Origin of the sequence: Flavobacterium sp. (assembly GCF_013823965.1) — a bacterium.
Classification (GTDB): domain Bacteria; phylum Bacteroidota; class Bacteroidia; order Flavobacteriales; family Flavobacteriaceae; genus Flavobacterium.
Window position 1 is genome coordinate 1 of sequence record NZ_PNNA01000028.1, and the last position, 81,989, is coordinate 81,989.

At 37.3% G+C, this 81,989-nt stretch carries 70 protein-coding genes and 1 other RNA gene; 40 read left to right on the forward strand and 31 right to left on the reverse strand.

What is annotated here, in order from left to right; all coding sequences use genetic code 11:
• The 11 genes from C0430_RS02740 to C0430_RS02790 form a co-directional block, all read left to right on the forward strand.
• Nucleotides 1–1,271, forward strand: a 1,271-nt coding sequence (locus C0430_RS02740; RefSeq protein ID WP_366559287.1) for a glycoside hydrolase family 27 protein, incomplete at its 5' end; no start/stop codon positions are given.
• An 8-nt stretch (nucleotides 1,272–1,279) separates the two neighbouring features.
• Nucleotides 1,280–3,727 (forward strand): glycoside hydrolase family 95 protein, encoded by a 2,448-nt coding sequence (locus C0430_RS02745; RefSeq protein WP_290865232.1) that lies wholly within the window; start codon nucleotides 1,280–1,282, stop codon nucleotides 3,725–3,727.
• Nucleotides 3,728–3,786: 59 nt separating this feature from the next.
• Nucleotides 3,787–5,841, forward strand: coding sequence for a glycoside hydrolase family 2 TIM barrel-domain containing protein (locus C0430_RS02750; protein WP_290865235.1), 2,055 nt, complete (start codon nucleotides 3,787–3,789; stop codon nucleotides 5,839–5,841).
• A 12-nt stretch (nucleotides 5,842–5,853) separates the two neighbouring features.
• Nucleotides 5,854–7,569, forward strand: coding sequence for a PNGase F N-terminal domain-containing protein (locus C0430_RS02755; protein WP_290865237.1), 1,716 nt, complete (start codon nucleotides 5,854–5,856; stop codon nucleotides 7,567–7,569).
• Nucleotides 7,570–7,597: 28 nt separating this feature from the next.
• Complete coding sequence (locus tag C0430_RS02760; RefSeq protein WP_290865239.1) at nucleotides 7,598–9,130, forward strand: alpha-L-fucosidase; 1,533 nt, start codon at nucleotides 7,598–7,600, stop codon at nucleotides 9,128–9,130.
• A 279-nt stretch (nucleotides 9,131–9,409) separates the two neighbouring features.
• A complete protein-coding gene (locus tag C0430_RS02765; protein ID WP_290865241.1) occupies nucleotides 9,410–9,844 on the forward strand; it encodes an Rrf2 family transcriptional regulator in 435 nt (144 codons plus the stop codon).
• 67 nt (nucleotides 9,845–9,911) lie between these two features.
• Entirely contained in the window at nucleotides 9,912–10,634 is a 723-nt protein-coding gene (gene ric / locus C0430_RS02770; RefSeq protein ID WP_290865243.1) for an iron-sulfur cluster repair di-iron protein, read from the forward strand.
• A 50-nt stretch (nucleotides 10,635–10,684) separates the two neighbouring features.
• Nucleotides 10,685–11,167 carry a hemerythrin domain-containing protein gene (locus tag C0430_RS02775; protein ID WP_290865245.1) on the forward strand — a complete coding sequence of 161 codons (483 nt, stop codon included), beginning with the start codon at nucleotides 10,685–10,687 and terminating at the stop codon, nucleotides 11,165–11,167.
• A 310-nt stretch (nucleotides 11,168–11,477) separates the two neighbouring features.
• Nucleotides 11,478–12,059 (forward strand): DUF4202 domain-containing protein, encoded by a 582-nt coding sequence (locus C0430_RS02780; RefSeq protein ID WP_290865246.1) that lies wholly within the window; start codon nucleotides 11,478–11,480, stop codon nucleotides 12,057–12,059.
• 188 nt (nucleotides 12,060–12,247) lie between these two features.
• Nucleotides 12,248–12,982, forward strand: coding sequence for a LuxR C-terminal-related transcriptional regulator (locus tag C0430_RS02785; protein ID WP_290865249.1), 735 nt, complete (start codon nucleotides 12,248–12,250; stop codon nucleotides 12,980–12,982).
• Nucleotides 12,983–13,103: 121 nt separating this feature from the next.
• Nucleotides 13,104–13,631 carry a hypothetical protein gene (locus tag C0430_RS02790; protein WP_290865251.1) on the forward strand — a complete coding sequence of 176 codons (528 nt, stop codon included), beginning with the start codon at nucleotides 13,104–13,106 and terminating at the stop codon, nucleotides 13,629–13,631.
• 84 nt (nucleotides 13,632–13,715) lie between these two features.
• On the opposite strand, the gene ilvD is transcribed toward C0430_RS02790, so the two are convergent.
• The 3 genes from ilvD to C0430_RS02805 all read right to left on the reverse strand — a co-directional run bounded on the left by ilvD (nucleotide 13,716) and on the right by C0430_RS02805 (nucleotide 17,053).
• Nucleotides 13,716–15,407: a dihydroxy-acid dehydratase gene (gene ilvD / locus C0430_RS02795; RefSeq protein ID WP_290865253.1), complete on the reverse strand. Its 1,692-nt coding sequence runs from the start codon at nucleotides 15,405–15,407 to the stop codon at nucleotides 13,716–13,718.
• Between the two features lie 268 nt (nucleotides 15,408–15,675).
• The gene (locus C0430_RS02800; protein ID WP_290865255.1) at nucleotides 15,676–16,605 is read right to left on the reverse strand and encodes a ClpXP adapter SpxH family protein; all 930 of its coding nucleotides are present in this window, start codon (nucleotides 16,603–16,605) and stop codon (nucleotides 15,676–15,678) included.
• Nucleotides 16,606–16,672: 67 nt separating this feature from the next.
• Nucleotides 16,673–17,053 carry a DoxX family protein gene (locus C0430_RS02805; protein ID WP_290865257.1) on the reverse strand — a complete coding sequence of 127 codons (381 nt, stop codon included), beginning with the start codon at nucleotides 17,051–17,053 and terminating at the stop codon, nucleotides 16,673–16,675.
• A 154-nt stretch (nucleotides 17,054–17,207) separates the two neighbouring features.
• On the opposite strand from C0430_RS02805, the gene C0430_RS02810 reads away from it, so the two are divergent.
• From C0430_RS02810 to C0430_RS02830, 5 genes are all read left to right on the forward strand, one after another.
• Complete coding sequence (locus C0430_RS02810; RefSeq protein ID WP_290865259.1) at nucleotides 17,208–17,573, forward strand: helix-turn-helix domain-containing protein; 366 nt, start codon at nucleotides 17,208–17,210, stop codon at nucleotides 17,571–17,573.
• A 521-nt stretch (nucleotides 17,574–18,094) separates the two neighbouring features.
• On the forward strand, nucleotides 18,095–18,325 hold the full coding sequence (locus tag C0430_RS02815; RefSeq protein WP_290865261.1) for a 4Fe-4S dicluster domain-containing protein: 231 nt from the start codon (nucleotides 18,095–18,097) through the stop codon (nucleotides 18,323–18,325).
• Between the two features lie 19 nt (nucleotides 18,326–18,344).
• Complete coding sequence (locus C0430_RS02820; RefSeq protein ID WP_290865263.1) at nucleotides 18,345–19,469, forward strand: 3-methyl-2-oxobutanoate dehydrogenase subunit VorB; 1,125 nt, start codon at nucleotides 18,345–18,347, stop codon at nucleotides 19,467–19,469.
• Nucleotides 19,423–20,199 (forward strand): thiamine pyrophosphate-dependent enzyme, encoded by a 777-nt coding sequence (locus C0430_RS02825; RefSeq protein WP_290865265.1) that lies wholly within the window; start codon nucleotides 19,423–19,425, stop codon nucleotides 20,197–20,199. The genes C0430_RS02820 and C0430_RS02825 overlap by 47 nt, the downstream gene beginning before the upstream one ends.
• A 4-nt stretch (nucleotides 20,200–20,203) precedes the next feature.
• Nucleotides 20,204–20,776, forward strand: a complete 573-nt coding sequence (locus C0430_RS02830) for a 2-oxoacid:acceptor oxidoreductase family protein (RefSeq protein ID WP_290865267.1) — start codon at nucleotides 20,204–20,206, stop codon at nucleotides 20,774–20,776.
• On the opposite strand, the gene C0430_RS02835 is transcribed toward C0430_RS02830, so the two are convergent.
• Nucleotides 20,773–22,842, reverse strand: coding sequence for an acetate--CoA ligase family protein (locus tag C0430_RS02835; RefSeq protein ID WP_290865269.1), 2,070 nt, complete (start codon nucleotides 22,840–22,842; stop codon nucleotides 20,773–20,775). The genes C0430_RS02830 and C0430_RS02835 overlap by 4 nt on opposite strands.
• 377 nt (nucleotides 22,843–23,219) lie before the next feature.
• Here C0430_RS02835 and C0430_RS02840 point away from each other — a divergent pair, with 377 nt between their 5' ends.
• Nucleotides 23,220–25,538 (forward strand): T9SS type A sorting domain-containing protein, encoded by a 2,319-nt coding sequence (locus tag C0430_RS02840; protein WP_290865271.1) that lies wholly within the window; start codon nucleotides 23,220–23,222, stop codon nucleotides 25,536–25,538.
• Between the two features lie 100 nt (nucleotides 25,539–25,638).
• Nucleotides 25,639–26,298 carry a M15 family metallopeptidase gene (locus C0430_RS02845; RefSeq protein ID WP_290865273.1) on the forward strand — a complete coding sequence of 220 codons (660 nt, stop codon included), beginning with the start codon at nucleotides 25,639–25,641 and terminating at the stop codon, nucleotides 26,296–26,298.
• Here the strand turns inward: C0430_RS02845 and C0430_RS02850 are convergent, their stop codons facing one another.
• From C0430_RS02850 to tsaD, 7 genes are all read right to left on the reverse strand, one after another.
• Nucleotides 26,299–26,865: a hypothetical protein gene (locus tag C0430_RS02850; RefSeq protein ID WP_290865275.1), complete on the reverse strand. Its 567-nt coding sequence runs from the start codon at nucleotides 26,863–26,865 to the stop codon at nucleotides 26,299–26,301.
• Between the two features lie 2 nt (nucleotides 26,866–26,867).
• Nucleotides 26,868–28,049 carry a class I SAM-dependent methyltransferase gene (locus C0430_RS02855; RefSeq protein ID WP_290865277.1) on the reverse strand — a complete coding sequence of 394 codons (1,182 nt, stop codon included), beginning with the start codon at nucleotides 28,047–28,049 and terminating at the stop codon, nucleotides 26,868–26,870.
• A 2-nt stretch (nucleotides 28,050–28,051) separates the two neighbouring features.
• Nucleotides 28,052–29,143, reverse strand: coding sequence for an AI-2E family transporter (locus tag C0430_RS02860; protein ID WP_290865279.1), 1,092 nt, complete (start codon nucleotides 29,141–29,143; stop codon nucleotides 28,052–28,054).
• Between the two features lie 76 nt (nucleotides 29,144–29,219).
• Nucleotides 29,220–30,179: a zinc metalloprotease gene (locus tag C0430_RS02865; protein ID WP_290865281.1), complete on the reverse strand. Its 960-nt coding sequence runs from the start codon at nucleotides 30,177–30,179 to the stop codon at nucleotides 29,220–29,222.
• Nucleotides 30,180–30,404: 225 nt separating this feature from the next.
• A complete protein-coding gene (locus C0430_RS02870; protein WP_290865283.1) occupies nucleotides 30,405–31,043 on the reverse strand; it encodes a DUF4159 domain-containing protein in 639 nt (212 codons plus the stop codon).
• A 69-nt stretch (nucleotides 31,044–31,112) separates the two neighbouring features.
• Nucleotides 31,113–31,820 carry a 16S rRNA (uracil(1498)-N(3))-methyltransferase gene (locus C0430_RS02875; protein WP_290865285.1) on the reverse strand — a complete coding sequence of 236 codons (708 nt, stop codon included), beginning with the start codon at nucleotides 31,818–31,820 and terminating at the stop codon, nucleotides 31,113–31,115.
• Between the two features lie 2 nt (nucleotides 31,821–31,822).
• A complete protein-coding gene (gene tsaD / locus C0430_RS02880; RefSeq protein WP_290865287.1) occupies nucleotides 31,823–32,845 on the reverse strand; it encodes a tRNA (adenosine(37)-N6)-threonylcarbamoyltransferase complex transferase subunit TsaD in 1,023 nt (340 codons plus the stop codon).
• Nucleotides 32,846–32,954: 109 nt separating this feature from the next.
• Here tsaD and C0430_RS02885 point away from each other — a divergent pair, with 109 nt between their 5' ends.
• From C0430_RS02885 to C0430_RS02905, 5 genes are all read left to right on the forward strand, one after another.
• On the forward strand, nucleotides 32,955–37,388 hold the full coding sequence (locus C0430_RS02885) for a translocation/assembly module TamB domain-containing protein (RefSeq protein ID WP_290865289.1): 4,434 nt from the start codon (nucleotides 32,955–32,957) through the stop codon (nucleotides 37,386–37,388).
• Nucleotides 37,389–37,583: 195 nt separating this feature from the next.
• Nucleotides 37,584–38,570: a 6-phosphofructokinase gene (gene pfkA / locus C0430_RS02890; protein ID WP_290865291.1), complete on the forward strand. Its 987-nt coding sequence runs from the start codon at nucleotides 37,584–37,586 to the stop codon at nucleotides 38,568–38,570.
• A gap of 75 nt (nucleotides 38,571–38,645) precedes the next feature.
• Nucleotides 38,646–39,650 (forward strand): type I glyceraldehyde-3-phosphate dehydrogenase, encoded by a 1,005-nt coding sequence (gene gap, locus C0430_RS02895; RefSeq protein ID WP_290865293.1) that lies wholly within the window; start codon nucleotides 38,646–38,648, stop codon nucleotides 39,648–39,650.
• Nucleotides 39,651–39,902: 252 nt separating this feature from the next.
• Entirely contained in the window at nucleotides 39,903–40,754 is an 852-nt protein-coding gene (locus C0430_RS02900; RefSeq protein WP_290865295.1) for an N-acetylglucosamine kinase, read from the forward strand.
• A gap of 59 nt (nucleotides 40,755–40,813) precedes the next feature.
• Nucleotides 40,814–41,188, forward strand: a complete 375-nt coding sequence (locus C0430_RS02905; protein WP_290865298.1) for a methylglyoxal synthase — start codon at nucleotides 40,814–40,816, stop codon at nucleotides 41,186–41,188.
• Here C0430_RS02905 and C0430_RS02910 read toward each other — a convergent pair.
• Together C0430_RS02910 and C0430_RS02915 are read right to left on the reverse strand one after the other, a co-directional pair.
• Nucleotides 41,169–41,549: a RidA family protein gene (locus C0430_RS02910; RefSeq protein WP_290865300.1), complete on the reverse strand. Its 381-nt coding sequence runs from the start codon at nucleotides 41,547–41,549 to the stop codon at nucleotides 41,169–41,171. The genes C0430_RS02905 and C0430_RS02910 overlap by 20 nt on opposite strands.
• A gap of 43 nt (nucleotides 41,550–41,592) precedes the next feature.
• Nucleotides 41,593–44,334, reverse strand: coding sequence for a putative LPS assembly protein LptD (locus C0430_RS02915; RefSeq protein ID WP_290865302.1), 2,742 nt, complete (start codon nucleotides 44,332–44,334; stop codon nucleotides 41,593–41,595).
• An 83-nt stretch (nucleotides 44,335–44,417) separates the two neighbouring features.
• Here C0430_RS02915 and C0430_RS02920 point away from each other — a divergent pair, with 83 nt between their 5' ends.
• From C0430_RS02920 to C0430_RS02950, 7 genes are all read left to right on the forward strand, one after another.
• Nucleotides 44,418–45,590 carry an N-acetylmuramoyl-L-alanine amidase gene (locus C0430_RS02920; RefSeq protein WP_290865304.1) on the forward strand — a complete coding sequence of 391 codons (1,173 nt, stop codon included), beginning with the start codon at nucleotides 44,418–44,420 and terminating at the stop codon, nucleotides 45,588–45,590.
• Nucleotides 45,591–45,640: 50 nt separating this feature from the next.
• Entirely contained in the window at nucleotides 45,641–46,606 is a 966-nt protein-coding gene (locus C0430_RS02925; RefSeq protein ID WP_290865306.1) for an MlaD family protein, read from the forward strand.
• Between the two features lie 5 nt (nucleotides 46,607–46,611).
• Nucleotides 46,612–47,946: a (Fe-S)-binding protein gene (locus tag C0430_RS02930; protein WP_290865308.1), complete on the forward strand. Its 1,335-nt coding sequence runs from the start codon at nucleotides 46,612–46,614 to the stop codon at nucleotides 47,944–47,946.
• Nucleotides 47,947–47,993: 47 nt separating this feature from the next.
• A complete protein-coding gene (locus C0430_RS02935) occupies nucleotides 47,994–48,785 on the forward strand; it encodes a (Fe-S)-binding protein (RefSeq protein ID WP_290865310.1) in 792 nt (263 codons plus the stop codon).
• Between the two features lie 140 nt (nucleotides 48,786–48,925).
• Entirely contained in the window at nucleotides 48,926–49,408 is a 483-nt protein-coding gene (locus C0430_RS02940; RefSeq protein ID WP_290865311.1) for an ABC transporter ATPase, read from the forward strand.
• Between the two features lie 99 nt (nucleotides 49,409–49,507).
• Nucleotides 49,508–50,641, forward strand: coding sequence for an N-acetyl-alpha-D-glucosaminyl L-malate synthase BshA (gene bshA / locus C0430_RS02945; RefSeq protein WP_290865313.1), 1,134 nt, complete (start codon nucleotides 49,508–49,510; stop codon nucleotides 50,639–50,641).
• Nucleotides 50,638–51,063, forward strand: coding sequence for a protease complex subunit PrcB family protein (locus C0430_RS02950; RefSeq protein WP_290865315.1), 426 nt, complete (start codon nucleotides 50,638–50,640; stop codon nucleotides 51,061–51,063). The genes bshA and C0430_RS02950 overlap by 4 nt, the downstream gene beginning before the upstream one ends.
• Nucleotides 51,064–51,117: 54 nt before the next feature.
• On the opposite strand, the gene C0430_RS02955 is transcribed toward C0430_RS02950, so the two are convergent.
• A complete protein-coding gene (locus C0430_RS02955) occupies nucleotides 51,118–51,597 on the reverse strand; it encodes a hypothetical protein (RefSeq protein WP_290865317.1) in 480 nt (159 codons plus the stop codon).
• 340 nt (nucleotides 51,598–51,937) lie between these two features.
• Between C0430_RS02955 and aroC the strand changes: the two genes are divergently transcribed.
• The 3 genes from aroC to C0430_RS02970 all read left to right on the forward strand — a co-directional run bounded on the left by aroC (nucleotide 51,938) and on the right by C0430_RS02970 (nucleotide 56,706).
• Complete coding sequence (gene aroC / locus C0430_RS02960; RefSeq protein ID WP_290865319.1) at nucleotides 51,938–52,996, forward strand: chorismate synthase; 1,059 nt, start codon at nucleotides 51,938–51,940, stop codon at nucleotides 52,994–52,996.
• A gap of 78 nt (nucleotides 52,997–53,074) precedes the next feature.
• Nucleotides 53,075–54,337 (forward strand): cation:dicarboxylase symporter family transporter, encoded by a 1,263-nt coding sequence (locus C0430_RS02965; protein WP_290865321.1) that lies wholly within the window; start codon nucleotides 53,075–53,077, stop codon nucleotides 54,335–54,337.
• Between the two features lie 152 nt (nucleotides 54,338–54,489).
• On the forward strand, nucleotides 54,490–56,706 hold the full coding sequence (locus C0430_RS02970) for a response regulator (RefSeq protein ID WP_290865323.1): 2,217 nt from the start codon (nucleotides 54,490–54,492) through the stop codon (nucleotides 56,704–56,706).
• Nucleotides 56,707–56,790: 84 nt separating this feature from the next.
• Here the strand turns inward: C0430_RS02970 and C0430_RS02975 are convergent, their stop codons facing one another.
• The 3 genes from C0430_RS02975 to C0430_RS02985 all read right to left on the reverse strand — a co-directional run bounded on the left by C0430_RS02975 (nucleotide 56,791) and on the right by C0430_RS02985 (nucleotide 59,864).
• Nucleotides 56,791–57,258: an Hsp20/alpha crystallin family protein gene (locus C0430_RS02975; RefSeq protein WP_290865325.1), complete on the reverse strand. Its 468-nt coding sequence runs from the start codon at nucleotides 57,256–57,258 to the stop codon at nucleotides 56,791–56,793.
• A gap of 191 nt (nucleotides 57,259–57,449) precedes the next feature.
• Nucleotides 57,450–58,703: a DEAD/DEAH box helicase gene (locus C0430_RS02980; protein WP_290865327.1), complete on the reverse strand. Its 1,254-nt coding sequence runs from the start codon at nucleotides 58,701–58,703 to the stop codon at nucleotides 57,450–57,452.
• Nucleotides 58,704–58,820: 117 nt separating this feature from the next.
• The gene (locus C0430_RS02985) at nucleotides 58,821–59,864 is read right to left on the reverse strand and encodes a formimidoylglutamase (RefSeq protein WP_290865329.1); all 1,044 of its coding nucleotides are present in this window, start codon (nucleotides 59,862–59,864) and stop codon (nucleotides 58,821–58,823) included.
• A gap of 93 nt (nucleotides 59,865–59,957) precedes the next feature.
• Between C0430_RS02985 and C0430_RS02990 the strand changes: the two genes are divergently transcribed.
• Entirely contained in the window at nucleotides 59,958–60,839 is an 882-nt protein-coding gene (locus tag C0430_RS02990; RefSeq protein ID WP_290865331.1) for a hypothetical protein, read from the forward strand.
• A gap of 49 nt (nucleotides 60,840–60,888) precedes the next feature.
• On the opposite strand, the gene hutI is transcribed toward C0430_RS02990, so the two are convergent.
• Complete coding sequence (gene hutI / locus C0430_RS02995) at nucleotides 60,889–62,130, reverse strand: imidazolonepropionase (RefSeq protein ID WP_290865333.1); 1,242 nt, start codon at nucleotides 62,128–62,130, stop codon at nucleotides 60,889–60,891.
• A 10-nt stretch (nucleotides 62,131–62,140) separates the two neighbouring features.
• Nucleotides 62,141–63,190, reverse strand: a complete 1,050-nt coding sequence (locus tag C0430_RS03000; protein ID WP_290865335.1) for a glutaminyl-peptide cyclotransferase — start codon at nucleotides 63,188–63,190, stop codon at nucleotides 62,141–62,143.
• Between the two features lie 88 nt (nucleotides 63,191–63,278).
• Between C0430_RS03000 and ffs the strand changes: the two genes are divergently transcribed.
• The 3 genes from ffs to fsa all read left to right on the forward strand — a co-directional run bounded on the left by ffs (nucleotide 63,279) and on the right by fsa (nucleotide 65,068).
• Nucleotides 63,279–63,376, forward strand: an RNA gene (gene ffs, locus C0430_RS03005) — signal recognition particle sRNA small type.
• Between the two features lie 95 nt (nucleotides 63,377–63,471).
• Nucleotides 63,472–64,275 carry an SDR family oxidoreductase gene (locus C0430_RS03010; RefSeq protein ID WP_290865338.1) on the forward strand — a complete coding sequence of 268 codons (804 nt, stop codon included), beginning with the start codon at nucleotides 63,472–63,474 and terminating at the stop codon, nucleotides 64,273–64,275.
• Nucleotides 64,276–64,411: 136 nt separating this feature from the next.
• Nucleotides 64,412–65,068: a fructose-6-phosphate aldolase gene (fsa, locus tag C0430_RS03015; RefSeq protein ID WP_290865340.1), complete on the forward strand. Its 657-nt coding sequence runs from the start codon at nucleotides 64,412–64,414 to the stop codon at nucleotides 65,066–65,068.
• A 192-nt stretch (nucleotides 65,069–65,260) separates the two neighbouring features.
• Here fsa and C0430_RS03020 read toward each other — a convergent pair whose 3' ends face one another.
• Both C0430_RS03020 and C0430_RS03025 read right to left on the reverse strand, forming a co-directional pair.
• Nucleotides 65,261–66,301: a GMP reductase gene (locus C0430_RS03020; RefSeq protein WP_290865342.1), complete on the reverse strand. Its 1,041-nt coding sequence runs from the start codon at nucleotides 66,299–66,301 to the stop codon at nucleotides 65,261–65,263.
• A gap of 179 nt (nucleotides 66,302–66,480) precedes the next feature.
• Complete coding sequence (locus tag C0430_RS03025) at nucleotides 66,481–66,861, reverse strand: PH domain-containing protein (RefSeq protein WP_290865344.1); 381 nt, start codon at nucleotides 66,859–66,861, stop codon at nucleotides 66,481–66,483.
• A 164-nt stretch (nucleotides 66,862–67,025) separates the two neighbouring features.
• Between C0430_RS03025 and C0430_RS03030 the strand changes: the two genes are divergently transcribed.
• Nucleotides 67,026–68,048, forward strand: a complete 1,023-nt coding sequence (locus C0430_RS03030; protein ID WP_290865346.1) for an LLM class flavin-dependent oxidoreductase — start codon at nucleotides 67,026–67,028, stop codon at nucleotides 68,046–68,048.
• Between the two features lie 31 nt (nucleotides 68,049–68,079).
• Here the strand turns inward: C0430_RS03030 and C0430_RS03035 are convergent, their stop codons facing one another.
• Nucleotides 68,080–68,700, reverse strand: a complete 621-nt coding sequence (locus C0430_RS03035) for a peptidylprolyl isomerase (RefSeq protein ID WP_290865348.1) — start codon at nucleotides 68,698–68,700, stop codon at nucleotides 68,080–68,082.
• A 221-nt stretch (nucleotides 68,701–68,921) separates the two neighbouring features.
• Between C0430_RS03035 and C0430_RS03040 the strand changes: the two genes are divergently transcribed.
• A complete protein-coding gene (locus tag C0430_RS03040; RefSeq protein WP_290865350.1) occupies nucleotides 68,922–69,488 on the forward strand; it encodes a TlpA disulfide reductase family protein in 567 nt (188 codons plus the stop codon).
• Between the two features lie 45 nt (nucleotides 69,489–69,533).
• On the opposite strand, the gene C0430_RS03045 is transcribed toward C0430_RS03040, so the two are convergent.
• The 5 genes from C0430_RS03045 to C0430_RS03065 all read right to left on the reverse strand — a co-directional run bounded on the left by C0430_RS03045 (nucleotide 69,534) and on the right by C0430_RS03065 (nucleotide 72,729).
• On the reverse strand, nucleotides 69,534–69,926 hold the full coding sequence (locus C0430_RS03045) for a lipocalin family protein (RefSeq protein ID WP_290865352.1): 393 nt from the start codon (nucleotides 69,924–69,926) through the stop codon (nucleotides 69,534–69,536).
• 159 nt (nucleotides 69,927–70,085) lie between these two features.
• Complete coding sequence (locus tag C0430_RS03050) at nucleotides 70,086–70,796, reverse strand: endonuclease/exonuclease/phosphatase family protein (protein ID WP_290865355.1); 711 nt, start codon at nucleotides 70,794–70,796, stop codon at nucleotides 70,086–70,088.
• A gap of 191 nt (nucleotides 70,797–70,987) precedes the next feature.
• Nucleotides 70,988–71,548 (reverse strand): DUF6642 family protein, encoded by a 561-nt coding sequence (locus tag C0430_RS03055; RefSeq protein ID WP_290865357.1) that lies wholly within the window; start codon nucleotides 71,546–71,548, stop codon nucleotides 70,988–70,990.
• Nucleotides 71,549–71,571: 23 nt separating this feature from the next.
• Nucleotides 71,572–72,201 (reverse strand): hypothetical protein, encoded by a 630-nt coding sequence (locus C0430_RS03060; protein WP_290865359.1) that lies wholly within the window; start codon nucleotides 72,199–72,201, stop codon nucleotides 71,572–71,574.
• Nucleotides 72,202–72,246: 45 nt separating this feature from the next.
• A complete protein-coding gene (locus C0430_RS03065; RefSeq protein ID WP_290865361.1) occupies nucleotides 72,247–72,729 on the reverse strand; it encodes a DNA-deoxyinosine glycosylase in 483 nt (160 codons plus the stop codon).
• A gap of 111 nt (nucleotides 72,730–72,840) precedes the next feature.
• On the opposite strand from C0430_RS03065, the gene C0430_RS03070 reads away from it, so the two are divergent.
• Nucleotides 72,841–73,605 carry a 5'-methylthioadenosine/adenosylhomocysteine nucleosidase gene (locus tag C0430_RS03070; RefSeq protein WP_290865363.1) on the forward strand — a complete coding sequence of 255 codons (765 nt, stop codon included), beginning with the start codon at nucleotides 72,841–72,843 and terminating at the stop codon, nucleotides 73,603–73,605.
• A 129-nt stretch (nucleotides 73,606–73,734) separates the two neighbouring features.
• On the opposite strand, the gene C0430_RS03075 is transcribed toward C0430_RS03070, so the two are convergent.
• The 4 genes from C0430_RS03075 to C0430_RS03090 form a co-directional block, all read right to left on the reverse strand.
• On the reverse strand, nucleotides 73,735–74,793 hold the full coding sequence (locus C0430_RS03075; protein WP_290865365.1) for an NAD(P)-dependent alcohol dehydrogenase: 1,059 nt from the start codon (nucleotides 74,791–74,793) through the stop codon (nucleotides 73,735–73,737).
• A 138-nt stretch (nucleotides 74,794–74,931) separates the two neighbouring features.
• On the reverse strand, nucleotides 74,932–77,370 hold the full coding sequence (locus tag C0430_RS03080; protein WP_290865367.1) for a DUF4982 domain-containing protein: 2,439 nt from the start codon (nucleotides 77,368–77,370) through the stop codon (nucleotides 74,932–74,934).
• 517 nt (nucleotides 77,371–77,887) lie between these two features.
• Nucleotides 77,888–78,958: a PorP/SprF family type IX secretion system membrane protein gene (locus C0430_RS03085; protein ID WP_290865369.1), complete on the reverse strand. Its 1,071-nt coding sequence runs from the start codon at nucleotides 78,956–78,958 to the stop codon at nucleotides 77,888–77,890.
• Between the two features lie 11 nt (nucleotides 78,959–78,969).
• On the reverse strand, nucleotides 78,970–81,989 hold a 3,020-nt coding region (locus C0430_RS03090; protein WP_290865371.1), incomplete at its 5' end, for a PKD-like domain-containing protein.

Sequence of the window (81,989 nt, forward strand, 5' to 3'; positions counted from 1 at the left end):
CAAAACTAATTATACATACAATGAATAAAAAGATTCTTGGTTTTATTTTAATTGGGCTTTACTTGAGTAGTGAAATTACGATTGCTCAAACCAAATCAATACAAGTTTCATTATTGGCCCCTACGCCTCCAATGGGTTGGATGACTTGGAATTTTTATGCGGATAACATCAATGAAAAAGACATTCGTGAAATGGCAGATGCCATGGTGAGCAGCGGCATGTTGAAGGCAGGATACAATCACGTATTTATTGATGATGGCTGGCAAGGAGGAAGAGATAATAGAAACAATATTATTCCTGATCCAAAGAAATTTCCGTCTGGAATAAAAGCACTCGCCGATTATGTACACAGTAAGGGATTAAAACTAGGGATTTATTCAGATGCAGCTTCACTGACTTGTGCGGGTTATACTGCGAGTTTAAATTTTGAAGACCAAGACGCCAAAACTTTTGCCAGTTGGGATGTTGATTATTTGAAATACGATTATTGTGGAGCTCCCGATGATATGGAAATTGCCCAAAACCGTTACAAAAAAATGGCAGATGCCTTGCGCAAAAGCGGACGTGATATTGGTTTGGGTATTTGCGAATGGGGAGACCGAAAACCTTGGCTTTGGGGTCAGGAAGTAGGAGGACAATTATGGCGTACCACAGCAGATGTTAGGGACAAATGGAAAAGCCTCAAATTGGTTAAGACTGCCAAAGAATTACATTCGGTTGGAGCAGGAATATTGGATATTGTTGATTATTCTCAAGATTATGCGTCTTATGCCGGACCGGGACACTGGAATGATTTAGACATGCTTGTGGTTGGGCTTTACGGAAAAAAAGGACCTTCGGGTGATCTAGGCGGAGTTGGCTGTACCGATGAGGAATACCAAAGCCAGATGAGTCTTTGGTCTATCATGAATTCACCATTGGCAGCTACTAATGATGTGCGAAATATGAATGCCGAAACCAAACGTATTTTATTGAATGACGAGGTCATTGCCATCAATCAGGATGCATTAGGAAAGCAAGCAGTTTGTAAAATCAAGAATGAGTTATGGAGCGTTTTTGTAAAACCATTGGCCAACGGTGATTTTGCCATAGCTATTCTGAATCGTTCTGAAACCGTACAAAATTTTAAAATTGGCTTTGCCGAATTGGGATTGAATGATACTTATGAAATAAAAGATTTATGGAAACATAAAGTGATAGGTAAAGACAAAAAATGGAACGGTAAAGTACAGTCCCACGAGACAAAATTGTTTCGATTGAAAAAAATATAAGGACTGTTATGAAAAATGCAATTCATTTAGTACTGTCTTTTTTTGTGCCTTTTTTAAGCATGCTGGCACAAACTGATCAGGAAATAAAGTTTGACAGGCCGGCAACACATTTTACCCAATCGATTCCGTTAGGGAATGGACGCTTGGGCGCTATGGTTTACGGAAATCCTGTCAATGAACGAATTGTAGTAAACGAAAACTCGATGTGGTCTGGCGGTGTCGAAAATCCGAATAGGGAAGATGCCTCACAACATTTGCCTAAAATTCAGCGATTGTTAAAAGAGGGTAAAAATAAAGAAGCTCAAGAATTGCTGCAAAAATACTTTGTCAGTGCCGGTCAGGGTTCTGCTTATGGAAATGGTGCAAATGCAAAATTTGGTTGTTATCAAATTTTTGGAGACCTGTTGATTAACTGGAAAAACAAGCAGGAAATTGTTTCAGATTACAAAAGAACGTTGTATCTCGATAAAGCATTGGCTGTGACCGAGTGGAAAATAGACGGGGTTGCCTATAAAGAGGAAGTGTTGACTAGTGCTCCTCAAAACGCTATCATAATTCGTCTGAGTTCAAACAAAGCAAAATCGTTGCATTTTAGGATAGCATTGGAAAGAAAAGAAAATGCAAAATTTGTGTCCAATGGCAACACGATTACAATGACTGGACAATTACCGGGCGGTAATGGCGATTTGGGAATCTGTTTTGCTGGATATGCGCAAGCCAATACTGCTGAAGGGAAAGTAATTTCCGAAAACAATGGTTTGACCATTTCTGGAGCTACCGAATGTGTTATTGTGTTCAGTGCCGCTACAGATTTGAACTGGCCAATGGTTGAAAAACGAGGAGAAAACCCTTTGCCTGTGGTTCAAAAAGCAGTGAAATCAGCCAGTAAAATTTCTTGGAACGTTATAAAAAACAAACACATAACAGATTATCAATCATATTATAACCGATCTAAAATACAGTTGACGGCTAAGCAAAATGAAGCCATTTCGAACCTGTCTACAACGCAACGTTTAGTGCGTTTTGCGAAAGGTGAAAGCGATGTGACTTTGCCTTCATTGTATTTCAATTTCGGAAGATATTTATTGATTTCGTCTTCTCGTCCGGGAGGATTACCGACGAATTTGCAAGGACTTTGGGCGGAGGAATATCAAACACCATGGAATGGAGATTATCATTTAAATATTAATTTGCAAATGAATTATTGGCCTGCAGAAGTTACCAATTTAGCCGATTGTCACAAACCATTAATCGATTTCACGAAACAATTGGTAAAGCCGGGAGGAAAAACCGCCAAGGCATATTATAATTCTGATGGTTGGGTTGCGCACGTAATTGCCAATCCTTGGAAGTTTACCGCACCGGGTGAAGGGGCAAGTTGGGGCTCGACCTTATCCGGTGGAGCTTGGTTGTGCGAACATTTATGGCAACATTATTTGTATAATCCCGACAAGAAGTTACTAAAAGAAATTTATCCAGTTTTGAAAGGGGCTTCTGTTTTTTATAAAAATATTTTAATAGAAGATCCTAAAACCAAGTGGTTGGTTACGGCTCCTTCGAATTCTCCCGAGAACTCCTATAAAACTGAAGACGGTTTTGTGGGACAAACAACCATGGGGCCAACGATGGACATGCAAATAGGAAGGGAATTATTTGCCAATACCATTGCGGCGGCTAAATTACTTGTTGTAGATCAAGCTTTTGCGGATACTTTAGAACAATTGAAAGGACTTTTGGCTCCAAACCAAATTAGTAAAAAAACAGATGGAGTCCAAGAATGGATTAGAGATTATGATGAAACGGAACCGACTCATCGACATATTTCACAGCTTTATGGCCTTTATCCTTTTGATGAAATTAATGCGATCGAAACACCTTTGTTGATTGATGCAGCTCGTAAAACATTGTTGAGAAGAGGTGATGAAGGTACAGGTTGGTCAAGAGCATGGAAGATTAATTTTTGGGCAAGGTTAGAAGATGGCGATCATGCGTTGAAAGTTTTAAAAGGATTGCTGGCGCCTGTCTTTATAGAAAACGGGACTTCATATATTCAAAAAGGAGCTGGCTCTTATGCTAATCTTTTTTGTGCACATCCGCCGTTTCAAATTGATGGGAATTTTGGAGGAACTGCCGCCATTGCCGAAATGATTTTGCAAAGTAACGGGAAGAATTCCGTAATTCGTTTATTGCCCGCTTTGCCTACCAGCACTGATTGGAACGAAGGGAATGTAAAAGGCCTTCGCGCCAGAAACGGTTTTGAAGTGAATTTCAATTGGGCTGATGGCAAGCTTAAAAAAGCAGAAATCATTTCTATATCAGGAAATAATTGCTTTGTAAAAATTCCTTTTGGGATGGCAGTTTACGATTCAAATGGTAAAAAAGTAAAGGTGAAATCGGAAGGAATAGATGTGGTCACTTTTCCTACCCAAAAGAGAATAAGTTACTATATAAAATAAAAATAAAGACTAAAACCTGTTTCTGGGTTTCAAATTAATATAAATAAATTGGATAGATTATGAAAACAAAATGCTACTACCTCATTGTTTTGACTCTCTTTTTTGGCTTGCCCATATTTGCGCAAAGAGATACTATTTCGTTAAACAAAAATTGGCAGTTTAAGATTGATAAGTTGGCCGAAGGTAAGGAGAAACAATGGTATTCCCAAAACTGGATTGATGCTCGTATTGTCAATGTTCCACATACTTGGAACATCGAAAAGGAAAACGAAATGCACTATGGCTGGGGCTGGTATCAAAAAAAAATATTTGTACCCACAAATTGGAAAAGCAAACAGTTGATTTTGCAATTTGGTGCCATAAACCATACGTCAGCAATTTATATTAACGGTAAAAAAGTAAAGGAAAATATTGGGGATGGTTTCAATAAATTCTATATCAACTTAGATGGAATGCTGAAATTTAATGCCGAAAATACAATTACTGTTGCCTGTAACAATGATTTTGGAAAGCTGAAAGTTCCTTATACCAATTCATTCGATTGGCCTAATGACGGCGGACTTATTAGAGAGGTAGCTTTGTTGTTGAGTGACCGACCAGCAATGGCTTTTGCACATATTACACCAAAATTAGATGTGGCAACCAATCAAGGCGACGTGAAAATCAGAATAGGTTTGCAGGAAACCAATGCCAATAAGAACTTGAAATTTAAAATCCAAATAAAGGAAGATAATCAGGTCACACACAATGTTGTTTTGCAAACTATACTAAAACCAGTTTGGGAAAATGGAGAGGCAGTGCTAACGTTCCGATTGCCAAAAGTAAATCCTTGGCACTTTGATTTTCCAAATTTGTATCGTGCCGATATCAGCTTGCTGAGTGGAAACAAGGCGACCGATAAAATAAGCAGTACATTTGGTTTCAGGGAAATCAAGTTTGTTGGTACGAAATTGTATTTGAACAACGAGCCTATTAAAGTGATGGGCGTGGAATGGACTGCCGGTTCGAATCCTAAATTTGGTTTTGCCGAGACCAAAGAAGAAATCATCCGCCACGGGAAATTAATGAAGGACGTGAATTGTATTTTCAGCAGGGTTCATTTTCAACAGGATGATGTGTTTTATGATTTCTGCGATCGCAACGGAATTATTATTCAGGAAGAAGTTCCTTTGTGGGGACCTGAAACTCCGTCTGATGTTTCTACAGAAAAAATTGCACATAGCCAGTTGGAAACCATGATTTCAAACCATTACAACCATCCTTCCATTTTTGCTTGGGGAGCAGGCAATGAATTGCGTGGACGTGATGCCAACATGAAAAAAATGATTGAAGGATTGATTGCCAAAACTCGTAAGTTAGATCCATCTCGTGCCGTTTGTTATGTAAGCAATACTTTGAATGATCAATATTATAACAATCCAAAATTCACACCTGATGCAGGAAGTTTGGGCGATTATATTATGATGAACGAATATGGTGGCAGTTGGTGGGATGTTCCAGTCGGGAAAATTGGTCAATATATGGACAGTATACATATGAGCTATCCTGATAAGCCTTTTTTTATATCGGAATTTGGTTTATGTGAGCCTAATTTTAAAGGGGGAGACCAGCGCAGACTGGAAGACCTTATTTATCACATGGCACTCTATGAAAGTAAGCCTTATGTTGAAGGAGGTATTTATTTTGACCTGACAGATTATCGCACGCATTACGGTGGTGGTGCGGGTAAATTAAAACAGCGCGTACACGGTATTTATGATATGTATGGAATTCCAAAACCATCAATGAAAGTATTGCGAGAGCAGTCTTCTCCTGTTGAAGTCCATTCGTTAAACAATTTGAAAAAAGGAAAATTGACCTTGTCCATTTTTGGCAGTGTAGGTTTGCCGCAACACATAGTAAAAGGATATAAGGTTTATTTGTCGGACAGAGCCGATAATTACACCTCGACCAAAGCCTATGAATTGCCGACAATAAAGCCGGGGGAAAAAATTAACTTTGAGGTGGATGATCTGTATAATGGGAAAGGAATTATCACCATAGTCAGGCCAACAGGTTATATAGCATCCCAGAAATCGTTTAATCCTAATGAAGTTTTTGAGACATTTAAATAAGTTTAGATAAAAATGAGTATATCAGTAATTGCCAAAATAATTTTTTCATCACTTTTAATAGTGAATTTTAGTAATGCCCAGATTTTAAAAAAAACAAATCAGTACGGGTATAAAATTACGTACACGAAATATTCGAATGGTAAAAAAGTAGAAAATCAAGATCCCATAATGGTCTTTACCAATGAGAAGGAAACCTTGTTATCTTCGGAAGCTATTCAATACAAAAAAAATAATTATCCTTTTGAAGAAACCAGAATAGATAGAACTGATAATTCGTTTACACAATTAGCTTATTTAAAAGCAGGCAAAAGTATCGCCATGGTGGATACTAATTCGATTTTGAAACAAAATTTAGAATTGGTCAACGAAACAAAAATAATTCTTGGTTACGTTTGCAAGAAAGCAAAAACCGTTGTCAACTCTAATAATATTGAACTTTGGTACACAGATCAATTAGGCGTTAAAGGTGCACCCACAATTTTGGGTCAAAATTTAGGACTGGTGTTGGAAACAGTTAGAAATGGAAATTCCGTTGTAACGGCATCAAAAATTGAGAAATTAAAAAAAGAACAATCTCTTTTTATTTCGAATGATTTTTTTGCTGCCCCTAAAACGGATGCCTTGAGTTACCGTGATTTTCTTTGGAAAAGTAGATTTAAAACAATTAAAGTTTTTGAAGAAGAATTGGTGAGATTCTCGGATGAAGCAAAATCCAACGATAGTATTTTAAGGTTTGCCAATGGCCTTATTTTGGTTCGAAAAATAAAGTTTCCCGAAATAAGGAAAAGACAAAAAGTCTTTATTGATATTCAACAAAATTCTAACGGAGATGCATATGACAGAACCGGTACAGCATTTATTATTCCCACGGATAAACCGATTTCATTTTTAGATGGATTGCAAAAAGGGCCCAAAGAATTACCTGTCTATACCAATGGAAACCATTCAGAATACCAAGGAGTTGTTGCCACGGACAATTATTCGCCGCTATTGGAATTGATGCGTTTTTTTACTCCTTTTGGCATAAAGCAATACAATTATCTGGAGTTAAAAGACAAGAAATGGCACGAACTCACGCCTTACAGACAAGAAATCACAGATATGGCAGATTATTTGAGTAATAAAGAACTTTGGATTGGAGTGACGATTGGAAATTATGATAAAGGAGGTCATAAAGTTTCCATGAATGTAACCATTCATCCGGGAGAAAATGAATCAGAAAAAAATCCGATTATGCAAGATAATAATGTTTTGCCGCTATTCAATACCGTCAACATTCTAGAAATGGCTGGCCAAAATTATGGTTCAATGTTTAATACTGAAAAGGGACTTGAAACCACATTTACATTAGATAAAGATGTTAAAAATGTCCAGCTAAAATACATTACCACCGGTCACGGAGGTTGGGAAAATGGAGATGAATTTGTGCCCAAAAAGAATACTGTTTCCTTGGACCAAAAACCGATTTTTTCATTTATTCCATGGAGACAGGATTGTGGATCATATCGCTTGTTTAATCCTTGTTCCGGGAATTTTGCAGACGGTTTGTCTTCTTCGGATTTAAGTAGATCCAATTGGTGCCCGGGTACCGTTACAACCCCAATATATATTGATTTAGGAGATTTAAAAGCAGGTAAACATACCATTCAAGTTCAAATTCCAATGGGCAAACCCGAAGGAGGAAGTTTTAGCTCTTGGAATGTTTCTGGCTGTTTAATTTGGGAATAAAAGAGATATCAAAAGAATCAAACATAAGATGGAATTCAACGGAAACATTGAAAACAGAACCTATAAATGGTTCAATCAATTACTATTGGGGCTGGTATTTACTTCAATTACCTTAATGGGTTATGCACAGCATAAGAACTTTGTAATGATTGACAAATCAATGTCGGAAAAAGAATTGGTAAAAATAGCCGCAAATATAGTTCCTTCACCCCAGCAATTGCGCTGGCAACGTCTGGAGTTAACAGGCTTTATTCATTTTGGCATCAACACGTTTACCGGCAATGAATGGGGGGACGGGAAAGAAGATCCCAAATTATTTAATCCTACTGAATTAGATGCAAGACAATGGGTGAAATCATGTAAAGAAGCCGGAATCAAACAAGTTATTCTTACGGCAAAGCATCACGATGGTTTTTGTTTGTGGCCGACTAAGTTTACTGAGCATTCTGTCAAAAACAGTTCGTGGAAAGAGGGAAAAGGAGATGTTGTCAAAGAGGTGGCAGATGCCTGCAAGGAAATGGAGGTAGGTTTCGGAGTTTACCTGTCTCCTTGGGATATGAATAACGTTTCCTATGGAACAGACGCTTACAATGATTTTTTTATCAACCAGTTAACGGAATTACTTACACAATATGGACAAATTGATGAAGTATGGTTTGATGGAGCCAATGGAGAAGGCCCTAATGGGAAAAAGCAAGTATATGATTTTGAAAGATGGTTTGCCCATATTCGAAAATTACAACCACAGGCAGTAATTGCGGTTTCAGGTCCTGATGTGCGTTGGGTTGGAACCGAGACAGGACATGGCCGTGAGGAAGAATGGAGTGTGGTGCCAATGGGCAAAAATAATATAACAACGGAAGGTTCCCAAACTAAAGTGGATCAAGCACCTGCAGGAGATATGAGAGGCCAGGTTTTGGGTAGCCGCGCTCAACTCAAAGAAGGAGATGCATTAAAATGGTATCCGGCAGAGACTGATGTTTCCATTCGTCCAGGGTGGTTTTACCATGAATCAGAAGATAAAAAAGTAAAAACTCCCGAATACCTGAAAGAAATTTATTTTAATTCTGTAGGAAGAAATGGGGTTTTGTTGCTGAATATCCCACCAGATAAAAGAGGGTTAATTACTGATTATGATACTACTTCATTAAAAGTTTGGAGGGAAAAGCTAAATCATATTTTTGCCGAGAATCTTCTGAAAGAGGCAAAAGCGGTAGGAGCAGTAAAAAAAAATAAAAATTTACTAGACGGTAACGATTCAACTTATTATTTTTTGCCAATTAAAAAGAACAAGAATATTGTTGAAATAGATTTGAAAGAGGAAAAAACATTTAACGTTTTATTGCTTCAGGAAAATATCACTGTTGGTCAAAGAGTGGAAAAGTTTGTTTTCGAATATTGGAAAAATGGAGAATGGAAAAAAGCTACTGAAGGCACCACGATAGGTTTCAAACGCTTGTTGGAATTTCCATCCGTAAGTGCATCTAAGGTAAGATTACGTATTCTATCCTCGCGATTAAAACCTGCATTGTCTGAAATAGGACTGTATTTTGACAAATAAAGCAGAAAACACAATTAGATGTGGCCATATTCAGCAAGACAGAATTTAACGACATTTTTTCGCCTAAATTTTTAATAAATTCCATTATTTTGTTTGAAAATTTACAAGGTTAACGGATAAACCTCTGATTTCAGAGAATTTATAGTTTTTATTTTATAGTTTTTTTGGTGTAATAAAATAATAATGTTCAAAAGAAAAATATCCTTTTTTAAATATTAGTGGATATATTTGTCCGCTATTAAAATAAATTACGTATCTTTGTAACCAAATAAGAGAAAAATGTTTTCAAAAGCTTGCGAATACGGTATAAGGGCATCAATATTTATTGCTGAGCAATCACTGTTGGATAAAAAAGTGAGTTTAAAAGACATCGCCAAAGCCATTGATTCTCCCGAAGCGTACACTTCAAAAATATTGCAGCAACTTTCCCGAAACTTTATCATCAATTCTGATAAAGGCCCAACGGGTGGTTTTTCGATGAGCCGACAGGAACTTGAGAACGTAAAATTGAGCACGGTCGTGACTGCAATAGATGGCGATGCCATTTACAACGGTTGCGGATTGGGATTGAAAAATTGCAGCGAAGAAAAACCTTGTCCGGCACACAGCCAATTCAAAACGATACGAGACCAACTCAAAATAATGTTGGAAACGACTTTAATAAAAAATTTGACAATGGATTTTAAAGACGGTTTGACGTTTTTAAAAAGGTAAAAAAATTTAAAATAATAGTGGACATTTTTGTCCAATAATAAAATAAACAACTTAAAACAATAAAAAAATGAACATTCAAGAAAATCAAATTATCGGCGAATTGGTGGCAAAAGACTATCGTACCGCTTCAGTATTCAAAAAATATGGAATAGACTTCTGTTGTCAAGGAAACAGGACCATAAGCGAAGCTTGTGAAAAGAAAAATATCGATTCGGAATCGGTGGTTATTGATTTGGATGCCTTGATCCAGGCGCGTGGAGAAAATGCCGTTGATTATAAATCTTGGCCTTTGGATTTATTGGCAGATTACATCGAGAAAAAACACCATCGTTATGTACAGGAAAAAACGGCGGAAATAATCCCGTATTTGGACAAAATTTGCAGGGTTCACGGAGCGCATCATCCAGAATTGTTCGAAATCAACGAACATTTTAATGCCACCGCGGGCGAATTGGCGAAACACATGAAAAAAGAAGAATTGATTTTGTTTCCAATTGTCAGAAAATTGGCCAAAGCAAAACAGGAAGGTTCCAAAATGGTCGCTCCACCTTTTGGCAGCATACAAAATCCAATCAACGCCATGATGGACGAACACTCCACCGAAGGTGATCGATTCAGAAAAATTGAAGAATTGAGCAACAATTATACACCGCCACAAGATGCTTGCAATACTTATGGAGTGACTCTTGGTTTGTTGAAAGAATTCGAACAAGATTTGCACCTGCACATTCATTTGGAAAACAACATCCTGTTCCCGAAAGCCATAGAATTAGAAAAAGAATTATCTTAAAAGTAAATAAACCAAGCCCTGATTTTGATGGCAATTGCATTGAAATAATTATGGATTTAAATAACAATCACGAAACCGACAAGCCGCTTAAACGCAGTGAATCCCTAAAACCGTTAAGCAGGGAGCACCATCACGGCTTGTTGTTTTGCTGGAAAGCAAAGACCGGAATCAAAAAAAATGTCGATGTGTCACGCATAAAAAAGTATGCGGACTGGTTTTTCCAAAATTATTTGGTTCCTCATTTTGAAGTGGAAGAAAAATATGTTTTTCCTATTCTGGGAAACGAAAACGAATGGGTTAAAAGAGCCGTTTCGGAACACGAAAACATGAAACAACTGTTTGAATCCAATACGGAAATTCTAAAAAATATTGGCTTGATAATAGCGGAATTGGAGCGTCATATTCGTTTTGAAGAGCGTGTTTTGTTTGGCGAGATTCAAAAAGTTGCCACTGCAGAACAATTGCAGGCCATAGAATTCAACCATTCCGACGAAGAATTCGTGGATAACTTGTCGGATCTATTTTGGGAATAAATAATGGAATATATACAAATTGCTGTTCAAAAAAATTGTCGTGAGATTTTATGAACTTGAATAACAGTTCTTTTTTGCCTACGTATCAAATCAAAAACCTCTAAAGAAAAGTAGAGGTTTTTTTGTCGTGATACTTAACTGTGGATAATGAAGGGATTTCGTGTACAGAACCATCGAGGATTTAGATGTTATTTTGGCTTTTGCCAAAAAAATAAAACAAAAAATAGTAACTGAAGCTGCCGTGTTGGGCGAAGCATTCGTTAGCTTTTGGAATAATTGTGTATCTTTGATTGAAACAATTTAATTTAAAATGACGCTATTTCAGAACGCCAGCGAATGGATTGATGCCGCAAATGCACAAGATCCAAACCAAGAAATATACCAATCACAAACCTATCCAAAGGAACTTTTGTATTCGAATCGAATGTATGAAAGGTTGATGAATTTTCATCCCAATGCTTCCGAAGAAGTTCAGATAGCTACCAAGGCGCAACACATTTGCCGTTGGAAAATGCCGAGAGAATTGTATCCGATGGATCGTGTGGGTTATTTAAAATGGCGTGAAGATTTGAAGAAATTTCACGCCAAAACTACCGGCGAAATCTTGGCCAAAGCCGGATATTCACAAGAATTTATCGACAGGGTTTCTTTCCTTATCGAAAAAAAATCACTCAAAAAAGACGAGGAAACCCAATTGCTGGAAGACGTGATTTGCCTCGTGTTCCTCGAATTTTACCTCGATCCATTCGTGCAAAAACACGACACGGAAAAACTCAAAAACATCATCCTGAAAACTTGGAACAAAATGTCCGATGCCGGACATCAAGAAGCCTTGAAAATAAACTATACCGCCGCAAATCTTCAGTTGATAAAGGATTCACTTGGGTTGTAACACGGTTTCGTCATGCAAAACAACAGCACAGCATCTGCCGATATTTCGTTCAAGAATTTAAGGCGATGTACATTTTCGGCCTCTTGACCATTGCGATTAAGGTACTTTTGAGCCAGTTGTTGATCCAACACAATCTCCACAGCCAGTTGAGCGATTCGCGAATCATCAATATTTCGGGAAAGTAAAGAATGCTCAGCCAGAAGTTGACCAAGGAAATCTTGATTTTGAATTTCATTGCCGATTCCACCAACAACGAAAAAGAGATTGACCAAGCAAACGAAATCATCAAACTTTGTACATTTAACCACAATGCTTTAGAAAAAGGAAATGACAGTCTTGGTTTTCCAAAAGAAAAAAGCAAGGAGCTTTCCGAACTGTTTGTAGCCATTAAACCTAATTTTGAACAGATTCTCAAAGCTGCGACAAGGTTTTTGGATAATAAAAAATTGAGGAGCCAACAGAATTTCGTAAAAATAGTGATGCTTTCCATGTACGAATCAGAAGAGTATGTCTTGAAATCCATCAGGGCGGGAGCCGACGGTTATTTGCTAAAAGATTCCAGCAAAGAGGAATTCTTGAAAGGGGTTTATGCCGTTTCCAAAGGAAGGAAATACTTTAGTGGCGATATTTCGTCGATATTAATTAGACAAATCAGTAATCCTGTTGCAGCATTGGAATCCAAACAATCTTTGGAGCAGAATCCGATGATTACCAAAAGAGAAAAAGAAATCCTGAAATTGTTGCTTTCCGGAAAAGGAAACAAAGAAATTGCCGCATCCTTGGCTATCAGCAAAAGAACGGCAGGAGTCCATCGTTTTAATTTGATGAAAAAAATGAAAGTCAAAAATATAATGGAACTTTCCAATAAAGCGAATGAATTTTATTATTCTAATCTGTTTATTAAAAGTTCTTTAGCTGTCTGAAACTACGTAGCAGAATAATGTTTTAAGTATAAATACTTGATTGTTTTTGTAAAAAAATACAAGTATTATGTTTGGGTGGGAGTAAATTTAATCTGTCCAATCTGTATTTTCAAGGCTATTTATGCGTAAATTAGCATTGGCTATTGCCGTAATTATTAACCAATTGTTTACTATTATGAAAAATTTAGGCCTGTATTGTTTGTTGTTGGCTTGCATTGCGTTCCAAAGCTGCAATAAAAACCCAAAAGACGTCGATGTTAAAGCCGTGGCTGAAAAACCGACAAGCGTGCAATGTTACAAAGCGTTGTATGAAAAAGACACTCTCGAACTAAAAGTAAACACTTTGAAAAGCGGAAAAGTAACCGGGGACATGGTCATGAAAGTTTTCAACAAGGCACAGAAAGTTGGAAAAATAGCCGGAAAATTCCGTGGCGACACCTTGTTTGTCGATTATTCTTTTACCTTGGCGATGAATGACAAAGTACAATACAAAAACCCGATGGCTTTGCTAAAAAGAGGCAACGAACTTGTTTTGGGCAACGGAAAAATTGAAAGCTATTTGGGCGTTTCATATTTTGCCAAAGGCCAACCCATAGATTTTGACAAGGTGAAATATAAATTCACTGCCGTGGATTGCGTCGATAAATAGAGACCGACATCAATTTTTTAAACCAGAAACCCCGTTTCAATATTTCTGAAACGGGGTTTCTGGTTTTTATATGGTTTCGTGTTTTTAAAACAAATCTGTTTTTAAAACGGCTCCGCTGCTGGCATTGGTCACCAAGCTTCGGTATTGTCCCAACCATCTTGAATTTAGTTCTTTTTTCAACGGCACAAATTCGGCTCTTCTTTTGGCAATTTCTTCGTCGCTCAAATTCACCGACAAGATGTATTGATCCACGTCGATATGAATTTCGTCGCCGTCTTTCAATAATCCAATCATTCCGCCTTCGGCAGCTTCCGGACTTACGTGACCGATACTGGCTCCACGGGTTGCTCCGCTGAAACGACCATCGGTAATGAGTGCCACTTTGGCTCCCAAGCCCATTCCCATAATCAAGGAAGTAGGGGCCAACATTTCCTGCATTCCAGGACCTCCTTTCGGCCCTTCGTATCGAATAACGACTACGTTACCCGCTTTTACTTTGCCACTTGTAATTCCTTCAATGGCTTCCGGTTGACCGTCAAAACACACGGCAGTTCCAGTGAAAACTCGGTCTCCAGTGATTCCGGCAGTCTTGATTACCGCACCTTGTTCGGCCAAATTACCGTATAAAACGGCCAAACCACCCACTTTTGAATACGGATTGTCGATGGTGTGGATAATATTCGTGTCCTTGATGTAGGCATCTTTTATTTTTTCCAAAACGGTTTCGCCGCTTATCGTAAGGTTGTCCAACAAGATGTCGTCACCTCTTTTGGTCATTTCCTTCATTACCGCATTCACGCCACCCGCCGTGTTGATGTCTTCCATGTGCACGGTGGACAAACTTGGCGAAATCTTGGCGATATGGGAAACTTTTTTGGAAATGCTGTTGATGTCTTCCAAATTGAAGTTGACGTCGGCTTCCTTGGCAATGGCCAACATGTGCAACACGGTGTTGGAACTTCCGCCCATAGCCATATCCACGGCAAAAGCATTTTTTACTGCATTTTCATTCAGGATGTTTCTCAGTTTGAATTTTTCGGTTTGTGCCTTGTCTTTGGCAATTTCGCAAATTCTTCGGGCAGCATTTCTGTACAATTGTTCGCGTTCTTTGGTCAAAGCCAAAATGGTTCCGTTTCCGGGAAGCGCGATTCCCATGGCTTCCATAAGGGTGTTCATGGAGTTGGCAGTAAACATTCCCGAACAACTTCCGCCGCTAGGGCAGGCGTTGCACTCGATGTCTTTCAATTCTTCTTCGTTCATTTCTCCGGCTTCAAACTTTCCAACGGCTTCAAAAGCTGTGGCAAGGTCAATGGGAACGCCATCTTTGGTATGTCCTTTTTTCATTGGGCCGCCACTCACGAAAATGGTTGGAACGTCCACTCGCAAAGCACCCATAATCATTCCCGGAACGATTTTGTCGCAGTTGGGAATGGCAATCATGGCATCCAGTTTATGGGCATTCATCACCGTTTCGATGGAGTTGGCGATCAGCTCTCTTGAAGGCAAGGAGAAAAGCATACCGTCGTGTCCCATGGCAATACCGTCATCCACCCCAATGGTGTTGAATTCAAAAGGAACGCAGCCGTTTGCCTTGATTTCTTCCTTGATGATTCTGGCCACCCTGTCCAGGAAAAAGTGTCCCGGAATAATTTCGATGAATGAATTGGCCACACCAATGAATGGTTTGTCAAAATCTTCGTCCACTAATCCTGTTGCCCTGAATAACGATCTATGGGGCGCTCTTTGGTACCCTTTTTTTACTTCATCACTTCTCATGCTAAATTTTTTTATATTTTTTAAAATTGGCTTAATCGTATTTTTTAAAAGACGGTTGTCTTTTATTTGGGTGCAAAAATACATAAAATCCCAGCGGGATAAAATAATAATCGAACCCGGATTGTTAGATTAATAACAAAACGGTGTTTTTTGAAACAGGGAGTTATGAGAAAAGCAAAGGATTTTGATGTTTGCAGAGCCTTTGGGAAGTGAGGCATAAGTTAGCCGTTTTCTGTTCAACAGAGGAAAATTGTTGGTACCAAGTAAATTATCTTAATGTCCAAATAGAACCGTTTTTAGTCGTCAGTTTTTCCAGATATCCTTTGTTTGTTAGGTTATTTAATACGTTTTCGCTTTCTGCTCGTGGTGTTCCCGAAAGCTCGGAAAACTCTTTGGCAGTCAAAGACTGATACTTCGCAAAAAGTGTTTCCCCATTTTTGCGGTATTCGCTTTTCTTTACATTCGGATTGAGCTTTAATATTGCCATTTCATAGAAAGCAAAAGGTTTTGAACCATACACAATTTCTTTGTTGCCAGAATTGTCGAAAAAGAAAATAGTCGGAAATCCTCTTACGCCAAATTCTTTGGCTGCCTTCAAATCTTCTTCAAAAAAGACTCTAGCTTTTCCATCAAAATCAGTTTTTAATTGCACTGGGTTTAATCCAACTTTTTTGGCGGCTGTTTCCAAATGTTCCCATTTGGCAATGTTTTTCTTTTTCAAAAAGACCATTTCTCGTATTTCCCTCAAGAACAAAATGGCTTTTTCTTCATCTTGCATTTGTGCCGCTTTGAAAGCAATGGATGGCGGATACGAAGAATTTAAAGGGTCTTCCAACCAGACATCGCCATCGATGGGCATGTCGTAGTACACGCTTACTTCGTCCCAATGGTGTGCCACATCCAAAGGTTTAGAAATTCCGCCACTATTATAATTCCAATCAGGCAATAAACCGCCCATTCGGTATTCGATTTCAATGCCGTTGCCGTATTCCAGTTTTAGTTTTCTTAATTGTGGTTCGATGCCCCAACAAGAAGAACAAATAGGGTCGGTGAAATAAACCAATTTTACCGATTTTTCTGTTTTTGGGGTAACATTTTTTGTTTTTGTACTGCTGTCTGGTATTCCGCAAATACCCTCAACAGGATCGCATATAAGTTGATTGCTGTTTTCTGTTGTCATATTTTTATTGTTTTCCATTGCTGTTGATTTTGTTTGTCCATTGCAGGCGGTAAAAAATAGCGAACTGCAAATAAATGTGATGGTTTTACGATTGAACATTTTGTTTTAACGATTGTAACTTAATGGAACTAAAATACGATAATGCGATAGTTGCCACCGAAAAAACTAAAAATGCATAAGCGTTGTAATCTTTTGCAATGTGTGCAATGATGGCAGAAACGATGTTTATGGAAAAACCAGCATAAGCAAAATTTTTAATTCCTTTGGGAACAAAAGGAAGGAGCAAAGCCAAAGCTCCTAGAAATTTTGCTACGGCCAATTCTATCCTGAAATAATCTTCGGTGAAACCAAGACTTGCAAATGCTTCTTTCATCTCCGGAGCGGCCAAATAATTATAGGCACTGAAAAGCATGAATGCAGAGAATAATCCTGTACTAATCCAATAAATCAAATTGTATTTTTTCATTGTTTTAAAATTTTATTGTTTGTAATTCTTGTGCAAATTTACTGCTCATCAAATTTCTTTTCACTATTCGTTTCCCTTTGGAAAGTAGTTTCATTTAGGAAACTATACTTGTGTTTTATGTTATCTTTGTAAAACAAAAACAATAGATTCAAAAATGAAAAAGGAAGCGATTTTCAATAATAATCAGCAGTGTAAAACCCGAATAATGGCAATAAAAGATACAATGGAAATTCTTTCGGGTAAATGGAAATTCCATATTTTGGGGACTTTGACCTTGGGCGACAAATTGCGTTTTATGGATTTGATGCGAGAAGTAGATGGCATTGGCTCAAAGATGCTTTCCCAAGAATTGCAGGATTTGGAAATGAATCACCTAATCAGCAGGACCGTACTAAACACCAAACCTGTAACTGTTGAATACCAAATTACGGATTTTGGAAAAACGTTGGTTCCTATCATTGATGAAATTGCAAAATGGGGTATTGAATACAGAAATTTTGTTTATGACAAGAATAAATGACATTGGTTTATATTCTTGTTTGGTTGAAGATTTTCAGGTTAAGTAATAGTTCTACCACTATATATAATGTTCTGATGCTTTAGTTTAAGAGAAAATTAGGGGATTTCAGTTTTTGGAGAGCTTTTGGATTTGTTTTTAAACACATTTCGGAAAGAGGAGCACGAACCTGGGACAACGCACCAGCCGTTGTGGCTCGTCTTATCCTAAAACAAGATTAGATGTTATATTTTCTGTTTTGCTTCGTCGTGTTCTTTGAATGCATTACTTTAAGGTTAAATGATTTTCCAGTAAAGTGTCATTTTACACAAACATTTTCCACTAAAAAGGACGTTGCACCATCGAAACAATGAGGTATTAATTAACCAACGGTAATCAATAACAAATTAATTAAAAACAAGTATATATTGTTGTTAAAATGATAATTGTGAAATATGATATTTATCATTCTTTTTTTAAAATATAACAAATATCTTTGAGAATAATAAAATTATAACAGAGTAATTATCTATAAATTTATTGATATGGCAAAAGTGCAAGGAGCTATAGTCGTGGATACACAAACCTGCAAAGGTTGTGAAGTCTGTATTCCTGTTTGTATGGAAAATGTAATTGGAATGTCGAGCGAGGTGAATCGAAAAGGTTACCATTATGCTTACATGAAAAATCCTGAAGCTTGTACGGGCTGCACGAATTGCGGCAATGTTTGCCCCGATAGGGCAATCTCGGTTTATAGAGTAAAAGTTTCAGCATAATTCTTAAAACAGTAGTGCAATGTCAGAATTAAAATTAATGAAAGGCAACGAAGCATTGGCTGAAGCTGCCATCAGGGCAGGAGTTGATGCTTATTTTGGTTATCCCATCACTCCGCAAACAGAAATCATCGAATATTTAATGACCGAACGTCCTGAAAAAAGGACTGGAATGGTCGTCTTACAAGCCGAAAGCGAAGTAGCGGCCATCAATATGGTTTATGGTGCGGCAAGTACGGGCAAGAAAGCAATGACTTCCTCGTCAAGTCCAGGAATTTCCTTGAAATTGGAGGGGATTTCCTATTTGGCCGGAGCAGAATTGCCAGCGGTAATCGTGAATGTCGTTCGAGCCGGACCAGGTTTGGGAACCATTCAACCCTCTCAATCCGACTATTTTCAATCGGTAAAAGGAGGAGGACACGGCGATTATAAGCTCTATGTTTTGGCACCGGCATCCGTTCAGGAAATGTCAGATTTTGTGGAAGATGCTTTCGATATTGCCTTTAAATATCGCGCTCCCGTTTTGATTCTTTCAGATGGATTGATTGGACAAATGATGGAAAAAGTAATCCTCAAAGAGCCAAAACCAAGATGGACCAACGAAGAATTAATTGAAAAACAAGGCAGTTGGGCAGTTACCGGCAAAAAAGGTAGAGAACGAAACGTGGTTACTTCACTGGATTTGAAATCCGAAAAAATGGAAGCCAGAGTTCATAGATTACTAAAAAAATATGAGCAAATGGAAAAAGAAGACTTACGTTACGAAAAAATATACTGTGACGATGCCGAATACTTGATAGTTGCTTACGGTTCAAGCGCCAGAATTTCACAAAAAGCTGTCGAATTGGCCAGAGCCAAAGGAATAAAAGTAGGATTATTGCGTCCCATAACGTTGTTTCCCTATCCAAAACAAGCATTATTTGAATTGGCCGACCAGATAAAAGGAATTTTAAGTGTAGAATTGAGTGCAGGTCAAATGGTGGATGATGTACGGCTTGCCGTTGAACACAAAGTACCAGTGGAACATTTTGGCAGGACCGGGGGAATTATTCACACACCAGAAGAAATTTTAGAGGTTTTAGAACAAAAAATCATCAATAATGGAAGTAGCAGACATCATAAAACAAGAGAATCAAGTATTTTGTAAAACAAAATTAATGACGGATACATCCTTGTCTTATTGCCCAGGATGCGGACATGGAACGGCTCATAATCTAACCATGGAAGTCATTGATGAAATGGGCATTTCGGAAGATGTTATTGGTGTTGCACCAGTTGGTTGCTCCGTTTTGGCCTACGATTTTATGGATATTGACATGTCACAGGCTGCTCATGGTCGTGCTCCTGCGGTTGCAACAGCCATTTCAAGACTTTGGCCGGAAAAATATGTGTTTACGTATCAAGGTGACGGCGATTTGGCCGCCATAGGAACAGCCGAAACCATTCACGCCTGCAACAGGGGAGAGAATATTGTCATTATTTTTGTCAATAACGGCATCTACGGAATGACCGGCGGACAGATGGCGCCAACAACCTTGGCCGGAATGAAATCGTCCACTTCGCCTTATGGCAGAGAAATTGAAACTATGGGTTCGCCCTTAAAAATAACAGAATTAATTGCCAATCTTCCCGGAGTTTATTACGTAACCAGACACTCCGTTCACACACACAAACACGCTCGAAAAGCTAAAATAGCCATCCGAAAAGCATTTGAAAACACACGGTTAAAAAAAGGACTTTCTTTTATCGAAATCCTGTCCAACTGTAATTCGGGTTGGAAAATGACACCAAACGAGTCCAACATTTGGATGGAAGAAAATATGTTTCCTTATTTTCCTCTTGGTGACATAAAAGTTGAAGGTAAATTAAAACAGTAAAGCGATGACAGAAGAAATTATGATTGCAGGTTTTGGAGGACAAGGAGTGCTTTCAATGGGTAAAATATTGGCTTATTCTGGAATAATGCAAGATCAGGAAGTCAGCTGGATGCCTTCTTATGGTCCTGAAATGCGAGGAGGAACGGCAAATGTCACCGTGATTTTAAGTGACGAAAGAATTAGTTCTCCCTATTTGAAAATTGTGGATACCGCCATTATTTTGAACCAACAATCTATGGATAAATTTGAGGAATCCGTAAAACCAGGAGGTATTTTAATTTATGATCCCAACGGAATCACGCATCATCCATCCAGGACGGATATTAGTATTTTTCAAATTGAAGGCACTAAATTAGCTGCCGAAATGGGGAACAAGAAAATTTTTAACATGGTAATTTTAGGTGGATTTTTAAAAGAAAAACCCGTCGTAAAATTAGAAAACGTGATTGAAGGTTTAAAAAAATCAATCTCTGAACGCTATCATAATTTAATTCCATTGAATGTCGAAGCCATTACAATGGGCATGAACAACATCGTTCCTTATTATGTAGTCAAAGAACCTGTTTTTCAAAATTAATTTTTCATATTTTTTTCGATTCTAATTCTGGCATCGACGGCAAAAATTTCTTTTGAATTACCTAATAGCGGATTCAAATCCAGCTCTGCTATTTCAGGGGCAGCCAATATTAAAGCGGAAATTTTTTCGATAATTTCCGCAAATATTTTTTCATTGACGCCTTCTTGGTTTCTGATGCCTTGAATTATTTTGTAGGATTTTAAATTTTGAATCATTTCAAAAGCTTCAATTTTTGAAACAGGTACCAGCGCGGCATTGATGTCGTTTAAAACTTCAATGTATATTCCCCCTAAACCGCATAAAACCAAATGGCCAAAATTCCCTTCCTTCTTTGCTCCAATGAAAAGTTCCACTCCTTTTTTCATAGGCTGGATTAACACGGCTTTTGCACCTTCAATTTGCATGATTTTGTCATAAGATTCCGTTACTTGTTCCCTGGAATTAATGTTTAAAATAATGCCTCCAACATCAGATTTGTGCGTGGGACCAATCACTTTCATCACCACGGGAAAACCCATTTTTTCGGTTTCGGATAGGCATGATTTTGCACTACGGCATTCGGCTTGTTCCACTATTGGAATCGTTGCCGCAACTAACAAAGTTTTTACTTGTTGCGGTTCTAGATAGCCGTCTGTGGCTCCATCTATTACAGATCTGATGGTTTTTATATCAATATTTTTTTGTGGTATTTTTTCAACGATGGGTAGAGTTGTTCTCAATGTTTTGGCCAAGGCATTTCCTAGCAGCACTTCATCTGGAAAATTGATATTGCCTTTCGAGATGAAATAATCGATTTCCTTTTTAGCATTCACCACAGAGGGCAATATGGGGAAAATTGGTTTCGAACATGTTCTCATTTTTTTATCCAAAACATCGTAAACGTCATAGACTTCAAACAATCCGGGACTTCCAAAAATAACAACCATTGCATCTATATTCGAAAATTTATTTTCACAATAATCAATAATTGTCCCTAAATGTTCTGCGGTTCCAGTGGCTAAAAAATCAATGGGATTTGAAACCGAGGAACCCAAAAACAGTTTTTCGAGCAAGATTTCACTCTCTTTTCCATCAATTTCCGGGATATTTAAACCGTTCTTGGATAAAGTGTCCGTGAGCATTACAGCCGGTCCACCTGCATGGGTGATTATGGCAATATTTTTGCCTTTTAATTCCTTGTGCAAAAAAATTCCGGCCACGGTTATCAGTTCATTTCTGCCGTAGCAACGCACAATTCCTGATTTTTTAAACATGGCATCAACGGCAACGTCAGAATTGGCCAATGCTCCGGTATGTGAACTCGCTGCCCTGCTGCCTGCCGATGAACTTCCTGCTTTGATGGCGGCAATTCTACAGCCTTTTTTGATTAACGAAGTGGCGTGTTTTATGAATTTTTGTGGATTTCCAATACTTTCGATGTAAAGCAATTTTACCCTCGAACTTTTGCCCTTTTCAAAAGTAGCATCTAAATGTTCCAAAACATCTTCGACGCCAATTTGTGCTGAATTTCCCATAGAATAAACACTCGAAAAAGGCAAGCCTGTTGCCATTGCAGCTTCCAGAATGAATACGGCCGTTGCTCCAGATCCTGAAATAAAATCAACACCGTTTGGATTTAATTTGGGAATTGGCGAAGTAAAAACGCCCGCATAATTTGGATTGATTAAGCCTATATTATTTGGCCCGAGCAAGGTGCCTCCCACGGCTTTTATTTCCTGTACAATTTGTTGTTCCAAGATTTTTCCTTCGTCATCTTTCTCTCCGAATCCGGCTGAAAAAATGATAAAACCTTTGGTGTTTTTTTTCTGCGCCAAGATTTTGACAGTTTCCAAAGTGAATTTGGCCGCTATGGCAATAATTGCTAAATCCACGGATGGAATTTTTGAAACATTTTGATGGCATTTCAGGCCTTGCACTTCGGTTTCTTTCGGATTTACGGCAAACAATTCGCCTTTGAAATTATGGGTAATCAGGTTTTTTAAAACACTTCCGCCTGGAGTATGAACATTATTTGAAGCACCAACAACAACTATACTTTTAGGATTTATTAATTCTTTGTTTAGCATAAATTATCATTTAGGAAATGATTTCGAAGTTTTTTTATCCAATAACTCAATATTGTTTTCTAATGGAATCAATTTTATTCCATTTTTGCAATGCCTTAAATTTACAGCTTTCAAAGCAATAAACAATAAAAAACAGTACAAAATATTTTTCTTCTTATAAGATAATTTTTATTTATAATTAGTTAATTATCAGTGATTTATATATGAATTATTTGTAAATTTAATGGTTTTTAATACTGCTAATATACCAAATGAAATTTTGCCTCTAATTTCATCTAGTCTACTTAAAATTTAATATTGAAATAATTACTTAGGGAGGAATCTGAAAATCCTTGAAAAGAGTAGGGAAATTATTTAACTCATTAAAATTTACTAGCATGAAAGCAAAAATCTTTACTTCATTAATTTTGGGATGGCTGTTTTTGTCCGCTTCACTTGGTCAGGCCCAAAATGTTTTATCGGATGGTGAGTTCAACACGACCACAACAATCAATAACTACTTTAGTCAGCCAGAACCGGATAATGTTTGGTATTCTTGGCAGAATTGGCAAATCAACAATAACGTGACCGTTGTTGACGGTGTATGCCATTACGACGTGGTAACCTTGGGAGCGGCAAAAAACACTTGGGACATTCAACTGATTCAAAAAGGGTTTCCCTTGATACAAGGACATACTTACCGACTTTCTTTCGATGTGAAAGCTGATGCTTATCGCAGTTTTGGTCTTTTCTTGGGCGAGAATGGAGGCAATTGGATCAGCTTGATAGGCTATGACAAGTACACTCAATTTGCCACTACGGATTGGAAAACCATAACAATTGATTTTGTAGCCACAGCAGTGTTTTCAAGTCACAAATTAAGTTTTGAATTGGGTGCGGAACAAGTAGTCACACATTTTGACAATATTATGTTGGTCGATATGGGGATAATTGTACCCAGCATTGGTGTTCTGGGTAGTTCTTTAAATGGCTGGGATGTTGATGTGGACATGCAAACAACAGATGGAATAAAATATATGTTGTTAAATTATCCGTTGACTGCCGGCTTTGTCAAATTCAGGCAAGACAATACTTGGGATATAAATTGGGGTGGTAGCAACTTTCCTTCTGGTGTTGCCTATCCAAACGGTCCAGATATTTTTATACCGGTTTTAGGGAATTATGATATTATTTTTAATAGACTGACAGGGGAATATTTATTTGTGTGTGTCAGTAATTGCCCCGCTTCCGTGGGAATTCTGGGGAGTGCCGTTCCGCCAGATTTTAGTTGGAACAGTGATGTAAACATGGGAACCATCGATGGAAAAACGTATACCTTAAAAGGCTACACTTTTGTTGATGGTGAAGCAAAATTCAGGCAAGATGATAGTTGGAACGTGAATTGGGGAAACAGTAGTTTCCCAACAGGTACTGCACTCCTTAATGGTCCAAATATTGCAGTTAAAGCGGGTACTTACAATGTAATGTTTAATAGTGTTACCGGAGATTATAGCTTTGATTATCCGGTGATTGGTATTGTTGGTTCTGCTTTAAATAGTTGGGATATTGATGTTGACATGCAAACGACAGATGGAATTGCTTACACTTTAAAAAACATTTCGTTTAACGATGGAGAAGTTAAATTCAGGCAGGATCACGAGTGGACAACTAATTGGGGAAACAATACATTTCCAACAGGTATTGGCTTTCCCAACGGAGCCAACATTCCAGTTCTTGTTGGAACCTATGATGTAACTTTTAACAGGGTTACGGGAGAATACACTTTTACGGCGACTTCTTGCCCCGTTCCAAGCATTAAATGCCCAGATACTATTTACATGGTCAATTCACCGGGAATGTGTGGCACTTATGTTTATTATTCTCCAGTTGTTGCTGCGCCCAATTGTGGAGGAGAGGGAATTTCGATAACACAAACTGCCGGATTGGCAAGTGGTTCTTTCTTTCCGGTAGGTACTACAACTAATACATTTGTGCTCAAAAATGAAACAAATAATACGGTAACATGTAGTTTTGATGTAATCATTCTAGATTATGAACCACCCGTAATAAAAGGAATTGCGGATGAATTGGAGCCACTTTGGCCACCAAACCACAAGATGATTCCCGTACAACTTGATTACAATGTGACGGATAATTGTGGAGGCCCCATCACTACTGATATTTATGTATATAGCAGTGAACCGGACAATGGATTGGGAGATGGAGACAAGGCTGTAGATTGGGAAATAAAAGATGTGCATACTCTTCTTCTGCGAGCAGAACGTTCCGGTACAGGAACTGGAAGAATATATTACATATACATAGTTAGCCACGATAACTCGTATAATTATAGCTTTAAAATGGTAACTGTTGCCGTTCCCCATGATAAAGGAAAAGCGGCAAGTATAGCAAGCACATCTAAACCAAGTAGCACTAATAACAAATCTTCATTTGGTGATACCGCCATCGAAAATGTTTCATTTGCGACGAATGTATGGCCTAATCCAAGTAGCGGCAATTTTAAACTTGAAGTTCAATCGGCTTCGAATGAAAATGCCGTACTTTTCATTTTTGACAGCAACGGACGTTTAGTTTCGAATGTGAATGCTGGCAGTCAACAAACCATTTCTTTTGGTGAAAATTTGAAGGCTGGAATTTATATGGTTGTTGTAAGACAAGGCAATAATTCCAATACTTTTAAAGTGGTGAAACAATAAACCACAAAAAAAATAAATTTTTTGAGGCTGCCCGTCATAATGGACAGCCTCTTTTTTTTAAATTCCACAAATTTACTTATTTTTATAAAAAATAGTATTTATGACTTTTTATGCCAAACCAGTATTGCTTCTTTGCACTTTTATTTGTGTAATTTCCTGTAAATCCCAAACCGCAGTTTCCAATAATTTTTCCAAAAATTTGCCAGTTGTCGATGACACCACATTCGTGAATATAAAAGACTACAGCAAAGATTTTGTTTATGACATGAAATATGCCACTTCGGATAATTTTTTGAAAGCCAAAGTGTACGATTGCGCAGAATGTTTTTTGCGATTGAAAACCGTTAAAGCGATTGTCCAAGCAAATGAAGCCTTTATGAAAATGGGTTATAAAATCAAGTTTTTTGATTGTTACAGACCTTTGGATATTCAAAAAAAAATGTGGAAAATTGTTTCCAATCCTTCTTATGTTGCCGATCCCAGCAAAGGTTCCATACACAATAGAGGAGGAGCCGTTGACATCACATTAGTCGATTTTAACGGAAAGGAACTCGATATGGGAACTTCTTTCGATTTTTTTGGTGTTGAAGCTGGCCACGATTATTTCAATCTTTCGCCAGAAATCCTCGCCAACAGGGAACTGTTAAAAAAAACAATGAAGGAAAATGGGTTTAACGCGCTAGATTCGGAATGGTGGCATTACAATTTAAAATCAGCGTTGAATGACAAAGTTTCCAATGCTAAATGGAACTGCGATTAGTTATTCTATGCAATGCAAGTAATTGACAAAATAGGTTTCCGGTTGATAGACCTTATTGTCAAGTTCCGATTGAAATTCTTTTTTGATGACATAATCTTCAATGTCTGTCAGGTATTTTATTCGCATCAAATTTACGGGCGCGCTTTTTAGGTCTTCAAAAGAACCTTTCATAAACATAAAAGTTCCGGTTAGAATTCTGTTGTTAAAGCCTTTTTCGTCTCGAATCAATGTGCCACAATTTTCTTGGTCAATATGGAGTAGCGTTATTATTTTGCCATTATTTAACTGTAAAAATAATTTGGAATTTTTGTCAAAACAATTGGCTTTTAAAAATTCTTTGCTTTTTTGGATGAAATTAATGTTCAAGGTTGGCGTGCCGTCCGTCAATGCCAATGAATAAAAGATGTAATTGGTATTTCCTGCAAAATTTTTCTCGTAAATCATGTATTCCTTGGTCGATTTGTAGGTTCCAATAGAATCGGTAACATTTGCACTGTATTCACAAGGTTTCTGGGCGAATAAAGTACTGCTTATCATGCATAAAATTAGTAGGACTGCCTTTTTCATTTTTAGTATATTTTTTTGCAAATTAAAACTATTTTGTTGTCATTTTCATCAGTTGTAAAAAAACAATACCGATTTCCGCCTTCTTTTATTTTCCATTTTTTTCGAATGCTTTCAACCGTGTCGGGAAAATTTCTGGTGGTGATGTTTAGCTGTTGATTTTCAAGATGCACCTTCATTTCATTTTTATGATATGGAAATGTGTTTTCAATGTCAAAAATCCTTCCTGGAAAAGTCACGAGCGTTGAATTCGTGTATAAATGCGAATGTTTGTGCAGTTTATTTAGGTTGTAAAAAGTTCCCACTTCATCAAATCCTCCTGATTTCATTATGGCGCTGTTGGGTTCGTACAAATACTTTTGGGGCAAACCATAGGTTGCCATTTCAGGTTTTTTGTCCAAAATAAATTCGAAAACATCCCTTTTTTCCTTTACAATATTGACCGTTTTTATCTTGATTTCACCGGAATAATCTTTGTGAATTTCCCATAATAATTCCTTTACTTCATTTTCAAGAGCCACGACATGGATGGTCTTTACATTTTTGAGTTCGGATAATCCTGCCGAAATATCGAGCAAAGGAGCTGTTTTTATTAGAATGGAATCTGAATATTGAAACAACAAATCAAGATGTTCGGGAACATTGGGCAAACAATCTTGGAGCATGAAAACTTTGCCTTTGGCATTGTTTCTTCGAGAAGGATCAATATAAATCCAATCCAATTTGGTGTTTAATTGGGTTAAAATTTCTAAACTATCTCCCGAATGGCAAGAGATATTTTTTACCTCCAGTTTTTCGAAATTATGTTTTACAATATCAGAGAGTTCTTGATTTATTTCGCAATGCGCCACAACTTTCATTTTTTTTGCAAAATAAAAATCATCAACTCCAAAACCTCCAGTCAAATCAATTAGGCTTTCGCCGAAAACGATGGTGTTTTTATAGGAAGCCGTCTTTTCGGATGAGGTTTGTTCGACAGAAATTTTGCTTGGATAAATAATGTTTTCTGCTGCAAACCAACTCGGCAATTTGAGTTTTGCTTTTGTTTTGGCTTCAATTTGGCTCAAGATGGAAATCCATTCCACTTCAGGAAACGGATTTTTTTGTAGGGCTAATTTCGAGATGGTTTCATCAATATTGGCATTGATAAATTTTTGAATTTCAGGATTTAGCAGGTTTAAATCCAAAATTATATGTTTTTTGTTAGTAGTTTTATTACTGCATTTTCAGGGAAAAATTCTTTTCCTATTACTTTTAGGATTGTGTACAAGGGAACGGCTATGACCATTCCTAAAATTCCGGACAGAAAACCTGCAATCAAGATAACCAGAAATATCTCCAATGGATGTGAGCTGACACTTTTGGAAAAAATAAGCGGTTGCGAGAGGTTGTTGTCAATGATTTGCACAATCCAAAATCCTATCAAAACGTAGATGGTGGTAGGTAAAATTTCGGTTTGAAAATCACTCCCCAAGTTGCTCAACATCGTTAAAATTGCTGCCAAAACCGAAGCAATCAATGGACCAATGTATGGCACAATATTCAAAACGGCACACAAAAAGGCGATTATGAACATATTTGGAATGCCAAAAATTAACAATACAATCAGGTACAAAAGGAAGACGATAAACAATTGAAGCAGCAACCCAATAAAATAGCGGGAAAGCAGGTGATTTATTTTGTGCACAGAGTTTAAAATTTTGTCTTCTTGACTGTCTGGAATCAATTTTTTGGCTCCTTCGATAAATAGCAAGCTGTCTTTCAGAAAGAAAAAAGTAATAAATAATACCGAAGCAAGGCCAATTCCGAAGCTACTTATGGTGCCCAAGACGATATTTAAAAAATCAGGAATAAAATTGAAATTAATTTTTGAAGTTATATTGGCTTCCTTGATGACTTTCTCAGAATCAATATGATGACTTTCTAAAAAAACGGAAGTTTGGTTTAATAATTCGGTTATGTTTTTTTCAATTTCCGCCGTTTTCAACAGGGATAAATTTTCCCCTTGAGACGATATCAATGGGATAAACATCAAGACAAAACCAGTAATAAACAGTACAAAAATAAAAAGTGTCGCAATTGTCGCCAACGTATGCTTGAATTTAAGCCTTTTTTTAAAGAAATCAAGTATTGGATTTCCTATCAACGTGAGGATTAAGGCTACAATAAGATAGATTACAATGGACTGGATTAAATACAAGAAATACATGCAAACCACCACCAAAACTAGAAGACCTATCGCTCTTAAAATCCCGTTTGCTATTATTTTTGAAGTTATCATTTGTATTTTTTAGTGGATAAAGATAAAAAAACTCGCTAACAAGTAGCGAGTTTTGTATGTTAAAAACAGAAAGAAATTATATTCCGAAAGCTGCTCTTGCTCCACCAGAAACAAATAAGGCAGACATTCTTGATTTTTGGCCTAGAGTAAACATGTACATTCCTCTATCGTCAGTATAATCCATGTAGTTCATTGTCATTTCTACTGGAGTTCCAGGACAAGTGCTGTAATGAGGATAAGTTGGAACACCATAATTTGCAGTATTGTGTGTTGGTGTGTCAGCAACCAAATCACTTCCACAAGTGGCATCACCCCAAATATGACGAAGATTCATCCAGTGACCAATTTCGTGAGAAGCCGTTCTTCCTAAATTGTATGGATAAGCTGAACCTGAATCAGGTGTCACACCAACATATTTAGAATCACAAACAACTCCGTCTGTTGCCAATGAACCTCCAGGAAATTGTGCGTAACCCAAAATTCCACCACCGATTGTACAAACCCAAAGATTAAGATTTGTAGATGGCGAAGTAGGGTCTAATCCTCCTTGTTTAGTTTTTTTCATTGCATCTCTAGTTCCCCAAGATGTTTTAGTAGTTGCTTTTCTGTTGATTTTAACAAGTTCAAAAGTTATGTCAACATTAGCAGCCACTCCAGAAAATAAAGCAGGAATACTTCCAAAATCAGAATTTGTAGCAGTAAAATCTTTATTCAATACATCAATTTGCGATTGTATTTGGGCATCAGAAATGTTTTCTGCAGCAGTTTTGTACAAAACATTTACTACAACCGGAATTACAATTTTACCATTTACTAATCGGCTATTTGATAATTGTGCTTTTTGTGTAAAAGCTTCTATTTGGTTCATGCGTATGGCCAATGATGGATCGGCTGCCAATTGCGCTTCAAGAACTTCTTGTGAGGCACAACCTCTATGAGCAATGGCAGTAGTTGTTGGAGCAGTGGTATCAGTTGCTTCGTTTTGACAAGCAAAAAGCATCAGGATTACAGATGCCGATAAAAGGATTTTTTTCATAATAATAGATGTTAAATAATAATGGTTTAGGTTAATAAGTTGACAATTATATAACAAATTTATTAAAATAGCAATTTTTTTTAAAAAATTAGTTACTGTAACGTTATCGCTTTTTCTAGGCCAAAAAAAGAATAGTGCAATAAAAAATATAGTTTATGAAAGTAATATGTTCGTTGCCAAAACGTAAAAATGATTTTAGAAACGCAAACAGGACGTCAAGTCAAACTAATTATTAAAAATGTAATTCATAATGTTGGCTCCCATTTTTAGGGCTTTTTCACGAACTCCAATCGGGTCGTTGTGCACTTCGGGGTCTTCCCAACCATCACCCAAATCACATTCGAAAGTATAAAGCAGTACCAATCGATTGGCTATAAAAATCCCAAAAGCTTGCGGGCGTTTGCCATCGTGTTCGTGAATTTTTGGTAATCCACTTGAAAAAAGATACGGTTTTTGAAAAATTTGATGATTGGCAGGAATTTCGACCAAATCGTTATTGGGGAATATTTTTTTTATTTCTTTTCTAATATATTGATCCATTCCAAAATTATCGTCAATATGAAGAAAACCTCCCGAAGTCATGTAATTTCTCAAATTGCTGACATCGGCATCACTAAAAACCACGTTTCCGTGTCCAGTTATGTGCACAAAAGGATAGGAAAATAAATCGGGACTGCTTGGTTCTACCGTTGCAGGTTTGGTTTTTATTTTGGTGTTGATGTTTTGATTGCAATATTTAATCAAATTGGGCAAAGAAGTTGGATTTGCATACCAATCGCCACCTCCGCTGTATTTTACCAAAGCAATTTCTTGGGAAAATGACGAAAAAGACAACAAAAGGAACAAGAAATATACTTTTTTCATAAACATCTGAAATGCTGCGCCAGTTCGCTGTCGCTCGGGTCAAAATTCGTTAATCTGAAATCTCCAATCTTAATTTTCATTCACAAAAACCACACTATGGCAAGCCACAACAGCAGCCGTTTCTGTTCTCAATCTGGTGTTTCCCAAAGATACCGGAACATACTTGTTTTCAAGTGCCAATGCAATTTCTTTTTCCGAAAAATCGCCTTCGGGACCAATGAGCAAGGTGACATTTTCGTTTGGTTTCAAAACTGATTTCAATGTTTTTTTGTCCGTTTTCTCGCAATGGGCAATCAATTGCAAACCTTTGTTTTCGTGCTTTATAAATTCTTTGAAAGTTTTGGCTTCATTCAGTTTTGGAAGAAACAACGCGTTGGATTGTTTCACTGCTGTCAATATAATTTTATCAAATCTTTCTTTATTGACCACTTTTCGTTCGGAGCGGTCGCAAATAATGGGCGTGATTTCGTGAATGCCAATTTCGGTGGCCTTTTCCAAAAACCATTCGAAACGATCGTTCATTTTTGTGGGTGCAACCGCCATGTGCAACTTGAATTTTGAAGGTTCAGCCTTTTCGACAGACAAAATTTTTACGGTACATTTATTGTCTGATGCCAGTGTAATTTCGGTTTCGAACAAGAATCCCAAACCATTGGTTACATAAAGAATGTCAGTGTCTTTTTTTCGTAAAACTTTGATGATGTGTTTGCTTTCTTCTTTGTCAAAAGAAAAGCTTTCAGTAGTTTCGTCGATATTTGGATTGTAAAATAATTGCATGGTTAGAATTGAATTCGTGCTTTGGAAACAACTGCAGCAGTTTCGAAATTTTGGGATAAAAACTTTTGATAACCCACAATTCCTATCATGGCGGCATTATCGGTGGTGTATTCAAATTTTGGAATAAAAGTCTTCCAGCCGTATTTTTGTTCAGCTTCTTTTAAAGTATTTCGAATTCCGGAATTGGCCGAAACACCTCCGCCAATGGCGATTTGTTTGATTCCGGTTTCTTTTACCGCCAATTTTAATTTATCCATCAAAATTTCGATAATGGTATGTTGGATGGAAGCACAAACGTCGTTCAGATTTTCCTCAACAAAATTCGAGTTTTCCAGTTTTTTCTTTTGGACAAAATATAAAATCGCCGTTTTCAAACCCGAAAAACTGAAGTCTAATCCGGGAACTTTTGGTTTGGTAAAAGCAAAGGCTTTCGGGTTTCCAAGTTGTGCATATTTATCGACTAATGGGCCGCCAGGATAAGGAAGTCCCAGTATTTTGGCGCTTTTGTCAAAAGCTTCTCCCACGGCATCATCAGTGGTTTCGCCAATGATTTCCATATTGAAAAAGTGGTTTACTTTCACGATTTGGGTATGTCCGCCAGAAATGGTTAATGCCAAAAATGGAAATGTTGGTTTGTCAAATCCTTCCTCATCGATAAAATGGGCTAAAATATGTGCCTGCATGTGGTTTACGGCAATCAGGGGAATTTGCAATGCCAATGCCAAGGATTTGGCAAAGGAGCTTCCCACCAGAAGTGAACCCATCAAACCAGGTCCTTGGGTAAATGCAATTGCAGAAAGTTGTTCTTTTTTTATATTTGCTTTGCGCAAAGCAGCATCAATGACCGGAACAATGTTTTGTTGGTGTGCACGCGAAGCCAGTTCAGGAACCACGCCGCCATATTGGTTGTGAATCAGTTGGTTGGCGACAACATTTGACAAGACTTTGTCGTTATGTAAAACCGCTGCGGCCGTGTCATCGCAGGAACTTTCGATGGCGAGAATAAAAACCTCGGGATTTTGCATAAAAAGGCGTAATTTTTGAATTATATTTGACAAATTTAAAACATTAATAGGTATCAAAAAACTTAAAAAAATAGTATTTCGTTCTATCCTTGGACTTATCCTGCTATTATTGGTACTTGGCATTGCCTTAACATTGCCTTTTGTCCAGACTAAAATAGGTCATTACGTTACCAATTCCCTCAACGAACAATTCAAGATTAATATCAATGTGGAGCAGGTTTCTTTTACTGTTTTCGGAGGTGTCAAGCTTAAAAAAGTATTGATCCTGGACCATCATAAAGACACCCTGATTTATGTTAACAGGATTAAAACTAATATTTTAGACTGGAATAAGTTGTTGAAAGTTGATTTGATTTTTGGTGATGTTGCTTTGGACGGGGTATATTTTAACATGAAAACCTACAAAAAAGAAAAGCTGTCCAATCTTGATAAATTTGTTGCGGCATTCGATACTGGAAAACCACCTTCCAAAGAACATTTTTTGTTGACGGCTACCAAAGTGAAAATTTCCAACGGCCATTATAGTTTGATTGACGAAAACAGGGAAAATCCCAAAGATGTTGACTTCACGAAGATTAATTTAGCCGCAACGGCCTTAAAAATATATGGGCCAGAAGTGACCACGACCATCAACAGTTTGTCTTTTCAGGATCATCGAGGAATATTTGTCGAGGATTTGAGCACAAAATTCAGCTATACCACAAAGCACATCAAACTGGAAAATCTTGATTTGTTGACCAAGGAATCCAAGTTGAAAGGGGAGGTTGTAATGAATTATGAAATTGAAGATTTTGCCCATTTTACGGATAAAGTAGAATTTGACATACAAATGGATAAGGCTTCCTTGGCTTCTAATGACATTCGCTGTTTTTATAATGAATTGGGGAAAAACCAACTTTTTAAAATCAAGGGAAGAATAAAAGGTCCTTTGAACAATTTGGTGTTGACAAACTTAAAATTGGTCGATTCAAAAAAATCCCAAATAATAGGAACAATACACTTCAAAAATCTTTTTCCAAGCAAAGGGAAAACATTTTACATGAACGGAAATTTTGCCAAACTTTCTACCAGTTATGATGATCTTGTTACGGTTTTGCCTAATGTTTTGGGCAAAAGACTGCCCATTATCTTGAAAAAACTGGGTACTGTCAATTTAGTTGGCGATGCACAGGTGACTACCACTTCACTGGATGCCAGTTTTGCCATGGGAACACAGTTGGGGAAAGTAAATTCTGATTTGAGCATTGAAAACATACATTTGTCCGACAAAGCAACTTATGCGGGAAACATTGTTTTGGAAAACTTTGATATAGGGACCTTATTGGACAGAAAAGATGTTGGAAAAGCAAGTTTGAATCTCGACGTAGATGGGATTGGTTTTTCTGAAAAGTATTTGAATACTTCTTTGAAAGGCGATATTAGCCAAATTAATTACAACAATTATACTTACAGCAATGTAGTTCTCAATGGGAATTTTAACAAGGGACTTTATAAAGGCCAAGTTTCGGTAAACGATTCTAATTTGAGCTTGAACTTTGATGGGCTGGTAGATTTAAGTAAAAAAGAAAGTAGATATGATTTTCATGTCAAGGTTGACAATGCCGATTTGTATAAATTAAAATTTATCAAAGACACCATTTCCCGATTTAAAGGAGACATCGTGTTGCAAGTTTCAGGAAATTCCATAGACAATCTCAAAGGGGATGTGTTTATCAACAAAACGGTCTATAAAAATGTAAAAGCAACCTATGTTTTTGACGACTTTTACATTAATTCCACTTTTGACCAAAATCGTGTGAGAACCATTACCGTGAATTCTCCCGACATAGTCCAAGGAGAAATTGTTGGAAAATACGAATTCAACCAGCTTAAAAATTTGGTAAAAAATTCATTGGGAAGTCTTTATACCAATTACAGGCCGGTCAAGGTGAAAAAAGGCCAATTTTTAAAATTTAATTTTTCTATTTACAATAAAATAATCGAAATCTTTTATCCGGAAATTTCTATTGGCACGAACACTGTGGTGAAGGGAAACATCAGCTCGGACAACCAAGAATTCAAACTTAATTTTAACTCTCCAAAAATCACGGCTTCGACCAATACATTTGATAATATTAGAATCAAGATTGACAACAAGAATCCGCTTTATAATGCTTTTATTGAATTGGACAGCATCAAAACCAAGTATTACAAAATACGGGATTTTAGTTTGATAAACGTGACCATGAAAGACACTTTGTTCTTTCGATCCGAGTTTAAAGGAGGTTCAAGAGGTCAGGATTATTTTAATTTGAACTTGTATCACACCATCAATAAAGACAACAACAATGTTGTTGGATTGAATAAATCCGAAATTAAGCTTAAGGATTATTTGTGGTTTTTGAATGAAAACGAAACGCCAAACAATCAAATTGTATTTGACAAATCCTTCGAAAATTTCAATTTCGATAATATAATAATGTCTCATGAAAACCAGGAAATCACCTTTATGGGTGATATTAAAGGCGCTACATACAAGGACTTAAAAGTAAGTTTTAAAGATGTCGACTTGAATCAAATCACGCCAGCCGATCCCAAATTTGTCTTTAACGGGAATGTCAATGCCATCGTGAATTACAAACAAAACAATGCTGTTTATCAAATTCCGGCTTCCATACAAATTGATCATTTGAACATCAACAAAACCGATTTGGGCAATTTGAATTTTGATATTTCCGGAGACGAAAATTTAAAAAAATTCACTTTAGATGCCAATATCGAAAACAAAAACGTGGAATCTTTCAATGCCAATGGAAGTTTTGAAATAGTTGACAAACAAACGATATTGGACTTGAATTTAAAACTGGACAAATTTAATTTGGGAGTTTTGAGTTCGCTGGGAGGCGAAGTGTTGTCCAATATCCGTGGATTTGCATCTGGAAATGCCAGTATAGCAGGAAATTTTAACAAGCCAGAAATCAACGGACGACTTTATGTGGATAATGCCGGTATGACGATTCCGTATCTAAATGTGGATTATTCGTTAAATGAAAGAACTATTGTTGATTTAGCCGATGAGAAGTTTTTGTTTAGAAACAACGTGCTTACCGATACAAAATTTAAGACAAAAGGCACTTTGAATGGAAGTATTGAGCACAAAAACTTTTCAGATTGGAAGTTGGATTTGGCCATAAATTCCAAAAGATTGTTGGTGCTTGACACGAAAGATAGCGAAGATGCGGCTTACTATGGAATTGCTTTCATCAATGGTTTAGCCACCATCAAAGGGCCAACGGATGGATTATTTATAAAGGTTGATGCCAAATCCGAAAATGGTTCATCATTAAAAATACCCATCAATGATGCCGAAAACATAAGCGAAAATGATTTTATCCATTTCTTGACTGCCAAGGAAAAGTTCAATATCAAGCAAGGTATCGTTGATAATTCCAGAAATTACAAAGGACTTGAATTAGAGTTTGATCTCGACATTACCCCAAATGCGGAAGTCGAAGTCATCTTGGATCGAAATTCAGGCCACGGGATGAAAGGCAGGGGCAATGGAACACTTTTGTTTAAAATAAATACATTGGGTAAATTCAATATGTGGGGCGATTTCCAAGCGTATGATGGAACTTATAATTTTAAATACGGCGGTATCATAGACAAGAAATTTATTGTCAAAAAAGGTGGGTACATCTCATGGGAAGGAAATCCAATGAAAGCACGTTTAAATTTGGAAGCCATATATAAAACCTCGGCAAATCCAGCCGTTTTGCTAGAGAATTCCTCCTTTAACAAAAAGGTGGATGTAAATGTGGTCATTGGTTTGCGAGGCGATTTGACAAGTCCTGAACCGGACTTCAATTTTGAATTTCCAACAGTGAGCAACGTATTAAAATCAGAAATAGAATACAAGTTAAATGACAAGGATGTACGACAAACCCAAGCCTTGTATTTATTGTCCACAGGAAGTTTTTTAAGTTCCAATGGGGTAAACCAGTCTGCTTTATCGCAGAATTTATTTGAATCGGCCACCAGTTTATTGACAGGCATGATTCATTCTGATGACGAAAAATTCAATGTGGAGTTAGATATAATTACTGCCGACAAAAGAGTAGGAAGCGAATCTGACGGAAGATTTGTGGCATCAGTCTCGTCCAAAATCAACGAAAGAATTACCATCAACGGAAAAGTTGGGGTCCCTTTTGGAGGCGTTAATCAGTCAGCAGTTGTTGGTGATGTCGAGATTTTGTATCGGGTTAATGAAGATGGAACGGTGAATTTGCGCTTTTTTAACAGAGAAAACGACATCAATTATATAGGAGAAGGAATAGGATATACTCAAGGAATAGGTATTTCTTATGAAGTTGATTTTGATACTTTTAAAGAATTGGCCAATAAATTTTTTAAAAACCATAAAATAGAAACCGCACCAGCTGATAACGTGATCGATGTGGATTCAAATTTGCCTCCAGAGAACAGGGATATTCCTAAGCCCAATAAAACAGATTCAAAAGACCAAAAAGTGAATCAAGAAGGTAGAATTCCCGAAGAATATTAATACCATTACAATTTTCTAAAGAAATTCATTCTGTTCAATAATCTTTATTTATTGGGCAAAATATAAATTTTATTACAATTTTTTATCAACTTATTAACGATAACGTTTGAATTTCGAGCATTTTACCAATTTATTAAAAACACACCTTTAAAAGTGCAGAATGTTTATTAAATTTACGCTTTTAATACTTAAATAATGCCAAAAACAATAAAAAAGGTTGCCGTTTTGACCTCTGGTGGAGATTCACCAGGGATGAATGCAGCCATCAGATCAGTAGTTAGAACATGCGCTTACCACGACGTAAAGTGCATAGGAGTTTATAGAGGTTACCAAGGAATGATAGAAGGTGACTTTCTAGAAATGGGCGCAAGAAGTGTGCACAACATTATCAATAAAGGGGGAACGATACTCAAATCAGCACGCTCTAAAGAATTCATGACTGTCGAAGGCCGAAAAAAAGCGTACGACCAGCTCATGAAAGAAGGAGTGGATGCTTTGGTAGTAATCGGCGGTGACGGAAGTTTTACCGGTGCCGAGGTCTTCAATAAAGAATATGGTTTTCCAGTAATGGGAATTCCTGGTACAATTGATAATGATATTTTCGGAACCAGTCATACTTTGGGTTACGACACGGCCTTGAATACAGTTGTGGATTGCATTGATAAAATTCGAGACACGGCCAGTTCACACAATCGATTATTTTTCGTTGAAGTAATGGGACGCGATGCCGGTCATATTGCTTTAAATGCAGGAATTGGTGGTGGAGCAGAAGAAGTGTTAATCCCAGAAGAAGAATTGGGTCTAGAAAGATTGCTGGATTCCCTCAAGAAAAGCAAAGCATCTGGAAAATCATCCAGTATCGTTGTTATAGCCGAAGGGGACAAAATTGGTAAAAACGTATTCGAATTAAAAGATTATGTTGAAGCTAATTTGCCAGAATACGAAATTCGTGTTTCGGTTTTGGGGCACATGCAACGTGGAGGGGCTCCTTCATGTTACGATAGAGTTCTTGCCAGTAGATTAGGCGTTAAAGCCGTGGAATCCTTATTGGAAGGCAAATCCAACTTTATGGTTGGAATGGTAAATGATAAAGTGTCGCTTACACCATTGGAACAAGCGATAAAAGGACATACTGAAATAGACAGGGAATTACTTCGAGTTTCAGAAATAATGTCAATATAAAAAACGATCAGGTTTCAATTTATTAAACCTTAATCACAACATAGAATAATATATAAACGATTAAATAACAAGAAAATGTCAAAAGTAAAATTAGGAATTAATGGTTTCGGAAGAATTGGAAGAATTGTTTTCAGAGAATCTTTCAATAGAGACAATGTAGAAGTAGTGGCAATCAATGACTTATTAGATGTAGACCACTTGGCTTACTTATTAAAATACGATTCAGTTCACGGTCGTTTTAACGGAACCGTTGAAGTAAAAGAAGGTAAACTTTATGTAAACGGAAGAAACATCCGCATCACTGCCGAAAGAAACCCTGCAGATTTAAAATGGAATGAAGTTGATGTTGATGTAGTAGCGGAGTGTACAGGTATCTTTACAACTGTTGAAACTGCAAATGAGCACATTAAAGGTGGTGCCAAAAAAGTAATTATTTCTGCTCCATCTGCAGATGCTCCAATGTTTGTAATGGGAGTAAACCACGAAACTGCAAAAGCTACAGACACAGTAGTTTCTAACGCTTCTTGTACAACAAACTGTCTAGCTCCATTAGCTAAAGTAATCAATGATAACTTCGGAATCGTGGAAGGTTTAATGACCACTGTTCACGCAACAACTTCAACTCAAATGACTGCTGACGGTCCTTCTAGAAAAGACTGGAGAGGTGGACGTGCAGCTGCAATAAACATCATTCCTTCTTCGACTGGTGCTGCAAAAGCGGTTGGAAAAGTAATTCCTGCTTTGAATGGAAAATTAACTGGAATGTCTTTCCGTGTTCCTACTGCTGACGTTTCTGTAGTAGATTTAACTGTAAAAGTAGCCAAAGAAACTTCTTATGAAGAAATTATGGCTGTTTTGAAGAAAGCTTCTGAAACTACCATGAAAGGTATTTTAGGATATACTGAAGATGCAGTGGTATCTCAAGATTTTATCTCTGATAAAAGAACTTCAATCATTGACGCCAATGCAGGAATTGGATTGAATTCAACTTTCTTCAAATTAGTGTCTTGGTACGATAATGAATATGGATATTCAAGTAAATTAATTGATTTATCCGTGCACATTGCAGGTTTAAAATAATTTATATATTGATGAAAATCCCGTTGAAATTATTCTTGACGGGATTTTTATTTTAAACTATATTTCCCAAACCCGAGATAAAAAGGAACTGGCGCAGAGCAATCCATCTTAAGCGAAGTTCACGAAATCCTGCTCAAAATGAAAGTTTAATGAAGCAATCGGGGCTAAAAAAAAACCAAACCAAATAATAAATTTTGAATTATAATTTCCGGAATTCCCCTAAATCGTAATTCACTAAATCCAAAATTAAAAATGAGATTATTAGTAGATAGTGGTTCCACCAAAGCTGATTGGATTGCCATTGATGAGGAAGGTAAAGTATTGTTTACAACCCAAACACTAGGATTGAATCCTGAAATACTTGAAGGAGAGGAAATTATCGAGCGAATTAACGATCGTTTTGACATTCTTCAAAATAAAGACAAAGCCACACACCTTTTCTTTTACGGAGCCGGTTGCGGAACCGATAGAATGAAGATTGAACTTTCGAGAGTTTTTCAAGAATATTTTTCGAATGCAATTATTTCAGTAAACGAAGATACTTATGCTGCCGTTTATGCTACAACTCCAAAAGGAGAAGAAGCCATTGTAAGCATTCTGGGAACAGGTTCAAATTGTAGCTATTTTGACGGAAAAGTTTTGCAGCAAAAAGTACAATCACTAGGTTATATTATTATGGATGATTGTAGTGGCAACTTTTTTGGAAAAGAATTAATCCGTAAATATTATTTCAATAAAATGCCAAAAGAATTGGCTGTCGAATTCGAAAAAGAGTATGATTTAAGTGCTGATTTTATTAAAAGCAAATTATACAAAGAACCCAATCCAAACGCCTATTTGGCTACTTTTGCAAAATTCCTCATCCAGAACAAAGAACATGATTTTTGTAAAAAAATCATTTTCAAGGGGATGAAATCTTTTGTAAAAAACTACATCAGACAATTTGATAATTGCAAGGAAGTTCCCGTACATTTTGTGGGTTCAATAGCTTTCTATTTGAAAGATGAATTGCAAATAACCTTTGATAAATACGAATTGAAACTAGGAAATGTTTTAAGGAGACCTATTGACGGACTGATTGCTTATCACGTTAAAAACAAATAAAAAAATACAAACCTGGCTTAGAATACCAGGTTTTTTTATAAATAGTAAAACCAAAAAAAATGGAAATAGCAATTATTGCCCATGATGGAAAAAAAGCGGACATGGTCCAGTTTTTAAACAAAAACAAAGCTGTTTTGCAACAAGAAAAAATTAAACTTATTGCAACAGGAACAACGGGTACCAAAGCAGAAAGCGCAGGATTTAAAGTAAAAAAAATGCTTTCCGGACCACAAGGTGGAGATGCCCAAATTGCGGGTCGCGTTGCCGAAGGAAAAACCAAAATGGTCTTGTTTTTTAAAGACCCATTGTCCAGTCATGCACACGAATCCGACGTGAATATGTTAGTCCGTGTTTGTGACGTTCACAACGTGCCATTGGCAACAAACGAAGCATCGGCACAGTTGTTTTTGAATGCTATAGCACAGCAATCATAGAAATTTCGACATTTAGATTTTTTGGCAAACATGCCACTTGAACCGTTTCACGAGCTGGAGCGGTTTTTTCGTTGAAATATGAACCGTAAACAGTGTTTATAGCTGCAAAATCATTCATGTTCATAATAAATATGGTTGTTTTTACCACGTTTTCAAAAGTCATTCCGGCGGCTTCCAGCACGGCTTTCATGTTTTCCATGACTTGTTGGGTTTCGGCCTCAATGGTAGCCGTTACCAATTCTCCAGTTTTTGGATTAATGGCAATTTGCCCAGAAGTGTAAAGAGTGTTTCCTTTAAGAACCGCTTGGTTGTATGGCCCTATTGGTGCTGGAGTATTTTCGGTAAAAATTATTGTTTTCATAAAAACTATGTTTAGGATTTGAATGTATTAAATTACATTGGAACTATCTGTTGGAAGTACTTCGTTTGTCATACTTTATGTCGCTTAGCACGCCAGATTTTATCCCGATGAAGAAACTCCAATTTGCTTGTTGTCCAAAGGGTTGCCAGTTGAAATCCATTCTCCAGCTCAACAAATCTCTTTCAAAACGAAGTTGGGTGTAAGTAACGCCATTTTGTACAAAATCGTATCCTGTGGAGACTCCTGCTTTCCATTTTGGCGTCAAATCGGCATTGGCGGAAATCATTATGGAATTCCCCGTGATTTTGCTCTCGCGGTTGTTGTTTCCGTAGGTTAATGAATAGGCAAATGTCATGTCCCAAGGCAATACTGACCTGAAAAACTCTGTAATTTTATCTTCTCCGTCATCTTCATCTTCATCAAATTGACTTTTTGCTCTTGTATGGTCTATCGTGCTTTTACCAAACAAATCATCATCGCGCCCTCCGTTTCTTTGGCCTTGTTCATTTTTGTTTTTCTTGTCGTCTTTTTTACTTGTAATAGAATAATTTAAGGTCATGTTGGCGCTGGTCATTCTAAATAAACTTCCGCCATTGTTGATGTTGAAAACATTAATTCTTTTGCCGGAATTATCAATGGCATAAGGATCTAATGTTGTCCCGAAGTTGATATTCATTTTGTCATCAAACAGTTGTGTTCCGCCGCTTACTCGCACGGGTTCCCAGGCAAGCGAGGTAACTCCGTCTGCATTGAGGTCATAATTAGTGGACAGATTTAAATTGTTGAGCAGCATAATTTTTTTTGCTTCAACTTTTGTGCTGTCTTTATCGGTTACTTTTGCTTCAAAAGTATTGCTTAAATCAAATCCAATTCGATTGGAATTCGTATTTCCGGGTGCTCCAAAAATACCACCTTCAAATCGGGTGTATTCGTCGGTCATTGTTCCGCTGGCATCGATGGCATAAGTATCGTAATATTTTTCAAAACTTGGAGTATAGCCATAAGAAAGCGATGGACGCATGACGTGTCGAATGGATTTTATTTTTTTGTTTTCGCCAAAATTGAACGTTCCATAAATTGTGGTTCCCAAACTACTCGAAAAATTATAGGTTCTGTAAGCATCAAAACCATTGATGGTTTGGTCTACCACCTTGCTTTGATCTGCATTATAGCCCCTTTGAATGGTTTTTAAATACCAAACTTCTTCATAGTTTGCGGAAGCGGAACCGCTAAAATATTTGAATAGCTTAAAATTAGTGCTTAACGGAATGCTGTGTTGCATCCCTATTTTGGCATCATTAAACATTGCAGGCTTGAAGAATAAGGAATCTGTCGTGACAAAGCTGTTTTTTCCGCTTAAATTATAAAGCAAATTGATGTTCTTGAAAAAGCCTTTTTTGACGCCATCTTTGCCCACAAAAGGATAAATTCTGTCTACACTGTATTGCAAATCAGGCAATGTCATGTTGATTTCTGATGTTTGGGTATTTTGCGAATGCGTCGCCGTCAAGGACAATCGGGAACCTATATTGCCAAGAAAAGTTTTGCTGTAAGAAATAGAGGAACTTAGGGTATTATTCAAATTCGAACCTACATTCGCTTGATTGATGGATTGTTTGTAGTATTTACTGCTACCCATGTTTACCGATGCGGAAAAACTCGAATTCGGACTTCCTTTAGAGTCTTTGGAATGCGACCATTGAATGTTGTAGATGTTTTGCTTGGAATAATCAGGATAACCTCTTTCGCTATTGATTAAATTTTCAAATCGGACATTTATATTCCCGCGATAGCTGTATCTTTTGGCATAAGAGGATTCTCCGCGAAGCGCATAACTTCCATTGGTATAATAATCTCCTAAAAGTGTTAGATCATAATTGTCGCTGAGCGCAAAATAATAGCCTCCATTTTGCAATGAAAATCCCCTGTTGTTCGAATCATTGTAACTCGGCAAAAGAATTCCCGAAACGCTGGTTTCTTTGCTCATTGGAAAAAAAGCAAAAGGCAAAGCAATAGGCGTGGGTACGTTGGCGATGACCATATTGGTTATTCCAGTAACGACTTTCTTGCCGGGAATAAATTTTACTTTATTGGTCTGGAAATAATATTCTGGATTATCGACGTCTTTGGATGTGGTGAAACGTGCGCCTTTCAAGAAATATACTGAATCATTTTCTTTTTTTGTAATGGACGCTTTCACTTTAAATTCGTTTTGGTCTGTTCTCGAATTCCAAATCAAGGCTTTTTTTGTTTTAAAATTAAAACGAATCGAATCGGGTTCTATGACATTTTCTCCTTGTTTAAAATTGGGAAATTGAGTGTAAGCTCCCGTGGAATCCTTTATTCGGCCGGCATAAACCTCATTTTTTTCATAGTTCATGACTATGATTCCTGCTTTTAATTCAATATCTTGATAATAAAGTTCTGCTTTGTCATATAAAGTGATTCGTTTTTTCTTTTGCTCAATTTTGGCATAGTTTTCAGACTTGTATTGTACGGTGCCATCAAGAAATGCTTTGGGTTGAATACTGTCTTTCTTGATGGTATCCGTTTCTGATTTTATGATTGCAATGTTGGGGTTTTGACTGTTTTTTGCGGTCAAACCGGAACTGTCTTTTTGTTTTTTTACGGGTAGTGCTGTCGTTTTCTTAGATATATCTTGTGAATATAATTCACAAGATCCCATTGTTAGGAAAATTGATAATAAAACGATATTAAATAAGTTTGTATTCAAAGGTTTTAATGCTATTTTTGTAAAAATATGGCTTGTTTTTAGGCGTGTCAAACTTACATATAAATTTTTGTCAAAAATAATCAATTAATAAATTTATAACCGCCCTGTTTTAATTAAAATTAACTTTTAGATTTATGTGCATTAAAAATAAATTCAAATTACAGTTCGCTCTTTTACTTACGATAGTTTCATTTGTTTCTTATGGTCAATCCAATCTTTTCAAAGTGACTTTGGATGCAGGCCACGGAGACCACGATTTTGGTGCTGTGTATAGCGGTCGTGTGGAGAAAAACATAAATCTCGCAATCGTGCTTAAAGTGGGAAGATTATTGGAGCAAAATCCAAAAATTGACGTTATTTACACTCGAAAAACAGATGTTTTCATAGATTTGATTGAAAGAGCCAATATTGCCAATCGCGCTGATGCCAACATTTTTGTTTCCGTTCATTGCAACGCCAATAAAAACACCGCTGCAGATGGAACCGAAACCTACGTAATGGGTATGAGTAAAGTGGCTTCGAATCTTGAAGCGGCCAAAAAGGAGAACTCCGTTATTACTTTGGAAAAAGATTACAAACAAAAATACGAAGGTTTTGATCCCAACTCTCCCGAAACCATGATTGGAATGACTTTGATGCAGGAAGAATATTTGGAAAACAGTATTTCATTGGCTAGTAAAATAGAAGATGGATTCGCGGCTTTAGGCAAAAAAATTAGACACGGAGGCGTAAAACAAGCACCATTTATGGTATTGCACAAAGCCTATATGCCAAGAGTATTGATAGAAACGGGTTTTATTTCTAATCCTGACGAAGGGAATGATTTAAATTCTGAAGAAGGGCAGAACGAAATTGCCAGAGCCATTGCCAATGCCATCATTAGTTACAAAAATGAATATTATGGTAATGGAACAATAGACAATGATGTTGAAAGACCTTCTCAAAAAATTATTGAAACTCCCATAAAAGACACTTCTTCTCCAGTAAAACCAAAACCGAATCTAGATGTTTCTGCAACAAAAAAAGCGACAAAAAACATAGAAACATCGGGTGTTGTTTACAAAGTGCAATTATCGGCAAGTACAAAAAAAATAGCCTTGACGCCAAGTAATTTCAAGGGATTGAAAGACATCTCCGTGGTGTCTGAAAATAAATTTTATAAATATATGTACGGCCAAACGCCCAATTACAGTGAAGCCAAAAAGCAATTGGAAGAAGCAAAATCAAAAGGATATGATTCTGCCTATTTGATTGCATTTAAAAACGGAACAAAAATCAGTGTTCAAGAAGCCCTCACCAATAATTAATAACAAGAAGTTTAATTATTTTATATTAAATTTGCGCAAATACTTATATTTTGAAAATAACAAGAGAAATTAAAACCGCCATATTAGTAATTTCATCAATTTTACTATTTATTTGGGGTTACAGTTATTTAAAAGGGAAAGACCTTTTTACCAATTACAAATCAGTGTATGTTGAATTTGACAATGTTGAAGGACTCGTTAAATCAGCAGCCGTTACTCTCAATGGACTAATTGTGGGTAATATCAGCAATATTACCATCAATCAAGAAACAGGAAAATTATTAGTTGAATTACAATTAAAAACAGATTTTCCTATTTCTAAATCCAGCATTGCTGCCATTTATGAACCTGGTTTTATTGCAGGAAAGCAAATTGCCATTTATCCTAATCTTAACGATAAAAATATTATTGCTGACGGCGATAAGCTAAAAGGAGTCATCAAAGCGGGTATTACCGAATCCTTAAAAGAAAAATTAGTTCCCCTTCAAGAAAAATTTGAGAAATTAATCCTTAGTTCCGACAAATTAGTAAATGGATTCAATAATGTCTTGGATGAAAAAGGACAACAAGATTTAAAAATCAGCCTGTCCGAACTCCGACAAACTATCGAGCAGTTTCACAAGTCTTCTTCCTCTTTGAACACGATTTTGGATGACAACAAAGGGCAAATCAAAGGAGCTGTGGCCAACTTTAACAAAGTCACAAGTGATTTTTCCAAGATTTCAGATTCCTTAAACAAAGCCGATTTAGGAAAAACAGTAAAAGAGCTTCAAAAAACATTGGCAAATGTCGATAAAATAATAGCCAATCTTCAAGCTGGAAAAGGTTCTGTGGGTAAATTGTTGACAGACGAAGAACTCTACAAAAATCTTGAGAAAACCTCAAAAGAATTAGAATTATTATTGGAAGACGTTAGACTCAACCCAACAAGATATGTAAATGTTTCTGTTTTTGGAAAGAAAAACAAACCCTATGTTGCGCCTGTAAACGATACAGTCACTAAAGTTAAAAACTAGCAATTATGAGTTATTTGGATTCTATTTTATTTGCAATATTACTGATTACAGGATTTGGTTATTTTTATTCCAATGTAAAAAAAATCATTAGAAACATCAATCTAGGTACGGCCGTAAATCGCAATGACAATCCAAAAGTCCGTTGGAAAAATATGACCATGATTGCCCTTGGACAATCCAAGATGGTAAAAAGACCCGTTGCCGGCATACTTCACATCATTGTTTACGCAGGATTTGTCATCATCAATATCGAATTGTTGGAAATTATCATCGATGGTTTATTTGGCACACACAGAATTTTTGCCTTTTTGGGAACTTTTTACGATGTATTGATTGCTTCCTTTGAAATATTGGCCCTTTTGGTTTTGGTCGCCGTATTCACGTTTTGGACAAGAAGAAACATCATTAAATTAAAACGTTTTGCCAATAAAGATTTAACAGGGTTTCCTATAAGCGATGCCAATTATATCCTGTATTTTGAAGTCGTCCTGATGTCGTTATTTTTGTTGATGAATGCCTCGGATTTGCATTTGCAAAATGTTCCAGGTGGTTTTTCTCATTTCATAAAAGCAGGTTCTTTTCCCATAAGTCAATTTATTGAGCCTTTATTTAATGGCTATTCGAACGAGTTGGTCATGCTTCTTTCAGAAATATTCTGGTGGTTGCATATCGTGGGGATTTTGATTTTCATGAACTATTTGTATTTTTCAAAACACTTACACATATTGTTGGCTTTCCCGAATACCTATTTTGCAAACCTTAATCCACAAGGGCAATTTGACAATTTAGAATCCGTTACCAATGAAGTAAAAATGATGATGGATCCCAACGCCGATCCTTATGCCACGGCACCAGCAACTGAAAATGCCGTTCCGGCCAAGTTTGGAGCCAGTGACATCCAAGACTTAAATTGGGTGCAATTGTTAAACGCTTACACCTGTACCGAATGTGGTCGTTGTACATCATCCTGTCCCGCAAACATCACTGGAAAAAAATTATCGCCTCGTAAAATCATGATGGCTACCAGAGACCGTGTGGAAGAAGTGGGAAAAAATATCGACGCCAACAAAGGCGTTTTTGTGCCAGACAATAAATCTTTGTTGAATGACTACATCACGCCCGAAGAATTATGGGCTTGTACTTCATGTAATGCCTGTGTCGAAGAATGTCCGGTGAGCATCAGTCCGCTTTCGATTATCATGGACATGCGACGATACTTGGTAATGGAACAAAGTGCAGCACCAGCACCAATCAATGCCTTGATGACCAATATCGAAAACAACGGTGCCCCTTGGCAATACAACCAGCAAGACCGATTGAATTGGAAAAATGAAATATAGTTGAAACGGTTAAATGTTTAACCAAATTAACCAATTAAACAAAAATAATGTCAGAAGTAGTAATAGTACCAACAATGGCCGAAATGACGGCGCAAGGCAAACAGCCAGAAGTCTTGTTTTGGGTAGGTTGTGCTGGAAGTTTTGATGATAGATCAAAAAAAATCACAAAAGCATTTGTACGACTCTTGAATCGTGCCAATGTCTCTTTTGCAGTTCTGGGTACAGAAGAAAGTTGTACTGGAGATCCTGCAAAAAGAGCAGGAAACGAATTTTTGTTTCAAATGCAGGCCATGACAAATATTGAAGTCTTGAATGCTTATGAAATACGAAAAATCGTTACCGCATGTCCCCATTGCTTCAATACCTTGAAAAATGAATATCCGGAATTAGGCGGAAAATACGAAGTTTTTCACCATACCGAATTTTTGAAATCCTTGCTCGACGATGGAAGACTAACCATTGAAGGAGGACAATTCAAGGGAAAACGAATCACTTTTCACGATCCATGTTATTTGGGAAGAGCCAACAAAGTGTATGAAGCTCCCCGTGATTTAATTCAAAAATTGGATGCCGAATTGGTCGAAATGAAACGTTCCCGTGCCAACGGTTTATGCTGTGGAGCCGGAGGAGCGCAAATGTTCAAGGATGCCGAGCCAGGAAACAAGGAAATCAACATCGAAAGAACTGAAGATGCACTGGAAACAAAACCAGAAATCATTGCAGCAGGCTGTCCTTTTTGCAACACGATGATGACTGACGGAATCAAAAACAAAGAAAAAGAAGGCGACGTAAAAGTAATGGATATCGCCGAACTGATTGCCAATGCGCAAGATTTATAAATAAATTACAAATTGTAAATTAAAATTAAGTCGGATAGATTTGGCAACTTTTCAAAAGTTGCCAAATCTTGAAATTTAAAATAATCAACCCAAAATTATGGGGTCAATAGATAATCTGCAATCTAAAATCTAAAATTACCATGTATATTCCTTTCGAAAATTTACCAGAAGAATCCAAAATCTGGATTTATCAATCCAACAGAAAATTCTCGGATGTAGAATTTTCTGAAATAGAAAATGAAGTGAAATCTTTTCTCGAAGGTTGGGAAGCACATAGTGTAAGCTTGGAATCCTCTTATCAATTGAAATACAACCGATTCATTATTCTTGCCGTAAACCAGGAAGTGCAAGCTGCAACAGGTTGTTCCATTGATAATTCAGTGCAGTTTATTCAAAAATTGGAACAAAAATACGGTGTCGATTTATTGGACAAAATGAATGTTACTTTCAAAAATGGAGAACACATTGCTCACAAAACCTTGATCGATTTCAAGAAAATGGCCAAAGAAAAAGCCGTTACTGAAAATACCATCGTTTTCAATAATTTGGTCAATACCATTCAAGAGTACAACGAATCATGGGAAGTTCCGGCAATGGACAGTTGGCACAGTCGTTTTTTCTAAAAAGAACCAGCGTTGGTTCAGTAAAATTCGAATGAGTTTAAACTAATTATATTTGGGGCATTCCTGTTTTACCTAATTTCGTTTCATCAAAATACAAATATGAAAATAGCAATTGTTTGTTATCCCACCTTTGGAGGTAGCGGTGTTGTCGCAACGGAACTTGGTCTTGAATTGGCTCGTCGCGGTCACGAAATCCATTTTATTACCTACAGTCAGCCTGTACGATTGGCATTGCTAAACCCTAATGTTTTTTATCACGAAGTTAACGTTCCCGAATATCCTTTGTTCCATTTTCAACCATACGAACTGGCTTTGTCAAGCAAAGTGGTCGATATGGTAAAGTTATATAAAATAGAATTATTGCATGTTCATTATGCCATTCCGCATGCTTATGCTGGTTATATGGCCAAGCAAATGTTGAAGGACGAAGGAATAAATCTTCCAATGATAACAACGCTTCACGGTACGGATATTACTTTGGTGGGCAATCATCCTTTTTATAAAACGGCAGTAACATTCAGCATCAATAAATCTGATTTCGTGACCTCGGTTTCCCAAAGTTTGAAAGAAGACACCATAAAATTGTTCAACATAAAAAATGAAATTCAGGTAATTCCAAATTTTATTGAGTTGGATAAAGAAATTGAGGAACCTGTCACTTCTTGCCGACGTTCTGTTATGGCCAATGAAAACGAACGAATCATTACACACATCAGTAATTTTAGAAAGGTAAAACGAATTCCTGACGTGATTAAAATATTTTATAAAATCCAGCAACACATTTCAGCCAAATTGATGATGGTGGGCGACGGGCCAGAAAAAGAAAAAGCAGAATATTTGTGTCAAGAATTAGGCATTCAAGACAAAGTCATATTTTTTGGAAACAGCAACGAGATAGACAAAATATTAAGTTATACTGATTTATTCCTGTTGCCGTCCGAAACCGAAAGTTTTGGTCTTGCCGCCTTGGAAGCAATGGCTTGGAGCGTTCCCGTGATTTCAAGTAAATCAGGAGGTTTGCCGGAAGTGAATTTCGAGGGAGTTTCAGGTTATTTAAGCGAGGTGGGCAACACTGACGAAATGGCCGAAAATGCCTTGAAAATTTTGAAAGATAATGCCACGTTAAACAAATTTAAAGAGAATGCGTTATCAGTTGCCAAACAATTTGACATCAAAAACATTTTGCCTTTGTATGAAGAGTTGTATCACAAAGCCATAAACAAATTTTCATGAAAAAAGTAGTCCTATTATTGTTGGTCTTGGTCTTGTTTTCCTGTTCTTCCAATGTTAAAAATACAGGAACTAAACCATTGTTTGAAGTTTTGACCCAACAACCGGATGGTGGAGCCAATATCCGCTTTTTTGAAATTTTGTCTGAGTCCAATGAAATTGCCATGTTGCAGAATGATGAAAAACTCAAGAATAAAATTCATCCCAACGATGTTCAAACTTCTAATTTTGTTGTTTTGAACATGGGAGAAAAAACAACTGCGGGTTATAAAATCAACGTTGAAAGTGTTATCGAAACGGATAAAAATATAATTATTACAGTAAAAGAAACAGTTCCAGAACCCAATGCAGTGGTTTCGCAAGTAATAACCTATCCGTATTGCATCGTTAAAATAAATTCTAAAAAAGAAATCATTATCAAATAAAAAAAATCCCGCTCTAATTATTAGGCGGGATTTTTAAATATTTGAGGGCTTTGATTAAAATTTAAATCGGACTCCTAAAGCGATGTCTGAGCTATAATTATTGCCATAATAATTTACGGCTCCAATTTCAGGCCTGAAATCTAATGAAAGTAAAATTGGCACTTCCTCGAAACCATATTCTATTCCAATATCTCCGGCTCCAAAAACAAATGTTCCGTTATTGTCCAAATTATTGTCATTCCAGCTTCCGATACCGCCACCAACACCTGCGTACCAGTTGAATCCTCCGTCAATATTCCATACCCATTGATATACGCCCGCTAACTTGAATGCATCTACACTGTTGTTGTTTCTAAAACCTAAATCTAATTCTAAACGATTGTTTTGTGATAAACCTATTTGATAAGAGATTTCTCCTCCAAAACCATCATTGTCGCCTAAACGTAATCCTAGAGCATTTTTTGCAATATCTTGCGCCTGAGTGGTAAATGTTAATCCCATTAACATGATTACCGATAAAATAATTTTTTTCATAATTGTTTTTTAGTTTCTACAAAGGTCAAACAAATATTAGACCAAAATATTATACAATTGTGAAAAAAAGTTACATAATTACCGTGTTTTTACTTTAAAATATTGATTTTCAAGAATAAATTAATTTAAAATATTGGGCCTTAAAAAAACTATTGTCACTATTTGATTGTTCAAAATAATCTCCATTTCTAAAAAAGTTCTTCCATAGCGTGTATGGCTTTTTTGCTTTTTAACTTTAAATGCAATAAAACGACAAAGCTTTTAAAAGTTTATCCTGAAATCATTGCATAAACTTTTAAACTTTAGTCTAAAATATTATATTTGTTGAAAACTAATTATAATGGCAGGAAATAGCTACGGGACACTATTTAGAATAACAACTTTTGGAGAATCACATGGAGAAGCATTAGGCGGCATAATTGACGGCTGTCCTTCGGGAATAAAATTAGATTTAGATGCCATCCAGTTCGAAATGTCACGAAGAAAACCCGGACAGTCCAAAATTGTGACCCAGCGAAAAGAACCAGATGATGTGCAATTTTTATCCGGAATTTTTGAAGGAAAAACCACTGGAACTCCCATCGGTTTCATAATCCCGAATACCAATCAAAAATCAGATGATTATTCGCATATAAAAGACAATTACAGACCCAGTCATGCCGATTATGTGTATGAAAAAAAATACGGAGTTCGTGATTATCGCGGTGGCGGACGAAGTTCTGCACGAGAAACGGCCAGTAGAGTGGTGGCTGGTGCAATTGCTAAACAAATGTTGCCAGAACTAAAAATCAACGCTTATGTTTCTTCCGTAGGGCCACTTTTTCTGGAAAAACCATATCAAGATTTGGATTTTTCAACCATAGAAAACAATCCAGTTCGATGTCCAGATCAAAAGATGGCTGCCGAAATGGAAGAATACATCAAACAAATTAAAAAAGACGGTGACACCGTTGGAGGAACTGTAACCTGCGTAATCCAAAACGTGCCGATTGGTTTGGGAGAACCGGTTTTTGACAAGCTGCATGCCGAATTGGGAAAAGCAATGCTGTCGATAAATGCCGTAAAAGGATTTGAATTTGGAAGCGGATTTTGTGGCTCACAAATGAAAGGTAGCGAACACAACGACTTATATAATGAAGACGGCACCACCAGAACCAACCTTTCAGGAGGAATTCAAGGAGGAATCAGCAACGGAATGGATATTTATTTCCGTGTTGCTTTCAAACCGGTTGCCACCATCATGCAAAAACAAGAATCATTGGACAATAAAGGAAATATTACTGAAATGACCGGAAAAGGGCGTCACGATCCTTGCGTCGTTCCGCGTGCCGTTCCCATTGTTGAAGCGATGGCAGCCATAGTTCTTGCCGATTTTTATTTGATAAACAAAACATATTAAAAATAGTTTGCAGTATCCGGTGGTCGGTTTTTTTAATAAAAACAGAACGCTGGACACTGAATGCTGAACACTAAAAAAATGATACAACCCGAATCCAAAAAAACATCATTATTAGGGAATCTTACTTTTCAAATTATTATCGCCATGTTGCTTGGGGCAATTTTGGGTATAATTATTCATAATAATTATGATACTTCTATTACCAAAGAATTTAGTGATAAAATAAAAATATTGGCCACTATTTTTATTCGTTTGGTACAAATGATTATTTCTCCATTGGTTTTTACCACTTTAGTGGTGGGAATTGCTAAGCTGGGTGATATCAAAACTGTGGGAAGAGTAGGAGGAAAAGCATTGGGATGGTTTTTTAGCGCTTCTTTTATTTCACTGTTAATTGGAATGTTTTGGGTAAACATTTTAAAACCGGGAGAAGGATTAAATTTATCCAATGTCGATTTGACTTCCGCCGCTGAAGTAACCGAAAAAACACAAAGTTTCTCGGCCTTAAACTTTATTGAACATATTTTTCCCAAAAGTATTTTTGAAGCCATGGCGAATAATGAAATCTTGCAGATTGTCATTTTTTCCATCTTTTTCGGCTTGGCGGCAGCTTCGATAGGAAGTTTTGCCAAACCAGTTATCAATGCATTGGACAAAACATCGCATATCATTTTGAAAATGGTAAATTATGTAATGAAGTTTGCTCCACTTGGAGTTTTCGGTGCCATTGCGGGAGTTTTTGCCATAAAAGACTTGAACGAATTGGTTGTTACTTATATAAAATATTTCAGTTCTTTTTTGGTAGGAATAACTTCATTATGGATCTTTTTATTGATGATAGGTTTTCTTTTTCTTGGAAGAAGGATGAAAACCTTGTTAAAACACATTATGAGTCCTTTGATTATTGCATTCGGGACAACAAGTAGTGAAGCGGTTTTTCCTAAGCTAACCGAAGAGTTGGAACGTTTTGGGGTAAAGGATAAAATTGTTTCTTTCATGTTGCCGTTGGGATATTCGTTCAATTTAGATGGAAGCATGATGTACATGACTTTCGCCAGTTTATTCATCGCGCAAGCTTATGGAATAGAGTTGGATTTAGGGACACAGATGGTAATGCTTTTAGTTTTAATGCTAACCAGTAAAGGAATAGCGGGCGTTCCTAGAGCGAGTTTAGTGGTTGTTGCTGCCACTTGCGGAATGTTTGACATTCCCATAGAAGGAATTGCCTTGATTCTTCCTATCGATCACTTCTGTGACATGTTTAGATCTGCCACCAATGTTTTGGGCAATGCATTGGCCACTTCTGTAGTGGGCAAATGGGAAGGTGGAATCGAAGAGTAAATTGCCGTTATTCAAAAATATTTTTTTCTCCAAATAAAATAAATAGCTAAATATTTAATTTTACGCAGAAATTACTTTTATAAATCCTTTTTATATAGTTTTATACATATAAATAGTATACATTTATACGATATTAATTATAGATGTTTCAAATGCGAATTTTTATTTTGTTGTTGTTTTTGTTGAATTCTTTCAGCAATAATTTATTTGCACAAACAAAAACTCCCACCAAGCCAGAAATCAAAAAATTAGCCAAGGAAGCTGTTGTTTACTTGAATAATGCCAATTTTGAAAAATCAATATCGTTGTCCAGACAGGTGCTGCATTATGCCACCAGCATCAAGGATGATTATCTTATAGCCGTTTCCTACAACACCCTTGCCGCAAATCTCGACGAATTGTCTGAATTTGACAAAGCTATTTTGTATTATAACAAAGGCTTGTTTTATGCCAATAAAACCAATAATGACACCATAAAAAATTGGATAAACAACAATTTGGGCAATGTCTATTGTTTTGAAAAAAAGCAATATGAAAAAGGAATCAGGCATTATAAAAAATCTCTCGAATACAGTCAAAAGGCAGCAGACACCAGCCAGATTGTTTTTACAAAATTAAACATCGCCTGGGTCTATTTTGACATAGGTCATTTTGACGAAGGATTTCCCTATTTAAAGTTTATCAATACCTATCATCCAAAATTTGGCGACAAATCGACAATTGTTGTCTTGAACATGCTCAATGGGATGTATTTTGGTTCTAAAGGTGAAAATCAAAAAGCGGAATCCTATTTTTCAAATGCCATAAAATTAGGAAATTTGGAAGGCACAAAATCAGATTTGTCCTATTCGCATCAAGAGTATTCCAAGTTTTTATTGAAGAACGGCCGGTATAAAGAAGCATATGAAAACTTGGCGCTTTACAATACAATAAAAGAAGAACTTTATAACCAAGAAAAACTGAAAAAGGCCGATATAGCTGGAGTTCATCTGGAATTGGACGAATACAAAAGGGAGGTTGATAAAATTGAAGTCGAGAAAAATTTGCAAGCCCAAAGTTTAAAAAAATCCAAAATCATAGTGATTCTTTTTATTATTGCCTTGTTAGTCGTATTGATGCTGCTTTATTCAGTATACAAAAACTACAGCTTCAAGAAAAAAGCAAATCAAGAACTTACCATTGCCAACGAAGAATTAATTATTGCCAAAGAAAGAGCAGAAGAAGCTTCCTTGTTAAAAACACAATTTGTGTCGACGATGAGTCACGAATTGAGGACGCCATTATATGGTGTCATTGGCATCACGAATATGCTGTTGGACGAACATAAAGAACTGGCCAATAGTCCCCATTTAAGTTCCCTGAAATTTTCAGCCCGGTATTTGTTGTCGTTGGTCAATGATATTCTGCACATCAATAAAATTGAAGAAAACAGGATTGTCCTTGAAAGTGCGGCATTCAATGTTTCTGACGAAATTATCATGATTAAAAATTCGCTCTCGTTCATAGCCCAAAACAATAATGACACCATAATTGTAGCGGTAGATCCTGACATACCTGAATATTTAATTGGAGACAAATTAAGACTTTCCCAAATTTTAATGAATTTAGTGAGCAATGCTTTGAAATTTACAAAAAACGGAGAAATTAAAATTACTGCCAATCTGGTAAAAGTAGAAAATAAATCACATTATATTGAATTTCAAGTCAAGGATAACGGCATAGGAATCGCCGCCGATGATCAAGATAAAATTTTTGAAAAATTTGTCCAAGTTGGAAGAAATGAAAATGACTATCAAGGAACAGGACTTGGATTAGCCATCGTAAAACGATTGGTAACATTGTTCAATAGCAATATTTCACTTGAAAGCGAAGTAGGAGCAGGAACCACATTCAAATTTACGATAGCTTTTGATTACGATCCAGATAAAACAAACGAAATCATTAACAGTATCAAGGTCGATTTGACCTCAAGCCAAATATTTAAAATATTGGTGGTCGAAGACAACAAAATCAACCAAACCGTCACAAGAAGAATCATAGAAAAAAATAATTGTAGTTGCGCCATAGTCAACGATGGATTTCAAGCAATTGAAATATTGGAAAAGGAAACTTTTGATATTGTTTTGATGGATATAAACATGCCCATGATGAATGGTTTTGAAACCACCAGAAAAATTCGTCTTAATGGAATAAAAACGCCAATTATCGCTTTGACGGCATTTGCCAAAGATGAAATAACCGAAGAAGCTATTTCGGCCGGCATGAATGACATAATCATAAAACCTTTTGAACCATTGAAATTATTCAAGGTAATTAACGATCAAATAAATAAAGCAAGAAAGGCAGAAGCAGCATTGCCTATTGCATAAGTGGCATAAAAAACAAAACCATTTGAAACAATTTCTTATTCCAAATGGTTTTTTTAAAGGCAATAGGAACGATAAAAACTATTTTTATTTGATAGGTATATTTTTTAGCGTTCTTTTTTTGGCACTTTCTTTTTTTCCAATGACAACGTGAAGTATGCCGTCTTTATAGTTCGCTTCAATTTTGTCCTCATTGGCAGTTTCAGGTAAAGTAAAAGTTCTACTAAAAGATTGGTAATTGAATTCTTTTCTGATATAGTTGTCTTTTTTCCTTACTTCTTCTTTTTCTTCTTCTTTTTCTGAAGAAATCATGAGCACATCATTGTCGATTTCAACTTTGAAATCTTCTCTTTTCATTCCTGGTGCTGCTAATTCCACTTCAATGTTGGTATCTGTTTCTTTTAAATTTACGGATGGTAGATTGCTGCCTATCGATGCAAAATTTTTATCAGTCCAGTCAAATAAATCTCTTGTAATAAAATCATCAAAAAAGTTGTTAACTGATTTGTTTGCCAATGACGGAAATAATCCGCCTCTTTTAACTAAAGTTTCCATAATTTTGAATATTTAATTGTTATAATTTACTTTCATAAAATTAGTAAAAACTGGTCGAAATTAAAATCAATATAACAAATAATTAACTCGTAAAACACTGATAACAAGAATTTTATTAATAAAAAAAGCGTCTTTTAGCAACAAACTAAAAGACGCTTTTTTTTATTAGGACAATCCTGAAATCTATTCAATTAATACCATCGTTTTTTATTCTGTTTTGAAGCGTTTGATTTTCTTGATTTGTGTGCTCCACCACTTCTGTTTGAATTTTTTGTTGCCGAAGCGGGAGCTGTTTCCGGACTTCCGGAATGCCAAGGATAAGGATGGTCGCTTACGATTTTCACGTCTACTTTAATTAGTTTCTGGATGTCTTTCCAGTATTGGTGTTCATCTTTACCGCAAAAAGAAATGGCAACACCTTCATTTCCGGCGCGACCCGTTCTGCCTATTCGGTGAACATAGGTTTCGGGAATATTGGGCAAATCAAAATTGATTACAAACGGCAATTGGTCAATATCGATGCCACGAGCCGCAATATCGGTTGCCACGAGGACTCCAACTTCTTTGTTCTTGAAAGCATCCAAAACGCGTTGTCTGGCATTTTGTGATTTGTCGCCGTGAATGGCCTCGGCGGCAATGTCTTTTTTGCGCAAAGCTTTCACCACATTGTCTGCGCCGTGCTTGGTTCTCGAAAAAACCAATACATCCGATAAATTTTCGTTTTTGATTAAATGATGCAACAGGTTTCTTTTTTCGCCTTTTTCGACAAAATAAACGCGTTGTTCCACACTTTCGGCGGTTGACGATACTGGCGAAACTTCCACTTTTGCAGGATCTTTCAAGAACATTTCTGCCAATTCTCGAATGGCAATCGGCATTGTTGCAGAGAACAAAAGCGTTTGCCTGTTTTTTGGCGTAAGCTTTACAATTTTTTTGACATCGTTTATGAATCCCATATCCAGCATTTGATCCGCCTCGTCAAGAACCAAGGTGTGTAAATGGTCTAAATCTATGAAACCTTGTTTGTGCAAGTCAAGCAATCTTCCGGGCGTGGCCACAAGAACGTCAACTCCTTTTCGCAAAGCATCGACTTGGGGAACTTGAGAAACTCCACCGAAAATAGTTAGTTGTACCAAGTTGGTATATTTGCCGTAGGTATCAAAACTTTGGCCAATTTGTACTGCCAATTCTCGAGTGGGAGTCACGATTAGCGCACGGATTTCCTTGGCTTTTTTTGATGAACCCACAATTCGGTGCAATTGATGGATAATTGGAATAGCAAATGCTGCTGTTTTTCCTGTGCCTGTCTGGGCACAACCTATCAAATCTCTTCCTGCCAAAACCAGAGGAATAGATTGTTCTTGAATGGGAGTGGGTTGGGTGTAGCCTTCTTCAAATACGGCTTTTTGTATACTTTTTGAGAGTGATAAATCTTCGAATAACATATAATTGGTATTAAATATCCTGTGTAAAGTACACGGATAGTTTTGCAAAGATAGGTTTATTTTTTTTTGATGAATATTAGTTTGGCGTCCTTGGCAATCAAAAACAAGATTAATCCGCTATAATTCGCCAATTTGGTTGTTTGATTTTATGAAATCAGTCACCAAATAACCTATAAGTTTTCCAATTAAATGATTGTTTTTTCCTTCGGCAAGGTCAGGGGCTCCTTCACAAATATGAAGGTAGGCGGCGTTTTTGTTTTTTCCGAAAAAAGTAACAAATTGCCTCAATTCTTCAATAGAAAAACCACTTAACGTCATGGCACTACTGGCAATATTAGGAATCGCGTCAAGATCGATTTCAATTCCAAAACAATCATTTTGGATAAATTCGGATGCCATAACGAGTTCTTGGTTGAATTCTTTTTCTTTTCTTATGTTAATGCTGTCATAGGTGGCATAACGCACGCGGTCATCTGTTTTTTTTATGATGTCCAAAACGCTTTTCGAAGTGTAATTTTCGTGTAAGCCAAAAATAAAATATTTTTTTAAAAAACCTTCTTCAAAAGCATAAGAAAAACCGTTTCCGCTATGTCTTCCTTCGAGAATCCTGAAATCAGAATGCGCATCAAAATTAATGGCATTGATGGCTTTTCCTTTGGCAAGTGCAGTTCCTTTGATGTTTCCATAGGAATTGTTGTGGCCGCCGCCAATGACAATGGGAGTTTTACCAGATTTAATGATGTTAAAAATAATATGTGAAACTTCCTTGTCAATTCTTTCAACCAGTTGGCTCAGTTTTGTACGATCATTGACATCATTAAAATTAAGATGTTTCACCTCTTTCATCTCCTCACATACATTTAAATGCCCCAAAACAAGAATCTGGCTGCCTTTACAAAAACGATTGTGCTGGATGTTGGCAATACTTCCTATGGCACTTTCCCATGCCGATGCGGCTCCAGGTCTACCAAAATTAGCTCGTACGCCTATGTCTTCCGGTATGCCAAACAATACATATTTTGCTTCCGAAGTTTTTAAAAATGTTGCAGGATCTATTCCCTTTGGAATAGTCATCATTTTCTCGCCAAATTTTATTTCGCCACTTCTGTGGTTGGTTACTTTTGCAAGGTCATTTATTGTAAAAGGAATGAGTTTTTCCATAAAATTTTATAATGTTCAAATATAATATATTTGGTTGAAATACGTTATTAGGTCATATTATATTATTAAATTTGTAAAAAAATATTTTAAAAAATGGAAGAGCAACAAAACAATTCAAGTTCAAGTCTAAAGGTAATCATTGCCATTTTAGCAATCCTGTTAGCAGGAAGTTTGGTTTATATTTATAAAATTACAACCGATGCAAAACAAGTGCAAACTGAATTGACTAAAACCGTATCTGAAAAGGATTTGGTAATGAAGGATTTGCAGGATTTAAAGGCCACATATGACGCAGCAATTGCAGAAAACACTTCAATGTCTGAGGAGTTGATCAAGGAAAGAGACAAAGTTGTAAGTTTAATGAACGATATTAGTAAATCAAAAGGAGATGTGTCAAAATACAAATCCCAATATCTTAAATTAGAAAGCAACATGAAGGTCTTGATGGCTGAAAATGAAAGCTTGAAAAAACAAAATACAGTTTTGACCACACAAAGAGACAGTACAATTGTTGTTTTGGGCGAATCAAAAAAATACAATGAAGTATTGATAGGTCAAAACGAAGAATTGTCAAAAACAGTTGAAAAAGGATCGAAATTGACTGTTTTGAACATGAAAACTGCGGCCTACAAAATAAGAAGTTCCGGAAAACAAGTAGAAACAGATAGAGCCGGTAGAGTAGATGTACTTAGAATTAGCTTTACCATTGCTGAAAATCAAATCGCAAAATCGGGAGATAAAGATTATTATGTTCAAGTAATTGACAGTAAAAACAATGTTTTGGGGAACAAACAAACGGTAAGTTTTGGCGAAAAATCATTAACGTATAGTTTTATCACAACCGTTAAATACGAAAATAAAACAGTTCAAGTTTCACAAGATTTGCCAGGGAAAGATTTTGCAAAAGGAACTTATTTTGTAAATGTTTTCGACAAAGACGAGTTGGTTTCTAAAACCAGTTTTACTTTAAGATAAAAGTTTTAAGATTGATAAAAGGAAAGAGGAACAATTTGTTCCTCTTTTTTTATGGGAAAATTTCGCCTTCAATAAAAATGGTGTCTATCAAATTACTGCCAAAAGCATAGGGTAATTGATAATAAGAAGAAACCGGTTTTGAGATGATAAGATTGGCTTTTTTGCCAATGGTGATGCTTCCGTGGCTAGCGGCGATTCCCATGGCAAAAGCTCCATTTATGGTAGCGGCATTGATGGCTTCCTCAGGAGTCATTTTCATTTTGATGCAAGCGGTTGAAACCACAAAGTTCATGTTGCCTGATGGAGTTGTGCCCGGATTAAAATCCGTAGCGAGTGCCAATGGCAAACCGGCAGTCATCATTTTTCTAGCCGGCGTGTAAGGAATTCCCAAAAAATAAGAACACGAAGGCAAGGCAACGGGCATCGTTTCGCTGTTTTTTAAGGCTAGAATGTCTTCCGGATTCATTATTTCCAAATGATCCACAGAAAGCGCTTTGTGTTTTATTCCAGCTTGTATTCCTCCAATGGTGTTGAATTGGTTGACGTGGATTTTTGGCTTTAAGCCAAAACGGATTCCAGCTTCCATAATTTGCTCCGTTTCGGTGACAGTAAAATAACCGGTTTCGCAAAACACGTCTATGAAGTCCGCTAATTTATTTTTGGCAATTTCAGGAAGCATTTTATTGATGATCAAATCAATGTATCCTTGTCGATTGGCTGCATATTCCATCGGAAAGGCATGTGCACCAAGAAAAGTGGCTTTTATGGTTATGGGATATTCTTTTGACAAGCGATTGATTACTCGAAGCATTTTCAATTCGCCGTCAACAGTAAGTCCGTAACCTGATTTTATTTCGACAGCGCCAGTTCCCAAGCGCATTATTTCTTCGAGTCGAACCTTGGATTGGTTGTAAAGTTCTTCTTCGGAAGTTTCGTTTAGTTTTTTGGCTGAATTTAGAATTCCACCACCACGATGGGCTATTTCTTCATAAGAAAGTCCATTGATTCTGTCCACAAATTCCTGTTCGCGATTGCCGGCATAAACAATGTGAGTGTGGGAATCACACCAAGACGGCAGCACTATTTTTTCATCGGCATCAATGCATTTTTCAGGATTTAGATTCTCTGGTAAACTCTCCATTGCACCAAAATCAGTAATCAAATCATTTTCAATTACCAAATAAGCATTTTTGATGGTGGGAAGCACGGCCATTTCAGCACCTGAAACCTTCGAAACCGAAGCGTCTCGAACTTGAAGTAATTCCTTGATGTTGATGATTAGCGTTTTCATTTTATGAAAATTACTCCGAAACCGTTATTTCGAACATTTTGTCCCAGTTTTTTCCGGTCACGAAAATGGTTTTAGTTTTCGGATTGTAGGCAATGCCATTTAATACTTCGGCTTCGGGATTTTTTACCAATTCTCTTAAAGCCGACATATCCAAGATTCCTTCGACGGCTCCTGTTGTAGGATTCACGATGGCTATGGCGTCTTTTTGCCAAACATTGGTGTATATTTTTCCGTTAATCCATTCCAGCTCGTTGATGCTAGGAATTTTGCTGCTTTCGGAATAGACATTTACGTAATCAATCATTTTTTGGGTGTCGGGATTCATTCTCCAAATCTTTTCGGTTTTGTCGGTTTGGTAAATGTATTTCCCGTCATTGGTCATACCCCAACCTTCGATGTCTTTGTCGTAGGCGAATGTTTTTTCGAGTTTCAAAGTATTGGCATTGTAAATAAAACCAGTTTTGTTTTGCCAAGTCAATTGATACACCTTGTTGTTGATGAACGTAATTCCTTCGCCAAAATATTTGGAATCAAGATCCACTTGCTGGAATATTTTTCCTGTTTTGTAATCGTATTTTCTCAAGAAAGATTTACCGTTTAGGCCCGTGCTTTCATATAAAGTGTCTTTGTAAAATTCCAAACCTTCGGTAAACGAGCCAATGTCGTGAGGATAAGTATTGACGATTTTGTATTTGAGTAATTTGGGTTGAATGTTGGAAACCAACTCGATTCTCGTTGAAGCTGGGGCATTTTCTCCATTATAATAGACTACGGCTTTCAAGTTTTGGTAACCCAGTTTTTGGTTTTTTAATTCGAAAGATAATTTTTCAAGTCCTTTTTTTGAGCCAATTTTTGCGTCGTTCACGAAATAAGCTACGCTATCCACTTCTTTTGAATTTGGATTTAAAATACCCAATTCAATATAGTCTTGGGGTAAATAATGTGCCTGAAATTTAGATTCGTCAAAACTAAATAGGGTAGAATCGATTTTTTTTGTGTCGCCACAACTTAGTATTGTAATTCCTAATAAAATGAAAGATAGGAAGTTATAATTTTTCATAAAGTGTAATTTTGATAATGCAATATACGACCTTATTTTATAGTCGCAAAGCTCTTGCAAAAATATAAAATAGGTTGTATATTTGCGCCGGCAAGTCCTACACGACCAGCTCCTGCAGAATCCCCCAGGATGGGAACATAGCAAGGGTAAGCGGTTGAGCGGTGCGATGTAGGTCGCTTGCCATTTTTTTTATCATTGCGAGTTACAAAGCAATCTTTTCAATATTATTTATCTTCCTTAGGGAAGATTTTTCTATTTTTACCCCAATCTAAATTCAAAAAATGAGCAAAGTAGTTTTAATTACGGGAGGTTCTTCAGGAATAGGGAAGTCCATTGGCGAATTTTTGCACCATAAAGGATTTGTTGTTTATGGCACCAGCAGAAATCCCGAACGAATCCCGAACCCGGGTTTTCCTATGGTAGCTCTAGATGTCCGAAATACGGAATCGATTCAAAAGGCCGTTGCCAAAATCATTGCCATTTCAGGTCGATTGGATATTGTCATTAACAATGCCGGTGTTGGAATTACGGGTCCCATTGAAGAAATTCCAACGGAAGAAATCAAGAATAATTTCGAGACTAATTTATTTGGACCAATCGAAGTGATGAAAGCCGTTTTGCCACAAATGCGTTCACAAAAATCAGGTTTGATAATCAATATTACTTCTATTGCAGGTTATATGGGATTGCCGTATCGAGGCATTTATTCGGCTTCAAAAGGCGCACTGGAACTCATTACCGAAGCCTTGCGAATGGAAGTAAAATCTTTCGGAATCCAGATAACAAATGTGGCTCCGGGTGATTTTGCGACCAATATTGCTTCGGGACGTTTTCACGCGCCTTTGATCAAGGATTCCGCTTACGAACTTCCGTATGGAAACACTTTAAAAATGATGGATGAACATGTGGATAGTGGCAGTAATCCCAATGAAATGGCGGAAGCTGTTTATAAAATCATTCAAAATCCAAATCCAGGAATCCATTATAAAGTGGGCGCTTTTATGCAGAAATTTTCGATTGTACTGAAGCGAATATTGCCTGACAAAGTATATGAAAAAATGCTGATGAATCATTATAAGTTGTAATTTTGCACTTAATTCTGCGTGAGGGATTGAAGTGGAAATCCTTTTATTTTTTCTTTAAAAATAAAAGGTTGTAACGGAAAGCCAGACCCTTGGGGCACGCCCAAAATAAATTTAAAACACAATTAAACACAATTATATGAAATTTTTTATTGACACGGCTAATTTGGCCCAGATTAAGGAAGCACAAGCATTAGGCGTTTTGGATGGAGTTACTACAAATCCGTCATTGATGGCGAAAGAAGGAATTACCGGAAAAAACAATATTTTGAAACACTATGTTGACATTTGCAACCTTGTGGATGGCGACGTGAGTGCCGAAGTTAATGCGCTTGATTTTGATGGAATGGTGAAAGAAGGAGAAGAATTAGCGGATTTGCATGAGCAAATTGTGGTAAAATTACCGATGACCAAAGAAGGGGTTATGGCTGCCAAATATTTTTCTGACAAAGGAATTAAAACTAATGTAACGCTTGTATTCTCTGCCGGTCAAGCTTTATTGGCTGCCAAAGCTGGAGCTACTTATGTTTCTCCGTTCATTGGTAGGTTGGACGATGTGTCCACGGATGGTTTGGCTTTGATTGAAGAAATCAGGTTGATTTATGACAATTACGGTTACGAAACGCAAATTCTTGCCGCTTCTGTTCGTCACACGATGCATATTGTAAATTGTGCCAAAATTGGTGCAGATGTAATGACTGGCCCACTTTCGGCTATTTATGGATTGTTGAAACACCCATTGACAGATATTGGTTTGGCACAGTTTGTTGCGGATTTCGAAAAAGGAAATAAATAAAACATTGGACTGTTAAAAAAACAAAAACCCCACAAAATATTGTGGGGTTTTTGTTTTGTCAACCTGCGAGGTTGATTTTGATTGGGAATAAAAAAAAGGGTTATCCTTTTTTATGATGTAATTTTTTTTTACAATAATTTCCAAAGGCAAGTAATGTAGGGAATCAACTTTTTTTTGATATTCAAAAATTAATTACTTGTTGAAAATGACATTCTCTTGTTCCAAAACCCTTATGAATGTGGTTCTTTTTGTCAATTCTTTCAACTTGGAAGCGCCTACATAAGTGCAAGTGCTTCTTATGCCGCCAAGAATGTCTTTTAGCGTTTCGATGACATCGCCTTTGAAAGGAACTTGAACTGTTTTTCCTTCGCTGGCACGGTATTCGGCGACACCACCTACGTGTTTGTTCATGGCCGTTGCTGAACTCATTCCGTAGAATTTCTTGTATTTTTCACCATCAATTTCAATCCATTCGCCACCACTTTCAGTATGTCCGGCAAGCATTCCGCCCAGCATCACAAAATCGGCACCGGCACCAAAAGCTTTTGAAACATCGCCTGGAGTGACGCATCCGCCATCGCTGATAATGTGGCCTCCCAGACCGTGAGCGGCATCGGCACATTCGATAATGGCAGAAAGTTGGGGGTAACCAACACCGGTTTTTACCCTTGTGGTACAAACGGAACCGGGGCCAATTCCCACTTTAACGATATCGGCGCCAGCTAACAATAATTCTTCGACCATTTCTCCGGTAACCACGTTTCCGGCAATGATGACTTTATCGGGATATTGGTTGCGGGCTTGTTTCAGGAAACTCACAAAATGTTCAGAATAGCCATTGGCCACATCAATGCAAATGAATTTTAATTGTGGATTTTGTTCGAATATTTCCCCTATTTTTTTGAAATCATTTTTTCCGGTTCCTGAACTCACGGCAATATAATCGGCAATGTTTTCGGGAGCATTTTTCATGAATTCATTCCATTGTTGCAGCGAATAATGTTTGTGGATGGCCGTGAAAAGTTTTTCTTTTGCCAATGCCAATGCCATTTCAAAAGTGCCCACGGTATCCATGTTAGCTCCCATAATGGGTACTCCAGACCAAGTGACGGAACTGTGCAAAAACTTAAATTCCCGCTCTAACGAAACTTGGGATCTGCTCTTCAGAGTGGATCGTTTGGGTCTAATCATTACATCTTTAAATCCTAATTTAAGTTCATTTTCTATTCTCATAATGGTACAAATATGGTTATACAACAAATGTATCACTTTAATGAAAAAAGCGGATGATAATAACCGTTAAATGTTTAGGAATTGGTCAACAAATCTTGGCATATAAAAACCGTTTTCTGGTGGAAATAAAAAATCCGAAGCCAGAGACTTCGGATCGTTTGTAAGCTGCCCTAATTTTTTTATCCCAAGATGTGCGAGGCCAAAACCATGTGCACGTCATATACATTAACCGATTTGTTGAATTGTTTTCTGATGCTTGGTTGTGTTTCGCTGGAAACCCAAATTTTAAGTTCCGCATCCAAGTCAAAAGTGCCCGCTGTTTCGATACTGAATCTGGAGATGCTTTTATATGTAACGGATTTATATTCGACTTTGCTGGCGGTCAATCCTTGTTTTTCAACCAAAATCAACCGTTTGGTGGTAAAGATGAACACATCGCGAATGAGTTTAAAACCCAATTCTATTTCCTCGCCTTCAATTAATAATTTACCGTAATCCTTCATTAAACTTTCTTGGCTTACTGCTCCGGCGTTGCCTATCAATGCTGAAAAAAATCCCATAATTGTTTTTTTTATTTGTTGTTTTGTGTTTTGAGTTTGTTCTTTTTTGATACTTCAAAAGTAAACTTTTAATGGCAGTTTTGAAACATTATCATTCAATTAACACGGAAGGAAGGTACGGTTTTAATGTAAAAGAGTAATTTTACTGAAATCATGCATTAAATATGACAAATACAATTCCCATTTCTATATTAGAATTGGCATTAATTGCCCAAGACAGCAATGCTGGTGTCACATTGGAAAAAACAAAAGAGGTTGCCCAGTTGGCAGAAAACTTGGGATACAAGCGATTTTGGTTGGCCGAACATCATAATATGGCGCATGTGGCGAGTTCAGCAACGGTGGTTTTGATAGGATATATTGCCAGTCAAACCCAAAATATTCGCGTAGGTTCAGGCGGAATAATGTTGCCAAATCATTCACCGCTTATCGTTGCGGAACAGTTTGGAACATTGGAAACGCTGTATCCAAACAGGATTGATTTGGGCTTGGGAAGAGCTCCTGGAACCGATGCATTGACCGCTCAGGCCATCCGAAAAGATTTCTACGAGCAATCTCAACAGTTTCCACAAAATGTGACGGCCTTGCAAAATTATTTTTCCGTGGAGAATGCCACGGCAAATGTGCGTGCTTTTCCTGCTGAAGGCACGAATGTTCCCATTTGGATTTTGGGTTCGAGTATGGACAGTGCGGCTTTGGCTGCAGCCAAAGGTTTGCCTTATGCGTTTGCTGGACATTTTGCCCCGAGACAAATGCAGCAGGCTTTTGAATTTTATCGCGATAATTTTCAAGCTTCCGAGTTCTTGGCGCAACCTCATACAATGGCTTGCGTCAATGCAATAGCTGCCGACACGGATCAAGAAGCCGAAATCCTTTCGACCAGTTTGTATCAAATGTTCGGGAATTTAGTGCAAAATAATAGAAAACCTTTGCAGCCTCCGGTAGATTCATTGAGTCATCTTATGAATGAAATGAGTGAAGAAGCGCGTTTTCATGTCAACCAAATGACGGCTTGTTCGTTTGTGGGAAGTAAAGGCAGATTAGCTACGGAATTAAAAGAATTTATTCGTTTTTCCCGTGTGGATGAGTTGATGATCAGTAGTCCAATTTACAATCATCAGGATAAATTGAAAAGTTTGCGACTGCTCAAAGAAGTTATCGATGGGATAAATTTGGGCAAGTCGTAAATCAATTCCTGATTCATTGGGTTTTAGTAATCTAGTTGCTTTCAAGGATGTAAACCTTGTTTATCAAGTCCAGTTTGGGGAAAGTTTGCAGTAATTGGGTATAATTTAGCGAATCTACTTTGGCCATGGTTTCATTGCCATATCCTGAATATAAGGATTCCACGACAGACATTCCTTTTATGACCGTGCCAAAAGGAGGATACCCTTTTACCCCGCTGGCCATGACGGTATCAAGCCTTTGATTGTTTTTCAGGTTGATAAATAAATGGTCGTGTCTGGTTTCTTTTCCGGATCTGGCATAACTGATGGCTCCTTTTAAATTGCTTTCGCGAACCGGTTCGTCGGGGATTTTATTTTCTTTCCAAAGAGCCGTTTTTGTGGAATCAATAATTCCAAATTGTGCCACAAAGTTGGGAACAACTCTATAGAAAACGGTCTTGTCAAAAAAATGATGTTGGACTAATTGATAAAATCGGTCCACGGCTTTTGGCGATGCATCCCTGTGTATTTGAACATCAAAATTCCCTTTGGAAGTTTCGAATCGGGTGACGAAATTTTCGGGTGCTGTTTGATGGATCCATTTCGGTTTATAAACAGCTTTGGTGCAACCAATAAGTAATATCGTGATTAAAAGAATGATTGTGTTTTTCATTTTATTTCAAATTAAATACTCTTGCAAACATAGTATTTTTTTTCCTTCATATTGTCCATAAAGACTAATGTAAGTTTCTAATATGTTGATTTTCAAAAAAAGCACTGAAAAATAATGGAATTCCCAATCTATGTAACATTTGTCACAAATAGTACTCGATGGAGGAACTAAATTTGCCCAACAATCAATAACAATCCTTTTTAATAAACAAAACGATAAAAATGAAAATGCCCTCAAAAAAAACTATCCAAAACATTGCTTTTATGGCCTTTTTGGCTTTGCTGTTATTCAGTCCAATAGGGACTTTCGTGAAAGTGCAAATCAATCGTTTGTTGGCATTTTCGCCTAAAACCATAGCAATAACCGATCAAAAAAAACTGTCAACGTATCAATGGCAATTGATGGATAAAAATGGAAAAACGGTTTCTTTGGAAGAATATAAAGGAAAAATAATTTTTGTAAATTTTTGGGCTACTTGGTGTCCTCCTTGTATTGCCGAAATGCCAAGTATGCAAAGACTTTACGACGATTATCAAGACAAAATCGTGTTTTTGTTTGTGACAACCGATTCTTTTAAAAAAGCCAATTCTTTTTTAGTCAAAGAAAATTTAAACCTGCCCATAGTTCAACCGGTTTCCAATCCTCCTTTAGAAATGGAGTCTTCAACGATTCCCGCAACCTATGTCGTGGATCAAGAATCGAATGTGGTTGTGGCAAAAATTGGTGCTGCCGATTGGAACAGTGATTCGTTTCGAGAAAAATTGGACATCTTGCTCAAAAAACAATAAGATGCAATAATTCGTTTTTAAGACCGTTGCAGCCCTAGTGTTGGGTTATTGCACTTTTATATATTTGGCGCGGCAACCTTCGATACACCGATACGATAAAATTAGGGAAGTAGCATTCAATTCGTAATTGATGGTTAAATTCTGACAATTGGATGGATTTATGGTATTATTTGCTTCTGAATAGCTGCCTGTTGTAAAAGTATCCGAATTAATAGACATATCACATAATATTCCGTTTGAAATCACTTTATTGTCACTGATGAACACAATTTTTTTATTGCTGTTCACAGGCTGAAAAGTGCCGCTTCCATCACCTGGATCTTGCAACATTTCGGTTAATTTCCAGGTTCCAGCCAATGAAGCGGGAGTTAATTCTTGGTCGTTTTTATTGCAGGAAAATAAACTCAACAGTAGCAGTAATACGATCGATTTTTTCATAAATTTTAGTTGGTTAATATTCCATAAATATGGGGTTGTGTTTTTTGGTAATGTTAAGTACTACAACAGATTTGCCAAATCATCAAAATACAAGACCATTTTCCCATTAAGCCCAATGCCTAAATTCGTTGTAGCTGTTGGTGGTTGTTGTTTTTATTCTCATTGTTCAATTTCACACATAATCGGCATATGGTCACTTATTTTTATCCATTTATCAAATTGTCCAATTTCAAATTTTATTATTTTGTCGGTAAATTTTTGAGTACCAAAAATGTAATCAATATGATAAGGTCTAGTTGATTTTTTTTGAAAATGTAAAGTTGGTGTTGTTTCTTTGCCGTGAAGTTCCCCTGTAAATTTGTGATAAAAGCTTTCGATACCAATTTCTTTAAATTCTTTTACAACATCAGAGTGATTCCACCATCTGTCCCATTCGTCCCAAATTGTGTTGCTATTAAAGTCTCCTGCAATAATTGATTCATTTAATTTGTCTTTATTGACTTGTAAATATTTCCATAGTTGACCAATGTAACCAAAATTCGGCGAATTATTTCTGTGTGTCCAAACAGCAAGTAAGTTAAAATCCATATTTATTTTACAAGGCAAAAAATGCTTTACTGAATGGTCTTTGAATTGGTTAGACCAATTTAATTTTTCCAACTTAATCTCTGGTTTTGCGAAAATTGCTAGTCCTTTATTTTTGTTATCTCCAATCCAAATATAATTTTCAGCCCATTCTTGATATTTCTTATCTTTAGATTCGGATGGGTTTTCACATTCTTGAATAATATATATGTCAGCATTTAAGTCTGTAATGTTTTCAAACTTTTTTCTAAATGCTCCGTTACAATTCCAAGTTATTATTTTCAATTTTGTCTGTTTCGTTTTTATAATCACTGCCAACTTCTAGATTAGTCTGTCAAAATCAGACAAAGCCACCCATTTTCGGGTAGATGGACCTGACAAACCTCATTCATTTAATACTGCTAATATAGAAATAAATACTTACAAATCATTCAAAATAAAGGTATTATTCACGGCTAGTCTTCGGCATTCCATTTTCAATAATACAATCTAAAATCGAGTAGTTTGCAAAGCGCATAATGCTTTTGGTGCAATTCTTCCACAATTTCCACGACATCGTCCAGTTCTTGGAATAAACCAAAAAAAGCTTTGTCAAGGTTGCTGCTGCTTAATTGATGCAATGCCGTTCCATAGCCTGAAATCGCTCGTGCTCTCGTAACATCCAGAAAGTATTGCGCTTCTTCGTCACTTAAATCCAATACTTTGGCATTGGCAAAATGGATTATTTTTCCTCTCATTTTTCCTTCAAAGAGTTCGGCTATTTCTTCCAGACTGTAATGATAGTCGTTGAGGCAAATGGTGTTTCCCTCGCCTGGCATCACCAAATAAATAATTTCATAATCGGTGAAGTTATGGTCGTCATAAAGCAAGGTGCTGAGGCTTTCTTCCAATCCTTCGATGGTGTCGCAAGTCTTGTAAATGCTGGCAATACCTTGCTCAATAGCCAATTGCTCCAGGTTTTGGACGACTTCGGTGGTAGTGTTCGCTGTTGCATCGGGAACGGCTTCGAGACAGAAAATAAATTGGTCAAAATCCATATGAAATAGTAGTCCAATAATAATTAATTCAGGCTAGGGGATTCCGGTATTTTGAGGTTGATCTTGTTTTTCTTGACCATCAATAAATACAAGGCACAACCACCCAAAATAACCAACAAGGCAATTTGGAGTTCTCCCAAAAGGGTATTGCCTTTGTGTAGGGCATTTGACTGTGCTAATTTAGATTGGCCTTCCTCGATTTGGATTTGGGACAACAATTCCAGTGTTTGCAATGCCTGATTGCTGGTTTGTCTTAATTGTTGCCAATTATTGTTTTCGGACTGTTTTTCAATAGTAAAGCAAGAGGCCCGAAATGTTGTAAAAGCTGTTTTTTCTTTGGGAGTCAAAACCGTATTTAGATACAAACGATCGATGTTTTGAATGCGCAAAAGGGCAGTCTTGATGATTTCCTTTTTTTGGACATCGTCAAGGGTTGTAGCCAACGTGTTTGCTTTTATGAAATGCAGCGCATTGGCATACTGAAAGATGTAGCGAGCCGCAACCAATCGATCCTTGTGGATGGCATTGATATTTTCGTTGGTCTTCTTGGAGTTTTGCAGGGTATTGAAATTGCTCAATAAAATGATGAGCATGACAATCAACAAGACAAAAGCGGCTTTTGTTTTGTTGTTATATTTTTTTAAGTCTTTCATAATGATGGATTTTAAGACGAGGCAAGATAAGATATTATCCCGGATTTATTTAGGTTGGATAACGCTCCATTCCTTTAATTTTATTTCAAAAGATTTTCCGGCATTGGCAGGACTTGTGGACGGCAAAGTGACTAAATGATATTCGTTCTCCAACTTGATGTATTGTTTGAAATAGGCAGCAGCTTTTTGGCCGTTAAAGAAAATATGCTTGATGTTGGGATGTGTTTTCAAAAACGAATTAAAATCGTTGGGCACTTCGTCTTCAATGGCGCTGTCCAGGCTTCCCGGTCTGACACAAGCTTCGAGAACATCCCATAAAGCGATTCGGTTTTCCAATAAAATATTTTTTCGCTGTTCGTAGTCGGTCGAAAACGGGCTATTGTAAAGGGCAAAGATGATTTTCCAAAATGCATTTCTCGGGTTGCCGTAATACTGGCTTGCCGCCAAGGACTGGACGCTGGGCATCGTTCCAAGAATTAGGATAGAGGCATCGGTATTGGATATGGGAGGAAAGGAATATTTTTTCATTAAAGTAATGGTTAATGAGATTTCAAATATAGTATTAAAAATACCTACATTTACTCTTGTTTAGATTTTAATGAAAATTAGGAATACTCGAAAAACAAGTATTGGAACAAGATGAAAAAAAGAATAATTGGCATTATGGGCGCAATGCCCGAAGAAATAGAGGGAATAGTGGCTTTATTGAAGAATCCGATTGCATTGTCAATGGGGAAACGTATTTATTTCAGGGGACAAATAAACGGTAACGACACCGTGGTGGTTTTTTCGAGATGGGGCAAAGTAGCTGCCGCAACAACCGCCACCACTTTGATACACGAATTTAAAATCACGGAATTGCTCTTTACCGGAGTGGCCGGAGCCATCAGTCCAGAATTAAAAATAGGGGATGTCGTTCTTGGAAAAAGGCTCATTCAACACGATATGGATGCACGCCCCTTGATGGCGCAACACGAAATACCCTTGCTTTCCAAGACCTATTTTGAAAGTGACACCACGCATTTGGACATTACCTCAAAAGCCATGGATGAAGTATTTGAAAACAACTGTTTGCACGCCATTATCGAAAAGGAATATTTAAGGGAGTTTAACATTTCGCAACCCAAGTATGTTGTGGGAGACATTGCCAGCGGCGACCAGTTTTTTTCCAGCAACAAACAAAAACAAGCGCTCAGTACCCAGTTGCCCGAAGTGTTGTGTGTAGAAATGGAAGGCGCAGCGGTAGCCCAGGTTTGTTATGAACATGAAATTCCTTTTAGTGTCATCAGGACCATTTCGGATGTGGCAGACGATCAATCCCACATTGATTTTCCATCCTTCATCAATAAAATTTCCAGTAAATATGCTGCCGAAATTATTAAAAATATTTTCAAACAGATATAAAACTTTAAATGTTTGTCATCTTCCTGCAGTAAAATATCTAGCGACAAAACAAGTGCAAGCTATTGGAAACAAAAATCCCAAACACCAATTGAAAAACGAGTGTTTGGGATCAATTAAAATTCTCTTTGACTATTCTTTCAAAGACGCCATGTCAATTACAAAACGGTATCGCACATCGCTTTTGAGCATTCTTTCATAAGCTTCGTTGATGTCCTGCATTTTGATAAGCTCAATTTCAGAAACGATATTGTGCTCGCCACAAAAATCGAGCATTTCCTGTGTTTCGGCAATACCACCAATTAAAGATCCTGCAATAGATTTTCTTCCTAAAATCATTGGAACAGTGTTTAAAAAAGGTTCCAAACCTCCCAGATAACCCACCAAAACCAAGGTGCCGCTAATGTTTAGGGTTGCCACATAAGGATTCACATCGTGAACATAAGGAACGGTGTCGATGATCAAATCAAATTTTCCACTTACCGAATTCATTTGATTGCTGTCTGTTGAAATAATAACGGCATCGGCTCCCAATGCTAAAGCGTCTTTTTCTTTGCCGGGTGTTCTGGACAAAAGAGTTACTTCGGCACCCAAACCTTTTGCCAATTTTATGGCCATATGACCCAGTCCGCCTAAACCAATAACGGCTACTTTGCTTCCTTTTGTCACTTTCCAATGACGAAGCGGTGACCAAGTGGTAATTCCGGCACAAAGTAGGGGAGCAACGGCGGCCAAATCTAAATTGGCAGGTACTTTCAACACAAAATGTTCGTCCACGACAATTTTTTCGGAATAACCTCCAAAAGTGAAACCACCCAAATGTTTGTCCACTCCTCCATAAGTTCCCGTAAATCCAGTCAAGCAATATTGCTCCAAATCTTTTTTACAGCTTTCGCAAGTTTGGCAAGAATCGACTAAACAGCCCACACCTGCTATATCACCCACTTTTAATTTAGTTACTTCGCTTCCCACCTTGGTCACTCTACCTACAATTTCGTGGCCCGGAACTGTTGGATATACGGTAAATCCCCAATCATTTTTAGCCGTGTGCAAATCCGAATGGCAAACGCCACAATACAAAATCTCAATTTCGATGTCTTTTGCAGTCACTTCTCTGCGGTCAATTGTCATTTCTTTTAATGGAGCATCAGCTGCTTTTGTGCCAAAGGCTTTTACGTTTGTTGTTTTCATGACGATTAATTTTTTTTATAATTTTTTATATTCTTTATCACTTCCCGGCTCAAACTATTCGGTTTTATATTTGTCGTAATCTGTTATAAGGGCGATGTGACGCATCAAACCGATGGGGTTTACCGTGATTATCACAAATTATTTTTCCGAATGTAAAACAATTTTTCCGCTTTTCAACCCTTTGCCCGTTACGGTTAATTCCATTTTTCCCGCTTCGGTAGTCGATTGAACCAAAACCACTAATTTACCGCTGAACAATTGCATCTTTGGCAAATGAAATTGTTCCAATGAAGTGGCATCTCCATTGCAAGCGGCTCGATAGGTTCCTTTTCCGCTAACATTAAATTGCAATTGATTGGTGGCAGTGGGACACGGATTTCCGTTTTTATCCACCACCGAAACCGTTACATAGGACAAATCTTCACCATTGGCTTCCAGTGTGTTTCTATCGGCTTCGAGTTGTATTTGGTACGGCTTTTCGGCTGTGTGAACGCTTTCTTCGGCAACTGCTTTTCCCTCTTTGTCCAAAGCGACCACTTTTATCGTGCCGGGTTCGTATTTGACATCCATCCACATCAAACGGTAACGGTTTTGTGGCGTGGTGTTGTTCTTTTTCTGGATGCCCATGCTTTTTCCATTGACAAAAAGTTCAGCGCTGTCATAATTGGTGTAAACGAAAACGGGCGTGATTTGTCCTTCTCTACCTTCCCAATTCCAATGTGGCAAAACATGCAAGGTCTTGTCGATGGTATTCCAACGGCTTCGGTACAAATAGAAGCGGTCCTTGGGCAAACCTGCCAAGTCACTCATTCCAAAATAAGAACTTCGGGAAGGCCACTTCTCATCATAAGGAGTTGGCTCGCCCAAATAATCAAAACCGGTCCAGACAAATTCGCCAATAACCCAAGGTTTGTCGTCTTGCAAAATAAAATCGTCTTCAGGCAAATTAGACCAACTGCAGTATTCTAAATCATAAGAAGACGATTGAAAATCAGGATATTCTTTTGATACTGCTTTTACTGCCGGAAATTTATAAACACCTCGGGAACTCACCGTTGAAGCAGTTTCGGAACCCAATATAAATCCTTGGGGGAATTTTTTGAAAGCTTCTTCATACAAATGTACCCTGTAATTCAACCCAGGAATATCCATTAATGCTCCAAAACCCGATTCCATCGTGGCTTTTACTTGGTCCATTCCCACGGTTACCGATCGCGTTGGGTCTTCTCGATGAAAAATATCTTGCAGCCATTTGGCTCGTTTTACACCTTCTTCGCCCCATTGATCCGGGACTTCGTTGCCGGAACTCCACATCACTATGGACGGATGGTTGCGGGTGGCGTGAACCAAGTTGACGATGTCTTTTTCGGCATCCGTTTCAAAAAAACGATTGTAGCCATTTTTTACTTTGGGTTTGGCCCATTCGTCAAAACTTTCGGCCAGAAACATGAAACCCATTTCGTCACACAATTCGAGTTGTTCCAATGACGGCATGTTGTGCGAACTGCGAATGGCGTCGCAACCCAAATCTTTTAGAATCGTCAATTGTCTGCGCAAGGCGGATTTGTTGATTGCGGTGCCAATTGGACCCAAATCGTGGTGCAAACAAACGCCTTTGAACTTGCGTATTTTTCCATTCAAACTGAACCCTTTGTTGGGTTCGAATTTAATGGTTCGAATGCCGAATTTTGTGGTGGTTTCGTCTTTTGGTTTTCCGTCAACATAGAGTTGGGATACGGCTGTGTAGAGATAGGGCGTTTCTGGACTCCACAACTGCGGATTTTTTACGGCAATATTCTGGTCGAATTCATTGCCAAAAAGCACCTCCGATTCATTTACGGCCACTTCTTTTCCGGAGGCGTCTTTAATTTTGGTAACGATACGCAGATTTTCGCCAGTAACTTTGGTTTTGATGTTCACTTTTGCCAAATCGTCGGTAACGACTGGAGTGGTCACGAAAGTGCCCCATTGATCGATGCTTTCCTTGTTTTTGACAATCAGTTTTACTTTTCGGTACAAGCCAGCTCCGGGATACCAACGCGAAGATTCGCCGAGATTGGATAAATGCACTGCCAAATTATTTTTGCCATTGGCAGCCAAAAAATCGGTGATGTCGAAGTAAAAATAATTGTAACCATAGTTCCATTCGCCCACTTTTTTGCCATTTAAAAATACTTTAGGCTCGCTCATGGCACCTTCAAAAAGGAGTATTACTTTCTTGTTTTTGTCGAAATTGGGAACCGAAAACTGATTTCTGTACCAAGCTTCGCCGATATAGGGCAAGGCTCCTGTTCGCCCCGTTTTTTCGGTGGCTACATTTTCACCGTTTTGAACAATGGCGGTGGTTTGCTTGTCGATTTCTTTGTCGAATGGACCGTAAATGGCCCAATCGTGAGGGACGCTAACGGTTTGCCATTTCGAATCGTTAAAATTATTTTCGAAAGCCTTTTCGTTCTTGCCTTTGGCAAATTTCCATCCATTGTTTAGTTCAAGGATGGTTCTTTCCTGGGCTTTGATGCCGGCAAAGGCGAAAAATAGGATTAGGGCAAAAAATGCAGTTTTATTGGTACTTATCATAAGGTTTTGATTGATTTTTGAAGGTTTTGTGAACTGGTTAATCTGCGTGAAAAATTACAATTACTGAATTTGTTTTGGCAGAGTTGTCAGGATTAGTTTCCCTAATGGCGGCATCGTGATTTTTCTTGCATGCTGTTTTTTTTTATGTTTTTTGTTTAAGGTTAATTAAAACCGGTTTGTATCTATTGCAAACCAATGCTGCATCAACGGATTTCAACTCTGTCACTTAAATGGAACTTTTCCTGGTTTCGATATTGTCCATTCTGTTGTTTTCGAAGTTTCGCCTGTAAATTTAGTAAATATTAGAACTACTATTTTCGGTTTATTTTCGACATAAATTTAGTTTACTTTATTCATTTATGCTTAAAAAAACGTACTCTTTTTTATCGGCTTGATGCACTCAATCATTTTCCAAAACTAGTGCCTTGAAAGCGACCTTTTGTCAACCCAATCAATAAATATTTTTTTATTTGATGACAATTGGGAGGTTGCTAACCTTTCAATTAGTTTAAGTTTCTTAATAATTTCTGCCCCAAGGTCTTGTGGCCAAATAATTATTGCAACTATGACATTCCCTGCCTATTTGCCATGTCAGGGAAAATTCGTGAACGCCCTGTGTATTGTCTATTTTTGAAGTATTCATGTCATACGAATAGCCAAAAGTGAAGTTGTTTATTTTAATGGAACCCATCAGGTTTACTGAAGTTAGAAGATGGCTTTGTTCATTTTTTCTTATGGGATTTGTTGCAGCAATGACTCCCAGAATGAAGGGATTAAAATGTAAAATACTGCCAAAATCCAATCGATTATATTCTCCTTGTTGCATAAAATTGGAAGTAAGCACAAATTTCGAATTATCCGGCAAGAACCCAAAACCAGGATTTTGGTCTAAATCAAACGAGTAGCCACTTTGAAAGCTTAAATTCATGTTCAAAGGAACTTCGCCTTCAGATTCAAAGGCAATATTGGGTGTGTTGAGATGTTTAAAAGAAACACCAAGCCAAAAATCCTCGTCATAGAGAAGAAAACCGGGCGAAATATCGAAGAAATTTATTTTGCTCTTGAGGTACAATAAACTTGGATCGGCACTTCCTCCGTTAATTCCTCCGTTGTCCACATTGATTTGGTCTTCGAACAAAAGGCTTTTGAAATTAAAATTTTTGGTTCCATAACCCGCTTCCAATCCTAAAATTAATCGCAGGCCTGAAGAAAAATTATCTAAATCAAGATTCAGGGAAGTAACGCCGTTAATTTGGGTATAATTGTAAGCTGTAAAAACTTCATGTTGGTTAAGAATGGTCAGTCCTAATCCAATATTTTGAAGATTCGAATCACTGGGACGGGAATCTTCCGATAAATTCCCCATGGAACCATTGAAAAAAGCATATTCGGTATCCAATCTTCTGCTACCGTCAGGCCATTGTGTTCTGTGCAATATTCCCGTGTTCAGCGTGTTTATGGTTCCTGTAAATGCGCCGTTTTGGGTCTCGGGAACAAAATAATATTGGGTAAAAACAGGATCTTGTGCCTTAACTGCCACGACAGAAAAGGTGGTTAACAGTATAGATAAAACAAGTTTAAATTTCATTCTTATTGCGCTTATTTTATTAATACAAAAGGGTGATTTTCATTGACAATTGTCCCATAGAAAGTGGCTCCGCTCACTTTGCAGTAGTAATTGCCGTTTTCAGAATTGGAGCCTTTTATTTTTCCATCCCAACCTCGCAAAACGTCACCTGTTTCGGAATAAATTAATGAACCCCAAGTGTCGTAAATATCCAGGCGGACATTTTTCAACCCCTTGGTCACGGGTCTAAAAGTGTCATTGAGCCTGTCATTGTTGGGAGTGAAAGCATTGGGAACCACCAGGACATAACCTTTGCCAACAACCAAAGTGATTTTTTGAATTTCGATGCATCCAAAAGGATAAGTGACGGTTTGCGTGACGACATAATCTTTTGGATTGATGAAACTATGCACGGGATTGGGTTCTGTCGAGAAAGTGCCGTCTCCAAAATCCCAAACCACGCCAATATAATCGCCGGTTGCCGTGTTGGTAAATTGTATGGGATCCTGGATCGAATAAGCGCCGTAAGTCGAATAAGCATAGGAATTGGCCGTAAAGGAAGCCGTTCCCAATTTGGGCACTTCCACGTTCAACGAATAATTGGCTTTGCATCCAATGGCATCGGTAACGCTCAAAAGCACCATCCCGTTTTGATTGGTGGTCATCATTTCATTGTTGGCACCGCTAACGGTTCCGCTAGACCACGCCAATTGATAGGGAGGGACCCCACCCGAAACTTGGGCTACAAAGGTTTGTTGGACGTATTTGGTTGTACAGTCAAATACGGTTTTGGTAAGCACTCCAGGCAAGAGTGGAGCAGGTCTATTGATGCTGTATTGGGCTTGTTGGGTACAGCCGTTGGCATCGGTTACGGTAACCAAGTAATTTCCAGCGGGGATGTTGGACAAATCCTCCGTGGTCGCCCCGTTGGACCAAGCATAAATAAAGGGAGCGGAACCACCTGAAACCAAAAGATTGATGGCGCCGGAATTGGCATTGTTGCAGTCCAAGGCATTTGTCAAATTAGCAGATAATACTAATAGTTGAGGTTCCAGTATAATGAAATTTTTTACAATTGTACACGGTTTTGAGTCAACAATTGTGACTGTGTAGGAGCCAGGGCCTAAATTATTTCTGGTTGTTCCCGCCGTAGAGCCATCACTCCAAGTCAATTTCACGGGAGCAATGCCTCCAACAAAATTAAGGTTGATGCTGCCATTGTTGGCTCCAAAACAACTGATGTTTTTTACCACGGGATTGACTGTAAAAAGTGGTGCTTCGGGAATGTTCACGGTGACTGTTTTGGGACAATTCAAGGCATCGGTAACGCTGATGACGTAATCTCCCGCCGAAAGATTGTTTTGAAAAGTCCCGCTTCCCAAATTGCTCCACGAAATTTGATAAGGAGCAACACCGCCTGTTATCGCCAGATTGATGGCCGCATTGTTGTCGCCATAACAAACAATCGGGGTCGTTGTCGCTTTGATGAGAATTTCGGGAGTTTGTGTGATGGGTATCGACAAGTTTTTGGTACAACCCAAAATATCGGTTACAGTCAAGTTGTAAGTTCCTGCAAAAAGACCCGTGAGGTTTTGATTGGCACTTGTGAAACCATTTGGCCCAGACCAAGCGTAAGTATAAGGAAAAGTACCTCCAATCACGTTTACGGTTATTGCTCCCGTTGGATCTCCAAAACACAAGATATTCGTTTGGTTCCCTAAACTTACTGCCAAAACGGGAGGTTCGGTAATGTTGAAATTCGCCGTTTTTGGTCCACAATTATTGGCATCCGAAACGGTAACCACATAATTTCCTGGACTTAAATTAGACAAATCTTCGGTTGTGGCATAAGGAATTCCGTTTTTTGTCCAATTGATTTTATAATTTAAAGTTCCGCCAGTTACACTGATTTTTATTTCACCATTGGCAGCATTAAAACACGTAATATCTTTCTCTAAATCTGTTGAAATAATGATGTCATCAGGTTCTTTGATAGTATAATTTTCATTAATTGGACAGCCACCCGCATCTGTAATGGAAAGGTTGTAATCACCTGGAGCCAAATTAGAAATGCTCGAAGCAGAAGAGGTAAATCCGTTAGGGCCAGTCCAAGAAATGATGTAAGGAGCACCAGAATTAAAAGAAATTCCGCCCGTAATATTGGTTTGTAATGTTCCACTATTTGCTCCAAAACAAGTACTGTTATTCAAAGCAACATTCGAAGAAATGGCTGGATTTACAGTGACCACAATGGTAAAAGTAGCACCTGCACAATTTCCTGAAAGAGGAGTAATGGTGTAAGTAACGGTTGCTGGACTCGTTGTAGTGTTGATTAAGTTTTGGCTAATACTGGTTTGTTGTGTCGATTGTGCCGATGCTCCCGTTATGGAACCAGCAGGTGAAATAGTTGGATTCGACCAAGTATAAGTTGTTCCGGCAGGCACAATTTCTGAACCTGAATTTACAGGGGAAATAGTGAAAGCCTTACTACTACAAATAATACTCGTTTTATTGGATATAACAGGTATTGGATTGATGGTAACTGTGGCTAAATTTGATGTTAAGCTGGAACATCCTCCCGTGGGTAAAGTAATAATACAATAGTAATATAGTGTTCCATTTATTAAATTCGGTGGACTATAACTTGAGTTGGTGGCTCCAGTTAAAAGAGTGCTTCCCGTGGTTGTGTTGGATGTATTGGAATACCATTGGTATTGAGGCGTGCCAACGCCATTGATGTAACTTACACTTAACAGGGTTGGGGTTTGACCCACGCAAATCGTGCTTGATACAGGTTGCGATGTAAATGTGGGAGCCAGATTGACAGCAACAGTGGCTGTATTACTGGTTGCATTACAACCTGACCCGGCAGATTGAGTGATGACACAATAATAATAAAGAGTTCCAACAGCAGTAGTCGATGGAGTATAAGTAGCATTGGTAGCTCCAGTAATTGCTATTCCCGACGTAGTATTGTTACTTGTGTTGGAATACCATTGATAAAAATAAGTAGTTCCAATTCCACCAGAAACAGTTACCACTAAATCCGAAG

Coding starts and splice junctions, on each gene's coding strand:
- C0430_RS02745 (WP_290865232.1), top strand. CDS start 1,280: ATGAAAAATGCAATTCATTTAGTACTGTCTTTTTTTGTGCCTTTTTTA.
- C0430_RS02750 (WP_290865235.1), top strand. CDS start 3,787: ATGAAAACAAAATGCTACTACCTCATTGTTTTGACTCTCTTTTTTGGC.
- C0430_RS02755 (WP_290865237.1), top strand. CDS start 5,854: ATGAGTATATCAGTAATTGCCAAAATAATTTTTTCATCACTTTTAATA.
- C0430_RS02760 (WP_290865239.1), top strand. CDS start 7,598: ATGGAATTCAACGGAAACATTGAAAACAGAACCTATAAATGGTTCAAT.
- C0430_RS02765 (WP_290865241.1), top strand. CDS start 9,410: ATGTTTTCAAAAGCTTGCGAATACGGTATAAGGGCATCAATATTTATT.
- ric (WP_290865243.1), top strand. CDS start 9,912: ATGAACATTCAAGAAAATCAAATTATCGGCGAATTGGTGGCAAAAGAC.
- C0430_RS02775 (WP_290865245.1), top strand. CDS start 10,685: ATGGATTTAAATAACAATCACGAAACCGACAAGCCGCTTAAACGCAGT.
- C0430_RS02780 (WP_290865246.1), top strand. CDS start 11,478: ATGACGCTATTTCAGAACGCCAGCGAATGGATTGATGCCGCAAATGCA.
- C0430_RS02785 (WP_290865249.1), top strand. CDS start 12,248: ATGCTCAGCCAGAAGTTGACCAAGGAAATCTTGATTTTGAATTTCATT.
- C0430_RS02790 (WP_290865251.1), top strand. CDS start 13,104: ATGCGTAAATTAGCATTGGCTATTGCCGTAATTATTAACCAATTGTTT.
- ilvD (WP_290865253.1), bottom strand. CDS start 15,407: ATGAGAAGTGATGAAGTAAAAAAAGGGTACCAAAGAGCGCCCCATAGA.
- C0430_RS02800 (WP_290865255.1), bottom strand. CDS start 16,605: ATGGAAAACAATAAAAATATGACAACAGAAAACAGCAATCAACTTATA.
- C0430_RS02805 (WP_290865257.1), bottom strand. CDS start 17,053: ATGAAAAAATACAATTTGATTTATTGGATTAGTACAGGATTATTCTCT.
- C0430_RS02810 (WP_290865259.1), top strand. CDS start 17,208: ATGAAAAAGGAAGCGATTTTCAATAATAATCAGCAGTGTAAAACCCGA.
- C0430_RS02815 (WP_290865261.1), top strand. CDS start 18,095: ATGGCAAAAGTGCAAGGAGCTATAGTCGTGGATACACAAACCTGCAAA.
- C0430_RS02820 (WP_290865263.1), top strand. CDS start 18,345: ATGTCAGAATTAAAATTAATGAAAGGCAACGAAGCATTGGCTGAAGCT.
- C0430_RS02825 (WP_290865265.1), top strand. CDS start 19,423: ATGGAAGTAGCAGACATCATAAAACAAGAGAATCAAGTATTTTGTAAA.
- C0430_RS02830 (WP_290865267.1), top strand. CDS start 20,204: ATGACAGAAGAAATTATGATTGCAGGTTTTGGAGGACAAGGAGTGCTT.
- C0430_RS02835 (WP_290865269.1), bottom strand. CDS start 22,842: ATGCTAAACAAAGAATTAATAAATCCTAAAAGTATAGTTGTTGTTGGT.
- C0430_RS02840 (WP_290865271.1), top strand. CDS start 23,220: ATGAAAGCAAAAATCTTTACTTCATTAATTTTGGGATGGCTGTTTTTG.
- C0430_RS02845 (WP_290865273.1), top strand. CDS start 25,639: ATGACTTTTTATGCCAAACCAGTATTGCTTCTTTGCACTTTTATTTGT.
- C0430_RS02850 (WP_290865275.1), bottom strand. CDS start 26,865: ATGAAAAAGGCAGTCCTACTAATTTTATGCATGATAAGCAGTACTTTA.
- C0430_RS02860 (WP_290865279.1), bottom strand. CDS start 29,143: ATGATAACTTCAAAAATAATAGCAAACGGGATTTTAAGAGCGATAGGT.
- C0430_RS02865 (WP_290865281.1), bottom strand. CDS start 30,179: ATGAAAAAAATCCTTTTATCGGCATCTGTAATCCTGATGCTTTTTGCT.
- C0430_RS02870 (WP_290865283.1), bottom strand. CDS start 31,043: ATGAAAAAAGTATATTTCTTGTTCCTTTTGTTGTCTTTTTCGTCATTT.
- C0430_RS02875 (WP_290865285.1), bottom strand. CDS start 31,820: ATGCAATTATTTTACAATCCAAATATCGACGAAACTACTGAAAGCTTT.
- tsaD (WP_290865287.1), bottom strand. CDS start 32,845: ATGCAAAATCCCGAGGTTTTTATTCTCGCCATCGAAAGTTCCTGCGAT.
- pfkA (WP_290865291.1), top strand. CDS start 37,584: ATGCCAAAAACAATAAAAAAGGTTGCCGTTTTGACCTCTGGTGGAGAT.
- gap (WP_290865293.1), top strand. CDS start 38,646: ATGTCAAAAGTAAAATTAGGAATTAATGGTTTCGGAAGAATTGGAAGA.
- C0430_RS02900 (WP_290865295.1), top strand. CDS start 39,903: ATGAGATTATTAGTAGATAGTGGTTCCACCAAAGCTGATTGGATTGCC.
- C0430_RS02905 (WP_290865298.1), top strand. CDS start 40,814: ATGGAAATAGCAATTATTGCCCATGATGGAAAAAAAGCGGACATGGTC.
- C0430_RS02910 (WP_290865300.1), bottom strand. CDS start 41,549: ATGAAAACAATAATTTTTACCGAAAATACTCCAGCACCAATAGGGCCA.
- C0430_RS02920 (WP_290865304.1), top strand. CDS start 44,418: ATGTGCATTAAAAATAAATTCAAATTACAGTTCGCTCTTTTACTTACG.
- C0430_RS02930 (WP_290865308.1), top strand. CDS start 46,612: ATGAGTTATTTGGATTCTATTTTATTTGCAATATTACTGATTACAGGA.
- C0430_RS02935 (WP_290865310.1), top strand. CDS start 47,994: ATGTCAGAAGTAGTAATAGTACCAACAATGGCCGAAATGACGGCGCAA.
- C0430_RS02940 (WP_290865311.1), top strand. CDS start 48,926: ATGTATATTCCTTTCGAAAATTTACCAGAAGAATCCAAAATCTGGATT.
- bshA (WP_290865313.1), top strand. CDS start 49,508: ATGAAAATAGCAATTGTTTGTTATCCCACCTTTGGAGGTAGCGGTGTT.
- C0430_RS02950 (WP_290865315.1), top strand. CDS start 50,638: ATGAAAAAAGTAGTCCTATTATTGTTGGTCTTGGTCTTGTTTTCCTGT.
- C0430_RS02955 (WP_290865317.1), bottom strand. CDS start 51,597: ATGAAAAAAATTATTTTATCGGTAATCATGTTAATGGGATTAACATTT.
- aroC (WP_290865319.1), top strand. CDS start 51,938: ATGGCAGGAAATAGCTACGGGACACTATTTAGAATAACAACTTTTGGA.
- C0430_RS02965 (WP_290865321.1), top strand. CDS start 53,075: ATGATACAACCCGAATCCAAAAAAACATCATTATTAGGGAATCTTACT.
- C0430_RS02970 (WP_290865323.1), top strand. CDS start 54,490: ATGCGAATTTTTATTTTGTTGTTGTTTTTGTTGAATTCTTTCAGCAAT.
- C0430_RS02975 (WP_290865325.1), bottom strand. CDS start 57,258: ATGGAAACTTTAGTTAAAAGAGGCGGATTATTTCCGTCATTGGCAAAC.
- C0430_RS02980 (WP_290865327.1), bottom strand. CDS start 58,703: ATGTTATTCGAAGATTTATCACTCTCAAAAAGTATACAAAAAGCCGTA.
- C0430_RS02985 (WP_290865329.1), bottom strand. CDS start 59,864: ATGGAAAAACTCATTCCTTTTACAATAAATGACCTTGCAAAAGTAACC.
- C0430_RS02990 (WP_290865331.1), top strand. CDS start 59,958: ATGGAAGAGCAACAAAACAATTCAAGTTCAAGTCTAAAGGTAATCATT.
- hutI (WP_290865333.1), bottom strand. CDS start 62,130: ATGAAAACGCTAATCATCAACATCAAGGAATTACTTCAAGTTCGAGAC.
- C0430_RS03000 (WP_290865335.1), bottom strand. CDS start 63,190: ATGAAAAATTATAACTTCCTATCTTTCATTTTATTAGGAATTACAATA.
- C0430_RS03010 (WP_290865338.1), top strand. CDS start 63,472: ATGAGCAAAGTAGTTTTAATTACGGGAGGTTCTTCAGGAATAGGGAAG.
- fsa (WP_290865340.1), top strand. CDS start 64,412: ATGAAATTTTTTATTGACACGGCTAATTTGGCCCAGATTAAGGAAGCA.
- C0430_RS03020 (WP_290865342.1), bottom strand. CDS start 66,301: ATGAGAATAGAAAATGAACTTAAATTAGGATTTAAAGATGTAATGATT.
- C0430_RS03025 (WP_290865344.1), bottom strand. CDS start 66,861: ATGGGATTTTTTTCAGCATTGATAGGCAACGCCGGAGCAGTAAGCCAA.
- C0430_RS03030 (WP_290865346.1), top strand. CDS start 67,026: ATGACAAATACAATTCCCATTTCTATATTAGAATTGGCATTAATTGCC.
- C0430_RS03035 (WP_290865348.1), bottom strand. CDS start 68,700: ATGAAAAACACAATCATTCTTTTAATCACGATATTACTTATTGGTTGC.
- C0430_RS03040 (WP_290865350.1), top strand. CDS start 68,922: ATGAAAATGCCCTCAAAAAAAACTATCCAAAACATTGCTTTTATGGCC.
- C0430_RS03045 (WP_290865352.1), bottom strand. CDS start 69,926: ATGAAAAAATCGATCGTATTACTGCTACTGTTGAGTTTATTTTCCTGC.
- C0430_RS03055 (WP_290865357.1), bottom strand. CDS start 71,548: ATGGATTTTGACCAATTTATTTTCTGTCTCGAAGCCGTTCCCGATGCA.
- C0430_RS03060 (WP_290865359.1), bottom strand. CDS start 72,201: ATGAAAGACTTAAAAAAATATAACAACAAAACAAAAGCCGCTTTTGTC.
- C0430_RS03065 (WP_290865361.1), bottom strand. CDS start 72,729: ATGAAAAAATATTCCTTTCCTCCCATATCCAATACCGATGCCTCTATC.
- C0430_RS03070 (WP_290865363.1), top strand. CDS start 72,841: ATGAAAAAAAGAATAATTGGCATTATGGGCGCAATGCCCGAAGAAATA.
- C0430_RS03075 (WP_290865365.1), bottom strand. CDS start 74,793: ATGAAAACAACAAACGTAAAAGCCTTTGGCACAAAAGCAGCTGATGCT.
- C0430_RS03080 (WP_290865367.1), bottom strand. CDS start 77,370: ATGATAAGTACCAATAAAACTGCATTTTTTGCCCTAATCCTATTTTTC.
- C0430_RS03085 (WP_290865369.1), bottom strand. CDS start 78,958: ATGAAATTTAAACTTGTTTTATCTATACTGTTAACCACCTTTTCTGTC.